98 protein-coding genes and 4 pseudogenes are annotated in these 114,940 nt (G+C 73.6%); 57 read left to right on the forward strand and 45 right to left on the reverse strand.

Annotated features, from left to right (window positions below):
* From HN013_RS04870 to HN013_RS04880, 3 genes and pseudogenes are all read left to right on the forward strand, one after another.
* Positions 1-370 (forward strand): annotated as a pseudogene (locus HN013_RS04870) (cobalamin biosynthesis protein CobG); the annotation flags it as partial.
* 236 nt (positions 371-606) lie between these two features.
* A complete protein-coding gene (locus HN013_RS04875; protein WP_171163781.1) occupies positions 607-1,233 on the forward strand; it encodes a precorrin-8X methylmutase in 627 nt (208 codons plus the stop codon).
* A complete protein-coding gene (locus HN013_RS04880) occupies positions 1,230-2,768 on the forward strand; it encodes a precorrin-2 C(20)-methyltransferase (RefSeq protein ID WP_171163332.1) in 1,539 nt (512 codons plus the stop codon). The genes HN013_RS04875 and HN013_RS04880 overlap by 4 nt, the downstream gene beginning before the upstream one ends.
* A 557-nt stretch (positions 2,769-3,325) precedes the next feature.
* Here the strand turns inward: HN013_RS04880 and HN013_RS04885 are convergent.
* The 4 genes from HN013_RS04885 to HN013_RS04900 are packed head-to-tail and all read right to left on the reverse strand — an operon-like array spanning position 3,326 to position 4,609.
* Positions 3,326-3,529 carry a hypothetical protein gene (locus tag HN013_RS04885; RefSeq protein ID WP_171163334.1) on the reverse strand — a complete coding sequence of 68 codons (204 nt, stop codon included), beginning with the start codon at positions 3,527-3,529 and terminating at the stop codon, positions 3,326-3,328.
* Positions 3,530-3,534: 5 nt separating this feature from the next.
* Positions 3,535-3,861 (reverse strand): MFS transporter, encoded by a 327-nt coding sequence (locus HN013_RS04890; protein ID WP_171163336.1) that lies wholly within the window; start codon positions 3,859-3,861, stop codon positions 3,535-3,537.
* Complete coding sequence (locus tag HN013_RS04895) at positions 3,858-4,238, reverse strand: hypothetical protein (protein WP_171163338.1); 381 nt, start codon at positions 4,236-4,238, stop codon at positions 3,858-3,860. Before HN013_RS04895 ends, HN013_RS04890 begins: the two co-directional genes overlap by 4 nt.
* Positions 4,238-4,609: an FAD-dependent monooxygenase gene (locus tag HN013_RS04900; RefSeq protein WP_283247514.1), complete on the reverse strand. Its 372-nt coding sequence runs from the start codon at positions 4,607-4,609 to the stop codon at positions 4,238-4,240. Before HN013_RS04900 ends, HN013_RS04895 begins: the two co-directional genes overlap by 1 nt.
* On the opposite strand from HN013_RS04900, the gene HN013_RS04905 reads away from it, so the two are divergent.
* Positions 4,557-5,390: a hypothetical protein gene (locus HN013_RS04905; RefSeq protein WP_171163330.1), complete on the forward strand. Its 834-nt coding sequence runs from the start codon at positions 4,557-4,559 to the stop codon at positions 5,388-5,390. The genes HN013_RS04900 and HN013_RS04905 overlap by 53 nt on opposite strands.
* 569 nt (positions 5,391-5,959) lie before the next feature.
* Here HN013_RS04905 and HN013_RS04910 read toward each other — a convergent pair.
* Both HN013_RS04910 and HN013_RS04915 read right to left on the reverse strand, forming a co-directional pair.
* Complete coding sequence (locus HN013_RS04910) at positions 5,960-7,273, reverse strand: NDP-hexose 2,3-dehydratase family protein (RefSeq protein ID WP_171163342.1); 1,314 nt, start codon at positions 7,271-7,273, stop codon at positions 5,960-5,962.
* A gap of 376 nt (positions 7,274-7,649) precedes the next feature.
* Complete coding sequence (locus HN013_RS04915) at positions 7,650-8,408, reverse strand: cobalt-precorrin-6A reductase (protein WP_171163344.1); 759 nt, start codon at positions 8,406-8,408, stop codon at positions 7,650-7,652.
* A 62-nt stretch (positions 8,409-8,470) separates the two neighbouring features.
* On the opposite strand from HN013_RS04915, the gene HN013_RS04920 reads away from it, so the two are divergent.
* On the forward strand, positions 8,471-9,637 hold the full coding sequence (locus tag HN013_RS04920) for a cobalt-precorrin-5B (C(1))-methyltransferase (protein ID WP_171163346.1): 1,167 nt from the start codon (positions 8,471-8,473) through the stop codon (positions 9,635-9,637).
* Positions 9,638-9,677: 40 nt separating this feature from the next.
* Here the strand turns inward: HN013_RS04920 and HN013_RS04925 are convergent, their stop codons facing one another.
* On the reverse strand, positions 9,678-10,514 hold the full coding sequence (locus tag HN013_RS04925) for a MerR family transcriptional regulator (RefSeq protein WP_171163348.1): 837 nt from the start codon (positions 10,512-10,514) through the stop codon (positions 9,678-9,680).
* 121 nt (positions 10,515-10,635) lie between these two features.
* Between HN013_RS04925 and HN013_RS04930 the strand changes: the two genes are divergently transcribed.
* Positions 10,636-10,899: a dsRBD fold-containing protein gene (locus HN013_RS04930; protein ID WP_171163350.1), complete on the forward strand. Its 264-nt coding sequence runs from the start codon at positions 10,636-10,638 to the stop codon at positions 10,897-10,899.
* 20 nt (positions 10,900-10,919) lie between these two features.
* Here the strand turns inward: HN013_RS04930 and cobM are convergent, their stop codons facing one another.
* The 4 genes from cobM to HN013_RS04950 form a co-directional block, all read right to left on the reverse strand.
* Positions 10,920-11,693 carry a precorrin-4 C(11)-methyltransferase gene (gene cobM, locus HN013_RS04935; RefSeq protein WP_171163352.1) on the reverse strand — a complete coding sequence of 258 codons (774 nt, stop codon included), beginning with the start codon at positions 11,691-11,693 and terminating at the stop codon, positions 10,920-10,922.
* Entirely contained in the window at positions 11,690-13,153 is a 1,464-nt protein-coding gene (cbiE, locus tag HN013_RS04940; protein ID WP_312018498.1) for a precorrin-6y C5,15-methyltransferase (decarboxylating) subunit CbiE, read from the reverse strand. The genes cobM and cbiE overlap by 4 nt, the downstream gene beginning before the upstream one ends.
* Positions 13,154-13,444: 291 nt before the next feature.
* Positions 13,445-14,695, reverse strand: coding sequence for an MFS transporter (locus HN013_RS04945; protein ID WP_171163355.1), 1,251 nt, complete (start codon positions 14,693-14,695; stop codon positions 13,445-13,447).
* Between the two features lie 30 nt (positions 14,696-14,725).
* Positions 14,726-15,133: a MerR family transcriptional regulator gene (locus tag HN013_RS04950; protein WP_171163357.1), complete on the reverse strand. Its 408-nt coding sequence runs from the start codon at positions 15,131-15,133 to the stop codon at positions 14,726-14,728.
* 153 nt (positions 15,134-15,286) lie between these two features.
* Between HN013_RS04950 and HN013_RS04955 the strand changes: the two genes are divergently transcribed.
* Positions 15,287-16,552, forward strand: a complete 1,266-nt coding sequence (locus HN013_RS04955; protein ID WP_171163360.1) for a hypothetical protein — start codon at positions 15,287-15,289, stop codon at positions 16,550-16,552.
* An 83-nt stretch (positions 16,553-16,635) separates the two neighbouring features.
* Entirely contained in the window at positions 16,636-17,691 is a 1,056-nt protein-coding gene (gene tsaD, locus HN013_RS04960; protein ID WP_398978578.1) for a tRNA (adenosine(37)-N6)-threonylcarbamoyltransferase complex transferase subunit TsaD, read from the forward strand.
* A gap of 227 nt (positions 17,692-17,918) precedes the next feature.
* On the opposite strand, the gene HN013_RS04965 is transcribed toward tsaD, so the two are convergent.
* Entirely contained in the window at positions 17,919-19,400 is a 1,482-nt protein-coding gene (locus HN013_RS04965; protein ID WP_171163364.1) for an SDR family NAD(P)-dependent oxidoreductase, read from the reverse strand.
* 326 nt (positions 19,401-19,726) lie between these two features.
* Here HN013_RS04965 and HN013_RS04970 point away from each other — a divergent pair, with 326 nt between their 5' ends.
* On the forward strand, positions 19,727-19,966 hold the full coding sequence (locus HN013_RS04970; protein WP_171163366.1) for a chaplin: 240 nt from the start codon (positions 19,727-19,729) through the stop codon (positions 19,964-19,966).
* 506 nt (positions 19,967-20,472) lie between these two features.
* On the opposite strand, the gene HN013_RS04975 is transcribed toward HN013_RS04970, so the two are convergent.
* Positions 20,473-21,255, reverse strand: coding sequence for a sigma-70 family RNA polymerase sigma factor (locus HN013_RS04975; protein WP_171163368.1), 783 nt, complete (start codon positions 21,253-21,255; stop codon positions 20,473-20,475).
* Between the two features lie 133 nt (positions 21,256-21,388).
* Positions 21,389-22,366, reverse strand: a complete 978-nt coding sequence (locus HN013_RS04980) for an Lrp/AsnC family transcriptional regulator (RefSeq protein WP_171163370.1) — start codon at positions 22,364-22,366, stop codon at positions 21,389-21,391.
* Between the two features lie 139 nt (positions 22,367-22,505).
* On the opposite strand from HN013_RS04980, the gene HN013_RS04985 reads away from it, so the two are divergent.
* On the forward strand, positions 22,506-23,879 hold the full coding sequence (locus HN013_RS04985; protein ID WP_171163372.1) for an MFS transporter: 1,374 nt from the start codon (positions 22,506-22,508) through the stop codon (positions 23,877-23,879).
* A gap of 117 nt (positions 23,880-23,996) precedes the next feature.
* Positions 23,997-24,737, forward strand: a complete 741-nt coding sequence (locus tag HN013_RS04990) for an alpha/beta hydrolase fold domain-containing protein (RefSeq protein WP_171163374.1) — start codon at positions 23,997-23,999, stop codon at positions 24,735-24,737.
* 11 nt (positions 24,738-24,748) lie between these two features.
* On the opposite strand, the gene panD is transcribed toward HN013_RS04990, so the two are convergent.
* On the reverse strand, positions 24,749-25,165 hold the full coding sequence (gene panD, locus HN013_RS04995; RefSeq protein WP_171163375.1) for an aspartate 1-decarboxylase: 417 nt from the start codon (positions 25,163-25,165) through the stop codon (positions 24,749-24,751).
* Between the two features lie 242 nt (positions 25,166-25,407).
* Here panD and HN013_RS05000 point away from each other — a divergent pair, with 242 nt between their 5' ends.
* The 3 genes from HN013_RS05000 to HN013_RS33590 all read left to right on the forward strand — a co-directional run bounded on the left by HN013_RS05000 (position 25,408) and on the right by HN013_RS33590 (position 27,278).
* The gene (locus HN013_RS05000; protein ID WP_171163377.1) at positions 25,408-25,701 is read left to right on the forward strand and encodes a hypothetical protein; all 294 of its coding nucleotides are present in this window, start codon (positions 25,408-25,410) and stop codon (positions 25,699-25,701) included.
* 379 nt (positions 25,702-26,080) lie between these two features.
* A complete protein-coding gene (locus tag HN013_RS05005; RefSeq protein ID WP_171163379.1) occupies positions 26,081-26,749 on the forward strand; it encodes a TMEM175 family protein in 669 nt (222 codons plus the stop codon).
* Between the two features lie 397 nt (positions 26,750-27,146).
* Positions 27,147-27,278, forward strand: coding sequence for a hypothetical protein (locus HN013_RS33590; RefSeq protein ID WP_283247515.1), 132 nt, complete (start codon positions 27,147-27,149; stop codon positions 27,276-27,278).
* Between the two features lie 230 nt (positions 27,279-27,508).
* Here the strand turns inward: HN013_RS33590 and HN013_RS05010 are convergent, their stop codons facing one another.
* Complete coding sequence (locus tag HN013_RS05010) at positions 27,509-28,159, reverse strand: VTT domain-containing protein (RefSeq protein WP_171163381.1); 651 nt, start codon at positions 28,157-28,159, stop codon at positions 27,509-27,511.
* The gene (locus tag HN013_RS05015; protein ID WP_171163383.1) at positions 28,156-28,881 is read right to left on the reverse strand and encodes a class I SAM-dependent methyltransferase; all 726 of its coding nucleotides are present in this window, start codon (positions 28,879-28,881) and stop codon (positions 28,156-28,158) included. The genes HN013_RS05010 and HN013_RS05015 overlap by 4 nt, the downstream gene beginning before the upstream one ends.
* Before the next feature lie 356 nt (positions 28,882-29,237).
* On the opposite strand from HN013_RS05015, the gene HN013_RS05020 reads away from it, so the two are divergent.
* On the forward strand, positions 29,238-29,879 hold the full coding sequence (locus HN013_RS05020; RefSeq protein WP_171163386.1) for a gamma carbonic anhydrase family protein: 642 nt from the start codon (positions 29,238-29,240) through the stop codon (positions 29,877-29,879).
* Positions 29,880-29,939: 60 nt separating this feature from the next.
* On the forward strand, positions 29,940-30,203 hold the full coding sequence (locus HN013_RS05025; RefSeq protein WP_171163388.1) for a hypothetical protein: 264 nt from the start codon (positions 29,940-29,942) through the stop codon (positions 30,201-30,203).
* A gap of 137 nt (positions 30,204-30,340) precedes the next feature.
* Here the strand turns inward: HN013_RS05025 and HN013_RS05030 are convergent, their stop codons facing one another.
* On the reverse strand, positions 30,341-30,751 hold the full coding sequence (locus HN013_RS05030) for a hypothetical protein (protein ID WP_171163390.1): 411 nt from the start codon (positions 30,749-30,751) through the stop codon (positions 30,341-30,343).
* Positions 30,752-30,987: 236 nt separating this feature from the next.
* Complete coding sequence (locus HN013_RS05035; RefSeq protein WP_171163392.1) at positions 30,988-32,496, reverse strand: MFS transporter; 1,509 nt, start codon at positions 32,494-32,496, stop codon at positions 30,988-30,990.
* A gap of 366 nt (positions 32,497-32,862) precedes the next feature.
* Here HN013_RS05035 and HN013_RS05040 point away from each other — a divergent pair, with 366 nt between their 5' ends.
* Together HN013_RS05040 and HN013_RS05045 are read left to right on the forward strand one after the other, a co-directional pair.
* Positions 32,863-33,435 (forward strand): flavin reductase family protein, encoded by a 573-nt coding sequence (locus HN013_RS05040; protein ID WP_171163394.1) that lies wholly within the window; start codon positions 32,863-32,865, stop codon positions 33,433-33,435.
* Positions 33,432-33,965 carry a pyridoxamine 5'-phosphate oxidase family protein gene (locus HN013_RS05045; protein WP_171163396.1) on the forward strand — a complete coding sequence of 178 codons (534 nt, stop codon included), beginning with the start codon at positions 33,432-33,434 and terminating at the stop codon, positions 33,963-33,965. Before HN013_RS05040 ends, HN013_RS05045 begins: the two co-directional genes overlap by 4 nt.
* A gap of 10 nt (positions 33,966-33,975) precedes the next feature.
* On the opposite strand, the gene HN013_RS05050 is transcribed toward HN013_RS05045, so the two are convergent.
* On the reverse strand, positions 33,976-35,925 hold the full coding sequence (locus tag HN013_RS05050; RefSeq protein ID WP_171163398.1) for a hypothetical protein: 1,950 nt from the start codon (positions 35,923-35,925) through the stop codon (positions 33,976-33,978).
* Positions 35,926-36,186: 261 nt separating this feature from the next.
* On the opposite strand from HN013_RS05050, the gene HN013_RS05055 reads away from it, so the two are divergent.
* From HN013_RS05055 to HN013_RS05095, 9 genes are all read left to right on the forward strand, one after another.
* On the forward strand, positions 36,187-37,872 hold the full coding sequence (locus HN013_RS05055; RefSeq protein ID WP_249374743.1) for an aromatic amino acid ammonia-lyase: 1,686 nt from the start codon (positions 36,187-36,189) through the stop codon (positions 37,870-37,872).
* Complete coding sequence (locus tag HN013_RS05060) at positions 37,862-38,161, forward strand: acyl carrier protein (protein WP_171163399.1); 300 nt, start codon at positions 37,862-37,864, stop codon at positions 38,159-38,161. The genes HN013_RS05055 and HN013_RS05060 overlap by 11 nt, the downstream gene beginning before the upstream one ends.
* Entirely contained in the window at positions 38,158-40,446 is a 2,289-nt protein-coding gene (locus HN013_RS05065) for a beta-ketoacyl-[acyl-carrier-protein] synthase family protein (RefSeq protein WP_171163401.1), read from the forward strand. Before HN013_RS05060 ends, HN013_RS05065 begins: the two co-directional genes overlap by 4 nt.
* On the forward strand, positions 40,446-41,549 hold the full coding sequence (locus HN013_RS05070) for an AMP-binding protein (protein WP_171163403.1): 1,104 nt from the start codon (positions 40,446-40,448) through the stop codon (positions 41,547-41,549). The genes HN013_RS05065 and HN013_RS05070 overlap by 1 nt, the downstream gene beginning before the upstream one ends.
* Positions 41,546-42,835, forward strand: coding sequence for a styrene monooxygenase/indole monooxygenase family protein (locus HN013_RS05075; protein WP_171163405.1), 1,290 nt, complete (start codon positions 41,546-41,548; stop codon positions 42,833-42,835). The genes HN013_RS05070 and HN013_RS05075 overlap by 4 nt, the downstream gene beginning before the upstream one ends.
* On the forward strand, positions 42,805-43,575 hold the full coding sequence (locus tag HN013_RS05080) for an SDR family oxidoreductase (RefSeq protein WP_171163407.1): 771 nt from the start codon (positions 42,805-42,807) through the stop codon (positions 43,573-43,575). The genes HN013_RS05075 and HN013_RS05080 overlap by 31 nt, the downstream gene beginning before the upstream one ends.
* An 83-nt stretch (positions 43,576-43,658) precedes the next feature.
* A complete protein-coding gene (locus tag HN013_RS05085) occupies positions 43,659-45,209 on the forward strand; it encodes a 4-hydroxyphenylacetate 3-hydroxylase N-terminal domain-containing protein (protein WP_171163409.1) in 1,551 nt (516 codons plus the stop codon).
* A gap of 302 nt (positions 45,210-45,511) precedes the next feature.
* Complete coding sequence (locus HN013_RS05090; RefSeq protein ID WP_171163411.1) at positions 45,512-45,985, forward strand: helix-turn-helix domain-containing protein; 474 nt, start codon at positions 45,512-45,514, stop codon at positions 45,983-45,985.
* The gene (locus HN013_RS05095; protein WP_171163413.1) at positions 45,982-47,160 is read left to right on the forward strand and encodes a cytochrome P450; all 1,179 of its coding nucleotides are present in this window, start codon (positions 45,982-45,984) and stop codon (positions 47,158-47,160) included. The genes HN013_RS05090 and HN013_RS05095 overlap by 4 nt, the downstream gene beginning before the upstream one ends.
* A 28-nt stretch (positions 47,161-47,188) precedes the next feature.
* On the opposite strand, the gene HN013_RS05100 is transcribed toward HN013_RS05095, so the two are convergent.
* The 3 genes from HN013_RS05100 to HN013_RS05110 form a co-directional block, all read right to left on the reverse strand.
* Positions 47,189-49,267, reverse strand: a complete 2,079-nt coding sequence (locus HN013_RS05100) for a SpoIIE family protein phosphatase (RefSeq protein ID WP_171163415.1) — start codon at positions 49,265-49,267, stop codon at positions 47,189-47,191.
* A 200-nt stretch (positions 49,268-49,467) separates the two neighbouring features.
* Complete coding sequence (locus HN013_RS05105; RefSeq protein WP_171163417.1) at positions 49,468-50,070, reverse strand: ATP-binding protein; 603 nt, start codon at positions 50,068-50,070, stop codon at positions 49,468-49,470.
* A 281-nt stretch (positions 50,071-50,351) separates the two neighbouring features.
* Positions 50,352-51,005: a DUF4360 domain-containing protein gene (locus HN013_RS05110; RefSeq protein WP_171163419.1), complete on the reverse strand. Its 654-nt coding sequence runs from the start codon at positions 51,003-51,005 to the stop codon at positions 50,352-50,354.
* 618 nt (positions 51,006-51,623) lie between these two features.
* Here HN013_RS05110 and HN013_RS05115 point away from each other — a divergent pair.
* Together HN013_RS05115 and HN013_RS05120 are read left to right on the forward strand one after the other, a co-directional pair.
* A complete protein-coding gene (locus HN013_RS05115) occupies positions 51,624-53,165 on the forward strand; it encodes a M48 family metalloprotease (protein ID WP_249374744.1) in 1,542 nt (513 codons plus the stop codon).
* A 91-nt stretch (positions 53,166-53,256) separates the two neighbouring features.
* Positions 53,257-54,216 (forward strand): D-2-hydroxyacid dehydrogenase family protein, encoded by a 960-nt coding sequence (locus tag HN013_RS05120; RefSeq protein ID WP_171163423.1) that lies wholly within the window; start codon positions 53,257-53,259, stop codon positions 54,214-54,216.
* 33 nt (positions 54,217-54,249) lie between these two features.
* On the opposite strand, the gene HN013_RS05125 is transcribed toward HN013_RS05120, so the two are convergent.
* On the reverse strand, positions 54,250-55,533 hold the full coding sequence (locus HN013_RS05125; protein WP_171163424.1) for an ATP-grasp domain-containing protein: 1,284 nt from the start codon (positions 55,531-55,533) through the stop codon (positions 54,250-54,252).
* A 621-nt stretch (positions 55,534-56,154) separates the two neighbouring features.
* On the opposite strand from HN013_RS05125, the gene HN013_RS05130 reads away from it, so the two are divergent.
* The 6 genes from HN013_RS05130 to HN013_RS05155 are packed head-to-tail and all read left to right on the forward strand — an operon-like array spanning position 56,155 to position 61,488.
* Complete coding sequence (locus tag HN013_RS05130; RefSeq protein WP_171163426.1) at positions 56,155-58,047, forward strand: hypothetical protein; 1,893 nt, start codon at positions 56,155-56,157, stop codon at positions 58,045-58,047.
* Positions 58,048-58,059: 12 nt separating this feature from the next.
* Positions 58,060-58,380, forward strand: a complete 321-nt coding sequence (locus HN013_RS05135) for a Rieske 2Fe-2S domain-containing protein (RefSeq protein ID WP_171163428.1) — start codon at positions 58,060-58,062, stop codon at positions 58,378-58,380.
* Positions 58,381-58,423: 43 nt separating this feature from the next.
* The gene (locus HN013_RS32690; protein ID WP_171163430.1) at positions 58,424-58,684 is read left to right on the forward strand and encodes a 4Fe-4S binding protein; all 261 of its coding nucleotides are present in this window, start codon (positions 58,424-58,426) and stop codon (positions 58,682-58,684) included.
* On the forward strand, positions 58,681-59,250 hold the full coding sequence (locus tag HN013_RS05145; RefSeq protein WP_171163432.1) for a cupin domain-containing protein: 570 nt from the start codon (positions 58,681-58,683) through the stop codon (positions 59,248-59,250). The genes HN013_RS32690 and HN013_RS05145 overlap by 4 nt, the downstream gene beginning before the upstream one ends.
* Before the next feature lie 54 nt (positions 59,251-59,304).
* Complete coding sequence (locus tag HN013_RS05150) at positions 59,305-60,117, forward strand: DUF3050 domain-containing protein (protein WP_171163434.1); 813 nt, start codon at positions 59,305-59,307, stop codon at positions 60,115-60,117.
* A 33-nt stretch (positions 60,118-60,150) separates the two neighbouring features.
* Entirely contained in the window at positions 60,151-61,488 is a 1,338-nt protein-coding gene (locus HN013_RS05155) for an aldehyde dehydrogenase family protein (RefSeq protein WP_171163436.1), read from the forward strand.
* 243 nt (positions 61,489-61,731) lie between these two features.
* On the opposite strand, the gene HN013_RS05160 is transcribed toward HN013_RS05155, so the two are convergent.
* The gene (locus HN013_RS05160; protein ID WP_171163438.1) at positions 61,732-62,076 is read right to left on the reverse strand and encodes a peptidase inhibitor family I36 protein; all 345 of its coding nucleotides are present in this window, start codon (positions 62,074-62,076) and stop codon (positions 61,732-61,734) included.
* 385 nt (positions 62,077-62,461) lie between these two features.
* On the opposite strand from HN013_RS05160, the gene lanKC reads away from it, so the two are divergent.
* From lanKC to HN013_RS32695, 4 genes and pseudogenes are all read left to right on the forward strand, one after another.
* Entirely contained in the window at positions 62,462-65,125 is a 2,664-nt protein-coding gene (gene lanKC / locus HN013_RS05165) for a class III lanthionine synthetase LanKC (protein ID WP_171163439.1), read from the forward strand.
* Between the two features lie 61 nt (positions 65,126-65,186).
* Positions 65,187-65,306 (forward strand): SapB/AmfS family lanthipeptide, encoded by a 120-nt coding sequence (locus tag HN013_RS05170; RefSeq protein ID WP_171163785.1) that lies wholly within the window; start codon positions 65,187-65,189, stop codon positions 65,304-65,306.
* Positions 65,307-65,445: 139 nt separating this feature from the next.
* Positions 65,446-67,185 (forward strand): ABC transporter ATP-binding protein, encoded by a 1,740-nt coding sequence (locus HN013_RS05175; protein ID WP_171163441.1) that lies wholly within the window; start codon positions 65,446-65,448, stop codon positions 67,183-67,185.
* A 391-nt stretch (positions 67,186-67,576) separates the two neighbouring features.
* Positions 67,577-68,602 (forward strand): annotated as a pseudogene (locus HN013_RS32695) (ATP-binding cassette domain-containing protein); the annotation flags it as partial.
* A 273-nt stretch (positions 68,603-68,875) separates the two neighbouring features.
* On the opposite strand, the gene HN013_RS05185 reads toward HN013_RS32695, so the two are convergent.
* Positions 68,876-69,487 carry a response regulator transcription factor gene (locus tag HN013_RS05185; protein WP_171163443.1) on the reverse strand — a complete coding sequence of 204 codons (612 nt, stop codon included), beginning with the start codon at positions 69,485-69,487 and terminating at the stop codon, positions 68,876-68,878.
* 391 nt (positions 69,488-69,878) lie between these two features.
* Here HN013_RS05185 and HN013_RS05190 point away from each other — a divergent pair, with 391 nt between their 5' ends.
* The 4 genes and pseudogenes from HN013_RS05190 to HN013_RS32700 all read left to right on the forward strand — a co-directional run bounded on the left by HN013_RS05190 (position 69,879) and on the right by HN013_RS32700 (position 72,145).
* A complete protein-coding gene (locus HN013_RS05190; protein WP_171163445.1) occupies positions 69,879-70,244 on the forward strand; it encodes a hypothetical protein in 366 nt (121 codons plus the stop codon).
* Between the two features lie 372 nt (positions 70,245-70,616).
* Positions 70,617-71,147 carry a HEAT repeat domain-containing protein gene (locus HN013_RS05195; protein WP_171163447.1) on the forward strand — a complete coding sequence of 177 codons (531 nt, stop codon included), beginning with the start codon at positions 70,617-70,619 and terminating at the stop codon, positions 71,145-71,147.
* A 31-nt stretch (positions 71,148-71,178) separates the two neighbouring features.
* Positions 71,179-71,692: pseudogene (locus HN013_RS05200) on the forward strand (DUF6596 domain-containing protein); the annotation flags it as partial.
* Positions 71,681-72,145, forward strand: a complete 465-nt coding sequence (locus HN013_RS32700) for a maleylpyruvate isomerase family mycothiol-dependent enzyme (protein WP_312018516.1) — start codon at positions 71,681-71,683, stop codon at positions 72,143-72,145. The pseudogene HN013_RS05200 and the gene HN013_RS32700, both read left to right, overlap by 12 nt.
* A gap of 4 nt (positions 72,146-72,149) precedes the next feature.
* Here the strand turns inward: HN013_RS32700 and HN013_RS33595 are convergent, their stop codons facing one another.
* Positions 72,150-73,172, reverse strand: coding sequence for an aromatic ring-hydroxylating dioxygenase subunit alpha (locus HN013_RS33595; protein ID WP_171163449.1), 1,023 nt, complete (start codon positions 73,170-73,172; stop codon positions 72,150-72,152).
* A gap of 182 nt (positions 73,173-73,354) precedes the next feature.
* Here HN013_RS33595 and HN013_RS05210 point away from each other — a divergent pair, with 182 nt between their 5' ends.
* The gene (locus HN013_RS05210; RefSeq protein WP_171163451.1) at positions 73,355-74,842 is read left to right on the forward strand and encodes an NAD(P)/FAD-dependent oxidoreductase; all 1,488 of its coding nucleotides are present in this window, start codon (positions 73,355-73,357) and stop codon (positions 74,840-74,842) included.
* Positions 74,843-75,020: 178 nt separating this feature from the next.
* On the opposite strand, the gene HN013_RS05215 is transcribed toward HN013_RS05210, so the two are convergent.
* From HN013_RS05215 to HN013_RS05260, 10 genes are all read right to left on the reverse strand, one after another.
* Positions 75,021-75,779, reverse strand: coding sequence for a bifunctional 2-polyprenyl-6-hydroxyphenol methylase/3-demethylubiquinol 3-O-methyltransferase UbiG (locus HN013_RS05215; RefSeq protein ID WP_171163453.1), 759 nt, complete (start codon positions 75,777-75,779; stop codon positions 75,021-75,023).
* A 9-nt stretch (positions 75,780-75,788) separates the two neighbouring features.
* On the reverse strand, positions 75,789-77,048 hold the full coding sequence (locus HN013_RS05220; protein ID WP_171163455.1) for an ATP-grasp domain-containing protein: 1,260 nt from the start codon (positions 77,046-77,048) through the stop codon (positions 75,789-75,791).
* Between the two features lie 149 nt (positions 77,049-77,197).
* Positions 77,198-78,025, reverse strand: coding sequence for a dimethylargininase (ddaH, locus tag HN013_RS05225; protein ID WP_171163457.1), 828 nt, complete (start codon positions 78,023-78,025; stop codon positions 77,198-77,200).
* Between the two features lie 60 nt (positions 78,026-78,085).
* The gene (locus tag HN013_RS05230; RefSeq protein ID WP_171163459.1) at positions 78,086-82,579 is read right to left on the reverse strand and encodes a non-ribosomal peptide synthetase; all 4,494 of its coding nucleotides are present in this window, start codon (positions 82,577-82,579) and stop codon (positions 78,086-78,088) included.
* The gene (locus tag HN013_RS05235; protein WP_171163461.1) at positions 82,572-84,029 is read right to left on the reverse strand and encodes an aldehyde dehydrogenase family protein; all 1,458 of its coding nucleotides are present in this window, start codon (positions 84,027-84,029) and stop codon (positions 82,572-82,574) included. The genes HN013_RS05230 and HN013_RS05235 overlap by 8 nt, the downstream gene beginning before the upstream one ends.
* An 85-nt stretch (positions 84,030-84,114) precedes the next feature.
* A complete protein-coding gene (locus HN013_RS05240; RefSeq protein ID WP_171163463.1) occupies positions 84,115-88,677 on the reverse strand; it encodes a non-ribosomal peptide synthetase in 4,563 nt (1,520 codons plus the stop codon).
* Between the two features lie 68 nt (positions 88,678-88,745).
* Positions 88,746-92,024 (reverse strand): non-ribosomal peptide synthetase, encoded by a 3,279-nt coding sequence (locus HN013_RS05245; protein ID WP_171163465.1) that lies wholly within the window; start codon positions 92,022-92,024, stop codon positions 88,746-88,748.
* A gap of 319 nt (positions 92,025-92,343) precedes the next feature.
* The gene (locus HN013_RS05250; RefSeq protein ID WP_249374745.1) at positions 92,344-92,586 is read right to left on the reverse strand and encodes a phosphopantetheine-binding protein; all 243 of its coding nucleotides are present in this window, start codon (positions 92,584-92,586) and stop codon (positions 92,344-92,346) included.
* A gap of 382 nt (positions 92,587-92,968) precedes the next feature.
* A complete protein-coding gene (locus HN013_RS05255; RefSeq protein WP_312018499.1) occupies positions 92,969-94,444 on the reverse strand; it encodes an MFS transporter in 1,476 nt (491 codons plus the stop codon).
* A 13-nt stretch (positions 94,445-94,457) separates the two neighbouring features.
* Positions 94,458-95,348 carry a siderophore-interacting protein gene (locus HN013_RS05260; protein ID WP_171163469.1) on the reverse strand — a complete coding sequence of 297 codons (891 nt, stop codon included), beginning with the start codon at positions 95,346-95,348 and terminating at the stop codon, positions 94,458-94,460.
* 226 nt (positions 95,349-95,574) lie between these two features.
* Between HN013_RS05260 and HN013_RS05265 the strand changes: the two genes are divergently transcribed.
* Positions 95,575-96,180, forward strand: a complete 606-nt coding sequence (locus HN013_RS05265; protein ID WP_171163471.1) for a TetR/AcrR family transcriptional regulator — start codon at positions 95,575-95,577, stop codon at positions 96,178-96,180.
* Positions 96,181-96,259: 79 nt separating this feature from the next.
* Here the strand turns inward: HN013_RS05265 and HN013_RS05270 are convergent, their stop codons facing one another.
* On the reverse strand, positions 96,260-97,342 hold the full coding sequence (locus HN013_RS05270; protein WP_312018500.1) for an ABC transporter substrate-binding protein: 1,083 nt from the start codon (positions 97,340-97,342) through the stop codon (positions 96,260-96,262).
* Positions 97,343-97,486: 144 nt separating this feature from the next.
* Here HN013_RS05270 and HN013_RS05275 point away from each other — a divergent pair, with 144 nt between their 5' ends.
* From HN013_RS05275 to HN013_RS34095, 7 genes and pseudogenes are all read left to right on the forward strand, one after another.
* Positions 97,487-98,536, forward strand: a complete 1,050-nt coding sequence (locus HN013_RS05275; RefSeq protein ID WP_171163473.1) for an iron ABC transporter permease — start codon at positions 97,487-97,489, stop codon at positions 98,534-98,536.
* Complete coding sequence (locus HN013_RS05280) at positions 98,533-99,606, forward strand: iron chelate uptake ABC transporter family permease subunit (protein ID WP_171163475.1); 1,074 nt, start codon at positions 98,533-98,535, stop codon at positions 99,604-99,606. Before HN013_RS05275 ends, HN013_RS05280 begins: the two co-directional genes overlap by 4 nt.
* A gap of 67 nt (positions 99,607-99,673) precedes the next feature.
* Positions 99,674-100,504 carry an ABC transporter ATP-binding protein gene (locus HN013_RS05285; protein WP_171163477.1) on the forward strand — a complete coding sequence of 277 codons (831 nt, stop codon included), beginning with the start codon at positions 99,674-99,676 and terminating at the stop codon, positions 100,502-100,504.
* An 88-nt stretch (positions 100,505-100,592) separates the two neighbouring features.
* Positions 100,593-100,769 (forward strand): annotated as a pseudogene (locus HN013_RS32715) (helix-turn-helix domain-containing protein); the annotation flags it as partial.
* 147 nt (positions 100,770-100,916) lie between these two features.
* Positions 100,917-101,798: an XRE family transcriptional regulator gene (locus HN013_RS05290; protein WP_249374789.1), complete on the forward strand. Its 882-nt coding sequence runs from the start codon at positions 100,917-100,919 to the stop codon at positions 101,796-101,798.
* A 189-nt stretch (positions 101,799-101,987) separates the two neighbouring features.
* On the forward strand, positions 101,988-102,227 hold the full coding sequence (locus tag HN013_RS05295; RefSeq protein WP_171163481.1) for a hypothetical protein: 240 nt from the start codon (positions 101,988-101,990) through the stop codon (positions 102,225-102,227).
* A gap of 62 nt (positions 102,228-102,289) precedes the next feature.
* Entirely contained in the window at positions 102,290-102,496 is a 207-nt protein-coding gene (locus HN013_RS34095; RefSeq protein ID WP_398978582.1) for a DUF6255 family natural product biosynthesis protein, read from the forward strand.
* Between the two features lie 27 nt (positions 102,497-102,523).
* On the opposite strand, the gene HN013_RS05300 is transcribed toward HN013_RS34095, so the two are convergent.
* Positions 102,524-103,270 (reverse strand): hypothetical protein, encoded by a 747-nt coding sequence (locus HN013_RS05300; protein WP_212763984.1) that lies wholly within the window; start codon positions 103,268-103,270, stop codon positions 102,524-102,526.
* A gap of 171 nt (positions 103,271-103,441) precedes the next feature.
* Positions 103,442-104,455 (reverse strand): helix-turn-helix transcriptional regulator, encoded by a 1,014-nt coding sequence (locus HN013_RS05305; protein ID WP_171163483.1) that lies wholly within the window; start codon positions 104,453-104,455, stop codon positions 103,442-103,444.
* A 207-nt stretch (positions 104,456-104,662) separates the two neighbouring features.
* On the opposite strand from HN013_RS05305, the gene HN013_RS05310 reads away from it, so the two are divergent.
* Positions 104,663-106,465 carry an FAD-dependent oxidoreductase gene (locus tag HN013_RS05310; protein ID WP_398978585.1) on the forward strand — a complete coding sequence of 601 codons (1,803 nt, stop codon included), beginning with the start codon at positions 104,663-104,665 and terminating at the stop codon, positions 106,463-106,465.
* On the opposite strand, the gene HN013_RS05315 is transcribed toward HN013_RS05310, so the two are convergent.
* Both HN013_RS05315 and HN013_RS05320 read right to left on the reverse strand, forming a co-directional pair.
* The gene (locus tag HN013_RS05315; RefSeq protein WP_212763985.1) at positions 106,404-107,336 is read right to left on the reverse strand and encodes a GNAT family N-acetyltransferase; all 933 of its coding nucleotides are present in this window, start codon (positions 107,334-107,336) and stop codon (positions 106,404-106,406) included. The genes HN013_RS05310 and HN013_RS05315 overlap by 62 nt on opposite strands.
* A 7-nt stretch (positions 107,337-107,343) precedes the next feature.
* Positions 107,344-107,946, reverse strand: coding sequence for a TetR/AcrR family transcriptional regulator (locus HN013_RS05320; protein WP_171163485.1), 603 nt, complete (start codon positions 107,944-107,946; stop codon positions 107,344-107,346).
* A gap of 69 nt (positions 107,947-108,015) precedes the next feature.
* On the opposite strand from HN013_RS05320, the gene HN013_RS05325 reads away from it, so the two are divergent.
* Positions 108,016-108,957 (forward strand): DMT family transporter, encoded by a 942-nt coding sequence (locus HN013_RS05325; protein WP_171163487.1) that lies wholly within the window; start codon positions 108,016-108,018, stop codon positions 108,955-108,957.
* A gap of 62 nt (positions 108,958-109,019) precedes the next feature.
* Here HN013_RS05325 and HN013_RS05330 read toward each other — a convergent pair whose 3' ends face one another.
* Together HN013_RS05330 and HN013_RS05335 are read right to left on the reverse strand one after the other, a co-directional pair.
* Positions 109,020-109,913: a hypothetical protein gene (locus tag HN013_RS05330; RefSeq protein ID WP_171163489.1), complete on the reverse strand. Its 894-nt coding sequence runs from the start codon at positions 109,911-109,913 to the stop codon at positions 109,020-109,022.
* Between the two features lie 10 nt (positions 109,914-109,923).
* The gene (locus HN013_RS05335; RefSeq protein ID WP_171163491.1) at positions 109,924-110,487 is read right to left on the reverse strand and encodes a papain-like cysteine protease family protein; all 564 of its coding nucleotides are present in this window, start codon (positions 110,485-110,487) and stop codon (positions 109,924-109,926) included.
* 368 nt (positions 110,488-110,855) lie between these two features.
* On the opposite strand from HN013_RS05335, the gene HN013_RS05340 reads away from it, so the two are divergent.
* The gene (locus HN013_RS05340; protein ID WP_171163493.1) at positions 110,856-111,848 is read left to right on the forward strand and encodes an NAD(P)/FAD-dependent oxidoreductase; all 993 of its coding nucleotides are present in this window, start codon (positions 110,856-110,858) and stop codon (positions 111,846-111,848) included.
* 71 nt (positions 111,849-111,919) lie between these two features.
* The gene (locus HN013_RS05345) at positions 111,920-113,407 is read left to right on the forward strand and encodes an MFS transporter (RefSeq protein ID WP_171163495.1); all 1,488 of its coding nucleotides are present in this window, start codon (positions 111,920-111,922) and stop codon (positions 113,405-113,407) included.
* A gap of 424 nt (positions 113,408-113,831) precedes the next feature.
* On the opposite strand, the gene HN013_RS05350 is transcribed toward HN013_RS05345, so the two are convergent.
* A complete protein-coding gene (locus tag HN013_RS05350) occupies positions 113,832-114,080 on the reverse strand; it encodes a hypothetical protein (protein ID WP_171163497.1) in 249 nt (82 codons plus the stop codon).
* A gap of 459 nt (positions 114,081-114,539) precedes the next feature.
* Here HN013_RS05350 and HN013_RS33600 point away from each other — a divergent pair, with 459 nt between their 5' ends.
* Positions 114,540-114,674 (forward strand): hypothetical protein, encoded by a 135-nt coding sequence (locus tag HN013_RS33600; protein WP_283247516.1) that lies wholly within the window; start codon positions 114,540-114,542, stop codon positions 114,672-114,674.
* Positions 114,675-114,940 lie beyond the last annotated feature (266 nt).

Raw genomic sequence — 114,940 nt, forward strand, 5'->3', positions numbered from 1 at the left:
CGCCCGGCTCGCCGCGCTGGCGGACGCCGGCCTGGTGACGTCGGCCGCCTCCCCGTGGCACGGCGCCGGCGCCTGCGCCGGACGCCCGGGCTGCGCCAAGTCGCGCGCGGACGTGCGCGCCGACGCGAGCGCCGCGCTCTCCGGCGCGCGCCCTGGTGGCACCGGCGGTCTGCCGGTCTACTGGTCCGGGTGCGAGCGGCGCTGCGGGCACCCCGGAGGGCGGTGGGTCGACGTCCTGGCGACGGGCGACGGCTACCGGGTGGCGGTGCGGGACGGGGGGCGGGAGGCGGACGGAAGCGTGCGCGCCGTCGCCGCGCCCTCCCCGGAACTGCCCGGCGCGGTGGCCGCCGCGCGCGGCGGAACGTCGTGACGGCCCGGCCCGGGGCGACGTCCGGGTGCCCCTTACAGCCGATGTATAGATGTATCGACGTGGCGACATGGACACATGACGACGCGGACCAGATGTGACGGCGGACGGCCCGGGCGGACGCCTTCCGGCACCCCGCACCCACTGACCCGTCCCGCCACTCCCCCGGCCGCCCCCGGCCGGTCCCCGAGCGCGTGAGCGCGACCAGCAAGCCCAGCGAGCGAGGCAGAGGCAGCACAGTGTTCGACTACGACAAGGACGGCGCGTCCATCTACCGCCAGTCCTTCGCCACCATCCGCGCCGAGGCGGATCTCGACGGCCTGCCGCCGGACGTGGCCCGGGTGGCGGTGCGCATGATCCACGCCTGCGGGATGACGGACCTGGTGCGCGATCTCGCGTACTCGCCGAACGTGGTGGCGCGGGCCCGCGAGGCGCTGCTGGCGGGCGCGCCGATCCTGTGCGACGCGAACATGGTCGCCAGCGGCGTCACCCGCAAGCGGCTCCCGTCCGGCAACGAGGTGCTGTGCACCCTCACCGACCCGGCCGTGCCCGAGCTGGCCGCCCGGATGGGCACCACCCGCAGCGCCGCCGCCCTGGAGCTGTGGCGCGACCGGCTCGACGGGGCCGTGGTGGCCGTGGGCAACGCGCCGACGGCGCTGTTCCGGCTGCTGGAGATGGTGGCCGAGGGGGCACCCCGTCCTGCCGCGGTGCTCGGCATACCGGTCGGGTTCATCGGCGCGGCCGAGTCCAAGGGGGCCCTGGCGGAGAGCGCCCTGGGCCTGGAGTATTTGGTGGTGCGCGGGAGGCGCGGCGGCAGCGCCATGGCCGCCGCCGCGATCAACGCGATAGCGAGCGAGGAAGAGTGAGCGAGCAGCATTCCCCGACGACCGGCCGGCTGTACGGGGTCGGGCTCGGCCCCGGCGACCCGTCGCTGATGACCCTGCGGGCGGTCGAGTGCGTCGCCGCCGCCGACGTCGTCGCGTACCACAGCGCCCGCCACGGCCGCAGCATCGCGCGCTCCATCGCCGAACGGCACCTGCGCGCCGACCACATCGAGGAGCCGCTGGTCTATCCGGTCACCACGGAGACCACCGACCACCCGGGCGGTTACCGCGGGGCGATGGAGGAGTTCTACGAGGAGGCGGCGGCCCGGCTCGCCGCGCACCTGGACGCCGGCCGCACGGTCGCCGTGCTCGCCGAGGGCGACCCGCTCTTCTACAGCTCGTACATGCACATGCACAAGCGGCTGGCCCACCGCTATCCGACCGAGGTGGTCCCCGGGGTCACCTCCGTCAGCGCCGCCGCGGCCCGCCTCGGTGAACCGCTGGTGGAGGGCGAGGAGATCCTCACGGTCCTGCCGGGCACGCTCCCCGAGGAGGAGCTCGCGGCCCGGCTGGCGGCGACCGACTCCGCCGTGGTGATGAAGCTCGGCCGCACCTTCCCCACCGTGCGGGGCGCCCTGGAGCGGTCGGGCCGGCTCGCGGAGGCGCGGTACGTCGAGCGCGCCACGATGCCCGGCGAGCGCACGGGGCGGGTGGCGGAGGTGGACCCGGAGTCCGTCCCCTACTTCTCCGTCGCCGTGCTGCCCAGCCGCGTGGCCGCCGTCGGCACCGCCCCCGCCGAGGAGGAGCGTGCCGGGACGGACGGCGGCGAGGTCGTGGTCGTCGGTCTCGGCCCGGCCGGGCCGCAGTGGCTGACACCGGAGGCGCGCGGTGAGCTCGCCGCGGCCGACGACCTCGTCGGCTACAGCACGTACGTGGACCGCGTCCCCGTCCGCCCCGGCCAGCGCCGGCACGCGTCCGACAACAAGGTGGAGTCCGAACGCGCCGAGTTCGCCCTCGACCTGGCCCGGCAGGGCCGCCGGGTGGCCGTCGTGTCCTCGGGCGACCCTGGCGTCTTCGCGATGGCCACGGCCGTCCTGGAGGTCGCCTCCGAGGGCCCGCACCTCGACATCCCGGTCCGCATCGTGCCCGGCATGACCGCCGCCCACGCGGCAGCGGCCCGCGCGGGCGCGCCGCTGGGCCACGACTACGCCGTGGTCTCCCTCTCCGACCGCCTCAAGCCGTGGGAGGTCATCGCCGGGCGACTGCGCGCCGCCGCCGCGGCCGACCTGGTGCTCGCCCTGTACAACCCGGGCTCCCGCAGCCGGGTCTGGCAGGTCGGCAAGGCCCGCGACCTCCTGCTGGAGCACCGCTCCCCCGACACCCCGGTGGTGCTGGGCCGGGACGTGGGCGGCCCGGAGGAGAGCGTCCGCGTCGCCCGGCTCGGCACGCTCGTCCCCGAGGAGGTGGACATGCGCACGATCCTGATCGTCGGCTCCACGCAGACGCGCGCGGTGCGGCGCGGTCCGGGCGGGGGCGAGGAGATCGTCTGGACGCCGCGGCGGTATCCGGAGGGGTGACGTCCCCCTGATGTCCGTCTCGTGACTCGTGGCCGGGCGCGGCGTCGAGCTGATCGTGGTGGTTGTCCGCGCTCAACGCCGCGATCTCATGGCGGTGTTCGCGGGGTCCGGCCCGTGCCGGTTCCAGTGCCGGCCGGGCCGGGCCGCCCGTGGGCTACCGGTTCGCGCCGCTCCGGCCCGGTCTCCCTCTGTGCCGGGCTTGTGTACGCGGGTGGCTGACGTGTCCCGTCGCTGCTGTTGTGGCGGCTCGCTCGGCACCGGTCAGGGGCAGGCCGGAGGCGACGTGGTCATCTCGCGCTCCAGGCGCGGGACATCGTCCAGGCCGCCGCCGGAGCGGGCCGACGACGTGATCCATGGCGTTGTCGCGCTCCAGTGCCCGGTGTTCCGGACCACGGGCGTGCCCCGTTGAGCGCTGGAAGTTGTGCTGGACCTCTCGGGCTGATCTGGCGTACACGCCTTCCAACACGCCGTGGGACCGGGCGTGCGGCGAGGACAGCCGCGGGAACCGACGCGGCTCGCCCTTCCGTGCTCCCGGTCCAAGGGCTTCGGCGTCTTCGTCACTTGCCCGTGAGGCCGGCTGCCCGCACGTTGAGCGTGAGCGCCGCTGCCGCGGTGGCGAGCGCGAGGAGCGCCAGCGACACATCCACGCCCACGGCCGCGTACGGGCCTGCCCCGGCGTCGCCCGACGCGGCCGCCGCGGCGAGGGCGGGGCCCCGCGGCGCGCACGCCGGCGTCCCGCACACCGGGACGAGCCTGCCCACGGCCGTCAGTACGGCACCCGCGGGCCGCCGACGGCCGCGGCCGCCAGCAGGCTTCCGGCCGTGAAGACCGCCAGCGCGCCCAGCAGCACCCGCCGCGGGCCGTACCGGTCGGCGATTCGGCCCGCTCCGAGCTGCAGGGGGCCGCAGCCGAGCTGGTAGGCGGCGGCGAACCAGGCCGTCTGCGCCGGGCCCGGGCCCAGGTCGTGGGAGACCAGCGGCACGGCCGCCGTGGGAGCGGCGACGGCCAGGGCGCCGCAGAGCAGGGCGAGGTGGCAGGGCAGGGCGGCGGTACGGGGCCCGTGCGCCTCCCGCGGTACGGGCCGCGCGTTCACAGGAAGTGCCCGTCGGGGCGGACGAGGCAAGGCCGCCGGTACGCCGCCGAGCGCACGGTCGTCAGTGGGTGGTCCAGCGCGGCCGCACGGGGGTCCGGGGTGCCGCACGGCGGCGTCAGGTGCACGTGACGACCGTCGCGCAGGGCCTCGAACAGGCGGTCCGGAGCACCCGGAAGGATGGTGAGCAGGGGAACGTCCGGTGCACGCTGCCCGCCGTGGATCCGCCGGGCGGGGTGCGCGGTGGCCGGGGACAGCCCGGCCAGTGCGGCGGCGAGACGACGGCGTACCGGCGGCAGCCGGGCGGCCAACAGGGCGGTGGCCCGCAGGACATGGGCCCGGTTCGACGCGGCCGCCTTGAAGTGCAGCAGGGCGCCCATCAGTGCAGGACGCGGGTGGCGGCCCGCCGCCGCTCGTCCGTGTAGGCGTCCAGCAGACCGTCGTGCCGGGGCTCCGCGACGGCCGCGGCGAGGCGCCAGCCGAGCCCCATGGCGTCGGCGATCCCGGTGTTGAGCCCCTGGCCGCCGGTGGGCGGGTGGACGTGGGCCGCGTCGCCGGCCAGGACGACGCGGTGGTGCCGGTACCGGATCGCGTGCTGCTGCTCGCAGCGGTAACGGCTGATCCACTCGACGTCCCGCAGTCCGAGGGAGCTTCCGGTGACGGCGCGGAGCAGTTCCCCGGCCCGTTCCGCGTCGACGGTGGCTTCCGCGCGGCCGCCGGGGCAGGGGCGCCTCCCGACCGGCGCCGTCAACAACTCCGTCCTGGCCTTCGGCGCGCGGCACACCGCCGCGGAACCGGAGGTCTACGCGCTCGCGCTGGCCGAGCACTTCCTCGACGCCGCCCCACCGGTGGACACCGCGGAGCCGAGCATCACGTCCTCGGACCTGACTCCCCTGGAGGCCGCCGCGCCACCGTCCGGCGTCCATTCCGATGTCCCTTCCGGCGTCCCTTCCGGCGTCCGGCACTTCACCGCGGGCCGGCCCCCGCGCGACGTCGCCCGGGTGGCCCTCTCCCGCGACGGCACGACCACCGTGCTCGGCGGCCTCCGGGACGTGGAGCTCTTCGTCACCGGCGGCGCCACCTTCACCGGCTTCGCCCGCGACGCCTTCACCACCACCCGTACCTTCACCGACCGCGTCTTCGGAGCCCGGCTCGACGTGACCTGGTGGTACGCGCGGGCGTCCGGCGCGGACCACGGGACGTGCCGGAACCGGGCCCACCGCGCGGTCGTCGAGGCATTGGCCGGGCACACCAGCCGCTCCAGCCAGCACACCTTCTGCCGGCTCGGGACCGCCGTCCTCGACGCCTGCCCGGACGTCACCGCGGTCCGGGTCGAAGGAGCCCATCTGACGCGCGCGCTCGTCGACCTCACCCCCTTCGGGACGGAGAACGACGGCCGCGTCTACACCGCCGCCGACACCCAGCGCAGCACCGTGTCGGTCGACGTGCACCGGACGGGAACACGCCTGCCGGACCACCCGATGTCCACGCAGCAGAGCGAGGGAGGATCTCCGTGCCGACGAGACACCTGAGGAAGGCCTGGAGCATCGCGGCCGCCGTCCTGCTCACCGCTGTCAGCGCCCCCGCCGCCGCCCCGGCCGCACATGGCGGGGGCGGCGGCGGCCCGCTCGTGCTCATGGCGTGTGCGGGCACCGTCACCGCCGCTTACGCACCGGGACTGACCTACGTCCCCAAACCCACCGCCATCACCTCCCGGGCCGAGGTGGGCTGCCCGGTCTCCGCCGGTCCCGGCTCACCCGGGCCACCTTTGGAGGGAAGTCCTCCGGAACGCTGTCCTGCCTCCTGGGCCCCGCGTCCGGCACCCTGACCTTCCACTGGGACAGGGGGAAGACCTCAACGGCCGCCATCCGCAGCGTCGCCGCCGTCCGCCCCAACGGGAACGTTGTCACCGTCAGCACCGGCCGCATCACGTCCGGGGTCTTCACCGGAGCCCTCTTCGTCACCGAGGTCACCCTGCTCGCTTCCGGCCTCACCGACTGCCTGACACCGAAGGGGCTCGCCTCGGCCTCGGGGCCCACCACCGTCACCATCACCCGGGCCGGGGCTGTGACCTCGCCCCGAGAGAGCCATAGGACGGACATCAAGGGATGAACCCCATGCAGGCGAGCAGGGTGCGGGCCTCCACGTTGAGGAGGCCGCCGTACTGGTTGAGTGCGGCGAGCTGGCCGCAGGTCGCCCAGCGGAAGTCCTCGTCCGTCTGCAGGGGGAAGTCGCCGTCGACGCGGACCGCCAGATAGCGGTTGCGGGCGTGGTGAAAGCGGCCGCCCTCCTCGGAATGGACGACGTCGAACAGGACGCGGCCGGGCGGTCCGGAGGCGGCGGCCAGGACCGTGTCCAGGTGGGGCGGGCGCCGGTCGGCGGGCAGGTGGGCGTAGTTGGCGGGGACGCACTGCACGGTGGGGGCGATCTCCACGGTGTCCCGGGTGCCCGCCTCGGCGCGGGCACGGACCAGGACGTGCGGCGTCCCGCCGACGTCGCGCACGAGGAAGGCGACGACGCCCCGGCCGCAGGGGGCGAGCAGCGGCTGTGACCAGGCGGTCACCTCCCGGTTGCCCGCCTGTACGTCGACGCCGATGATCCGGAAGTACCGGCCGTCCTCGTGACACACCTCGTCGTCGGTCACCCGCCAGCCGGCCGTCTCCCGCAGCGGGACGCGTCGTCGCACGGTGGGGTCCGTCGTTCTGTGGTGGGTGAGCCAGTTGAGCAGTTCGGGGAGGGTGTGCAGGGCGCGTCCGTGGAAGCGGGCGGCGGCGGGTGCGGCGCTGCCGGCCAGGTGCGAGAGCACGGTACGGGTGTCCATGTTGACGAGGTCGTCCATCGCGAGCAGCCGCCCGATCTGGTCGAGGCCGAGCCAGCAGAAGTCGTCGAGGACGGGCACGTCCTCGACGGTCCGGACGATCACGTTGCGGTTGCGTTTGGCGAGGAACCAGGCGCCCTGCTCGCTCTGCAGCGCGTCCGCGAGCGGACGGCCGCGGCCCAGGGTGGTGAAGAGGTCGAGGTACGGGACCGCGCGGCCCCGGTGGACCCGGGTGTAGTTGCTGCGGGTGGCCTGCACGGTGGGCGACAGCTGGAGGGCGTTGACGTTGCCGGGCTCCATCTTGGCCTGGAGCAGGCAGTGCGGAACCCCGCCGACGTCCCGGACGAGGATGCCGAGAAGCCCGTGTTCCGGCTGGCTGATGATGGGCTGCTGCCAGTGCTCCACGGCGCGCCGCGGGACGCGGACGTCCAGGCCGTGCACGGCGAAGAACTGTCCGCTGCGGTGGCGCAGGTCGCCCGTCGCCGGGTCCGCGCTCCAGCCGTCCAGTGCCGCCAGAGGCACGCGGGTCACCCGGTACGCGTGTGCCGCGCGGCGTTTCTCGAACCAGCGGTGGAATTCGGCGAGATCCGTGAACACCGTCGCGACACTCCCTGCACACCGGGCACCGGGGCCCGGCCCCGGAGCGCTTGCGGGACGTACTTGCGGGACGTACTCGGAACGCTTCGGGGACCAGCGTGCCGCACTCCGCCGGGAGCACAGGTGCGCAGTTGAACGCGGGCGGGGGTGGTGGGGTGGGAGGGGGCCGTCCTCGGTTCAACTGCGCTCCGGTCCACCGCACTTGAGGACCGGACCGCTTCCCCTGCCACATCGGTCAAGGCGTGCAACACCAGTTACGGCCCGCAGTCGTCCGAGCCGCACAACCGGTGGATCCGGGCGGCCGGTGGATCCAGGGGTCGGTGGATCCGAGGGCCGGTGGATCCGAGGGCCGGTGGATCCGGGGGCGGCCGCCCGCTCAGCCCACCGTCCGTCGCACCCACTCCACGGCCTCCCCCGGGCCGGCCACCGCCGGGACGCCCGCCGGGAGCGGTGGCCGCCGGACCACGACGACCGGGATCCCCGCCTCGCGCGCGGCGGTCAGCTTCGCCGCCGTGGCCTCGGCACCGCTGTCCTTGGTCACCAGGACGTCGACGCGGTGGCGGCGCAGCAGCTCGCGCTCGCCCTCGACCGTGAAGGGGCCGCGGGCCAGCAGGACCTCGGTCCTGGGCGGCATCGGGGGCGAGGGGGCGTCGACCGAGCGCACCAGGAACCACATAGTCTTCAGGTGCGCGAAGGCGGCCAGCCCCATCCTGCCCGTGGTCAGGAAGACCCGTTCCCCCAGGCCGGGCAGCGCCTCCGCGGCCTCGGCCAGGGAGCCGGCCGGATGCCAGTCGTCGCCCGGGCCGGCGACCCAGCCGGGTCGGCGGACGGCGAGCAGGGGAACATGGACCTGTGCGGCCGCCTTCGCCGCGTTGGAACTGATCGTGTCGGCGAAAGGATGCGTGGCGTCGATGAGCGCGTCGACGTGCTGCTCGCGCAGCCACCGGGCCAGGCCCTCGGGCCCCCCGAAACCGCCGATCCGCACCTGCCCGGCGGGCAGCCGCGGCGCTGCGACGCGCCCAGCGAGCGAGCTGGTGACGCGCAGACCGGGGGCGCCGGCCAGCCCGTCGGCGAGCCGCCGGGCCTCCGTCGTACCGCCCAGGATCAGGATGTGGCGCTCGGCGCTCACGCTCACCAGCCACCTTTCTGTTCGCGCGTCCGCTCCCCGTACCGGAGCGGCCACCCACCCTACGGCCGGTGGCCGGCGTGACTGACACCACGACGGCCGGTACCTCCACCGCCGTGCAGGGGGGCCGCGCCGCGCAGCTCGCCCACACCGGTCTCCGGCACGGCTGGACCACGGGGGCCTGCGCGACGGCCGCGACCACGGCCGCGTACACGGCTCTGCTCACCGGGGAGTTCCCCGATCCGGTGACGATCACCCTGCCCAAGGGGCAGACGCCCGCCTTCGCCCTCGCGGCGGAGGAGCTGGCGGACGGCCGGGCGATGGCCGCGACCGTCAAGGACGCCGGGGACGACCCGGACGTCACGCACGGCGCCCTGATCCGGTCCACCGTGCGCCTGCTGCCGCCCGGCAGCGGGGTGGTCTTCCGGGCCGGGCCCGGCGTGGGCACGGTGACCCGCCCCGGCCTGCCGCTGCCCGTCGGTGAGCCGGCGATCAATCCCGTGCCGCGCAGGCTGATGACGGAGCACGTGGCCGAGGTCGCCGCGCGGCACGGCGGCACCGGTGACGTCGAGATCGAGATCTCGGTCGACCACGGCGAGGAGATCGCCCGCTCCACCTGGAACCCCCGCCTCGGCATCCTCGGCGGCCTGTCCATCCTGGGCACGACCGGCGTCGTCGTGCCGTACTCGTGCTCGGCCTGGATCGACAGCATCCGGCGCGGCGTCGACGTGGCCCGCGCGGCGGGCCGCCGGCACGTGGCCGGCTGTACGGGCTCGACGTCCGAGAAGGTCGCGGTGGCCGTGCACGGGCTGCCCGAGGACGCCCTGCTCGACATGGGCGACTTCGCGGGCGCGGTGCTGAAGTACATCCGCCGCCACCCGGTCGACCGGCTCACCATCGCCGGCGGCTTCGCCAAGCTCTCCAAGCTGGCCGCCGGACACCTGGACCTGCACTCGTCCCGTTCCCAGGTGGACAAGGGCTTCCTCGCCGAACTGGCCCGCCGCGGCGGGGCGGACGAGGAGCTGGCCGCGGCGGTCGCCTCCGCCAACACCGGCCTCGATGCCCTCCAGCGCTGCGCCGCCCGCGGCGTCCCGCTCGGCGACCTGGTCGCGGCGACGGCACGCGACGAGGCCCTGGCCGTCCTGCGCGGGGCCCCCGTCACCGTCGACGTCCTCTGCATCGACCGGGCGGGCACGATCGTGGGCCGGGCCGAACCGCGGGGGCGCGAGCAGGCCTGACCTGGGCGGTCGCACAACCGGCCGGCCCGGTTGAGCCCGACTACCCTTCCGCCAGCGGTTCCTGAATCTCCGTCACCCACTCCGCCGGGTCGTCCGGGGACGCCAGGTAGAGCTCCCGCGCGTACCCCGCCGACCGGTGGCCGTGGGTGTCGATCCAGCGGGCGAGGGCCTGGGCGGTGGGCACCACGTCGTCCATCGGGCCGTGGTGCACGACGGTCGCGGCCGCGGGCAGGGCGGGGAGGTCGACGACGTCGAACGGATCGCCGCCCGTCGTCCCGGCGGCGGTTCCGGAGGCGACCGGGAGGGCCGCGTGGACGAGGATGCCGCCCGAGCCGTCGGGCTCGTCCTCGTAGTACGCGACGGCCGGACCCACCGGGGTCGCCCCGGCCTCGTCCAGCCGGCGGCCCAGCTCGGCGAAGAGCGGGGTGATCACCGGGCCGATCTCCTCCGGGGCGAAACCGTCCGCGACGGCGCTCAGCTCGGCCACCCGTACCGCCGGAACGCTCTTGACCACCACGTCGTGGGCAGCCATGGTTCCCTCGCTCTCCAGGCCGCGGAGTCTCGCCTCGACCTGCACCAGCCGTGCCGCCGCCGCCGCGGCCGCCGCCTCCAGCTCGACGCGGCGCAGCCGCAGCATGCCGCGCAGCTCCTCCGTGCTGACCTCTTCGTCCAGGATCGTCCGGACCTGCTGAAGGGTGAACCCGAGATCCTTGAGGGCGATGATCCGGTGGAGCCGGGCGAGCTGGCCCGCCTCGTAGAAGCGGTAGCCGGTGGTGGCGTCCACGTGGGCGGGGCGCAGCAGTCCCGTCGCGTCGTAGTGCCGCAGCATACGGACGGACACGCGGCCGTGGCGGGCGAAGTCTCCGATGATGAACATGACGCCTCCAGTGAACGGTCTGACACGGTGTGAGGGTCAAGCGCTGCGGTCCGGCGCCGTCCGGGCGCGCGTGCGGGGTAGTGGACCGCGCCGTAGCCTGGAGAGTACGGAGGTGATTCCCGTGCAGCATGTTGCCGGTTGGCATGTGGAAGTCGAGTTCGACGAGGACGAACGCCACGTCCGTTCCGCCGCCCTGCTGCGGCTGCGGGACGGCACCGAGCTCAGGGCGCGGGGCCACGCGGCCCGGCACCCGGACGACCCGGGCGAGGCCCGGGTGGGCGAGGAGCTGGCGGGCGCCCGCGCCCTCGCGGACCTCGCGGACCAGCTGGCCGCCAAGGGCGGCCACGAGGCGAGCGACCTGCGGGCGGAGGCCGCCGCCCACTGACGACGGCTCCTGCCGTCCGGTTACGCGGTGGCCCCGGACGCGCACTCGGGGTGCTCGCGGAGCCGGGCGGCCGAGTAGAGGTAGCTGTCGGGGAACTGCTCGGCCCCCAGCGTCCGGCCCACGAGGATGACGGCGGTGCGGACGACGCCCGCCGCCTTCACCTGCCCGGCGATGCCGTCGAGCGTGCCGCGCAGCACGATCTCGTCCGGCCGACTGGCCATGGCCACGACGGCGGCCGGGCAGTCCGCCCCGTAGTGCGGCAGCAGCTCCGCGACGACGCGGTCGACGTACCGGGCGGCGAGGTGGAGGACGAGGAGCGCGCCGCTGCGCCCGAGGGTGGCCAGGTCCTCGCCCGGCGGCATGGGAGTGGCCTGCTGGGCGACGCGCGTCAGGACGACGGTCTGCCCGACCGTCGGGACGGTCAGCTCGCGGCCGAGGGAGGCCGCGGCGGCGGCGAAGGCCGGGACGCCGGGGACGATCTCGTACGGGATGCCGTGCGCGTCCAGGCGGCGCATCTGTTCGGCTACGGCGCTGAAGACGGACGGGTCGCCGGAGTGCAGCCGGGCGACGTCCTGTCCGGCCTCGTGGGCGCGGACGAACTCGGCGGTGATCTCGTCGAGTTCGAGGCGGGCGGTGTCGACGAGCCGGGCGCCGGGCGGGCAGTCGGCGAGGAGTTCCCGGGGGACGAGGCTCCCCGCGTAGAGGCAGACGTCGCACCGGGCGAGCAGCCGGGCGCCGCGCACCGTGATCAGGTCGGCGGCGCCGGGTCCGGCGCCGATGAAGTACACGGTCATGGCTGGGGGACTCCTTCTGCGCTGACTGCGGGGGCTGCGGTGACGTCGGTGTCCGCGGTGCCGTCGGTGTCCGCAGGGGCCGCGACGGCCGCGGTGGCCGCGACGAGGTCGGTGGCCGCGGTGATGGGGCCGGACGCCGCCCCCGGCCCGGGACCGCGGGCGGTGTCCTCCGTGACGACGTCGGTGTTCCCGGTGATGACAGCACCGGACTCCACCCCCGGCCCGGGGCCCCGCTTGACCACCGACCACTGCGTCACCGGCATCGCCTGCCGCCACCCGGTGAAGCTCCCGACCGGCACGGCGTGCGCCACGGAGAGGCGGACCAGCTCGCCACCGTGCCGCCGGTGGCGCTCGGCGAGCAGCGCCTCGGATTCGAGGGTGACGGTGTTGGCGACGAGCCGTCCGCCCACGGGCAGCGCGGCCCAGCAGGCGTCGAGCAGACCGGGGGCGGTGAGCCCGCCGCCGATGAACACGGCGTCGGGAGCGGGCAGTCCGTCGAGCGCCCCGGGGGCGGCACCGGTGACGACGCGCAGGCCGGGGACGCCGAGCGCGGCCGCGTTGCGGACGATGCGCCCGGCGCGGACGGGGTCGCGTTCGACGGTGACGGCCCGGCAGGTGCGGTGGGCGCGCATCCACTCGATGCCGATGGAACCGGAGCCGCCGCCGATGTCCCACAGCAGTTCGCCGGGGGCGGGGGCGAGCGCGGCGAGGGTCGCGGCCCGGACATGACGCTTCGTCAACTGACCGTCGTGGTCGAAGGCTTCGTCCGGAAGCCCGGGGACGAGCGAGAGCCGGAGGGTGTCCGGGGCCGGGCGGCAGACGACGGCGATCACGTTCAGCGGGTCGCCGGCGGGGTGGTCCCAGCCTTCGGCCGTCCCGTCGCGGTGCGCCTCACGCTCCCCGCCGAGCTGCTCCAGCACGGTCATCGGGCTCGGCCCGAAGCCGCGCTCGCGCAGCAGCGCGGCGACCTCGGCGGGGGTGCCGGCGCCCGCGCTGAGCAGCAGCAGCCGGCGGCCCGGGTGCAGGGCCGCGACGAGCGCGGCGAGCGGCCGGCCGACGAGGCTGATCACCTCGGTGCCGTCCAGCGGCCAGCCCAGCCGGGCGCAGGCGTACGACACGGAGGACGGGTGCGGCAGCACCCGGAGCCGGTCGGGGCCGAGCACTTCGGCGAGGGTCCGGCCGATACCGAAGAACATGGGGTCCCCGCTGGCCAGCACGGACACACGCCGCCCCGCGTGCTCCGCCAGCAGCCCGGGCACGGCGGGCCGCAGCGGCGACGGCCACGCGACGCGCTCCCCCGGGCAGTCGTCCGGCACCAGATCCAGCTGCCGCGCCCCGCCCACGATCACCTCGGCGGCGCGCAGCGCCTCCCGGGCGACGGGTGCGAGCCCGGCCCAGCCGTCGGCGCCGATCCCCACGACGGTGACAGGGGTGCGGGGCTCGGAGGACTCGGGGGGCACGGACGGACACCTCGGGCAATCGGCGGACAGGCGGCACCGGAACTCTACTGACCTGCGAGGACGGCGGTACACCCGGCACCTTCCACCGGACGGTCACCGCTGCGCCCGGGCGGCGCTCCCCGACCGCCCGCCGCCGGGGAACCCGCAGGTCCGCGGCGGTCGGCGCGGACCTCCCCGGACCCGGAACCGAACCCGGACCCAGTCCCGGACCCGGCCCTGGCCCGGCGGACGGCGGACGGCGGACGGCGGACGGCGGAGCGGGCCCCGACAGCCGGAGCCCGGTGTCCGCGGTCAGGACGCGGCCACGTTCTCCACGGGGGCCGGCGGCCGCGGCGCCCCGGGCACCGCGGTCCGGGTGGGGAACCGCCGTACGGACACCGCCATGAGGAGGAAGGCGACCAGCCCGACGCCGGTGGCGGTGACCGCCACTCCCGTCCCTCCGTGGGCGGCGACCGCGGCACCGCCCGCCGCCCCGGCGACGGCGATGCCGGCGTACAGCGCACTGGTGTTGAGGGCGACCGCCTCTGTGCCCGCCTCGCCCGCGAGCCGCAGGGCCCGGGTGTTCATCGGAGGGTTGAATCCCCACGCCGCGAACCCCCACACCGCGAGGACGGCCGCGACCAGCCACACCGGAGTACAGCCGGGCGCGGCACCACCCGTCAGCGCCAGCGCCCCGGTGGCCACCACCAGCCCGGTGAACATCACCAAGAGGGTCCTGTCGGCCCCCCAGCGGTCCGTCAGCCGCCCGCCCGCGAAGGTGCCGGCCGCGCCCGCCACACCGACGACCGCGATGAAGAGGGCCAGCACCGCGCCGCCGCCCCGCCCGGTGAGTCCCTCGGTGAGGGGCGCGACGTAGGTGTAGGTCATCAGCCCGCTGCCGGCGCCGAGCACGGTGCCCGCCACGCACAGCAGGAGCGGCGGCCGGCTCAGGATCTGGAGCTTCCGCCGTACGGCAATCTCCGGGGCACCGGGGAGCGCGGGCAGGAAGTACGCGGCGGCGACGGTCACCGCGGCGGTGAACACGGCCACGGCGACGAACGTGGCCCGCCAGCCGAACCGGGCGCCCAGCAGGGTGCCGACCGGCACCCCCGCGAACAGTGACACGGTCAGTCCCGCGGCGACCGTGCCGATCGCCCGGCCCACCCGCTCCGGCGCCGCCGTCCGGCCCGCCATGGCGAAGACCGCCGGGGTGACGGTCGAGGCGACCAGGGCGGTCGCCACCCGCATCGCCATCAGGACCGGATAGTCCGGCGCCACGGCGGTCGCCGCGTTCGCCAGGGCGAACACCGACAGACCACCGGTCACCAGCGCCTTCCGGGGCAGCCTGGCGGTCATCACCGCGAGGACGGGCGCGGCCAGGGCGTACGTGACCGAGAAGGCCGTCACCAGCTGCCCGGCCGCCGCCTCGCTCACCTCCAGGTCCGAGGAGACATCCGGCAGCACCCCCGCGATCACGAAATCGTCCGTTCCGATGACGAACGTGGTCAGCGGCAGACAGATCAGCCATCCCGGCCCACGCGGAGCACTCGTTTCAGCAACCATGCCTCGCACCGTAGGAGCATGACACCGGTGTCAAGGACAAGTCGTCCCGGCGGCCGATTCGCCGGCGGCGTGGCCGGCCAGTTCGGATTCCAGCCCGGCGCCGTGACGGGACAGGCGGTCCCTGAGCTCCCGCAAGCGGGTGAGGCGGTCGTCCAGACCGGCCAACCGCCGCTTTACCGTGTCGAGTTCGGCGGCACAACGGGGCGACTCGCCCAGCGGGCGGTCCAGGCAGCCCGCCGCGATGTAGTGGAGCACGTCCTCCGTGGTGAGCCCGACGGTCAGCAGGTCCTTGATGTTGCGTGCCCGGACGAGCGCGGACTCGTCGTACACCCGGTGCCCGTTGGCGTCCCGGCCCGGGGACAGCAACCCCTGCTGTTCGTAGTGGCGCAGAGAACGCGGGCTGGCGCCGACGCGTTCCGCGAGCTCTCCGATGCGCATGGTCCGCTCCGTAGGCATGTGCCGTTCCAAGAGGGTTGACATCCGCCCCAAGCGGCGGGGACGCCGCCGTATTCCCGGCCGTCGCACCGGCGTTGTCAGTGCCGCGCCCTAGGCTGCCGACGTGGTCATTTCCGGGGAGCGATGGAGGCGATGATGCGCAGGCCGGTTCAGGGTGAGGTCCACGTCCACTACGGGCAGATCTACGTCGAGAGCGATCCGGACAACTTCGGACGGGACCTCGACGAGGCGTTCGCCGGGCAGTGTTCCGGGCTGTGCGGGGCGGCGGTACCCGGCTCGTTGTGGCTGACGACCGGACTGCACACGGGCAGTGTCGAGTTCACCGTCGAAGTGCACGACCGGGAGCCGCCGTTGGACGCGGTGTGGGAGGACGTCGTGGAGGCGTCCTTCCGCCCGTTGTCCGACAGCAGCGCGCTCGTGCAGTGGGCGGGCGAGGACGCCTGGGAGCTGGGCCTGCGGGAGACCGACTACCGGGTGCGCTACTGCGCAGAGGGCATGGACGAGGGCAGCCGGGTGGACACCCGGATGGACAGCGAGCCCCAACGGGACCGCTATCTCCTCCAGTTCTGGCCCGCACCGCCCGCGCCGGACCGCATACTCAAGCAGACCTCGGAAATCGCCGCCTATTGGCATGAGTTCGCCCGTGAGCTACCACCGCCGCCCACGCCCGCCGAACGCGCCGAAGCCGAACGCCTCGCCCGCCTGGAGCAGGAACGGGCCGAGGAGGAGCTCCGGATCGCCTGCGAACGCTGGGAGTGGGGCGGGCGGCTGCCGAGCCCGGCGCTGCGCGACGTCGAGGGCAATGTGCGCGGCCTGCTCCCCTACGACCCGGACCTCGTCCACGCCATCGATGCCGCCGGCCCCAGAATCCAGCGCGCGGTGGCCCTGCTGGCGGCCCGTCGTGCGTGCGAGACGGCGGGCCTCGCCGAGCTCGACTGGGTCGCTGCGGGGCTCGCCGCCCTGGCCGAGGGGCGTCCGCTGCCGCCGCCGTTCGATGACGAGGACCGCGTGTGGCAGACCCTGGAATCCGACCCCGGCGTCCCCGACAGAATCGTCGTGCGGGCCGTCGAGCCGCAGCTGCCTCCCTTCGAACCGCCCAGCGGTGAGGATGCGCACCCGCCGTTGCCCGGGTCCGAGCCGTTCCTGCAGATCGTGGGCCCCGCGAGGACATGGCTGTCCTCCGGGGCGACAGGACATACGACGGCGGTGACGATCGGCGCACCACAGGCACCCCTGGGCATCTCCCAGCCGCACGTGGCCGTCCCCGCGCTGCTCGGCGCCGCCGGCCCCGACCCGCTCCGGGCGGCTCTCGACGCCGTGTACGCGGCCGTGGCCACCTACGGCGAGGACTACCGGACCGTTCTGCGGGAGGTCTGGTCCGTGTGCCGCAGGCGTCCGTAGCCGCGCATCAGCCACACCCCCTTGTTGCATACAATGTGCAGCTACATATGAGGAGCAGGAGGCGCGGCGTGGGGCGTTCACCGGTGGTGCTGGGTATCGAGTCGTCCTGCGACGAGACCGGCGCCGGGCTGGTCCGGGACGGGAAGCTGCTGGGGCACGCGGTGGCCTCCAGCATGGACGAGCACGCGCGCTACGGCGGCGTCGTCCCGGAGATCGCGGCCCGCGCCCATGTGCACGCGGCCACGCCCGTCGTCCACCGGGCGCTGGCCGACGCGGGGCTGACGATGGGCGACATCGGTGCGGTGGCGGTGACCACGGGACCGGGCCTGTCGGGCGCCCTCCAGGTCGGCGTGGCCGCGGCCAAGGGCCTGGCGTACTCGCTGGGGGTGCCGCTGTACGGCGTGCACCACCTCGCCGGGCACGTGGCGGCCGACACCCTCGAACACGGGCCGCTGCCGAACCCGTGCGTGGTGCTGATCGTCTCCGGCGGGCACACCTCGCTGCTGCTGGTCCGGGACCTGGCCCGGGACCCGATCGTGCACCTCGGCGACACCCTCGACGACGCCGCCGGCGAGTGCTTCGACAAGGTCGCCCGCGTCTTCGGCCTCCCCTACCCGGGCGGCCCCGCCGTGGACCGGGTCGCCCGCGACGGCGACCCGCGCGCCGTCGCCTTCCCCCGGCCCATGACCGGGCCCCGCGACGACCCGTGGACCTTCTCGTTCTCCGGGCTCAAGACGGCCGCCGCCCGCTGGGCCGAGCAGCACCGCGCGGCCGGGCTGCCGCTGCCCGTCGCCGACGGCGCCGCCTCGCTCCAAGAGGCCGTCGCGGACGTCCTCACCCGCAAGGCCGTCGCCGCGTGCACGGAGTACGGCGTGGGCACCCTGGTCGTGGTCGGCGGCGTCGCCGCCAACTCCCGGGTGCGGGCGCTGGCGGAGGAGCGGTGTGGCGCGGCCGGCGTGGAGTTGCGGGTGCCGCCGCTGCGGCTGTGCACCGACAACGGGGCGATGATCGCGGCTGTCGGTGACCTGCTGGTCCGCTCGGGCGCGGAGCCGGCTCCGCTGGATGTGTCCATCGATCCGTCGGCGCCGTTGGAGTATGCGGCGCTGCATCCTGTCGGGCGGACGGTGCGCGTCGCGTGATGCGTGGGGGTGGGGGTGCCCCGGTCCCTCCCTTTCACCGTTTCTGCGGGAGGGCCCGCAACCCCCGTGAAAGCGGCTTCGCCGCTTGTCCTCAAACGCCGGACGGGCTGAATCAGCCCGTCCGGCGTTTGAGGACGCGCGCCGCAGGCGCGCTCACCGGGGGTGCGGGGAACTCCCCGCAGAAACGGTGAAAGGGAGGGACCGGGGCACCCCCACCCCCGCAGTCCCTACCAGTCGGACCGCCGGTAATCCTTCAGGAAGCACCCGTACAGGTCCTCCCCCTCCTCACCCCGCACGATCGGGTCATAAACCCGCGCCGCCCCGTCGACCAGATCGAGCGGCGCGTGGAAGCCCGCCTCGGCCAGCCGCACCTTGTCGGGATGCGGGCGCTCGTCCGTGATCCAGCCCGTGTCGACGCTGGTCATGAGGATGCCGTCGGAGTCCAGCATCTCCTGCGCGCTGGTGCGGGTGAGCATGTTGAGCGCGGCCTTGGCCATGTTGGTGTGCGGGTGGCCGGCGCCCTTGTAGCCGCGGCTGAAGACGCCCTCCATGGCGGAGACGTTGACGACGTACTTCCGGCGCGCCGGGGAGGCGGCCATCGATGCGCGCAGCCGGCTGATGAGGATGAACGGCGCGGTCGAGTTGCAGAGCTGGACCTCCAGCAGCTCGACCGGGTCGACCTCGGAGACAGTCTGGATCCAGCTGTTGGTGGCGTCCAGGTCGGGGACCAGGCCGCCGGCGTCGATGGCCGTGCCCGCCTCGATGCGGGCGAGCGAGGCGGAGCCGCCGACGAGCGCCAGGTCGGTGATGTCCTGGGCGGTCAGGCCGTCGCCCCGGCCGGTGGGCAGGGCGGCGACGGCGTCCACGGCGCCGCTGCCGAAGGCGCCGATGACCTCGGCCGCCGGGAGCTCACCGGCGGGCAGCGGGGCCGATTCGGCGGCGAGGAGTTCGCTGTAGGCGCGCGGGGAGCGGCGGACGGTCTGGGCGGCGTTGTTGATCAGGATGTCGAGCGGGCCCTCGGCCGCGACCGTGTCGGCGAGCGCGACGACCTGCGCCGGGTCGCGCAGGTCGATGCCGACGACCTTGAGCCGGTGGTTCCACTCGTCGCTGTCGGGCATCGCCTTGAAGCGGCGGATCGCGTCGTTGGGGAACCGGGTGGTGATCGTGGTGTGCGCGCCGTCGCGCAGCAGGCGCAGCGCGATGTACATGCCGATCTTCGCCCGTCCGCCGGTGAGCAGCGCCCGGCGGCCGGTGAGGTCGGTGCGGGCGTCGCGCCGGGCGCGGTTCTCGGCCGCGCACTCCCGGCAGAGCTGGTGGTAGAACGCGTCGACCTCGACGTAGCGGGTCTTGCAGGTGTAACAGGAGCGGGGACGCTCCAGGACGCCCGCTATCTCGCCGAGCGCGGTGGAGCTGGGCAGGATGCCCTGCGTCTCGTCGTCGATGCGGTCGGCGGAGCCGGTGGCCGTGGCCTCGGTGACCTGCCGGTCGTGGGCGGTCTTGGCGGCCCGGCGCTCCTGGCGGCGGCGCTGCTTGACCGTGCGGTAGATGCCCGAGGTGGCCCGGCGGACGAGGATCGCGTCCGGGTGGTCGATGGGCAGCTCGTCGAGCTCCTTGAGCACGTCCAGGCAGACCGCCAGGCGCTCCGGGTCGATGCCCGCCCCGTCGGCCGCGCCCAGGGCGTCGCCGCGGCTCTCTTCTGTGACCGTCATAGCCGCTGTTGTTTCCAGTCCATACGTTCGTTCGATTGAAGCTTCCGGGAAACTTTACGGAAGCACAGCCCCAATACCAAACCCGCCCGAATGAACGCAAGGCACCCCCGCGGCGGGACCTGCGCCGGGGCCCACAACGGCAGGCGGACCGCCTGCGGCGGCCCGCCATGCTCCCACGTATCGCACGGCCCCTCAATTCCCGCGCATCACATCTGACTTATTGCCCTCAATGGGTTAATTAAGGCTTCAGTGGCCCATTTTGGTGCATCAGCACCGGAAAGCACGGTCACAATTGACGCTCAACACCCCTTAGAAAGGCATCAGCCATGTCGCGTATCGCCAAGGCGGCCCTCATGACCGCCGCTGCCGGCACTGTTGTCACCGGCGTCGCGGGCGTCGCAGTCGCCGACTCCAACGCCCACGGTGCGGCTGTGGGCTCCCCCGGCGTTGTCTCCGGCAACACCATCCAGGTGCCGATTCACCTGCCGATCAACCTCTGCGGGAACTCGATCGACATCATCGCCCTGCTGAACCCCACGTTCGGCAACACCTGCGTCAACGACTGACCCAGCCCGCTGGACCGCGGTACACCGGACCGCACAGCCGCGCGGGGCGGGTCACAGTCAGCCGCCGGAACCCTCCACCGCGCACCCGTGGCGCCCATCACCCTCGTGATGGGCGCCACGTCCTTTTCCGGACCCGGTCCTCCCTGCCGACGGGGACGGGGACGGCGACGGGCCGGCGGCTCCCCCGTCCTCCCCCGCGTCGTTCCCCCCGCCCCGCTTGCCGTTCTTCCCGCCCGCGGGGCGCGGCCCCTGGGCCCCGGGGAGGTCCGGTACCTCGACGATCGGCGGCAGGTCCGGGGTCAGGTGCGTGTGCTGTGACGTCATGGTGGTGTACCTCGCCTTCCGGGACGCGTCCCGGATCGAAATCTCTGGGTCGGGACCCCGCGGGTCGGGACCGCTTGCGGGGGCCGCGCGGCCGGACGTTCCCGGACCGGCCCCCACGTGCCCGTCCGGCGCCCGGACCGTGCGGCCGCCCGTGCCGTACGTGTGCCCCGGGGCCGTGCGGATCAGGCCGGTGCCAGTAGTTGCCGGCGCAGGTGGGCGCAGGTGCGGCTGAGGATGCGCGAGATCTGCATCTGGGACACTCCCAGCCGCGCCCCGATCTGCTGTTGGGTGAGATTGCCGAAGAAGTGCCAGTACAGGACCGACTTCTCCCGTTCGGGGAGCGCGTCGAGCAGTGGCCTGAGCGACTGGCGGTCGACCACCAGGTCCAGGGCGCGGTCCACCCGGCCGAGGGTGTCGGCCAGCGGCAGTTCTCCCGCGCCGTCGATGGGGTGGTCCAGGGACAGGGTGTGGTGCACCCCGTCCGCGTCGATCCCGCGCCGGACCTCCGCCTCGGTCAGCCCGGCCTCCTCGGCCAGGGCCGCCTCGGTGACGCGGGTGCCGGCGCCCGTCTGTTCCAGCCGCGACCGCGCGGCGCGGACCGCGGCCCGCAGTTCCTGGTCCCGGCGGGGGATGTGCAGCGACCAGACGTGATCACGTACGTGCCGTTTGAGCTCCCCGTTGATGGTGGGGACGGCGAAGGACTCGAAGGCGAATCCCCGGTCCGGATCGAACCGGTCGACGGCGCGGACCAGGGCCAGCGCCGCCACCTGCCGGAGATCGGCCGGGCTCTCCCCGCTGGACCGGTAGCGCAGGCTGATGCGCTCGGCCATGGGGAGCCACGCGGCGATCAGTTCCTGCCGCAGCCTGGTCCGCTCGGGCCCCTCGGGGAGGACCGCGAGCCGCGCGAAGAGCCCGGCCGTACCGGGGCTCTGGCGCGTACGCCGCCGGAGGGCTGTTTCAGTCATGGTCACCGTTGTCCCCTCGCTCGTACGCCAAGGAGTGCCTGCCGGCGGTTTCAGCATGACCCGGCACCTGCGGATGCGCGACTCGGCGCAGCCCTCCGGTCGCGGTGGGTGAGGGCGGGGACCGCCCGCACGGTCACCGCACGAGCGGCAGTGGCGCCCCCGCCCGCTTCACCGTCCGGATGACCGGTGCCGTCTCCATCGCGCGGACGGCGTCCAGGGAGGCGATCCGCTCGGTCAGGTACCGCGCGAGGTCCAGTGCGTCACGGCAGTTGACGGCGGCGAGCAGATTGGTCGGCCCGGTGGTCAGGGCGACCAGGGAGACCTCCGGGTGCCCGGCCAGTTCCTCGGCCACGGCGGTGAGGCGGGACGGCCGGACCGACAGCCACAGGCGGGCCTCCGTGCGGAAGCCGAGGGCGGCGGGCGGGATGTCGACGAGGAGGACGAGCACTCCGGCCCGGCGCAGGGCGGCCAGCCGCCGCCGCACCGTGGTCTCGGACCAGCCCGTCGCGGCGGCGAGTTCCGCGTGGCCCGCCCGGCCGTCCCGGGCGAGGAGTTCGAGGAACGGCCGGTCGGCCGGGCCGAGCGTCACCTCCGCCGACCCGTCGACGGGCGGGGGCGCGAGCAGCGCGGCCTGTTCGGCGGTGAGGCACGCCGGGCCCGCCCAGTCGCTCGGCAGCGCGTACTGGCCCAGCAGCAGATGGGCCGAGACCGAGGTGACGCGCGCCGTGCGCGGCAGCCGGTGCAGGAGCAGGGCCTCGCTCTCGTCGGCGCCCGCGGTCTGGACGCTGCACGAGATCTCCGTGCCGCCGGAGAGCAGATGGACGTACGAGGTGTCGGGGCGCGCGGCGAGGGCCTCGGCGATGGCCGGGCCGGCGTCCGGGGTGCACCGGACGCGGATGGTCCAGGCGCTGTGCCCGAGCCGCGTGCCGTTGAGGCTGCCGACGACGCGCAGCACCCCGGAGGAGCGCAGCCGCCGGTAGCGGCGGGCGACGGTGCTCTCGGAGACGCCGAGGACCTCGCCGATGACGCGGTACGGGGCGCGGCCGTCGATCCGGAGGGCGTGCACGATGCCGCGGTCGGTCTCGTCCAGGGTGACGGTTTCCGTCTTCATAGGGCTGAGTGTGCCGGTTTCCGGCGGCCGGCGCGGTCCGGCTGGTGGTGCCGGGGGCGGAGGGCGGAGCGTACGGGCGTCCGGTCGTTCTCCCGGGCTTCCGTGGTCCCGAGATTCCGAGATTCCGAGAGAGAAGCTCATGCGCAAGTGGTGGCCCCTGGTGGCCGTTTGTCTGGGCACCTTCGTGTTCCTGCTGGACACGACGGTGCTGTCCGTCGCCCTGCCCCGCATCGGGGAGCGGCTGTCCGCGTCGCCCGCCGAACTGGAGTGGGTGGTCAACGTCTACACGCTGGTCCTGGCGGTGCTCATGCTCACGGCGGGGGCGCTGGCCGACCGGTACGGCGCCCGGACCGTGTACGTCGCGGGGCTGGCGGTGTTCGGTCTCGCCTCGCTGGCCTGCGGGCTGGCGCCGGGGGCCGGGTGGCTGATCGCCGGGCGGGCGGCGCAGGGCGTCGGCGGGGCGGCGATCGGCGTCTGCACGTTCGCGCTGCTCGGTGTCTACCGGGGGCCCGATTTCGGGCGCGCGATGGGGGTGTTCGCGGCGGTGACCGCTCTGGGCGCCGCGGCCGGGCCCGCGCTGGGCGGTGTCCTGACCCAGTGCCTGGACTGGCGGGCGGTGTTCCTCCTCAACGTCCCGCTGGTGGCGCTCACCGCCGCGCTCGCCCTGCGGATACCGGGCGACGGCGCGCGGCGCCCGGCCGTCCGCGTGGACCCGGCGGGCACGGTCGCCTTCGCGCTGTGCGCGGGCTGCCTCACCCACGCCCTGACCCTGGCCGGTGAGGACGGCCTCTCGTCGCCCTGGGTGGCGGTCCTGCTGGTGACGGCCGCCGTCGCCCTGGCCGTCTTCGTCCGGGTGGAACGGGCCCGCGGGGCGGCGGCGCTGCTCGACGTGCGGCTCTTCGCCCGTGCCTCGTTCTCGGCGGTGATGGGCTGTGTGGTCGCCTCCACGGCGGCGTTCGCCACACTGGTGTACACCTCGATGTGGCTCCAGTCCGGGCCGGCGCCCGGCCCGGTGCGCGCCGGGCTCGCGCTGATGCCGCTGGCGGTGGCGGCCTGCGTCACCTCGCTGGTCGCCGGGCGGCGGCTGCACGGCCGTTCGCCGCGTGCCGTCCTGGGCACGGGGCTGCTGCTGAGCGGGCTCGGCTGCGCGCTCCAGGCGGGCCTCGACGCCGGTTCGACCGCGGTCTCCGTCGCGGCGGGCCTGGCCGTCACGGGGGTCGGCGTGGGGCTGACCGGCCCGGTGATGGGGGCCGCGGTGCTCGCGGCGCTGCCGCCGGAGCGGGCGGGTACGGCGGCCGGGGCCATGACGACGTTCCGCCAGCTGGGCCAGACGGTGGGGGTGGCGGCGTTCGGCGTGCTGTTCCGCCACGGGGCGCCCGCGCCGTACGCCGGTCTGGACCGGGTGCTGCTCGCGGCGGCGGCCGTGGGAGCCGTCGGGGCGGCGCTGGCGTACGTGTGGGGGCCGCGGGCGGCGGGACGGACGGGGGCCGGGAGCGCTCGCGCGGCCCGCTGACGAGCCGACCATGATCGTCGCATTGGTACCGTCCCTGACGGAACACGCAACTCCCGCCACGCACAGCACACATCAGCACCCCGCGCCACCGCGCCCGATACCCACCGAGAGGCCGCCATGCCCCCTACAGCCCCCGTGGAACTCCACCTCGCGCACACCGCCCAGGGCAAAGCAGTCGACGTCCACCGGCCGGCCGGCTCCTCGGTGCCCCTGCCGACCGTGCTGCTGTGGCACGGCGTAGGTCCGGACGAGCGGGACGTCCTGCGGCCGCTCGCCGGCGCGGTGGCGGCCCTCGGGGCGCTGGTCGTCGTCCCCGACTGGCGGTCGGACGAACCGGACGCCGGCCGGGCCCAGTTGCTGGGTTCGCTGGAGTGGTGCCGGGCGAACGCCGCCGGTCTGGGCGGCGATCCGGAGCAGTTCGTGCTCGCGGGCTGGTCCGCGGGCGGATCCGCCGCGGTCGCGGTCGCGCTTCGGCCCGGCCTCGTAGACGGCCCGCGTCCCCTGGCCGCCGTGAGCATCGCCTCGCGCTACGACCTGCCCGCGCGGACGACCGGGACGGTGCCACTGGCCGAACCGGACGGCGGGCCGGCCGGCCCGCACGTACCGGTCCGGCTCGTGCACGGCACCGGGGACACGCTGATCGAGCCCGAGCGGTCACGGGAGTTCCGGGCGGCGCTGGCGGCCCGCGACCGGCCGGTCCGGCTCGACGAGCCGGCGGCCGACCACGCCGGCGTGATCATGACCGAGTTCGACCCGGCGCTCGGCCGCTGCCGGCCGAGCGAGGACGAACGGGTGCGTGCGGCCGGGATGGTGACCGCCCGTGTGCTGGCAGAGGCGGCCGGGCTGCCGGTGGCCTGATCGGACGGGCGTCAGACCGCGAGCCGGTCGCCGCGCGACAGGCCCGAGCCCTCCGGCACGGCGGCCGGGTCGCCGCCCAGGTCCACGACGGCGTTGCGCTCGTCCACGAACACCACGCGCGGCTCGAAGGACTTCGCCTCGGCGTCGTCCATCGAGCCGTAGGCGATGACGATGACCAGGTCACCGGGGCTGATGAGGCGGGCCGCGGCGCCGTTGACGCCGATCACACCGGAGCCGCGGGGGCCCTCGATGACGTAGGTCGAGAGCCGGGCGCCGTTGTTGATGTCGACGATGTCGACCTTCTCGCCGGGCAGCAGGTCGGCGGCGTCCATCAGGTCGGCGTCGACGGTCAGGGACCCCACGTAGTGCAGGTCGGCCTGGGTGACGGTGGCCCGGTGGATCTTGGATTTCATCATGGTGCGCAGCACGGTGTACTCCGAAAGGTAGGCTCCCTGCCTGCGTTTTTGCAGGTCAAGGGCGATTTTGCAACTCTACAACGAGTCGCACGTCCGAGCAGCGTGCCCCAAGTTTTTCAGGACTCGTTTGAAGCCCCCCCGCAGGACGACTCCGAAGGGGCGGAATCCGGCGGGCCGCGTGACAGCCGCGCTCCCCGTCCGGCAGGCTGTGGCGCGTGGCGAGCAGTGCGTCTCGCTGCGGAACAGGGGGTGCGGTGGCAGGGATCGAGCGGGAGCCGGCCGAGGTGCGGATACCTCGCGCGGCCCTGGACGCCATGGGCGCGGCGCTGAGCGTGCGCACGGTGGCGATGCGTACCTGGCCCGACGGCATCGAGTGGATGTACCCGCTGGGGACGTGGGAGCAGCCGCACCTGGAGGTGGCGCTCATGCCCGGCGGCGACGAGGTGTGGCTGCGGATGTCCACCGACCGTTCCAGCGTCGCCGTGTGGACCATCCAGCAGTGGTGGGACTTCGCCGGAGAGCTGCCCGGAGCGACGCCTCCTGGCTGAACTCGCCTTCCGGTGCCGTGCGATGCGGCCCGTCCCTGGCGGTTCCCGTGCCAGGAACGGGCCGTCGTCGTTCGCCGTGGCTGTCCGGGCCGGGTGATGCCGGCGTTGCGCCGAAGCGCGACAGCTGCCGCCAAGGCGGGGTTGTTGTCACCAGGATCGTCGGAAAGAATGGGCTGGATTGTCCGTCGGACCGGGCAGCCTCAGGCGCCGACGCACCACGTGCGCACGAGCAGGTCACCGCTCCAGAGAGATCTGGAAGGCCGCTTCATCCCCACCAGCCGCCGATTCCTCGCACACCAGGGTCGCCCTCGACCGGCTCCCCCCTTGCGACCAGCGCTCCCAATGACCACATCCACAGACCTGACGTCCGGGAGTTCGAATGAGCGGGCCTGCTCGGCCGGCGCCGGGGTTCTCGCCCGAGAGGCTGGCCTTCTTCACGGACGCGATCTTCGCGATCGCCATGACACTGCTGGCTGTCGAACTGGAGCGCCCGGAGGAGAAGGAGCTGGCATCAGCTCGCACGTTGGCGAGCTTCCTGGCGGACCACCGGAGCTCATACCTGGCCTTCGCGCTGGCGTTCGTCCTCCTCTGGTCGGTGTGGCGCCGCCACCACGAGCTGATGGACCGGATCGGCGGGCTGTCGCAGGCATTCACGGCCTGGCACGCACCGTTCCTGCTGCTGGTCGCGTTCCTTCCGTTCCCGACAGCGGTCGTCGGCGCATCGATCAGCAATCCGCTGGCGCAGACCCTGTTCGCCTCCACGATGGCGGCCATGGTCTGCTGCGAGGCCGTCCTCAAGGACATCTCCAGCAGCACCGGCCTGGTCACCGGCGACCCCGCGGAAACCCATAGGCGCGCCGCGGACTCCTGGGGCGTCGGCCTCTGGTTCCTCCTCACTGTCGGCGTCGCCTGGCTGTTCTCCTACGCCTTCACCCTGTGGTTCGTCGCCCCGCTGGCCGCCACGTACGGTGGAGCGCTGATTTCCCGCCTGCGCACCGCCCCCGCGAACCACCCGGACCCGCGCGACGGGGATGCGCCGCGCAGTTGAGCGTCTGTCCGGGAGCGAGGGCGGGGGGCCGTCCCGTTTCGGCTTTCCGGGCGAGGTCTGTCGTCGCTGGTCAAGGTGGGTTGTACCGTTCCGCCGTCCCGAAGTGGAGGACGAGGATGGCGGTTGGGACGCTGTCGTCCCTACGTTCGGGACGTCAAGGCGCCGCCCCGCCGGTTCTGACCGGACAGGTGAGCGGGCGGGCCGAAGTCTCAGGATCAGGGAGGTCGTCTTGCGTCGTCTCGCGCGCACACTCGGCATACTCGGCGGGAGCGCTCTGCTCACGTTCGGTCTTACTCAGCCGGCCGATGCCGGAGTCGGGAAATTGCACCTCAGAGATCGTGTGATCACCGATCCCGCCCGGTTGTCGTGCCATACCTCATCTCCGCTCAACCTGCCCGTGACCAACTACACCAACTCCCCGGTGGCGGTCTTCGACCAGCCGGAATGCACAGGCAACGTCGTCGGCATGGTGTGGCCGGTCAGCAACGGCTTCTTCCCCAGGGGATGGAGCGTCCGCGTCATGCAGTGAGCGCTGTCGAGCGGACCTTGCTCGGAAGCGCATCCGATCGCGACAGGAACGCGAGGGAGCCCGGACCGATCGTCCGGGCTCGCGGTCCGGGGCAGCCCGCCAAGGCCGACGCGGCACCCCGCGCCGTCTCCGACGGTCTGATCAGGCCACCCGTGCGCCACCGGTCCCCTGGCCGGCTCCCACGGAACTCCCGCCGCTCGTCGGCCAGTCCACCGCCCTGGAGTTCAGGATCAGTAGCCGGCCCAGGCCCCGTCGTGGCGGTCGGTGTCACCGTGCGCCTTTCGTGCCGAGTGCCGAGAACGACGCCACAGAAGTGTGACCCCGATGGTGATCAGAACGGCCACGGCAACGGCGGGGCCGCCGAGAGTGAGGATCCGCTGAAGAGAAGTCGAAGCGGCATACCCCACGCCGGCTTCGGCTGTGGCCCACAGGCACGCCGCGGTCGCGCTGTAGGGAGCGATGCGGCGGTAGGGCAGTTGCGTGGCGCCCGCGAAGTGGGGGGCGAGTGTGCGGACCACGGGCAGGAAACGGGCCAGGAAGACGGCCCGTCCGCCGTGGCGCGTCATCAGCGTCTCGGCCCGGTGCCAGGCGGCACACGGGACACGGCGGCCCACCGGTCCCGTGCGGAGCCGGTCACCGAGGAACCCGCCGGTGCGGTGGGCGAGGAGGTCACCGGCCACGACGGCGCCGGCCGCGCTCGCTATGACCAGCAGCAGGCTGATGTGACCGGCGCGGGCGAGCGCGCCTGCGGTCAGGAGCAGGGTGAGGGTCGGGATGAAGGCGCCGACCAGGAGGATCGACTCGGCGAGAACCGCGGCGGCCACCACCGCGTAGGCAGCGGCCGGTGGGACATGGGCGAGGATGTCGGACAGGGCGTTCACCGCTTGGCCTCGGCGGACCGCGACTTGGGGCGGTCGGCGGTGACGAGGGGCCGTCGCGGGTACCGGACGTGGGCGGGAGGCACGTTGGCCCATACCGTCCAGCGGCCGGTGCCGTAGGCGCGCCGGTAGGTGGACATCACCACTTCCACTGCGGTGTGGCGGCGGGCCTCGGCCCGGGAGGCGGTCAGTGTGCGGATTGCGCGGGTGCCGAGGTAGGCGAAATAGGTGAGGGTGCCGCCTGGGTGCAGCAGTTCCATGTAGCGGGCCATGATGCGATCGACCTGTACCGGAGTGAAGTTCGTCAGCGGAGTCCCGGAGATGATCACGTCGTATCGCTGGTCGGTGTCGAGCCGCTCCACGTACGTCTGGTGCACTTCCACGTGTCGGGGCGTGCCGGGCACATGCGGGTGGGAGGAGACCAGGTCCCTCAGTCGCGCGACGAACCGCGGGTTGGCCTCCACCGCGTCCAGGCGACTGCCCCGGGACAGCTGAGGTATCAGGGCTCGGGTGACCGCCCCCGTGCCGCTACCGACTTCCAGGACAGTCAGCGGACGGCCGGCCACGTTCCGGAGGGGATCGGTCCGCGCACGACACAGGGCCCGGCCGCTGGGTGCTATCGCGCCGGTGGTCCGCAGATCACGAGCCGCCTCGATGAGAAACATCCATCCTTCGGCACGACGCTGCGCCAGAACACGGTCGCGGGAGATGGTCCAGTCGTTCATGGAATCGACACTAGGAACCAGCGTCCGTCGCCAAATCCGCCGCTCTGCGACGCATTCCCCCCACGAAAGTAGGGGGACGAACGGGCCCGATCGTCGAAGGACGATGCCCGGCAGCCTCCCTGGGGCTGCGAACGTGGACTTCAGCAGGGCCTCACAATGGGCAGGGACCGTCGGGCATGCGGGCATCGTGGCGTTCTTCGTGCTGTCCGGCGCTGAACGGCGCCTCAGTCCTCGGCAGTCAGTGCCTGGCCAACGTTCGCCCTGTAGTGCCTCAGATCGCGGACGGCAAAAGTCTCGGCGAACGCGATGTCGGGTATGGGCCAGCATCTCGCGATCGGCCGGGCGAGAGTTCGCTCATGATCAATGAAGCGCGGGGAATCCGCATCCGGCATCGCGGGCATGAACCGCAGGTCCATCCCACCGCCTACGTCGCCCCGACGGCCACGCTCGTCGGTGATGTCCGGGTGGGGCCGAGGGCGCGGGTGATGTACGGTGCGGTGCTCGATGCCGAGGGGTCTCGGATCGAGGTCGGGGAGGCGGCGGTGATCTGCGAGAACGCGGTGTTGCGCGGGTCTGCGGTCGCCGGCGACCAGCCGGTGCTTGTCGGCGACCACGTTTTCGTGGGGCCGCATGCCACGCTGCTGGGCTGCGAGGTCGGCAGGTGCGCCTACGTGGCGACCGCGGCGACGGTCCTCCAGTGCGCACGGTTGGGGGCCGGCTCGGTCGTCGCTGTCGGCGCGCTCGTCCAGGCGCGCACCGTTCTGCCGGACGAGTACTTCATGCCGCCGCAGACGGTGGCGCTCGACGCGCCGGTGCGGCTGCTGGCCTCAGGCGATCCGAGCCTGGCCGAAGCCGTCGGCCGGGCGGGCTTCGCACGGGTGGCGTTCGGCGTCGACACCCCGTGGACCGACCGGATCAGCCGGTACGAGCACATCGCGGAGGTACGCGTCGCCGAGTTCGGCACGCACACGGACGATGAGATTCTGCATCATGGCTAGTACCGCATCAGCGGCCGTGTCGCAGCTGCGTGAGGTCTGCGCGGTGATCTGGCGCCGCTCGTGAACCGGCTGGATCAGGTGGTCACGAAGGACGTATGCCGGGCGGATCAGCAGGCGGTGGAGCAGCGGATCGGTCAGGTGGAGGCGGGCCTGGCGCATCTTCGTGGGGATCACAAGCAGATGGCCGAGCGGACTGGGCTCCAGCGGCGTGAGGACCGGGAGCATGCGGCGGCGGCCCGTCGGCTGGTGCTGAGTTCGTTCGTGGCGCCGCTGCTGGTGATGGTGTTGCAGCCCGGGTTGGCGTCCAAGGGATCGGCTTCCTGAGCAGGTGTCTCCTGACCGTGGTGGTGGGTGAGTCGGCGGGGTGGGCATGGCATCAGCGACGGTGAATCGGCTCCGCTGCCTCAGGAACCTGGCGGCGTCACCACTCATGGTCCGAAGTCGCTCGGTTGCCGCCCCGGTCAGCAGGGGAGGGTGAGGGCCGGGCTGTGGACGTCGTACTGGATGAGGTCGGTGTCCCAGCCGTGGGCGCGGACTTGGTAGGTGTGGTTGCCACCGATGCAGGTGACGCCGGTCGAGAAGGTGAGATTGAAGGGTCCCTTCTGCCAGAACTCCGCCTGCTTCACCAGTTGCCCGTCCCGGAGAATCTTCAGATAGATCTTCGCGCCGCCATCCGCCGGCAGGTTGGAACAGTTCCAGGGCGTGTTGGCCCAGACGTAGTTGCCGGCATGTTCGGGATTGCGGACGCTGACCGCGCACTGCCCGAGGGGCCCGGCGTTCTTCGCGGACGCTGGAGCCGTGCTGATCCCCGGCACTACCGCGGCCAGGGCTACGAGGATGAACAGACGGTTGGCGGCTGGGGGAAGGAACATCTCAGCCTCCGAGGCTCGGTCGGGCCGTGGGGAGAGTCCAGGAGTAGCGAATTCCCACAATCGATAAATCGTAGCGCTATGAATACCTGCTGTAACTCGCTCATACGGGTGATGGGATCCGTCAGCCTGAGCAAGACCACAGCATGGCAACTGGTCGCTGACTGACCGGATCGGAAGGTCCCTCCGAGCCGTCGCCTGGGCCCTCGCCCTCGGCTCCCTGCCCGCGCGCGTGCGGGTCAAGGGCGGTCTCCGCACTTTACGACGGACCCGGAGTCCGGCCGGGCCCGCCGCCCGGCCTGGCGGCGGCGGTAGAGCGGGACGGAGACGAGGAGGCAGACGGCGAAGGCGCCCGCCAGGGAGAGGAAGGCGGAGTGGTACCCGGACAGCGCGGCGTGCTCGCGGGTCAGCGCGCCCGACGGGTCGTGGACCGCCAGGTAGGAGTCGGTGGCCGCCGTGGACACCGTGGTGAGCAGGGCGACGCCGACCGAACCGCCCACGTACTGCATGGCGTTGACAGCGGCCGACGCCACGCCCGCGTCGGCGGCCCCCACCCCGAGCGTGGCCAGGCTGGTGGTGGCCGTGATGATCGTCCCGAGTCCGGCGCCGGCGAGGACGAGTGCGGGGAGGACGGCGGTCGGATAGGCGCTGTCGAGACCGAGGGCGGCCAGCAGGACGAGACCGCACGCGGCCAGCGCCGCGCCCGCGGCGATCACGGGCCGGGGGCCGAACCGGGGCAGGAGCACATTGGTCGCCAGGGGCGAGGTGCCGATGAGGGCGGCGACCATCGGGAGGTAGGCGAGCCCGGTCGCGGCCGGACCGTACCCCAGGGACTGCTGGAGGTAATAGGTGCAGAAGAGGAAGATGCCGAAGACGGCCGAGCTCGTCTGGAGGAGGGCGATCAGCGAGGCGCCGCGGTCGCGGTCCAGGACGATGTGCAGCGGCAGCAGGGGATGCCTCGCCCTGGTCTGCCACCAGACGAAGGCCACGAGTTGGGCTCCGGCGGCGGCAAGGAACGCCCAGGTGGCGGCGGACGTCCACGCGTGGGCCTCGGCGCGGGCGAACCCGTGGACGAGGCAGAACAGGCCGGAGCCGACGAGTACCGTGCCGGGCACATCGAGCCGGGACGCCCGGGCGCGCGGGGCGGGGGCGAGGAGGAGCGCCCCGGCGACGCACGCCAGGGCCGCGACCAGGGTGTTCATATACATGGCCCAGCGCCAGCCCAGGTACTCCGTGAGGGCCCCGCCGAGCGGCATGCCGATCGCGCCGCCTGCGCCGGCCGCCGCGCCCCACACGCCGAAGGCCGTGGCGCGCTCCCTGGGATCGGTGAACGTGAGGCCGACGAGCGAGAGCGCGGCGGGTGCGAGGAGGGCGCTGGACAGGCCCTGTCCCGCGCGGGCCGCGACCAGCACTTCGAAGCCGCCGGCCACGCCCGCGAGGGCGGAGGTCCCGGCGAAGCCGGCGAGACCGGTGAGGAAGGTGGCCCGGCGGCCGAAGAGGTCGGCGATACGGCCGCCGAGCAGCAGGAGGCTGCCGAAGGCGAGCGCGTAGGAGGTGACCACCCACTGCCGTTGCCCGTCGGAGAACCCGAGGTCCGACTGGGCCGAGGGCAGGGCGATGTTCATGATGGTGCCGTCGAGCACCACCATCAGCTGTGCCGTGCTCAGGACGCCCAGGACCCACCAGCGGCGACGCGATGCCGTTCCGCGCCGGGTGCCGGGCGCGGGAGGGGTGTGCTGCGGGGGCATGGTGGCGGTCTCCCGGGAGGACGGGGGCGGCCCGCCGACGGCTCCGGGGGACGGCGGGGCTGACCAGGGCGCGTCAGCGGTGCAGCGGCCGACGGCGGAACAGTGACCGACAGGCGAAATACCGCGATCCGCAGCATAAATGACGCCCCACGGCTCCGAAATCGAGTCGCCGGAAAAGGCATTGTCATCAGATGCATTCAACCGATCCTCTTATCACCTCCGGATCCTTTTTACCTCGTTGGAGGGGGTTCCGGACGACGGCGAAAATCGTCGTGCCCCCGGCGCTATGGTCGCTGTGTACTGGTCGCCAAATTTGCTCGTCCGCCGCGGAGGTCCCGGGCGCGGACCAGGGTGAGGACGGGGACGATGGATCACGCGGCAACCTTCGGAACGGCGGGCCCCGGATTCCGGGCGGCCATGCGGCACGTACCCACCGCCGTCGCCGTCCTGACCGTCAGAACGGGCACGGGCCCGGCCGGTATGACCGCCGGCTCGGTCACCTCCGTCTCCATGGACCCGGAGCTGCTGTCGGTGTCCCTGCGGCGGGACAGCCGCCTCACCGACGCGATCGCCGACTCCGGCGGGTTCGTCGTCAACCTGCTCCAGGAGCACCAGTCGGCGATCGCCCGCTGGTTCGCCTCGTCCGAACGCTTCGGCGTGGCCGACGAGTTCCTGGGCATCGGCTGGCACCCCGCCCCGAAAGGGGGCCACCCGATCCTGACGGACGCCGCCTGCGTGTTCGAGTGCCGTACGGAGGGGCAGGTGCCGAACGGCGACCACCTCCTCACCATCGGCTGGGTGACCGCGTGCCAGGTGAGCCCGTCGGCGCGCCCGCTGCTCAGCTACCTGGGCCGGTACCACCGGATCAGCGGCCGCCCGGCCGACGAGGGCTCACCGGCCGGGCCGGGGACCGCGCACACCGGACGGCCGCGGCCATGACCGGCCGGGCGCCCATGGTCGCGTGGGGTGACTTCCGTGCCGCCGAACCGGGGTTCGCCGCGTCCGTGCGGGCCGCCTTCACGGCCGACCGGCACGCGGTGCTCGCCACCCTGCGGCGGGACGGCGCACCGCGGATCAGCGGCATCGAGCCCGTGTTCCACACGTCCGACATCTGGCTCTTCGTGATGCCGGGGTCGGTCAAGTCCGCCGATCTGCGCCACGATCCGCGCTGCGCCCTGCACAGTGCCACGACCGAACGCCGGTGCGGCCGGCACCATCCGGGCGGCGCGATCGGGCCGATGCCGGACGATGCCAAGATCAGCGGGCAGGCGGTGCCCGTCACCGACCCCGCCGCGGCGGCGGAGTTCCTGGATCTCCTGGAGGCCCGTACGGGACTGCCGGCGGACTGCGGGCCGGAGCTGATGCGCGTCGACATCGAGGAGGTGTCCACCGTCCGCGCCATCGGGGAGGGGGCCGTGGTCAGTTCGTGGCGCGTCGGCGGGCCCCTGCGGGTGCGGCAGCGGTCCTGAGCGCGGCCGTTCACCGGACCCGGATCGTGAGCCCGCCGGACCAGTGGCCGCCGGGCTCGGGACGGACGGCGCGGCCGTCCACGGTCATCGACAGGGTCCGGCCGTCCGGGGCCGTCAGCCGCGCGGTGCGGTCGAGGCGGAGGGCCGACAGGTGGCAGGTGCCCGTGGGAGTCCAGCGGCTGCCGGGGCCCAGGGTGAGGATCACTCCGTTGTTGACCACCGCGGCGGGGGTGTTGGTGACGACGCCGAGCTCCCGGTAGTGGGCGGCGTCGATGACGCTCACCCGGTGCCGGGCGGTGGTCGCCGAGACGACGCCGGTGAGGCGGCAGCGGGTGAGGACCAGGCTCAGGTTCAGGCCACGCAGCTGCTCGGTGCCGCCACGGGTGCCGTTGAGGAAGTCGCCGGTCAGGTCGATGTCGGTGAACTCGGCCGCGACGTCGGTGGTATGTGCGGCGGTGGTGTCGAAGTCCGTGACGCGGCGGGGCGGGCCGGTCGGCTCCCGGTGGACGTTCCCGGCGATTCTCGGGTCGTCCCGCATCGTCCTGGGGCCCGGGTCGTCGTCGTCCATCAGCTGCATCAGGATCCCGTCGCCGGGGAGCAGCCGCGCGCCGCGGGAGCCGTCGACGACGATCCGCGCGGGTTGCCCCTTGCCGAGGAACGTCGCTCCGCCGGTGCGGATCACGGTGCCGCCGTCGACGCTGATGGCGCCCGGGCCGTGCCAGAGCACACCGAAGCGCCGGGAACGGATCGTGGTGGGGCGCGGGTCGAGTGCAGTCAATTCAGGCTCGGTGAGGCCCAGTTGCCAGTCCGTGTTCAGCTTCCGCACCGCCTCGCGGGTGCTGTCGCCGTAGTGCAGGGCACCGCGGCGGACGATGGCGGCGTAGGCGGCGACGTCGACATCGCAGCCGAGGAAGTGCTGGGTGACGCCGTCGCAGAGGTAGGAGCCGTAGCCGGCGCCGGCGGTCGTCACCCGGCTGTTGACCGCCGTCAACCGGCAGTCCCGGCTGTCGGTGTCGGAGGACAGCACGCCCCAGCCCTCGGAGGAGAGGGTGGAGGCGACATAGGCCGCGGTGCTGCCCGCGCCCACCAGGTTGGTGGTGCGCACGTTGCCCGAGAGGCCGAGAGTCCAGGGCGCGGACATCATGCGCCAGAGCTCGACGGTGGGCACATAGCCGGGCGGCAGCACGCCGTTGCTGGTGTGCAGCCGGGAGTTCCTCACCACGGCCGTCGCGCCGCCGGTGACGACCACGGCGGCCCGGACCGCGCCGCGGCACCTGATCCGGGCCCCGTCCACCACCAGGCGCGCTCCAGTGCCGGAGGCCGTCAGGGCGGCTCCGTAGCCGACGAAATCGGAGCGGCCGTTCCCGGTCAGCTCGATGCGGGGCCGGCGCAGGAGGTACGTACCGCCGTCCACCCGGACGCCGTTGAAGACCTCGCCGGTGGAGACGACGGTCAGGCCGTCGGCGGCGGAGGCGCCGACGCGCCCGCGTCGCGCGGCGGACACGGACCCGGCGGCGTCGGGTCCGTCGGCGGTGATGTACAGCGCCTGCCGGAACTCGAAGGTCAGGCCGTAGAAGCGGACGGGGTGCCGCTCGGTCACGGTGATCACCACGTCGCCGCGGTAGGTCCCGGGGGAGATCCGGGCGACGTCGCCCGCCGTCAGGCCCGTTCCGGTCTCGACCCCGTCCACGGTGAGGGTGAGCACCTTGCCCGCCGGGGCGGCGAGGACGCCGCCGGGCTCCACGACGAGGCTGCGGTATCGCGTGGTGCGGGCGAGGACGACGGTCTTCCCGTTGCGCACAGTGAAAGCGGGGACGGGCGCCGTCCGGTCGTCCCCGGACCCGGTGAGGGCGGCGGCGGTGCCGAGGACGACGGCTCCGCCCAGCGCCGCGCCGAATCCCAGGAAGCGGCGCCGGCCGGGCCGGGGGGCCGGGGGTGGCGCAGAGGGGTCCGATGCCATGTCATGTACTCCCTCGCGTCGCCCGGCCGGGATTTCGGATCGGCGTCACGCGACCGAAATGATAATCCCAAGGATTTTCAGAAGCTTTTCCCTTGGGCGCCTCTTCCGGTCCGACGGCAGTTCCGAATTCTACTCCGGGCAGCCGGTCATCATATGTGCGTACTGATGCCTCGTTCGGGTCCACATCGTTCGACCCCCCATTCCGGTACGGGAAATGCACCTACGATCGGCGCGTGGGAAACCGGATCGAGGGGGTCTCTGTTGGCGACTACACATACGGTTCCGCGGTCCGGGGCGACCGGCGCGGCCCTGGTGCTGGGTTCCGATGCACTGCGCGCCGAGCAGGTCGCGGATTTCGCGAGGCGCCCCGACCACTGGGAGATCCGCCTCGACGCCGACGCCGAGGCACGGATGACCGCGGCCCAGCGGGTCAAGGACGACCTCGTCGCCTCCGGACAGCCCGTCTACGGCGTGACCACGGGGTTCGGCGACAGTTGTGGGCGGCACATCGGCCCGGCCAAGGCGGCCGCCCTGCAGCGCAACCTCATCTCGGGCCACCTGGCGGGCAGCGGCGGCACGGCGCCGCCCGAGGTGGCCCGGGCGACCATGCTGATCAGGGCCAACTGTCTGGCCCGCGGGTACTCCGGGGTGCGGGTGGCCCTGGTCGAGCTCCTGACGGACTGTCTGCGCGAGGACATCCTGCCGCTGATCCCGGAACGGGGGTCCGTGGGCGCCAGCGGTGACCTCGTCCCGCTGGCCTACCTCGCCGACATGCTGACCGGCAACGGCGCCGTGGTGCACCGCGGCGAGAAACGGCCCGCCGCCGCGGCGCTGCGCCGGGCCGGGCTCACACCGATGGAGCTGGCGCCGAAGGAGGGCCTGGCGCTGATCAACGGCACGTCCTTCATGAGCGGTTACGCGGTCGCGGCCGTCCGCGCCGCACGTGACCTGGCCGCGATCGCGGACCTCTGCACGGCGCTCGCGGTCGAGGCCCTCCAGGCCAGTTCCGGCCCCTTCGAACCCTTCCTCCACACACAGAAGCCGCACCCCGGGCAGCGGACCAGCGCGGCGAGGATCCACCGCCTCCTGGAGGGCTCCAAGCTCGCCATCGAGCACCGGGACAGGGTCGGCGCCAATCCCCGGCTCGCCGGTGAGGGCTACCAGATGCTGCGGACCGGGTTGCAGGACCGCTACTCGGTCCGGTGCGCGCCGCATGTGACGGGCGTCCTGAACGACACGCTGGACTGGGTCGCCGACTGGCTCGACATCGAGATCAACTCCACCAACGACAACCCCCTGTTCGACCCCGAGGCCGGTGAGGTGCACCACGGCGGCAACTTCTACGGAGGCCACGTCGGCCAGGCGATGGACGCCCTCAAGCTCGCCGTCGCGAGCGTCGGGGATCTGCTGGACCGGCAGATGGCGATGGTGGTCGACGAGAAGAGCAACCAGGGGCTGACCGCGAACCTCGTCCGTCCCACGGACGACACGGACTACGACTCCGGGATGCACCACGGCTTCAAGGCCGCGCAGATCGCCTCCTCCTCCCTGGCCGCCGAGGCGTTGAAGAACACCGCTCCGGCCACGGCCTTCTCGCGCTCGACGGAGTCGCACAACCAGGACAAGGTGAGCATGGCCTCCATCGCGGCCCGCGACGCCCTGCAGACCGTCGAACTGGTGCAGAACATCGCGGCCATCGACCTGGCGGCGCTGTGCCAGGCGGTGGACCTGAGGGGCGCCGACCGCATGGCCCCGGCGACACGGGCGGCCCACGAACGGGTGCGAAGCGTCGTCCGCTTCGTCGACCGGGACCGGCGCCTGGACACGGACCTGGCCGAGCTCGTGGCCCTGATCAGGTCGGGCGGGATCACCGCGGTGCTCCCGGGCCCCGGCCCGGAGACGGCGGCGGAGCTGCCCGGACAGCCGCGGAGGAGCTGTGTCCACTGACCCACGGGACGTCGAACCCGTCATCCGCGACACGGTCGGCGCGGTCCTCAGCACGTCGGCGGCCGACTGGCCCCGCGACCGTCCCCTGGACGAGCTGCCGGACGCGATCTACGACAGCCTGGCGCAGCTGGAGGTGCTCACCCGGGTGGAGCGGGCGTTCCGGCTCGCGCCGCGGCCCGTCGAGCCGGACCGGCTGCGGACCATCGGCACCATCGTGGCCCTGGTCACCGGCTCCCCCTCCGCCCGCACGCCCGCGGACGCCCGCCCGGCCGAGGGCGGTGGCGTATGAGCGCCGTCCCGCCGCGGGTCGCCGTCACCGGTGTGTACCTGGCCTCGGGGCTGGGCGCCGGGACCGAGGAGGTCTGGCGGGCCGTGTGCGCCGGTGACTCGGCCCTCGGCCGCTGCGCGGACCTGGCGGACGTGTTCGCGGCACGGCTTCCCGACGCCCCGGGCGCCGCGCCGCTGATCGAGCGGGCGGGCCTCGGCGCACTGCGGGACGCGGCCGTCGACGCGGACGCGTTCGATCCGTACGAGATCGGCGTCGCCCTGGGCACCAACGCCGGTTCGGAGGAGCTCTGGACCCACTACCGCTCGGCGGCGGGTCAGGACCGGCACCCGGCGCACACCTGCGCCGACCGGCTCGGCGCCGCGCTCGGCGGCCGGGGGCCCAAGGCGGTCTTCGCCACCGGGTGCATCGCCGGCGCGAACGCCCTCGGCTACGCGTACGACGCCGTGGCCACCGGCCGCGCCACGGTCATGCTGGCCGGCGGTTACGAGGCGCTGAACATCACCACGGTCGCGACGTTCGCCAGCTGGAAGTCGATCGATTCCGCGCCGTGCGCGCCCTACGCCCGCAGCGGTGGCCTGAACCTGGGCGAGGCGGTGGCGTTCCTGGTCCTGGAGTCGGAGCGGTCCGCGCTCGCGCGCGGCGTGCCGGTCCTCTCCTACGTGCTCGGGTACGGCCTGACCAGCGACGCGTACCACATCACCGCTCCCCCGCCGGACGGTTCCGGGCTGCGCGACGCCATGCTCGGCGCGCTGGGCCGCGCGGGCCTCGCTCCGGACGCGGTCGGCTACGTCAACGGTCACGGCACCGGCACGCCCGCCAACGACACCGCCGAACTCAACGCGATGCGAGCCGTGTTCACCGGTCCGCATCCCCCGCCGATGAGCAGTTCGAAGCCGCAGGTGGGGCACACGCTGGGGGCCTGCGGGGCGGTGGAGGCGGTCCTGACGACGCTGGCCCTGCGGGACCAGGTCCTCCCGCCGACCGCCAACGCCGACGACTCGGCGCCCTGGGACGTCGTACCGCGGGTCGCGCGGCGGCCCCGGGCGGAGGTCGAGGTCGCGCTGTCCAACTCGATCGCCTTCGGCGGCGCCTGCTGTTCCCTGGTCCTCGGACGCCGCGGCGGCCCGGCACGGGAACGGCCGCGCGGGAGCCTCTCGTTCACCGGTGCCGGAGTGGTCTCGCCCCTGGCCCTCGGGCGGCGCGCGTTCCTCGCGGCGCTGCACGGGAGCCCGCCGGACGGCACCGGACGCCCCGGCGCGGTCAGCGAGTTCATCGACCCGAAGTACCGCCCGCGGCTCGACGGCCTCGGCGCCCTCACGGTGGCCGCGGCGCGGATGGCCTGGGACGACGCGGGCCTGCGGGACGGCACGCGGGTCGGCGTCGTCCTGGCGACCTCCGCCGGCCCGATCGGCACCGTGGAGCGCCTGAACGAGACCGTCGAGCGCGAGGGCCCCGAGTTCGTCAGCGCCGTGCACGCCCCGAACATCGTCTCCAGCGTGCCGGCGGGCTACGTCACGCTGGAGCTGGGCCTGGGCGGCCCGCTGGCCGCCGTCTCCACCGGCGACGCCTCGGGGCTGATCGCGCTGGGCCACGCGGCCGACCTGATCCGGCAGGGCCAGGCCGACGCCGTCCTCGTCGTCGCGGCCGACGAGGTCACCGGCACGCTCGCGCGGGCGTACGGCCACTACGGTCTGAACGGCCCCGGCCTGCCCCGCCCGTACGCGCGCACCGCGGCCCCGGGCGCCGTCGCGGCCGGGGCGGCGGCCGTGGTCCTGGAGGCGTCCGACCACGCCAGGGCCCGGGGCGCCACCGCGCTCGGCACCCTGCTCGGGCACGCGGTGACCTCGGGGCCGGGCCCGTCGGAGGACGTTCCGCTGTGCGCCGACGCCTGGTCCCGGGCGCTGCGCCGGGCGCTGGACGCGACGCCGGGCGGGGAGGCCGTCGACGTCTACGGTGCCGCCCGGGGCGTCCCGGCCCTGGACGACGCCGAGCTCGCCGCGGTCGCCTCCTGCCTCAAGTCGGCCCGCACCCGGCTGACCGCCCTCGCCGGGACGACCGGGCACTGCCAGTCGGCCGGTGCGCTGCTGTCCCTCGTCGCCGCCCTCGACGGCTGCGGGAGCGGCCGGCTGCCGCGGCCGGCGGAACCGTCCGATCCGCTGCCCGGCGCGCTCTCCTACTGGTCGGCGGCGGCCGCGGACGGACCGCGCCGGGCCCTGGTGAGCGCCGCCAGCTGGGGCGGTACGTACGCGGCGGCGGTCGTCGGCCCGCCCGGTGAGGACACGTGATGGAGAGCTATCAGGAGCTGTCGCCCCGGGAGTTCCTCGCCCGGAGCCTGGGGGCCTCGCCCGCCGGGCCGCCGGGGCCGTCCGTCACCCGGTGGGAGCGGCTCGGGCGGCGGTCCGCCGCCGAGCTGGTGGCGGATGTCCTGCCGGACGTGGTCGAGTTGTGCACGTCCGGCAGCACGGGCCCCGCCGCGCCCTGGCGCCACAGCCGACGGCAGTTGTGGTCGGAGGCCGGGATGCTGGCCGACCTGGTCCGTGCCGACCGTCCCCGGGCGGTCCTGTCGTTCGCGCCCCCCGCCCACCTCTACGGCCTCATCGCGACGGCGCTGCTGCCCGCCGTGCTCGGTCTTCCCGTGTGCTACTGGCCGCGGTACGGGCTGCCGGTCCCCGCCATCGACGCCGACCGCTGGCTGGTGGTGGCCATTCCGTGGGCCTTCCCCGTCCTGCTCCGCGACCCGTCGGTGCTCGGCCGGAGCGAGCACGTCACGGTGATGCACAGCACCGCCACCCTGCCGGCCACGGCCGGGGAGTTCGTCTCGGCGACCGGGCCCGGCCGGGTGCGGCTGGTCGAACTGTTCGGGTCCACGGAGACCGGGGCCATCGCCCACCGGGAGCACACCACCGCCCCGTCGCCCTGGACCCTGATGGACGACGTCCGCTTCGACGGCGATCCCGCCGACGGCCGGCTCGGTGTGTCCGGCCCCCGGCTCGCCCTGACCCCGGAGGGCCGTCCCATGGCGCGGTGGACCACCGACGACCACGTCCAGCGGCTGGACGACCGCAGCTTCCACTTCCACGGCCGCCGGCACCGGCTGATCAAGGTCAACGGCCGCCGGATCGACCTCGATCTGGTGGAGGAGCGGCTGCGCGCGGCCCTCCCCTGCGCCGACCTCACCTGTGTGCCCGTCCCCGACCGGCTCCGCGGCGAGCACGTCGAACTCATCGTCGCCGGGCCCCACGAGCCGCACCTCGTCCGCCGGCGGACGACCGAGGCGCTGCGCGGACTCGGCGTCACCGTCGGGCACATCCGGATCGTCGACCGCATCGACCGCGGTGACACCGGCGAACCCCGCCCGTTCGCCGACCGGGGGGTGACCGGCCCATGAGGATCGGCATCGTCGGCGACGGCATCTCCGGGCTCCACCTGGCGCTGCGGCTGCACCAGTTGGGCATCGACGCCACGCTCTTCGGGTCCAGGCCGCCGGAGGCCGTGCGCCGGGGCCGGGCGCTCAACTTCGTCGCGCGCTCGGGGAGCACCCGGCGGCGCGAGGCCCTGCTGGGCGTCGACTTCTGGACCGCGCCCGACACCCTGGCCGGGGCGCGGACGGTCACGGTCCACGGCCCGGGGCCGCTGATGTTCCGTGCCGACCCCGACCCCGCCTACAGCGTGGTCGACTTCCGGCTCTACCTGCCCGCGCTGGCCGAGGAGTACCGGGCCCGCGGGGGACGGCACGTCGTCACGGACCTCACCGCGGCGACGGTCCAGGACGCCGCCCACGACCATGACCTGGTGGTCGTCGCCGGCGGCAGGGCGGCAGGGGAGCTCTTCCCCCGCGACCCCGGACGCTCCCCGTTCGACACCCCGCAGCGGGTGCTGTGCGGGGGGCTGTACCACGGCATCGGCGAGGACGTGCCGCACAGCATCGAGTTCCACGTCGTACCGGGCGTCGGCGAGGTCCTGCGGATGCCGTTCCACTGCGCGGACGGCCGCGTCGACGTGCTCGGTCTGGAGGCCGTCCCGGGCGGCCCCCTCGAAGCGGTCTGCCGCTCCCCCCACGACCCCGACCCGGCACGCTTCCACGCCGCCGTCCTCGACGCGCTCCACCGGCACGTCCCCGAACTCCGGGAGCGCGTCGACGAGCGGACGTTCGGGCTGAATCACCCGGCCGACCTGGTGCAGGGCGGGATCGTCCCGGTGGTGCGCCGCGCCTGGCGGCCCCTGACCGACGACACCTTCGCGCTCGCCGTGGGGGACGCCTGGATCGTCAACGACCCCATCACCGCGCAGGGCGCCAACCTGGGCTCCCACTGCGCCTGGGAGATCGCCGAGGCGATCGCCGCCGGGCCGCCCTACGACGCGGACTTCTGCCGCGCCGCGGAGGAGCGGCTGCGCCCGTACGCGGACGGCGTGGTGCGGTGGACCGCCGACTTCCTGCGCCCGCCCACCCCCCAGCTCCTCGATCTCTTCCGGGCGGCGGACGCCGATCCGGCGGTGGCCGCCGCCTTCGCCGCCAACTTCGACGACCCGCCGGCCATGTGGCGCAGCATCGCCACCCCGGAGCGGACCGCCGCCTTCCTCGCCGAGGTGCGGTCGCGGCCCGCCCCCACTCCCGTAGCGACGAGTATCCCGAGGACACATCCGTGGGCCGACTTGACCGCAAGACCGTCCTGATCAGCGGAACGAGCAGCGGGATCGGCAGGGCGGCGGCCCTGGAGTTCGCGAAGGAGGGCGCCCGGGTCGTCGGGTGCGGACGCGATCCCGGCACCGCCGACGAGACCGTCCGGCTGGTCGAGGAGGCGGGCGGTGCCATGGTGTCGCTCGCTCCCGTGGACCTGTCGACCCGGGAGGGTGCCCGGGCGTGGATCGACTTCGCGCTGGCCGCGTACGGCCGGTTCGACGTCCTCTGCAACAACGCCTCGTCGCTGCGGAACGCGCCGTTCGGCCGTCTGGAGCCGGACGACTGGCACCACACCGTCCGCAACGAGCTCGACCTCGTGTACCTGTGCACGCGGGCCGCCTGGCCGCACCTCGTGGAGCAGGGTGGCGGCGTCGTCCTCAACGTCGCGTCCATCTCCGGTTCGCGCGGGGCGCTGTTCGTCCAGCAGGCCGCGCACGGCGCCGCGAAGGGCGGGGTGCTCGCGCTGACCCGTCATCTGTGCGGCGCGGGCGGCGTGCACGGCATCCGCGTCAACTCCATCAGCCCCGGGCTGATCCGCACCCGCGCCACGGCACCCCACATCGACGACCCCGACAGCGCGGTTCCCGATCTGCTGAAGCGCATCCCGGCCGGGCGGGTCGGCCGGCCCGAGGAGGTGGCCAGGCTCGCGGTGTTCCTCGCGTCGGACGACGCGGCCTACATCAGCGGCGCGGACTTCGTCATCGACGGCGGCGTGAGCGCCATGGCGGGCTGAGGGCGGGGCCGCCCCGGCGCGGGCCCTTCAGCACGCACCAGCCGCGGACACCGCGGGAACGGACCGACCGGCAGGAGACCGCCATGCCCGATCAGCACGTCAGCCCCGCGCCGCCGGTGCCGCGGCCGGACACCGGCCGCCGCGCCGCGGAACAGCCGTTGACCGGCGAGGAGTACCTGGACAGCCTGCGTGACGGCCGCGAGGTGTGGATCTACGGCGAGCGCGTCGGGGACGTCACCGCCCACCCGGCCTTCCGCAACGCGGCCCGGTGCCTGGCCCGGCTCTACGACGCGCTGCACGACCCGTCCCGGCGCGGCGTCCTCACCACCGGCAGCGACGCGGGCGGCACCTTCACCCACCCCTTCTTCCGCGCGCCGCGCGGTGCGGCCGATCTCCGGGCCGCGCGGGACGCCATCGCGGGCTGGCAGCGGATGACGTACGGCTGGATGGGCCGGACCCCCGACTACAAGGCGTCCTTCCTGGCCACCCTGGGGGCCGACCCGGACTACTACGCCCCCTTCGCCGGGAACGCCCGCGAGTGGTACGGGCGCGCCCAGAACCGGGTCCTCTTCCTGAGCCACGCCGTCGTCAACCCGCCGGTGAGCCGCCACGCGGCCGCCGACGGGGGTGCCGGGATCCGGGTCTCCGTCGTGGACGAGACGGACGCCGGCATCGTCGTCAGCGGGTCGAAGGGGGTCGCCACCGGGGCGGCGCTCACCCAGTACGCGTTCGTCGGGCACACCGGTCCCGGGCCGGACGATCCGTCCCGGGCCGTCTGCTTCGTCGCGCCGATGAACACCCCGGGTCTGAAGGTCATCTGCCGTGCCAGCTACGAGCGTCAGGCCGGCCGGTCGGGCAGTCCCTTCGACTACCCGCTGTCCAGTCGGTTCGACGAGAACGACGCCCTCCTGGTCTTCGACCGCGCGCTCGTCCCCTGGTCGAACGTGCTGATCCACCGCGATGTCGAGCGGGCCGGCGGATTCGCCCACCGGAGCGGGTTCGTGCCCCGGTTCCTGTTCCACAGCGCGGTCCGTATGTCGGTCAAGCTCGACTTCCTGTGCGGCCTGCTGCTGAAGGCCGTCCACAGCAACGGCAGCGACGTACACCTCGGTGTGCAGTCGGGCGTCGGCGAGGCGCTCGCCTGGCGGCACACCGTCCACGCCCTGGTCACCGCCATGACCGAGCAGCCCGAGCCGTGGGCGGGCGGGTACGTCCACCCGCACCTGGACTCGGGGACCGCCCACCGCGTGCTGGCCCCGACCGCCTACAGGACGGTCAAGCAGCTCATCGAGCGCCTCGTCGCCAGCCCGCTGATCAGTCTGACCTCGCACGCCGACGACTTCCGCGCCCCCGAGCTGCGCCCGTTCCTGGACACCCATCTGCGCGGGGCGTACGGGATCGACGCCGAGCAGCGCGTGAAGCTGATGAAGCTGGTGTGGGACAGCGTCGGCAGCGAGTTCGCGAGCCGGCACGAGCTCTACGAGGACCTGCACGCCGCCAACCCCGAGGTCACCCGCTTCGAGACGTACCGGGCGGCGCTCGGCAGCGGGCTACGTGACGAACTCTGCGGTTTCGTGGACACGTGCCTGTCCGACTACGACACCGAGGGGTGGGCCGTCCCGTACCTGCGGTGAGCCTCGTGAAACCGACGACGTGGACGGCGGCTGCCCTCAAAGCACCCCCGTGGCTTTGAGCAGCCGCCGTCCACGTCACCGCGGACGTTAGCCATCCGGATCCGGACATGGCAACTTGCTGCCCCAAGTCGCAATGTATTGCACCAATGTCGGTCCTATATCCGGCTTCCCTCCCTCTTCGCCCGCAACAAAACGGGCAATCGGCCGCATAGAACCCCCTTGTCTCCGGGGCACGTCCATGGATCCGCCCTTCTCCCGACGGCTAGAGTCCTCGGGTCGGAGCGTGCGCGAGAGGGTGGACGATGCATCAGGGGGGAGCGCCCGAGGGGGGCGGAGAACGTCCGTCCCTGGAGGCGCGGGTCACCGCCGCGAAGGCCGACGTCGCAAGGCGTCTGCGGTACATACGGCACCACCATCCGGACGGCCCGTTCACCCTCGCCGGGCTGGCGGCCCGCGCGGGGGTGTCCAAGAGGACGCTGTCCCAGGCGGAGTCGGCGGACGGCTCCAACCTGACGCTGGAGACCCTGCTCAAGGTCTGCGACAGCCTGGGCATCCCGCGTGCCGCGTACTTCCTGGACGAGCAGGTCTTCCAGCAGGTCAACAAGGACCTGGCGGGCCCCGCGGACGAGGAGGGCGGGGCCGGAACGGACCGGGTGGACCGGCTGTCCCGCATGCTGACCGACATCCTCGACACCGCCGCCCGGGCCCGAAGCGCCTTACAGGATCTGCCTCCTGACCGGACCGAAGGACCCACCGCCCCCGAAAGCCGCCCATGACCGACCTGCCCCGGCCGTTCGACGCCGCCTTCCTCGCCGATCCGTACCCCGGCTACGCGCGGCTGCGCGCCGCCGCGCCCGTCCACCGGATCGCCCTGCCCGACGGCTCCCCCGTCTGGCTCGTGACGCGGGAGGCCCACGTCCGGGCCTGGATCGCCGACCCGCGGCTGTCCGTCAACAAGGCGCGTTCCGGGACCGGTTACCGCGGCTTCGCCCTCCCCCCGGCCCTGGACGCCAATCTGCTCAACATCGACCCCGAGGACCATCTGCGGCTGCGCCGCCTGGTGTCCCGGGGGTTCACCCCGCGCCGCGTCGAGAGCCTGCGCGGACGGGTCGAGGCCGCGGCAGGCCGCCTCGCCGACGGGCTGGCCGCGGCGGGCGGCGGCGACCTGGTGGCCGACTACGCCAACCCGCTGCCGCTCACGGTCATCGGGGACCTGCTGGCCGTCCCCGAGGCCGACCGGAAGCCCTTCTCCGGCTGGGTCGCCACCATGCTCGCGCCCGAGCACCCCGGGCAGATCGCCGAGGCCGTGGACCTCATCCACCGGTTCCTCGTGGACCTGGTCGCCGCCCGCCGGGCCGCGCCCGGGGACGACCTGCTCTCCGACCTCGTCGCCGTCCGCGACGGGAGCGACCGGCTCAGCGAGGACGAACTGGTCTCCCTCGCCTTCCTCCTCCTCATGGCCGGCAGCGAGAACGCCCAGCACCTGATCAGCGTCGGACTGCTCACCCTGTTCCGGCACCCGGACCAACTGGCCGCGGTCCGCGCGGAGCCCGCGCTGCTCCCCGCCGCCGTCGAGGAGCTGCTGCGCCACGCGCACGCCAACCAGATGGCGATCCGCCGGTTCCCCACCGAACCCGTGGAGATCGGCGGCGTACGGATCCCGGCGGGCGACACCGTTCTGCTCTGCCTGGCGTCGGCCCACCGCGACCCGGCCCGCTACCCCGACCCCGACCGGTTCGACATCCACCGCGAGGACCGCGCCCACCTGGCCCTCGGCCAGGGCATGCACTACTGCCTGGGCGCGCCGCTGGCCCGGATGGAGATCGCGATCGCGCTCGGCACCCTGCTCCGCCGCTTTCCCGGCCTGCGTCCCGCGGTGCCGGAGACGGAGCTGCGCTGGCGGACGTCCTTCCGGTCGCGGGCGCTGCGCGCCCTGCCGGTGACCGTCTGAGCCGTCCGACGGCCGCCCGGCGGGCCGGTCAGTGGCCGATCTCCGCGACGAGCAGCGCCACGTCGTCGTCGCTGCCCTGGCGGAACACCGAGAGCAGCAGGTCGCAGGTCTCCTCCAGGCCGGTCCGGGGGCGGTCGAGGACCCGGACGAGCTCGGCGAGGCGGACGTCGATGGCCTCGTCGCGGGTCTCCACCAGGCCGTCGGTGTAGAGGACGAGCCGGTCGCCGGGCGTGACGTCCACGGCGACGCTCTCGAAGGGCACGCCGCCCACGCCCAGCGGGGCGCCGGTGGGCAGGTCCAGCAGGACGGGCGGCTCCCCGTGCCGCAGGAGGACCGGCGGCAGGTGGCCGGCGTTCGCGACGCAGCAGCGGCCGAGGGCGGGGTCGTACACGACGTAGACGCAGGTGGCGATCTGCTGGCCCAGACCGGCGGCGGCCCGGTCGAGGTGGCGGAGCACCTGGGCCGGGTCGAGGCCGAGGCCGGAGAGGGTGCGGGCGGCGGTGCGGAGCTGGCCCATGGCGGCGGCCGCGGTGATGCCGCTGCCCATGACGTCCCCGACGACGAGGGCGCTCTTGCCGCCGTCCTGGGGGACGACGTCGAACCAGTCGCCGCCCACCTGGCCGGCCGCGCCGGCCGGCTGGTAGCGGTAGGCGACCTCCAGTCCGGGCGGGCTGGGCGGCCGCTGGGGCAGCAGGGTGCGCTGGAGGCTCAGGACGGCGGCGCGTTCGCGCTGGTACCAGCGGGCGTTGTCGATGCAGACGGCGGCGCGGGCGGCGAGCTCCCCGGCCAGGACGACGTCGTCCTCGTTGAACGGCACGGGGTTGTCGGTGCGTTTGAGGTCGAGGGCGCCCAGCACCTCGCCCCGGGCGATGAGGGGGACGGCGATGTAGGAGTGGAGTCCGGCGCGGGCGAGGAGGGCCGCGGCGGCCTGGTCCCGGGCGATGCCGGGCAGGTCGCGGGTGCCGACGCGGGCCAGGTGGACGGGGCGGCCGGTGGCCACGCACCGGGCGACGAGCCGGTCGGCGGGGTACCGGGCGATCTCCCCCGGCGGGTCCGCGGCCCGGGCGGCCTCCTTGGCGCCCGCGGTGCCGGCCGAGGCGATCGCGAGGGCGCGGATGACGGCGGGCCTGCCGTCGGGGAGGGCGGGTGCGCGGTTGCCCTCCAGGGCGGTGTCGAGGACGTCGACGGCGGCCACGTCGGCGAGGGCGGGGACGACGACGCCGGCGAGCTCGCGGGCGGTCTGGTCGAGGTCGAGGGTGGTCCCGATGAGGACGGAGGCGTCGGCGATCAGGGCGAGCCGGCGGCGGGCCTCGGCGGCCGCGAGGTCGGCGCGGTAGCGGTCGGTGACGTCCACGACGGACGCGGCGACGCCGAGGATGTGCCCGCCCGCGTCCTCCAGCCGGTAGTACGAGACCAGCCGGGCCCGGTCGTCGTCGCCCCCGCCGATGCCGCCCGCGACGAACCGGTCGAGCTGCGGTGTGCCGGTGGCCAGCACCCGGCGCATGGTGGCTTCGCTCTCCTCGATGTCCACGAACGGCAGCACCTCGCGGACCGTGCGTCCGAGGTGCTGCTCGGCGGAGAGGCCGTGGATGCGTTCCAGGGCGGGGTTGACCATCACGTACCGCAGGTCGGTGTCGAGGACGGCGAGCCCGATCGGGGACTGGGCCACCAGGCGCAGCGAGAGCGCCAGGTCCCGTTCCAGGTCGCGGAGGACTTCCCGGTCGGTGGCGATGCCGAGGGCGTACATGCTGCCGTGCCGCCCCTCCAGCCGGACGTTGCGCAGCTCGACCAGGCGGGGGGTGCCGTCCTTGTGCCGGACGGGGAAGACCCCGGCCCAGCTCTCGCCCTCCCCCATCACCCGGGCGAACAGGTCGAGGACGACGTCGAAGTCCTCCTCGGCGACCAGCAGCCGGGCGGCGTACTGGCCCAGCGCCTCCGCCGGGGACCAGCCGAAGAGGTCCTGGGCCTGGGGGCTCCACAGGATGATGCGGCCCTCGCGGTCCAGCACCACGGCGGCCACGCTCAGCACGTCGAGGAGGCTGCCCGCCTCGCCCAGGGCGGACCGGGCACGGCCGGAGCCCGGCCGGAATCCTTCGGTGGTGCCCATGCAGGTCCTCCTTGCGCCCGCGCGGGGTGGTGCGGCGGCCTCGGTCCTGCCGGTGTCCGGATTCCTTCCCTCTCATGCTCCCGCTCGTCACGCCGCGGCTTCCATCGTCCCTCCGATCCCGGGCGGCGCGCAGCCGGTGCGGTCCGTGGCGGGGGTGCGGCGCGGCCGGGATCCCGCGCGCGCACAGGATCCCGCGGGGCTCAGATCCGGGGCAGGCCGGCGGCGGGGGCCGTGGCGGCCGTGGCGGGGGCGCCGGGGAGGGGCAGGGCGAACCAGACGGTCTTGCCCGCCGCGGAGGCGTGATGACCCCAGCGGTCGGCAATTTGTTCGACGAGCCACATGCCGCGGCCGTTCTCGCTGTCCTGCCCGGAGAGCGAGCAGGGCGGCAGGGCGCCGCCGCGGTCGGTGACCTGGGCGACCACATGGCCGGGGGTGCGGGAGAGGGACAGCTCGACGTCCCCCGAGCCCTCGGGAACGTGCACGATCGCGTTGGTGACCAGTTCGGAGAGGAGCAGGGCGGCGTCGTCCGTCAGCTCGTCGAGTCCCCACTCGGCCAGCAGCCGCCGGGAGAACCTGCGGGCCGCCGCCACGGAGCGGGGCGAGGCGGGCAGGGAGATCGCGCAGATCGCGTGGGCCGGGCGGTGCGGGGGAAGGGCCCGGGCCTGCGGGCCGCCGGCGGGGGCGGGGACGCCCCACGGGAGGAACCGCCGCGTGCCGGCCGTCGAGGGGACGACCGGGGCCGGGGCGCCGAAGGCGTCCGCCGGGTGCGAGGGGCTCAGGGTGTCGCGGCTGAAAGCAGACATGAGGCTCTGTGCGATCGAGGGGGGACGCGAAGGCGAGACCAGGGGGGACCGCAGGGCTTCGCGGTGGTCTTCCCCACACATTCGCGCGATTTCTGCCAGAGGTCTATACCCTCTCGGTCACGCTCGCCTTGCGGAGCGCTATCTTCGCAGGTGACGGCCGCTTAACGGGGCATAAAGTCATGGTGAACGCCGACTGTGCGACGGGTTTCCCCGGGGTGCGGAAACCCCGGCGGACGGGGGGACCGACCGCCGGGGCCTCGCGCGCCGTGCCGCTACTTCTGCTACTTCTTCGCCGGGCATTCCTTCCAGGCGAGGTGGTAGATGGTGTTGATGTTGCCGTCCGTCGAGTCCATGGTCATGAAACTGGTGGTCTTGGAGGTGTCGGACGTGCCGGCGTTGACGCGGAGTTCCGTGTTGATGTTGAAGTTGCGCCGCTCGCCGCAGGGCGCCCAGACCAGCGCGCCCACCGGAACCGTGTCGGTGTTCTGCCAGTTGTCCCCGTACGGGCCTCTGAGGACATGGGAGCTCGGCACCGTCTGCGACGAGCCCTGGAAGTAGTACGAGGCCTTCTCCACCCCGCTCGCCCCGGGCTCCAGCTTCGCGTAGCCGCGGTAGTCGGCGCTGGCGATGGCGTAGGTGTAGCCCTGCGGCACGTGCACGATCAGGTTGAGCTGGCAGTTCTTGCGGAAGTCGGTCGGTTTGGAGCCCACGCCGACCTGGGCGAGGTACTCGCTGTAGGTGACGGTGAAGGCGGTGTTGTCGGGGGAGACGGCCACGGCGGCGGTGCCGGCCGGACAGCCCGAACCGTTGACCGTCGCGATCTCGATGACGATCTTGCCCGGCGGCGGGTTGGTGATGACCGAGGGCTGCTGGGTGGCGAACGCCGAGGCCAACAGCGCCGTGAGCGCACCGGCGGTGACCAGTCCTACAGGCATGGTGCTCCAATCGGTTGCCTTCGGGCGGCGTCGGCGGCCCGAGGGGACGGCAGGAACGATTCCGCAGTGCCCGCGACCACGACGGCGCCCCACGGAACGGAGCGTTCCGGGACTGCCGGTGCGGCCGGCGCCGGACCACCCCGAGCGGAAGGGGCGGACCGGGAGCGGGCCGACGGCGGGGCACGGGCGACGGAAGGTGTGCCGGACCGGAAGGGGAGCAGGTCAGGAGCGTAGCAAGGCATGCCCATGACAATCTTCACGGCCCGCTGGGACGGGGAGCGTTCGAATGATAGGGAGCCGTACGGGGGTTGGCTAGGTCTCCCGTCGTACGCCCCCGCGGCGCCCCGCACTTCACCGGCCGGACCGGTCACGGAGAACCGCCCCGACGTCTCCGACCGGCCGTGACCATTCCGGAATTCAATGTTCCGTCCGGACCTGACAGACCCGCAGCGGATCCGTGGCGCAGTGACCGCACAAATCATTTGCCGCCCCAAACACCCGTGCGACATAATGACGACCTTTCATCGCCATGCTTTCTCGAACCCGGATGAGGGCCGCTGCCCGATGGGCGTTTCTCTTCGCGCACTCCGCGCACTCGTTCTGCTTTTCGGTTTCTATTTGTTCTGCCTCGCCGTGCTCTGCCTGCTCGTGGGCAGCGGGGTGTTCGTGTACTGGTCGCTCGGGGCGCACCCCGTGACGCTGAAGATCATCATCCTGCCGCTGCTCCTCACCATTCCGCTGATCCGGGGTGTCCTGCACGTCCGCACCCCGCAGGACGACGGCGAGGGCGGGCTGCCGGTCACCGAGGCCGAGCAGCCCCGGCTGTGGGCCGCCGTCCGGGAGGTGGCCGCGGCGGCGGGGACCAGGCCGCCCGACGAGATCCTGCTCGTCGGCGACGTGAACGCTGCGGTCTCCGAGAACTCCCGCTTCCTCGGGCTGATTCCCGGACACCGCCGGCTCTATATCGGGGCCCCGTTGATGACGGGCCTGACGGAGGATCAGCTGCGCGCGGTCCTCGGCCACGAATTCGGTCACTACTGCAATGCCGACACCCGGATCTCGGCCATCACCCTGCGCGGCCGGCACTCCGTCGCCCGGACGGTGAAGGCGTTCCGGCTGCAATCCGAGAATCAGCGGGCCAAAGAGCGGGCCAAGCAGGAGAAAGCGGCGGAGAAGCGGGTCCGGAAGGGCCGCAGGCCCAAGAAGATCGACACCACCGGTGCCGGTCTGGGCTACCGGATGATGGCCCGGCTCTTCGTCGTGTACGCCAAGTTCTACCTGCGGACCACCCGTAGCGCGGGCCGGCGCCAGGAGCTGGCCGCCGACCGGGTCGCGGTGCACGTCGCGGGCCGCGACGCCGCCGCCTCCGCGCTGCGCCGCACCGCCGCCCTGGCCGAGCTGCACGAGTTCTACGTGGACAGCTACGCCACGCTGGGCCTGCGGGCCGGACTGCTGCCGCCGCACGGGCAGTTCTACGGCGGCCTGTGGTACCTGCTCTCGGACCCGGGCCGGCGCGCCGAGGTGGAGCGGCTCTCCCGCGAGCTGCCCGAGGGCGAGCCGTCGCCCTACGACGCGCACCCGCCGATGGCCGAACGCGTCCGGCTGATCGAGGCGTTGCCCGACGACGGGCGCGGGGCGGGGGCGCCCGTCCAGTCGTCCCTGGTGCTGCTCGACGATCCCGAGGGGGTGCTGGCCCGGCTGGAGGAGGCGACGCTGGCCCCGGAGGTGCTGGAGCTGCGCCGTGCCCCGTGGCCGGAGCTCGTGCACCTCGGGATCCGGGCGAACTACGCCGCGGACGCCGAGCACCTGCGCCGCGCCGCCGCCGAGTTCACCGGCGGGGACGGCTCCCTGCGCGCCCTGCTGGACGCGGTCGACGGCGGCCTCCTGTGGCACATCGCCGGCCGCCTCCCCGGCGCGTCCCAGGACGGCGGGGAGGTCCTGCCGCACGAGATCCTGGCGGAGCTGCGGCACGGCCTGTCCCGCCTCGCGGTACTGGAGCTCGTCGACGCCCGTTGGGCCGGCTGGGAGCTGTCCTGGTCGGGGGCGGCCCGCCTCCACCTGCCCGAGGGCTACGCGGAGTCGCTGCCCGGCGCGGTGGCCGCGGTGGCCGCCGAGATCCCGGACACGCGGCCGTTGCGCGGGCTGCTGCCGGCGGCGTGAGCGCGTATCCCGGGCCGACCGGACGGCCCGGGCGGTGGCAGAGTGTCCCCCGGCCCCGTTCCGGCAGTTCACCGCACCGAAGGACGACGTGATGACGCTCCGCTGCACCGTGCTCGACGACTACCAAAACGTCGCCCTCGGCCTGGCCGACTGGTCCGTCCTCGGCGACGCCGTCGAGGTACGGACGCTGCGCGAGCACATCGCCGGGCACGACCGGCTCGTCGAGGAGCTCGGCGACAGCGAGATCGTCGTCGTGATGCGGGAACGCACGCCGTTCCCGGCGGAGTTGTTCGCCCGCCTTCCGAAGCTGCGGCTGCTCATCACCTCGGGCATGCGGAACGCCTCCATCGATCTCGCCGCGGCCGCCCGGCACGGCGTCACGGTCTGCGGGACGGCGAGCCATTCCGAGCCGCCCGTCGAGCTCACCTGGGCGCTGATCCTCGGCCTGGCCCGCGGGCTGGTCGCGGAGAACACCGCGCTGCGCCGCTCCGGCCCCTGGCAGAGCGGTGTCGGGGCGGATCTGCACGGCCGCCGGCTCGGGCTGCTCGGGCTGGGGAAGACCGGGACGAAGATGGCGCGGGTGGGCCGGGCCTTCGGTATGGAGGTGGCGGCCTGGAGCCCGCACCTCACCGACGAGCGCGCCGCGGCGGCCGACGCCGTACGGGTGCCGACCAAGGAAGAGCTCCTGGCCACCAGCGACTTCGTCTCGGTCCACCTGGTCCTGGCGGAGAGCACGCGTGGCCTGCTCGGCGAGGCGGAACTGCGGCTGATGCGGCCCACGGCGTACCTGGTCAACACCTCACGGGCCGCGATCGTGGACCAGGACGCGCTCGCCCGCGCGCTGCGCGGCGGCTGGATCGCCGGAGCCGGGGTCGACGTCTTCGACGAGGAGCCGCTGTCCCCGGACCACCCGTTCCGTACGCTCCCCCGGCTGCTGGCCACCCCGCACCTGGGCTATGTGACCCGCCGCAACTACGAGGGCTACTTCGCCGGGGCGGTCGAGGACATCGCCGCCTTCTTCGCGGGGGCGCCGGTCCGGCGGCTGGCCTGACCCGCGTGCCGCCGCCGGCCCGGCGCGGCGGCGTCAGGCGTTCTCCGCCAGGGCCAGTGGCACGCCCTCGTCGTCCGCCTCGGTGTCGAAGACGACGCCGCCGGCCAGCCGGGTGGCCAGCCCGTCGAGTTCGTCCGCGGAGTCGGCGCCGGTGACGAAGACGCCCGAGCGGGTGAAGGAGTCCTTCTCCGGCGGGATGACGTCACCGGGCCGCACCTGGAGGTCCGCGGCGAGGACGGCGGGGTGCCGGACGAGCTCGTCCCAGCCGCGCACGGCACGGAGCCGGCCGGGCGGGGCGAAGAGGAAGTCGACGCGGGCGGCGCGGGCGGGGGCGGGCAGCGGCCGGGGCGTCCGGCCCAGCAGGTCGTCGACGAGGGTGCCGTAGAGCTCCAGGCCGGGCCGGGTGTGCTCGACGAGGGCGTGGATGAAGTCGCCTCCCCCGCGGCAGTGGAACTCGCCGAGCACGATCCCGGAGGGGGTCACCCAGAGCTCGATGTGGAAGATGCCGCGGGTGATGCCGACCGCCTTCAGCCCCCGGGCCACCGTGTCACGGGCGAGCAGGTCCGTCGCCTCGTCGAGGCCGGAGGGCTGCTGCTGGCTCGTGGAGATGAAGCCCTCGGTGACGGCCTTCCGGGTCAGGGAGAGCACCTGCGGCTCGCCGTCGAGCACGATGCCCTCGGCCGAGTACTCGTCACCGGCGACGAAGGTCTCCACAAGGAAGTAGGGAGAGGCCGGCAGGGGGCTCATGGCCGCCGAGGGTTCGTGGAACTTCCGCAGGGCGTCGGGAAGTTGGGCCGGACCGTCGATCAGGGAGACACCGATGCTGGCGAGGCCGTCGCGCGGTTTGACGACCCATGGGCCGGGCCCGGTCTCGCTCAGGAAGCGTTCGGCGTCGGCCGCGTTGTCGCAGACGGCGGTCCGCGGCTGGGGGAAGCCCGCCTCGCGGAGCCGCTGCCGGCAGAGGTCCTTGGTGCGGACGCGGCGTACCGCGTCGGGGTCGTTGCCCGCGAGGCCGAGTTCCCGGGCGATGACGGCGGTCGGCAGCACCGACAGTTCACGGACGGTGAGCACCGCGTCGACGGGCGGCCGGGTGGCGGCCCAGGCGCGGCAGGCCTCGGGGTGGTGGACGTCGAGCGCCACCACGTCGTCGACGTACGAGAGGTCCCGGGCGGTCGCGGACCGCAGGTTCTCCGGGGTGTCGGCGCCCACCAGCGTGACGCCGCGCCGCCGGGCCTGTTCGCTCAGCCGCCGGATCTGGTCCTGACCCCAGGCCGGCATTCCGGTGTTTCCCATGACGAGGAGCGTCACATCTGCCATACGACCGGCTCACTTCCTCTGGCGACTGATCGGATTTGCAGGGTTTCCAGGTGACGAACAGTAGCGGGTCGGAGGGGTGGCGGGAGGGTGGCCGGGGCCGAGTGTCGCGCCGTCCCGACGGCCTTCGGAACAGGGCGGCGGCGGGTGTTCGGATACCGGTCGGAAGCTTTCGGCCACAGCCGCGAAACCGGATTCCGGAATATGGCCGCCGACCGCTCCCGCCCTGCATGCCACTTGCATATTCAGCACGCATCCGGAAACGCATCCGGAAACCGGAAAACGGCTTTTAGGTGCCGTACGGAGGGTTTTGGAAGGGCTCTCGCGAGCACCCCCGGGAAAGGATTCGGGGGCCTCATCGCGCGGCGCCGGCCCCAGCACGTCACAACCGCCCCATGGCGCGGATCGCCTTCGCGCCAGTGGCGGCCGATTGACAGGCGGAACGCCGCTCCCTAGCGTCGTGGCCGTCATGCTTTTCGAAGGCATGCGCCCTTTGCTGCCTTCGCTCCGGCCGATTCCCGCACGCACCGGAAGACGTCCGCGTGCGGTCCGACGGCCGACTGCCGTGCCTCTCCTTCCGCAAGGCCATCCGCTCAAGTGGATTCCCGTTCTGGAGGCGCCCGTATGACCCCACCGGTTCCCCTGTTCACCCACCCGGATTTCACCGGCGCGGACGAGTCCGTGATGGCGGAGGTCGAAAGTCACCTGGCCGGGCGGCTGGAGATGCTGACCGATGACAGCGATCTCGTCGTGGTGGCCGGCCTGGTGGCCGCGCGCATCGTGGACGCGGCCGTTCTGGAGAAAATCCTGGACGACCGCGCGGAGGCCGGACGGCCCCTCGATCTCGCCGCCCATGGAATCCCGGCGGCGGAATTCTCGCGCTTCCAGAAATTCTGGTACCACTTCAAGGTCCCGTACGCCCGGGCGTCCCTGGTCTGGTGGCACCTCTTCTGTCTGGCCCTCGGCCGCGGTGCCGCCGCGGACGAGGCCCTGGAGCGGATGGGCCGGTGGCTGGCCCCGCTGCAGGACGATCCCGCGGACGCCCTCGCGCGGGCCGGTTCCCTCCTCGGTCTGTCCGAGGAGGCCGTGGTCGTCACGGCGGCCGAGACGACCGGTCTGCGGGCGCTGGCGGCGGCCGTCCGGCTGGACGCGCCGCTGGTCGCGGTGGACGACGTCCGCGCGGCGGTGGAGACCGGCCGGACGCTCGGCCGCCGGGTGCTCACCGACGGGCCGGAGGCGGACGGCGGCAGCGCCGCCCTCTGGCTCGGCCCGCCCGCCGTCCTGGACGGGCTGCCGGACCGGGCGCGCCGGGCCTGGGCCGGGCTGACGGACGAGCAGCGGGACGAGCTGCTGGCCGGCTTCGAGCGCCGGGTCTCGTCCGTCGAAAGGATCCGGCTGCTGACCGGTGAGGCGGTCCTCGACAACCGGGGCGTCGTCGCGGAGGTCGCGGCCTGCCGCACGGAGCCGGTGGCCGAGTGGAGCGGGACGCGGCTCGCGCTGGCGACGCTGCTGTGGTGCTGGCACGAGGCGGGCTTCGTCCTCCAGGAACTCAACCAGTCCCTGCTGTCCTTCCCGTCGATCGCGCTCTTCCTGCTGCGCAAGTCCCGGGAGTACGCCCGCCTGCTCGGCGAGGGCGAGCCGGCGGAGGCGACCGCACCCGACGTCCTCGCGGCGGCCCGCCGGCTGGCCGGGCTGCGCGGCCGGGTGGAGGAGCGCTACGAGCGGTGCCTGCACTTCGACGGCAGCAACTGGGAGCGCCGCGAGTTCCTGCTGCCGCTGTCCGTCTACCGGCGCAGCAGCCGGATCCCGGAGGGGCTGCCGGAGCGGCTGTACGCCGAGACGGGTGCGGAGTTCCCGGGCCGTACCGGGTCCCTCGCGGAATGGGACCGCTTTCTGGAAAGCGCGCTGGAGGCCGGGAGTTCGCCCACCCGGGCCATGCAGGCGGTGGCACACTGGGCGGCCGACGCCGAGGACCTTCCGGTGGACCTGGCCATCTTCACGGTGCCGGTCGGCCGGAAACTCCAGGAGCCGTGGACCATGGAGTTCACGGACCTGTTCTGTTACACGGGATTCCGCAGCGATTTCCGTCCCGAGGAGTTCGGTATCACCAACGGCCGGGTGCTGATGTACAACGTCATCGCCCAGCGCATGCGGTACAACGCGGTGAAGAAGGCGCAGAACTACGCGCCGGTCATGCGGTTCTCCCCGCAGGGCTTCAACCTTCCGGACATCGCCGTCGCCGAGGACGCGTACCACGGCGGGCACGCCGCGGCGGGCATCCGGCTCGCCTGCCGGCTCCCCATCACCGTGCGGTGCGGCGACCGCGACTGGAACGGTCTGGCGGACGTCCGGCTGAACCGTTCGGCGTACAGCAGGGAGAACCGGTTCCGGCCGCGCGACATGCTCATCGGCTACCGCTACACGCAATGGGCGAAGGGAATCGCCGACGCGGCCTACCGCAGGGGCCTCGGCTTCGACGAGAAGTGGACGGACAAGGTCAAGGACCTCGACATCTGATCGGAGCGCGCGATGGACGAGGCAATGACCCGTGGCCCGGCGGGCGCGGCGGGCGCGACCGACGGGACGGTCGGGGCTACCGGGGTCACCGGGACCGTCGAGGAACTTCCCGGCGGGAAGGCGTGCGTGGTCCGGCTGGGCGATCGGATGGTCAGGGTCCCGGCGCGCTGCCCGCACCGCGGCGCGCCGCTCGTGGACGCGCTGGTGACCGGCACGTTCCTGGAGTGTCCCTGGCACGGTGCCACCTTCGACCTGCGCACCGGGAAGCGGCTGCGTGGTCCGCAGTGCGCCGACCTCGCCGTCGGCGGGGAAGGCCCCGGCACGGCCGGGTGAACACCACACGTACGGCAAGGCCATACCGAAGGAGGGGAAACACGTGACGTACGTGATCACCGAGCCGTGTATCGACGTCAAGGACGGCGCCTGTGTGGACGTCTGTCCCGTCGACTGCATCGTGGCCGAGGACGCGGACCGGCAGTTCTACATCGACCCCGCGCGCTGCGTCGACTGCGACCTGTGCGCCACGGTCTGCCCGGTGGACGCGATCTTCAGGGAGGAGGAACTGCCCGACGAATGGGTCCACTTCACGGCCGTGAACGCGGACTACTTCACCGAGCGCGAGGGGGAGGCGTCATGACGGCGCACTCCGCGGCGGACGAGCTGTCGATCATCCGCTGGGCCAACGCGCGGATCGGCGACCTGGCCACCTCCCTGCACATCCCGCACGCCGAGCGTCCCGTGCACATGCACGGCGCGGACGCCACAGGCCTCGGCCTGGTCAGCAACGGCGCGATCGGCGCCGACGTCATCCGGCTGCCCGCGGGGGCCGGCTTCCCACCGCACACCCACCCGGGCCACCACGTCCTCGTGGTCCTCGGCGGCCTCGGGACCATCACCTACAACGGACGCGTCCACCCCACCGAGGCCGGCCAGATCTACCTGGTCGAGGGGGCGGTGTCGCACGCGGTCGGCGCGATCTCGGACCATGTGCTCCTGGCCATCGGTGCTCCGCACATGCCGGTGGAGTCCGAGCGCCGCATGGAGGTCGTGGTCTACGAGGAGGTGCTGAGCGAGGTCGGCAATCTGCACTGCCTGATCTGCGATCTCAAGTCCCAGCTGCCCGCCTATCTCCACGACGTGGGGTGCTCGCACTGCCCCTGCCACGACTGCGCGGCCCCGGACCCGGACCCGGCACGGCGCTGACGCCGTCCCGTTCCCGCCCGCGGTTCCCCTTCCCAGGATTTCAGGAGCTCCCCCATGGCAACGTCGCGTTACCACACGCAGGTCGTCCACCCGGGTCTGACCGCGCTCAAGGCGGAGATCGAACCCGCCCGGAAGGGCGTCGTCGGCCACCCGATGTACCACAGCATCACCACCCCGGAGGCCGCCCGGGTCTTCATGGAGCACCACGTCTTCGCCGTCTGGGACTTCATGTCCCTGCTGACCAGCCTGCAACGGCAGCTCACCTGTGTGGAGGTGCCCTGGGTGCCGCGCGGCCCGGTGGCCAGCCGGCGGCTGATCAACGACATCACGCTGGTCGAGGAGAGCGACGAGTACGGCGACGGGTTCATCAGCCACTTCGAGCTCTACCGGGCCGCCATGGGCGACGTGGGCGCGGACACCGGGCCCGTCGACGCGTTCGTCGAGGCCCTGCGGGCGGGCGTGCCCGTCGTCGACGCGCTGGCGACCTCGCGGGTCCCGGCGCCGTCGGCGGAGTTCGTCAACGGGACCTGGACCGTGCTGGAGACCGCGCCGGTGCACTGCCAGGCGGCCGTCTTCGCCTTCGGGCGCGAGGACCTGATCCCGGAGATGTTCGAGCAGGTCGTCCGCATCGAGGACGCGGACGGCAGTCTGGCCCGGTTCAAGGACTACCTGGAGCGGCACATCGAGGTCGACGCGGACGAGCACACGCCGATGGCGATGCACATGCTCGTCGATCTGTGCCGGGACGACTCCGACAAGTGGAAGCAGTGCGCGTACGCGGTCCGGTCGGCGCTGCACGCGCGGGCCGATCTGTGGACGGCGATCACGGACGCGATCGTGGCGGAGGGACGGCGGACGTCCGGCTGAGCCTCGAACTCCCCACGAGGAAGGAACCGCACCGTGCTCACCGACCCCCGGACCGGCCGTCCGCGCCCGCACCCGCCCCTCCCCGGCGGTGACGGCGTCGGCCCCGCCGTCGCCGCCGCCCGCCGGGCGCTCCCCCGCTGGTCCAGGCTGACCACGGGCGAGCGCGCGCGGCGCCTGCTGCGGTTCGCCGACGTGCTGGAGGACGCCGCCGAGGAGTTCGTGCGCGGCGAACGGGCGGGCACCGGCAAGCCGTTGGGCGAGGCGGCGGCCGAGGTCGCCCAGTGCGTCGACCTCGTCCGCTTCTACGCGGGCGCGGCCCGCGCGGACCTCGCCCCGGCGGGCGGGCACCGCCTGCCGGGCCGGGAGAGCTGGGTCCGCTGGGAGCCACTGGGCGTGGTCGCCGCGGTCGTGCCGTGGAACTACCCGCTGCTGATGGCCGTCTGGCGGTTCGCCCCGGCGCTCGCCGCCGGGAACACCGTGGTCGTCAAACCGGCGGAGACGACCCCGGACAGCGCCCTGCTGGCCGCCCGGCACGCGGACGAGGTCCTGGGCCCGGGCGTGCTCGGCACGGTCCCGGGCGGCCGGGACACCGGACGGCGGCTCGTCGGCCACGAGGGCGTGGACGCCGTCGCGTTCACCGGCAGCCGGGCCGGCGGGCTCGACGTCGCCGCCCGCGCGGGGGTGCGCCGGGTGAGCCTGGAGCTCGGCGGCAACTGCCCGGCGCTCGTCCTGCCGGACGCCCCCGCGTACACCTGGGAGCGGCTGGCCGCCGCCTGCACCTACAACGCCGGCCAGAGCTGCGCGGCCCCGGCCCGGGTACTCACCCCGCGCTCCTGCTACGAGCGGACGGTCGCGGGCCTGGCCGACGCGATGACGGCCCGCCGGGCCGGAGCCGACTTCGGCCCGCTCAACAACCCCGAGCAGTTGAAGCGCTTCGACGCCCTCCTCGACGGCTCCCGCGCCGGCGTCCGGCACGAGGCGGCGACGGCCGTGACCGAGGACGAACGGGACGGCTACTGGCGCCCCGCCACGGTCCTCGCCGAGCTGCCCGACAACGACCCCGCCGTCCGGGAGGAGGTCTTCGGCCCAGTGCTCACCGTCCAGGCCGTGCCCGACACCGACGCCCTCGTCCAGGCCGCCAACGGCGTCCCCCACGCACTCGCCGCGAGCGTGTGGGGCGAGTCCGTACCCGCCGTCCTGCGGCTGGCGGGCGCGCTCGACGCGGGCGAGGTATGGGTCAACTGCCACCTGGAGCAGACAGCCGAACTCCCCCACGGCGGCCGCCGCCAGTCCGGCCAGGGCACCGACCTGAGCGTACTGGCCCTGGCCGAGTACCAGCGGCCGAAGACCGTCACCGTGGCCCTGGAATGACGCCGTCCGGGCAGGCGTTCTGCGCGGTCCTGTTCCCGGCGGACGAGGACGGCGGGGGTGGAAGATCTACGTCTCCGCGACCGCGCGTGATGGACGACGGCTGACAGTTCCGGCTGGTCGGAGGCCGGGCCGAAATCGGTGGACCGGGTCGTCTTTTCGGGGCGACACGCCGTGTTTCGCGCTCTGATCCACCACTTCCGATCCACCGGCCCGCAAGCCCGAGGCCGACCCCGGGCCGGCGGCTCACCCGCTGGTGCTCTTCGCGGAGAGGGAGCTGGTCCGGCCCCATCCCGGGTACAGCGTCAATGACCTTCCCAGGCAGTTGGGCTTGGACCACAGGACGACAATCTGTCGGGACCGGTTCTGTGCCGACTTGGCGGTGAAGGGAAGCTTCTTGACGCAGCGTCCGGGGAATCCGATCCCGCCGGCCACCCGGCCCTTGTAGAGGCTCTTCGAGTAGAAGCAGAACTCCTTGTCGGGACAGCGGAACCGCGGGCGGGCCTCGGCGGGTCCGGCCGTGCTCGTCAGGCCGAGGATCATGACGGCAAGGATCAAGCCCGTACGTGACAGGAACTTCGCTGTGAACATGAGTCCTTCCGGATCGTCGCGGAGCCGGGTCGGGTATGCGCTCAGCAGGACTGGGACGGTCTTCATCAGTCCGGAGCCCCGGCTCCGTACCGCTTTCAGTACGCCGGGAAAGCTATGTTGCGTTCACATTGGCGTCAAGTCAAACGCGCCTGATTCATGCAAAGACGCATGTCAGACCGGAGCGTTGTTGCAATGGACTGGAGTAAACGCACATCGGTCCCCGGGTTCGGGCCGGGCGCGGCGGTCATCAGCCCGTCCGGCGCGCACTGAGGCGGAACCGCAGATCCGCGGGTATGCGTTCCGCACGGTCCGTTGATGACACCTGTGACTGGCCCGGCCTCCCCCGGCGTGGAAATCTCGACGCATCACAGCCGAGGGGGATCACATGGACAAGCGGTACGAGGTCTACTGCCTGGCCGACCGGCATTTCTACGAGACCCCGGACCGCCTGCCCGCCCTCGCCGGAACTCCCGCCGGGGACGGCCCCTTCGAGACCGCGCGCCGCCCTGTCCCGGACGGCTGGGGCACGGCCCGCAACGGTGACTGGCTGCACCTGTTCCCGGCGGACGAGGAGGGCGGTCCGCTTCCGGGGCCGCTCCAGGGTTGGAAGATACATGTCTCCGCGACCGCCGACACGGCGGACAAGACGGCGGCGGACGTGTGGGACTACTGCGTCCCCCGGGGCATCCCCTTCAAGTTCGTCCCCGGGCCGCACCTGCTGCACCTGCGCAACACGAAGTACGCGGGCCGCGACCACAGTGGCAAGTTCGTCACTGTCTATCCGGCGGATGAGCGGCAACTTCGGCTCATACTCGAAGAGTTGGACGATGTCATCGGGGGCAGGCCCGGGCCGTACATCCTCACGGACCTGCGCTGGCGCGAGGGTCCGCTCTACGTCCGCTACGGCGCGTTCGCCCGCCGGTTCTGCGTCGACGAGCGCGGCACGCTGGTTCCGGCGATCGAGGACGGCACGGGGCGGCTCGTGCCCGATCCGCGCGACCCGGCCTTCCGGGTGCCGTCCTGGGTGACTCTGCCGGAGTTCCTGGCGCCGCACCTCGCGGCCCGTAACGCGACCACCGTCACCGACCTGCCGTACCGCATCGAGAAGGCGTTGCACTTCTCCAACGGGGGCGGCGTCTACCGCGGGACGGACACGCGCGACGGGCGGCGGGTCGTCCTCAAGGAGGGTCGTCCGCACGCCGGGCTGGCCGCCGACGGGGCCGACGCCGTGGCCCGCCTGGAACGTGAACGGGACGCTCTCGAACGGCTCTCGGGGCTCGACGCGGCGCCCGCCTTCCGCGACTGGTTCACCCTGGGCGACCACAGCTTCCTGGTGATGGACTTCGTCGAGGGCAGGCCTCTCAACTCCTTCTTCGCGGAACGCCACCCGCTGCTCGCGGCCGAGCCGGACCCCGCCGCCACCGCCGCGTACACCGCGTGGGCGCTGCGGATCCACCGGGCGGTCGAGGAGGCCGTCGCCGATGTGCACGCGCGGGGGCTGGTCTTCAACGACCTGCACATGTTCAACATCATGGTCGCGCCCGACGAACGGTCGGTCACGCTCATCGACTTCGAGGCCGCCGCCCCGGCGAGCGAGCACGGCCGGCAGGTCGTCGCGCACCCCGGCTTCTTCGCGCCGCCGGACCGGCGGGGCGCGGAGGTGGACCGGTACGCGCTGGCGTGTCTGCGGCTGGCCCTGTTCCTGCCGGTCACCACGCTCTTCGTCATCGACCGGGGGAAGGCCGCCCACCTCGCCGAGGTGATCGCCGAACAGTTCCCCGTGCCGCGGGAGTTCCTGGACGAGGCGGTGGCCGAGATCACCCGCGGCACGTCGGCCGCCGCGCCGGTCCGTCCGGAGGCCGGCTTCGCCCCGGGGCCCGTCGGCGAGGAGCCGCGCCCGCCCGCGCCCGCCGACTGGCCGGCGAGCCGTGACGCGATGGTCCGCGCCCTCCTCGCCTCGGCCACGCCCGGGCGGGACGACCGGCTCTTCCCGGGCGACGTGGCCCAGTTCACCGACGGCGGCGGCCTCGGACTCGCGCACGGCGCGGCCGGTGTGCTGCACGCGCTCGACGCCTGCGGCGCGCCCCGGTGCGAGGACGGCGAGCAGTGGCTCCTCGACCGTACCGGCCCGCTGCCGCCGGGCACCCCGCTCGGCCTCTACGACGGCGTCGCCGGAGTCGCCCTCACCCTGCACCGGCTGGGCCACACCGGCCGCGCCCTCGACCTCACCGCCACCGTGCTCGACGAGAACTGGCGGCGGCTCACCTCCGACCTGCGGAGCGGCCTGGCGGGGCTCGGTCTCGTCCTCGACCACCTGGGCGCGGCGACAGGCGAACAGGCTTTTGCCGATGCGGCTCTGACGGCGGCTCAGGTCGTCGCGGACCGGCTGTCCGCCGACGGCGAGGACGGACCGCGCCGCCGTGCCGGCCTGATGCGCGGGGCGGCCGGCCCGGCCCTGCTGTTCCTGCGGCTGTACGAGCGGACGGGCGCGCCCGAACTGCTCGACCTGGCCGGGAAGGCGCTCCGGTCCGACCTGGCGCGGTGCGTGACCACGGCCAACGCGACCCTGGAGGTCGACGAGGGCTGGCGCACCATGCCCTACGCGGGGGACGGCAGCGTCGGGATCGGCATGGTCCTCGACGACTACCTCGCGACGGTCGGCGGCGGCCCTGAGGACCGTCCGGACCTCGCGGCCGCCCGCGACGGGATCCTCGCCGCGGCCCGGGCCCGGTTCTACGCCCAGCCCGGACTGCTCCAGGGCCGCGCCGGCATGATCCTCCACCTCGCCCGCACGACCGCGCCCGGCGTCACCCCCGGGCACCTGGCCGCCCAGGTCACCGGGCTCGGCTGGTACGCCATGGGATACGGCGGAGGACTCGCCTTCCCCGGCAGCCAGATGATGCGGCTCTCCATGGACCTCGCCACTGGGACGGCCGGCTGTCTGCTGGCCCTGGCCGCCGCGCTCGACGGCCGCCCGGCCGCGCACCTGCCGTTCCTGCCGCCCCTCGGGGGCGCCCGGCCCGGCCCCCCGCCCGTACCGGGCCCCTGAACCCGGCGCCGCCGCTCGGCGGAGCCGTGCACCACAATCCGTCCCCATGAAAGGACATGTCATGGCCCTTCTCGACCTGCAGAACCTGGAGTCCGACGAGCTGCACGGCGGTGGCGGCGGTCAGAGCACCGTCAGCCTGCTCTCCTGCGTGAGCACGGCCAGCGTGCTGATCTGTCTGTGACGCCCCGCCAGGTCTGACGCCCCGGCCGGTCCTCCCCGAGAGGGCCGGCCGGGGCCCGGCCGTATCGTCCCGCCGAGGCCCGGCCGTATCTCTCGCACCTCCGTCATCTCCCGCACCTCCGTCGAAGGCTGGATCACCCATGGCCCGGACGCGCACCGCCCCCGACGGCACCGGTCCGCGCGCCGGTACCGGCCCGGGCGACCGCCTGCTGCTCGCCACGGCCCGGGACGGCGCGGGCCGCGTGGCCGGCCTCGCCGTGCTCACCCTCGCCTCCACCGCCGCCGCCCTGCTGCTGCCCGCCGCCCTCGGCCGCGCCCTGGACCTGCTGCTGGCCCGGGACGCCGGAGCCGGCCGGTGGGTGGCGCTGTGCGCCGCCCTGCTCGCCGTACCCGCCGCCCTGGACGCCCTCGGCGACCTGCTCTCCGGCACCATGACCGCGCGCGCCACGGCGCGGCTGCGCCACCGGCTGCTGCGCCACGTCGTCGCGGCCGGGCCGCGCGCCACGGCCGCGTCGACCGGGACGGGCACGCCGGGGGACCTCGTCACCCGGCTCGTCGGCAACGCCGCCGACGCCGGCACCGCCCCGGCCGGTCTGGCCACCGCCCTCGCCTCGGTCGTCGGCCCGCTCGGGGGCATCGTCGCCCTCGGCCTCGTCGACCCCTGGCTCGCGGTCGCCTTCCTCGCCGGCGCGCCACTGCTCATCCTGCTGCTGCGCGCCTTCGCCCGGGCCTCCACCGACTGTTCGGCGCGGTACCAGCGGCTCCAGGGCGACATGGCCGGGCGGCTCGCCGAGGCCGTCGGCGGCGCCCGGACCATCGCCGCGGCGGGCACCGAGGGGCGCGAACGGGCCAGGATCCTGCGGCCGTTGGGTGGGCTGTCCCGGCAGGGGCACCGAGTCTGGCGGGTCCAGGGGCGGGCCGCGGCCCGGGCCGTCACCCTCGTGCCGCTGCTCCAGATCGCCGTCCTCGCCGTCGCCGGACTGCTGCTCGCCCGGGAGCGGATCAGCGTGGGCGACCTGCTGGCCGCCTCCCGTTACGCGGTCCTCGCCACCGGCGTCGGCATGCTCGTCGGACAGCTCGGCGCGCTGGTCCGCGCCCGGGCCGCCGCCCGACGGCTGGCCGAGGTCCTCGCCGTTCCCGCGTCCGGGTACGGGACCCGGCCGCTGCCGCCCGGCGGCGGCACCCTGGAGCTGCGCGGCGTCACCGCCGTGCGCGGCGGGCGGACCGTCCTGCGCGACGTGGACCTCACCGTCCCCGGCGGCACCTCGCTGGCCGTCGTGGGCCGTTCGGGCAGCGGCAAGTCGGTGCTCGCCGCGCTCGCCGGGCGGCTCGCCGACCCGGACGCCGGGACGGTCGCGCTTGACGGCGTCCCGCTGCCGGAGCTCAGCCACGATGCGCTGCGGCACTCCGTCGGTTACGCCTTCGAGCGGCCGGCCCTGCTGGGCGGCACGGTCGGCGGCACCATCGCCTTCGGCGCGGCGGACCCCGGCCACGACGCGGTGACCGCCGCGGCCCGGGCGGCCTGCGCGGACGGCTTCGTCCGGCGGCTGCCGCAGGGCTACGCCACGCCGTGCACGGCGGCGCCGCTCTCCGGCGGTGAGGCCCAACGCCTGGGGTTGGCCCGGGCGTTCGCCCACGCGGAGCGCCTCCTCGTGCTCGACGACGCCACCTCCAGCCTCGACTCCCCCACCGAGCGCGAGGTCGGCCGGGCGCTGCTGCACGACGTCGCCGCCCGCACCCGGCTGATCGTCGCCCACCGCGCGTCGACGGCCGCCCGCGCGGACCGGGTCGTCTGGCTCGACGGCGGCCGGGTGCGGGCGGCCGGCCCGCACGCGGAGCTGTGGCGACGGCCCGAGTACCGGGCGGTGTTCGGTGCCTGAGCCCGCCTGCTCACCGTCCCCCTCCCGGGAGGGGCTGCGGTTCCTCGCCGCCCGGCGGGCCGCGCTGGTCCGGCTCGCCTGCTGGTCGGTCCTGGAGGCGGGGCACACCTTCGCCCTGGGCTACGCCCTGGCCCACGCCCTGGACCGCGGCTTCCTCGCGGGACGCCCTGCCACCGGGCTCGGCTGGCTGGGCCTGGCGGCGCTCGCCGTCCTGGCCGGGGCCTACGGCACCGGGCGCACCTACCGCGCCGTGGCCGACCTGGTGGAACCGCTGCGCGACGGCCTCGTCCGGCGGGTCGTCGCCCGGGCGCTGCGGGACGGCGACGGCGCCGCGGTCTCCCGTCTGACCCACCAGGTGGAGATCGCCCGCGACACCTTCGCGGGGCTCGTGATGGTCTCCCGCTCCTTCGTCTTCACCGCCGCCGGTGCCCTGGCGGGGCTCTGCGCCCTGGCCCCCGTCCTGTTGCTGGCCGTGGTGCCGCCGCTGCTGCTGGGGCTCGCGCTGTTCCTGGTGACCCTGCGGGCCCTGGCCCGCCGTCAGGAAGCGTTCCTCGTCGCCGACGAGGACATCGCCCGCTCCCTGGACGAGGTGGCGCGCGGCCTGCGCGACATCACGGCGGGCGGCGCGGAGCAGCGCGTCGCGGCGGACACGGGCGCTCTGGTGGACGCCGAGTTCCGTGCCGCCCGTGCCCTGGCCCGCTGGTCGGTGGTGCGGGTGGTGGCCCTCGCCCTCGCGGGCCGGCTGCCGGTGGTGCTGCTGCTGGTCCTGGCCCCGTGGCTGCTGGACCGGGGGGTGACGCCCGGGGCGCTGGTCGGGGCGCTGGCGTATGTGACGCAGTCGCTGCTCCCCGCGGTGCAGGACCTGGTGCACGGCCTCGGGGCGAGCGGGGCCCGGCTCGCGGTGGTGATCCGCCGGCTGACGGCGGGGGGTCCCGCCGAGCGGGCCCCATCGGTGAACTCGGCATCTACGGACGCCGGTTCCCCGGCCGCCGCCCTCGCCTTCCGCGGGGTCACCTTCGCCTACGGACCGCACGCGGCGCCCGTCGTGCGCCGGCTCGGCCTCGTCGTCCCCGCGGGGGCGCGGCTGGCCGTGGTCGGCCCGAGCGGCATCGGCAAGTCGACGCTCGCCGGCCTCGCGGCGGGGCTCCTGGAACCTCTCTCCGGCGAGGTCACCGTCGGCGGTGCCCCCGCGCGGAGTGCGGCGGCCCGGGCGGCCCGGGTGCTGATCCCGCAGGAGGCGTACGTTTTCCCCGGGACGCTGGGCGAGAACCTGGGCTACCTGCGGCCGGGGCCGGTTCCGGAGGAGGAGATGCGGGAGGCGGCCGCGGCCGTCGGCATGGACGGACTGGCGGAGCGGCTGGGCGGGTTCGGGGCGCCCGTCACCCCCGGGGAACTCTCGGCGGGAGAGCGGCAGTTGATCGCGCTCACCCGGGCGTACCTCTCCCCCGCCCCCGTGGCCCTGCTGGACGAGGCGACCTGTCACCTCGACCCGGCCGCCGAGGCCCGGGCCGAGGACGCGTTCGCCCGGCGGCCCGGCGGCACCCTCGTCGTCATCGCGCACCGCGCTGCCTCGGCGCTCCGCGCGGACCGGGTGCTGGTCATGGACGGGCCGCACACGGTGTGCGGGGACCACGCGGGCCTGCTCCGCGCGTCCCCGCTCTACCGCGATCTGATGGCGGAGGCCGGGCCGTCAGACCCAGCCGGCGCCCTGGGAGATTCTTATGGCGTCCACGCGGTTGCGCGCGCCGGTCTTGCGGGTGATCGCGGACATGTAGTTGCGGACGGTCCCGTTCGAGAGGTGCAGCCTACGGGCGATCTCTCCGACGGTGGCGCCTTCGGCGGCGAGGGTGAGCACGGTGAGTTCACGGCGGGTGAGGGGGATCTCGGACGCCTCCAGAAAGCCGAAACCGAGTGATTCGTCGATGTAGCGCTCGCCCTGCGCGACATGCCGTATGCCGTCGGCCAGCCGGTCCGGCGAAGCGTTTTTGCTCAAGTACCCCAGGGCTCGCTCCTCGTACGCCCGGCGCAGGGGCCCCGGCCGTTCCGCACTCGCCAGGGCGAGCAGGCACGGCCTCCCGTCCCCCGTGCCGCTTCCGGAGGCCAGTTCCCGCACGCCGCCCGGGCCGCCCGCGTGGGGGCTGTCCATGTCGACGACGCACACCCGCGGCCGTACCGTCCGCGCGGTGAGCACCGCGCGGCGCCACGGCGCGGCGTGAACCTCGAGGTCCGGCTCTCTTCCGATCAGTTCCGCGAGGGCGGTGCGCAGCAGAGAGGTGTCGTGCACCAGTAGAACTCGGATCACGGATTCCGTCCCACCCTTCCCGTATTCCCCCGTCGTGCGCCTTGCTCGGGGCACGTCAACAATTCATACCGGCGTGTGCCACGGTCACGGGCGGGGATCACCGACCCGCAGGGGGCGCAAGGGCGCACAACTTCGGCAGCGCGCGCCCCAAGTTCACTCGAACGCGCCTGCCGGAACTCTTGAAAGAGCAGTATCTCCCCTGCCCGTCAAGACTGCGTATTTCCCTTCCTCCTCCATTCCCGCATCTCCCCCGCCCTCCCCCACCGCTGCCCGAACCACGGCCCCCTAGACGATCAGGTCCGCTTTCCGGCCGCCACCGCGCACCTCTCCGGCCCGCCCGCCGCGGTCCGTACTCTTGCCCGAGCCGGTACGGCGCGAGAGAGGGCACGCCATGGGCGTCTATGTTTCGGTCAGAGGATGGCTGGAGTGCGACGGGAAACAACTCGCCGCTGTCCAAGAGGTCATCGCGTCCCACGAAGACGATCACTATTCCCACGGCTGGGGCGCGCCCCGCCGGCACCTCAATTGGACCCACTACGTCTTCTACGGCGCCGACATCCGCGAGTCGGCCGTGGACTGGCTCCTCGGCCAGATCCGGGAGATCGCCCGGATCCCGGCCTCCGACGACGACGGAGACCGCGTCACGGGGCTGTTCCTCGCGCGCCACGAAGTCGACGGCACGACGGAATGGCGGATCCGCGAGGGCGGACTCGTCATCTCCCCGGGAGCCGCCGGGCATCGGTACCTCGACCGGTAGCCCGGCTCAGGGCGAGGAACCATCCCGACTTTCGGAGGGCCGCCGCGCACCCGGGGCAGCCCGTCGTCGGCCCGCGATGTCGTGCGTTCCGACGCGTGGTTTACTCCCTGGAGGTATCTGACGACCTTCCTCCTGGAGTTCCAATCCTGCTACTGGTAGCCGGAGTTCTCCGACGACGAAGAGCTCCGTGACGCCCTTGCCGCGACGAACGACCCGACCCGACCAGCCCCGAGCGGTTCGAGAAGGGGTTCCTGGGATCGCTGCGCAGTGACGACACGGTCGCCTGCGGCGACGCGCTGGACTACTACGACCGGGCCGGGATGACGAGCCGGTACGTGGGGGGGCAACCCGCTGGAGCCGTACGCCGAGGAGGTGTTCGCGGTCGCCCGCGAGGTGCTGCGGCAGCCGCCGTTCCCGGCCACCCCGGGCGGCGGCCGGACGGAGGCCGGCGCGAGTCACGCGAGCGCGCTGAACATCCTCGGGGAGCTGGGCACGGCCGAGGACGCGGAGGCGATCGCGTCCGCGCTGGGGACGGACGCCGCTTCGTCCGTCGTCCGCGAGCGCGCGGTGGACGCGGCGGGCCCGTGCCTCGAACGGTGGGAGACGCCGGACGGGCGGGTCGTCGCGGCGCTCGAGGAGCTGATCTTCGACGACTCGGCCGGCACGGACCTGCGCGTCGACGCGGTCCACGCGCTCTTCGGACTGGACGCGCCGCCGGTCACCGCCGTACTCGTGCGCACCGCCCGCTCCGCCCCGTTCCCGGTCCAGGTGGAGGCGGCCGTCGGCCTCACCTACGAGCACCTGGTCGACCGGCACGGGGAGCTGCTGCGCGAGGTGGTCGCGTCGTGGCCACGGGAGGCGGGCGAGCGGGCCGGGATCGTGCGCGATGAGCTGGGCGGGTGACCGGCGCTCCCCGCCCGCGGACACCGGCCCCGCCGTCCCCGACGAGCGGCTGGAGCTGCTCTTCACCTGCGCCCACCCCGCCCTGTCGGCCGAGGCGCGCGGGGCGCTGATGCTGCGCTGCCTGGCCGGGCCGACGACGGTCGAGGTCGCCCAGGCCCACCTCGTCCCGACGGCGACGACGGCCCAGCGGATCGTACGGGCGAAGAAGGAGATCCGTACAGCCCGGATCCCGTTCAGGGTGCCCGGGGCCGACGAGTTGCCCGAGCGGCTGCCGGGAGTCCTCCAGGTCTTCTACTCGCTCTTCATGGGCGGGTACGCGGCGAGTTCCGGCCCGGACCCGCAACACCCTGACCTCGCCGAGGAGGCCGTCCGGCTGACCCGGATCCTGCGCCGGTCGCTGCCCGCCGAGCGGGAGGTCACGGGGCTGCCGCCCTTATGCTGCTGGTCCACGCGCGGCGCGGGGCCGCACCGGGCCGCGCGGGGAACCCGTGCTGCTCGCGGACCAGGACCGCGGCCGCTGGGACCGCGCCCTGATCGAGGAGGGCCCGGTCCGGGCGCGCGGCGACTTCGACCGGATGGTCGCCGACCTGGCCCGGGAACGAGCAGCCGCCTTCATCCCCGCCGAACTCACCGCACATCTCCGGGAGGCCGCGGAGACCACCCGCCACGCGCCCCTCTCCGGCCCCCTGGACCCGATCACCGACCTGCTGGTGCACGAGCAGGACATCGCGCGTCCCCTCGGGCGCGTGTGGAGGATGCCCGTGGCACCGGCGCTCGCGGCGATCGGCCACGTGCTGGAGAGCCGCTTCTACGGAGCCCGCAAGCGCTTCGCCGACGTGCGGCTGGTCGCCACCGACGTCAACTGGTCGGCCGGCGAGGGGCCCGACGACCTCCGGGGACCGCTCGAAGACCTGCTGCTCCTGGCGACCGGAGGGACCGCCGCACTCTCCCACGTCACGGACCCGGGGCGCGAACGTCTCGCGGCGGCCACGTCGTAGCCGCTCAGGGCGACGGATAGAACTGGCGGGCCCAGTGGCGGAAGTAGCCGACGGCCTCGTCGCTCGCGGCGAGGCGCGGCCGCGGCTCGTAGCGTTTGGTGTTCCAGATCACCAGGTCCTGGCGGACCTTGCCGACCGCGGTCCGCAGCATCGCGCGGGCCAAGGCCCGGTGCAGACCGCGCCGCGGCAGCGACGCTCCGGTGGCGTCCGGCGGGCGGAGGTCCGCACAGGCTGTGGCGACCAGCATGCGGGTGCGCCGGGGCCCGGTCGGTGTGTGCATGGCCCACAGGTAGCTGGTGAGTCCGAGCGAGGGCAGCGGGAGCTCGACCCGGAGGTATCCCAGCCCCGCCAGGAGGAACGCGTGGTCGGCCCGGATCTTCCGCTTGAGAACGGGGGGCCGGTCCGGCCCGAGGCGCAGGCGCATGTGCAGGAGGGGGCCTTGGGCCGTCGGCGGGTCGAGTTCTCGCACGGCCACGTGGTGCAGGACGGGGAGATGCCGGTAGTCGAGGGTGTTCTCGATGATTTCCTGGGCGTAGGTGTGCACCTCCGTGCTCCAGGCGGCCGTCGGAACGACTCCGGCCCGGGCGGTGACGGGGACGTCCCAGGTGGGTCCGGCGCCGTCCGGTGCATGCCAGGCGAAGACAAAGCCGTTGTGCTCGCTGATGGTGTGGTGCCGCAGGCGGGCGCGCGGCGGCGGGCCGTCGGGCGTGCCGACGCAGGTGCCGTCGGGGGCGAAGGCGAAACGATGGAAGGGGCACACCAGGTTCTGACCCTGCACAGTGCCACCCGCCCCGAGATGGGCGCCGAGGTGCGGACAGTAGGGACGTACCGCGCGGGGGTGACCGTCGCGGGTGCGGTAGAGGACGACGTCCTCGTCCATGAAGCGGCGGGTCAGGACACCGCCGGGGGCCAGTTCGCGTGAGCGCGCCAGGCAGAACCAGCCGCTGGGGTAGGGCAGATGCCGCCCCGGCTCGTCGACGGCGGGGTGCGGACCACGGGACAGGGGCAGTTCGTCCCTCATCGTCATGACCGGCAGCCAACCACGGGAAGAAGTACTCCATACCGACTGTCCGGCAAGCTCACTCGTATGAGGTATCCGCTGGTCATATCTCCATGTCCGACGACGGCTGAAGGCTACGGTCGACGGCTCCGGGTGAACGGTAGGGGGCGGCCATGGCCGGGGGAAGTGCCGACAGTGGTGGTCAGGGCATGGAGGCCGTTGTCATCGGTGCCGGGCTCTCCGGCCTGGCCGCCGTGATCGCGCTGCGTGCGGCCGGGATCGACGACATCGTGGTGCTGGAGAAATCCGGTCGTCTCGGCGGGACTTGGCGCGACAACACCTATCCCGGATGCGGGTGCGACGTGCCGTCGGTGCTGTACGAGTACTCCTTCGCTCCTCACCCCTGGAGCCGGTGCTTCGCCGGACGGTCGGAAATCCTCGACTACCTCGAATCCACCGCGGCGACGCATGGCGCGGACGAGGTGATCCGCTACGACACCGAGGTGCTGAGCGGCGGCTGGGAGCCGGACACCCACCGCTGGAAACTGCGGACCACGTCGGGCACGTACACGACCCGGGTCGTGATCGTTGCCACCGGCCCCTGGCACCGGCCCCGTTACCCCGACATCCCCGGCCTCGACACCTTCCCCGGCACCGCCTTCCACTCCGCCCGCTGGAACCACGACGCCGATCTGACCGGACGCCGCGTCGCGGTGGTGGGCACCGGAGCGTCCACCGTCCAGTTCCTGCCCGAGATCCAGCCGAGGGCGGCGCACGTCGACGTCTTCCAGAGCACACCGCACTGGGTGCTCCCGAAACCCGACTACCCCCTCTCCCCCGGCCTCCACCGCTTCCTCGGGCACCACCCCGCGGCCCGCCGCGCGCTGCGCGGCCTGCACCACTGGACCCAGGAAGCCGTCGGCGTACCCCTGCGCCACCCCCGTCTGCTGCGGCCCCTGGAGGCCCTGGCCCGCCTCCACCTGCGCCGCTCCGTACCGGACGGCGCCCTGCGGCGGGCGCTCACTCCCCGCTACCGCCTCGGCGGCCGCCGCCTGATCACCTCCGACACCTACTACCCCGCCCTCACCCGGCCCAACGTGCGGCTGCGTCCCACCCGTGTGACCGCCGTGGAGGGCTCCCACGTCATCGGCGCCGACGGCACCCGCACGCCCGCCGACGTCATCGTCCTCGCCACCGGCTACCACATCGGCGAGCTCCCCCTGGCCCGCCGGCTGCACGGCACCGACGGCAGCCCGCTGGCCCGGACCTGGGCCGGCGACCGCCGCGCCTACCTGGGTACCAGTGTCAGCGGATACCCCAACCTCTTTCTCCTCATCGGCCCGAACCTGCTCTCCGGCACCACCGCCGTCCCCACCGTCCTCGAAGCCCAACTCCGGTACATCACCGCCGCCCTCGCTCACCTGCGCTCCAGTGGGTGCGCCGCACTGGACGTCAAGCCCGAGACCGAGGCGGCCCATCATCGGGCGCTGCACGCGGCGTTGAGCACCACCGTCTACAACAGCACCGGCGGATCCGGCTACTACTTCGGCCTTCCGGGTGTCAACACGTTCTGTTGGCCGTGGTCGACCACGCGGCTTGTCAAGCGTCTGGACGCCTTTGCCCCGGACGTCTACACCTGGACGTCGCCTTCCGGGGGCCGGCCCGGGCGGGACGGGCCGCCGGCATCCCAGCACTAGGGTATGTGGGTGGGTCCTTCCCCGGTCCCTCCCCAGAGGGGGCACCTCCATTTCACCGTTTCTTGCAGGAGCTGCGCCCCCGCACCCCCTTGAGCGCGCCTGCGGCGCGCGTCCTCAAGCGCCGGACGGGCTGTCTCAGCCCGTTGGGGGTGCCCCCTCTGGGGGAGGGGACCGGGGCTCAGGACGCCCGTCCCCCGAACCGCGCCAGGACGTACAGCGCCTCCCCGGAGAGGTCGCTGTCCTCGGCGTCGGTGTTGTCGTACATGCCGAGCACCTCGAAGCCCCCGTCCGTCAGGTAGCGCTCCAGCTCCATCGGGAAGAGCAGCCGGAAACGGACGTGGTCCGGCATCGGCGGCTGTCCGGCGACGCGCCACAGGCGGCGGCGGACGAGGAGCTGGTGGCGGCGGTCGAGGGTGTAGGTGGCCTCGGCGGTGGCGGTGAAGGCGGGGGTGGCGATGGTGAAGTGGCGCTGGAACGCCTCGCCCTCGGGGGTGGCGATGGCGTTGGGGACGTGGAGGAAGAGCAGGGTGCCGCGGCGGGCGTGGGTGGCGAAGGTGGTCACGGACCGGGCGATGTCGTCGTTGGTGTGCAGGTTGGACAGGGCCCAGCCGAGGCAGGTGATGGCGTCGAAGGTGCGGCCGAGGCGCAGGCTGCGCATGTCGCCGGTGCGGAAGTCCGGTCCGGGGCGGCGGCTGCGGGCGAACGCGATCATGCCGTCCTGGTAGTCGACGCCGACGCAGTCGATCCCGGCGCCGGTGAAGTGCTCGACGTGCCGGCCGGTTCCGCAGCCGAGGTCGAGCAGGGTCCGGACGCCGCGGGGCGCGTGCTCGGCGAGGAGCCGTTCGGCCATCCGGGGGATGTCCTTCTCCGTGCTCGGGTAGATCTCCTCGTACAGCTCCGGGTGGTCGTAGAGCAGGTTGCTCAGCAGAGGGTCCATCGCTGCCTCTCACACGGCGGTGCCGTCCGGTTCGGTCTCGAAGGTGACGCCTGCCGTCAGTTCGGCCACCAGGGCGTCGACGGCGTCGGCGTCTTCCGCGCCGGCGACGAAGACGGCGGGCCGGGTGTACGAGTCACGGGCGGGCCCGATGACGTCACCGGGGGCGACCCGGAGGTGGGCGGCGAGCACGCTCGGGTGCCGGCTCAGCGCGTCCCAGCCGTGGACGGCGCGCAGCCGGCCGGGCGGCGCGAGCGGGAACTCGGCGCGGGCGGCGCCGACCGCCTCGGGGACGGGGGCGGGGGTGCGGCCCAGCAGGTCGTCGATGAGGGTGCCGTACAACTCCAGTCCCGGCCGGGTGTGTTCGACCAGCGCGTGGATGTAGTCGCCGCCGCCGCGGTCGTGGAGCTCGCCGAGGACGATGCCGTCGGCGGTCACCCAGAACTCGACGTGGAAGACGCCCCGGGTGACGCCGACGGCCGTGAGCGCGCGGGCGACCGCGTCGGCCGCCTCCTCGGCCGTCGCCTTGTCCAGCCCGGAGGGCACCCGCTGGCTGGTCTCGACGAAGCCCTCGCCGGTGCCCTTGCGGGTCAGGGCGAGGACGCGGGGGACGCCGCCGACGAGGACGCCCTCGGCGGAGAACTCGGCGCCCTCCACGAACGTCTCGACGAGGAAGCCGGCGGAGGCGGGCAGCGCGCCCATGGCCGCCGGGGGCGCGCCGAACGCGGCCAGGGCGGCGGGCAGCCCGTCCGGCCCGTCCACCCGGGAGACGCCGATGCCCGCCAGGCCGTCGCGCGGCTTGACGATCCACGGTCCCGGCCCGGTCGCGCGCAGGAACCGTTCGGCGTCGGCGGCGTCCGCGCAGAGCGCGGTGCGCGGCTGCGGGAAGCCGGCCTCGCGCAGCCGGTCGCGGCACAGGTCCTTGTTGCGGACCCGGTGGACCGCCTCGGGGTCGTTGCCGGCGATGCCCAGCTCCCGGGCGATCACCGCGGCCGGGAGGACGGACAGTTCACGGATCGTCACCACCGCCGCGACCGCCGGGCCGGTGGCCGCCCACGCCCGGCAGGCGTCGGCGTCGTGAACGTCCAGCGGCAGCACGGTGTCGACGCGGGCGAGTTCGTCGCGCGTCGCCTTCCGCAGGTTCTCCGGGGTGTCGGCGCCGATCAGCGCCAGTCCGCGCCGGCGCGCCTGGTGGCACAGCCGCCGGATCTGGTCGCGGCCCCAGGGCGTCAGCGCGGTGCTGCCCAGGACGAGGAGCATCGCCTCCGTCACGCCAACCGACTCCCTCTCGCGTATGCCATCGGACGTGCCGTCGGACAGGGCCCTTTGAGTATGTGCGTCCGCCGGGTGCCTGCCAACCACAGGCACCCGGCGGGCGCGCCGGAGGGGCGGGAAGCGGCCAGCCGGCCGGGGCGGGGGCGTCAGACGGCCGCGGAACGAAGCTCCAGGGTGCAGCACTTGACGCTGCCGCCGCCCTTGAGCAGCTCGGTCAGGTCGATGCCGATCGGCTCGAAGCCCCGGTCGGCGAGCTTCGCGGCCAGCCCGGTGGCGGCCTCCGGCAGCACCACGTGCCGTCCGTCGCTGACCGCGTTGAGGCCGAAGACCGCCGCGTCCTCGGCGTCGGCGAGGACGGCGTCGGGGAACAGCCGCTCCAGCACGGCCCGGCTGCCGGGAGTGAAGGCCTCCGGGTGGTACATGATCTCGTCGGGGCCGAGCACGGCGAGGGCCGTGTCCAGGTGGTAGTAGCGCGCGTCCGTCAGCTCCAGGCCGATCACCGGGCGGCCGAAGAACTCCTGTGCCTCGCCGTGCGACTCGGGCGCGCTCCGGAAACCCTTGCCCGCGAGCACCCGGTCGCCGGTGACGAGGAAGTCGCCCTCGCCCTCGTTGACGTGCACCGGGTCCAGCGTCTCGGTGTACCCGTGCGAGCGGAACCACTCCAGGTAGGCGGGCCCTTCGGCGGCCCGTTCTGCGTTGCGGAAGCGGGCGCCCAGCACCTTGCCGTCGACGACGGTGGCGCCGTTGGCCGCGTAGACCATGTCGGGCAGGTCGGGCAGCGGCTCGATCAGGTCGACGCGGTGGCCGAGGCGGAGGTAGAGGTTCCGCAGGTCCTCCCACTGGGCGACGGCCAGTTCGGTGTCCACGGGCTTGGCGGGATCCATCCACGGGTTGATGGCGTAGGTGACGCGGAAATGGGTGGGCCGGCACATCAGATAGTGACGGGGGGAGGCGGTGCGGGGGGTGGTGGACATGGTCACTCCAAAACAGAAGCCGTAAGGAACTACAGAAGAAATAGCGAAGGGGCGGCGTCGCTAGCCGATCCCCCACCTGGCCTCCAGGGCGGCGATCGCCGCCTCGTCCAGGGTCACGAGCGGGAAGTCGGACGGCGTGTGCCCGCCCGCGTCCGCCCGGTCGAGCCGGCCGGCCAGGAACTCCAGCGCCTCCCGCCACGCCCCGGCGGACGCCACCGCGTCCGGGGCGGCGTCGCCGGTCCGGTGGGCCGTCAGCGTCAGCCCGTGGTCCGGCCCGGCCGCCCGCACGGTCAGGTGCAGCGGCCCGCGCGCCGGTACGGGCGGCGGTGACGGCCATTCATCGGCCGGCGCCGGGGCCCAGTCGTCCGTGCCGGGTGCGAGGCGGTGGGGCGGGAGGCCGACGGAGAGGTACGCGTCGGGGGCGCCGGTCGTGCCGGGGGCCGAGCGCACCGCCTCCTTGACCCGCTTGAGCAGGAGGTCGTGGTCCTCCGGTCGGTGCGGGCCCGCGGGCAGCCGGACGGTGACGTCGCGGCCGAAGCAGCCGACGGTGCCGGTGTACGCGCCCCGGTCGGAGCGGGTGACGCCGACGGCGGTCCCGGGCGACGCCAGGGCGAGCCCGGTGAGCAGCACGTCGTCGAGAGTGGTGTGGAACCGCCCGGCGATCCGCGCGAGGGTGCGGGCGACGGCCGGGGAGGCCAGTTCGGCCGTCTCCCCCGCGCCTTCGGGCTCCCCCCCGCCTTTGGGCTCCCCCGCGCCTTCCGGCTCCCCCGCACCGGCGGCCGGGGAACGGACGACGTCCGCCGCCCCCCTCGCCCACCGGGCGAACGCCGCTGGCTCCGGGCCGAGTTCGCCGCCCTCGGCCGCCACGGCCAGGTCGTCGGCAAGCAGGGCCAGCGAGTCCTCGTCGGCCGCCAGCGGATGGACGGTGAGCAGCAGCCGGCCGGGGGCGCGGTCGCCGCGGTCCCACCAGAGCGCGTCGAGCAGGATGCCGCGCTCCGGGGCGAGCCGGTGCCGGGCGGCGTCGGCCGCGGCCGCCATGTCCAGCGCCTCGCCGGTGACGCGGGTCGGCGGGCCACCCGCGTGCCCCGGGGCGGCGGGGCGGAGGCCGCCGGGGGTGAGGGTGGAGCGCAGGACGGCGTGCCGGTCGAGGACGCTGCGCAGGGCCGTGGCCAGCCGTTCCTCGGTGAGTCCGGCCGGGACCCGCAACAGGACCGTGCGGGCGGGTGCTCCGTCGGAGACCAGGCGCCGCATGTGGGGGGTGAGCGGGACGAGCCCCCCGTCACCGTCACCCTCCTCGGCGTCGCCGGCGGCCGCCGCGAGTGCCGTGACGGTCTGGTGCCGGAAGACGTCCCAGGGCGAGACCGGCAGGCCGGCGGCGGTGGCGCGCCCGGCGAGCTGGATGGCGATGATGCTGTCGCCGCCCAGGGCGAAGAAGCTGTCGCGCACGCCGACTTCGGGGAGGCCGAGGACCTGGGCGAACAGGGCGGCGAGCCGTTCCTCCGCCGGGGTGGACGGCCGGTCGTCGCCGACCTGCCCCGCGAAGTCGGGGGCGGGCAGGGCGCGGCGGTCGGCCTTGCCGCTGGGGGTCAGGGGCAGGGCGCCGAGGAGCACGACGGCGGCCGGGACCATGTAGTCGGGCAGCAGTCCGCGCAGGTGCTCGCGGAGCGCCGCGGCGTCGGCGGCGGCTCCCGGGCGGAGCACGGCGTAGGCCGCCAACTGCTTGCCCGCCGTGGGGTGTTCGTGCACGCCGACGGCGGCCCGTGCCACGTCGGCGTGGGTCGTGAGCGCGGCCTCGATCTCGGCGGGCTCGATGCGGAAGCCGCGAATCTTCACCTGGTCGTCGGCCCGGCCCAGGTACTCCAGGCGGCCGTCGGAGCGGGCCCTGACCAGGTCGCCGGTGCGGTACATGCGGGTGCCGGGCGGGCCGAAGGGGTCGGCGACGAACCGTCCGGAGGTGAGCGCGGGGCGGCGCAGGTAGCCGCGGGCGAGCCCGGCGCCCGCGAGGTACAGCTCGCCGGTGCCGCCGGGCGGGACGGGTTGCAGGCCGGCGTCCAGGACGTAGGCGGAGGTGTTCCACAGCGGTCTGCCGATGACCGGGTCGGCGTCGGTGACGTCGGCGTACAGGCTGTCGGCGCTGACCTCGGACGAGCCGTACAGGTTGATCAGCCGGGCGTGCGGGAACGCCTCGGCGAACGCCCCGGCCACCTCCGGCGTCAGGGCCTCGCCGCTGCTGATCCAGGTGTCGCAGCCGGCGAACAGGGCGCGTTCGGCGGGCGGCAGGGCGGTGACGGCGGCGAGCAGGCTGGGGACGACGGTGAGGCGGGTGGCCCGGTGCTCGTGGACGAGGGCGGCCAGCTGCGGCAGGCTCCTGGCCGCGATCCGGTCGGCGAGCACGACCGTGCCGCCGTGCAGCAGCGGGCCGAGGAGTTCGCCGGTCCCGTCGAGGAAGCTCAGGGACGTCTTGGCGCAGACCGGGGTGCCGGGCCGCCAGGGGTGGCGGTCGTGGAACCAGGCGAGCCGGTTGACGAGGCCGCGGTGCACACCGACGACGCCCTTGGGGGCGCCGGTGGAGCCGGAGGTGTAGATCACGTAGGCGGGGCTGAGCGGCGTGGCCCGGGGGCCGTCGGGCGGGCTGCCGGGGTCCTGGGCGGCGAGTTCGGCGCGCACGGCGGGGTCGTCGAGGACGAGCGGGGCGCCGGGGCCGGCTGCGGGCAGGCCGACGTCGGAGGTGGTGACCAGCAGCGCCGGGCGGGCGTCGCGCCGGACGGCGGCGGTCCGTTCGGCGGGGTAGTCGGGGTCCAGCGGCAGGTAGGCGGCGCCCGTCTTGAGGACGGCGAGGACGGCGACGACCATGTCCGCGGTGCGGTGCAGGGCGATCGCGACCAGGGTCTCGGGGGCCGCGCCCCGGGCGGCGAGCAGGCGGGACAGCCGGTTGGCTCGGGCGTCGAGCTCGGTGTAGGTGAGCCGTTCGCCGTCGGCGACGAGGGCGGTGGCGCCGGGCGCCCGGGCCACCTGGCGTCCGAACAGATCCCCCAGGGTGGCGTCGGGGAACGGGTGGGAGGTGGCGTTCCACTCCTCCAGCACCCGCCGGTGTTCGTCGGCGTCGAGCAGCGGCGCCCGCCGGACCGGCCGGTCCGGCTCGGTGAGCAGTCCTTCCAGCAGCGTCTCGAAGTGCCGCAGCAGGCCGGCGACGGTCTCCTGCCGGAACAGGTCGGTGCGGTAGGTGGCTTCGAGGGCGAGGCGGTCGCCGGTGGCGACGGCGGCGAGGGTCAGCTCGAACTGGCTGGTGCCGTTGGTCACCGGGCGGGGACGGACGGCGAGGCCGGGCAGCGCGAAGGTGTCGAACGCCTCGGTCCGCAGCAGGAACATGACGTCGAAGGGGGTGACCCGGCTGGAGGTCCGCCGGGGGCGCAGTTCCTGGAGGACGTGTTCGAAGGGCAGGTCCTGGTGTGCGTAGGCCTCGGTGCAGCGGTCCCGGACGTGGGCGACCAGTTCGGTGAAGGTGGGGTCGCCGTCCAGGCGGGTGCGCAGCAGCAGGGTGTTGTCGAAGTTGCCGACGACGGACTCGTACTCGGCGCGGTCGCGGTTCATCGCCGGGGTGCCGACGGCGATGTCGCGGCTGCCGGTGTGCCGGTGCAGGAGCACGGTGACGGCGGCGAACAGCACCATGAACGGGGTGGCTCCCCGCTCGCGGGCGAAGGTCCGCAGGCGGGCGGCCAGCCGGTCCGGGAGCGGGCGTCCGGCGGTGGCGCCGTCGTCGTGGGCGTCGGCGGTGCGCGGGAAGTCGGTGGGCAGGGCGACGGGGTCGGGCCAGGGGTCGAGGAGGCCTCGCCAGTGGTCGAGGCGGGGCCGGATCCGCTCGGGCGTCAGGTTCTCCCGCTCCCGGCGGGCGAACGCCGCGTACTGGGCGGCGGGGGCGGGCGCGGGCCCGCCGTCGCCGGTGCGTCGCCGGTAGCAGACGGTGAGGTCGCGCAGCAGGACCTCCCAGCTGCCCTCGTCGACGGCGATGTGGTGGGCGACGAGGACTAACAGGTGCTCCTCGTCGGCGGTACGGAACAGGGCTGCCCGCAGGGGGAGTTCGGCGGCGAGGTCGAACGGGCGGCGGCCGAGGTCGCGGGCCCGCCGTTCGGCCTCCGCCTGCCGGAGTTCCGGTGCGAGGCCGGTCAGGTCGGTGACGGGCGCGGGGACGGGCCGGCCGGTGAGGACGGCCTGGGCGAGGGTGCCGTCGGGTTCCTCGCGGTGCGTGGTGCGGAGGACGTGGTGGCGGTCGGCGACGTCGGTGAGCGCCCCGGCGAGGGCGTCGGTGTCCAGGGGGCCGGTGATGTCGAAGGCGAGTGTGAGGTTGTAGGCGGCGGTGTCCGGGCCGAGGTTCTGGAGGGCCCACATGCGGCGCTGGGCGGCGGACGGTCCGGGGGCGGACTCGGGGGCCGGGTCCGGGCCGGGCGTGGCGGGGGTGGCGGTCCGGGTGAGTCCGCGCTCGGCCAGGCGGCGGCGCAGCAGGGCGCGCTTGCGCTCCGCGAGCAGTTCGGCGTCGGTGGCCGGCTGGTCAGACACGGTACGTGGGGCCTTCCTCGCGGGTGCCGCCCTCGGCGGGCGGGGTCGATGCGGTCTCCCAGTGGCGGCCGAAGAGCAGCCGCTCGTCCGGCAGTACGGCGGGGACGGGCCGGGAGACGACGGTGTGGTTGAGGAAGTGCCGCCAGGTGATGTTCCCGGACCCGCCGGTGCCGCCCCAGCTGCCGCCGGAGAGGGTGGTGGTGAACGGCACTCCGCTGCTGAAGCTGCCGGTGTTGGTCATGGTCGACTGGTTGACGACGACCCGGCAGGTGGGGATGCGGTCGGCGAGGAGCGCCACGCGGTCGTCGCGCGTGGTGTGGATGCCGCAGCTGTGGCCCCGGCCGCAGCGGTCGAGGATGCCCTCGACCAGGGTCACGGCCCGGTCGAAGTCGTCGTAGACGGCGAGGGTGAGCAGCGGGGCGATCTTCTCGCGGAGGACGGGGTCGTCCCGGTCGGGGTCGGGGCAGTCGAGCACGAGGACGGTGGCCTTGCCGGCGTCCGTGATCCCGGCGGCCTCGGCGATGACGGCGGCCGGCCGGCCGATCAGTTCGCGGTCGAGCGTCTCGCCGTCCGGCCAGAGCGCGGCGCGGATCCGGGCGGTTCCGGGGCCGTCGCAGAAGTGGGCGCCGCGCCGGGCGAGTTCGGCGCGGAAGCGGCCGGCGACCGAGCGGTGGACGAGGACGTTGCTCTCCGACGAGCAGGAGGTGCCGTTGTTGTAGGCGGCGCCGGTGGCGATCTCCTCGGCGGCGGCGGCGAGATCGGCGGTCTCGTCCACGAGGACCGTCGGGTTGCCGACTCCCGCGCCCAGGGCGGGCGTTCCGCTCTCGTGGGCGCGGCGTACGGTGCCGGGGCCGCCGATGGCGACGACCTGGTCGGCCGCGCGCATCAGGGCGGTGCCGGCCGCGCGGCCGGTGACCTCCAGGCACTGGAGGAGGTCGGGTGGCGCGCCGGCGGCCGAGAGGGCTTCGCGCATGATCCGGACGACCTCGCGGGCGGTGGTGTGGGCGCGGGGGTTGGGGGTGAAGACGGCGGCGTTGCGGGTCTTCAGCATGGGCAGGGCGTTGCAGACGATCCCGGGGCCGGGCGCGGTGGCGGGGCTGGCCACCGCGATGACGCCCATCGGCTTGGCGATCCTGGTCAGTCCGAGTTCGGGCAGTTCCTCGACGACGCCGACGGTGCGGACGCCGTGCAGGTCGCGGAGGACGCCGAGGACGCGGCGGCGCTGCATGGCGTACAGGTGCTCGGTGTCGCCGAGGCGGGTGTCGCGCCGGCTGAGCCGGGCGATGTGGCGGGCGTTGTCCTCGCGGAAGCACTGCCAGGCGACGGCGGCGACGATGTCGTCGACACGGTCCTGGGGCCAGGAGGCGAACTCCCGCTGTGCGGCGCGGGCGCGGCGCACGGCGGCGTCGACGGCCGTGGTGGTGGAGTGGGGGCCGGCCTGGGGGGCCATGGTGGTCTCCTGTGGGGAAGGGTGGGGGGCGGGGCCGCGCGGCGGCCCGTTCGCGTCCGGTGGTGGCGAGGCCGGGCGGGGCCTGTTACTCGGGTCCTTCCACGTGCGGACTCAGCGCCTCCAGCGCCCGGAACCACAGGTCGGCCAGTTCCTCGACGGCCCGTTCGGGCAGCAGCGCCTCCGGCCAGGACCAGCGCACGTGCAGTTCGGGGCCGTCCGCCCGCTGGAGCGCGTACGCGTTGACGTCCAGGGCGTAGCTCACCGGCATCGCGGGGTCGGCGGCGTCGCTGAACCCGGCCGCCTCCTCGGCGAGCGCGAACTCGCCGTCCGCCGTCTCGCCGGTGGCGAACCGGCCCAGGTAGTTGAACTCGATCTCCGGCTGGGGCAGGGCGGCCAGGGCCGGTCCCGCCTCCGGGTCGAGGTGGCGCAGCAGTCCGTGGCCGATGCCGTGGTCGGGGACGGTCCGCAGCCGGTCGCGGACGGCCCGGACGACGTCGGCGAGCGGTGCGCCGCCGGCCAGGGCCGCGGCGGTGTCGACGGGGCCGGGGTCGAGGCGGACGGGGTGGACGGTGGTGAACCAGCCCACCGTGCGGGAGAGGTCCGCGCCGGGGACGAGCTGGTCCTCGCGGCCGTGTCCTTCGAGGGCGACCAGGACCGCGCGCCGCGCGGGGTCGGCCCCGGCGCGTTCGCGCCAGACGGTGAGGGCGAGGGAGAGGGCGGCGAGCAGGACGTCGTTGACGGAGGCGTCATGGGCGGCGGGTGCCTCGGTGAGCAGCCGGCCGGCGCGGTCCGGGGGCAGGGTGCGGTGGACGTGCCGGAGGGTGCCCTTGGTGTCGCGTGCGGGGTCCCGTGCCAGGCCCGGGAGCAGGGGTTCGGCGCCGGTGGACATGGCGGTCCAGAGCGGGAGTTCGGGCCGCCGGGCGCCGGAGGACGCGTGCTCGGCCAGGCCGCGGGCCCAGTGCCGGAACGAGGTGCGGACCGGTTCGGGCTCCGGCGCGCCGTCCGCCGCCGCGCGGCAGGCGGCGGCGAGGTCGGGCAGCAGGACGCGCCAGGAGACGCCGTCCACGACGAGGTGGTGGCCGAGGACGAGCAGCCGGGCGTCCGCCGGGTCGTCCGTGTCGAGGCGGACCAGCTGGAACACGACGCCGGCGGCGGGGTCGAAGCGGCCGAGGGCGGCCTCGTACTCGGCGGCGAGCAGGTCCCGCGCGGCGTCGGCGGGCAGCCCGGTGGCGTCCACCCGCCGGACCACGTCCGCCGCGCGGACGGCGCCGGCGGGCCGGGTCTCCAGCAGTCCGCGGGCCTCGTCGAAGCGGGCGCGCAGCATGTCGTGCCGGTCGAGGAGGGCCTGGACGGCGGTGAGCAGGTGGTCGTGGGCGAGGCCGGCCGGGAGGCGGAGGAGGTTGCCCTGGGAGTAGCGGCCGATGGGGCCGCCGGTGCCGTTGAGCCAGTGGACGATGGGGGTGAGCGGGATCGTTCCGGTGCCCTCGTCGTCGCCGGCCGGGCCGTCCTCGGCGGCGGTCGCGGTGGCGGCCAGGGCGGCGACGGTCGGTGCGGTGAAGACGTCCTTGGGCGAGATCGCCAGTCCCGCGGCGCGGGCGCGGCCGGTGAGCTGGATGGAGACGATGCTGTCGCCGCCGAGTTCGAAGAAGTTGTCCTCGGCGCCCACCTCGTCCACGCCGAGGAGGTCGGCCATCAGGGCGCAGAGCAGCTTCTCGCGGGGGGTGCCCGGGGGCCGTGAGCCCGTCGTGGCGGCGGCCGGTACGGGGAGGGCGGCCCGGTCGAGCTTCCCGTGGGGGGTGAGCGGGAGTTCGGGGAGGACGGCGACCGCGGCGGGGACCATATGGCCGGGCAGGGTGCCGGCGAGGAAGTCCCGCAGCTCCGCCGGGCGGGGGTCGGCGCCGACGGCGGGGACGGCGTAGCCGAGGAGCCGTCTGACGCCGGGGCGGTCCTCACGGACGACCACGACGGCCCGGTCGACGGCGGGGTGGGCGGCGAGGGCGCTCTCGACCTCGCCCGGCTCCACCCGGAAGCCGCGGATCTTCACCTGGTCGTCGGTGCGGCCGGCGAAGTCGAGCTGTCCGTCGGCCGTCCACCGCACCACGTCGCCGGTGCGGTACATACGGGTGCCGGGCGGGCCGAAGGGGTCGGCGACGAAGCGTCCCGCGGTGACGCCGGGGCGGCGCAGGTAGCCGCGGGCGAGACCGTTGCCCGCCAGGTACAGCTCGCCGTCGACGCCGGGCGGCACGGGCCGGAGGAAGGCGTCGAGCACGTAGGCGCGGGTGTTGCCGATGGGCCGTCCGATGACCGGTCTCGGGCTGTCGCGGGTCTCGGCGACGACGGTGTCGACCGTGCACTCGGTGGGCCCGTAGAAGTTGTACGTGCGGGTGTCCGGCAGTCCGCGCAGCTGCTGCCACATGGCGTCGGGAACGGCCTCGCCGCCCACGCCGAGCCCGGCGAGCCGCGCGGGGCCTCCGCCGCCCGCGGCCAACTGGCCGTAGAAGGACGGCGACACCTCGATGAAGTCGATCCCGCGCTCCTCCAGCCAGGCCAGGTGCAGGGCGGGGTCGCGCCGGGTGTCCTCGTCCAGGATCTCGACGGTGTGCCCGTCGAAGAGGGCGATGAGCGGCTGCCAGGAGGCGTCGAAGGAGAACGACCAGCCGTGCCCGACGCGGAGCCGCCGGCCGGCCGCCTCGGCGGCGGGCCCGTACACCTGCCGCCGGTGGCTGGCCAGCAGGCCGACCACGTTGCGGTGGAGGGTGACGACGCCCTTGGGGTCGCCGGTGGAGCCGGAGGTGTAGATGACGTACGCGGGGTGGTCCGGGCGCAGCGGCCGGACGCGGTCGGCGTCGGTGGGGGCGTTGCCGGGGAGTTCGGTCAGGGCGGCGCGGAAGGCGGGGGCGTCGAGGGCGACGGTCCGCAGTCCTCCGGGGATCCCGGGGACGGGTGTGCCGGCGGTGAGCAGCAGCCGGGGCCGGGCGTCGGTGAGCATGTAGGTGACGCGCGCGGCCGGGTACTCGGGGTCGACGGGGACGTAGGCGGCGCCGGCCTTCTGGACGGCGAGCAGGGCGGTGACGATGTCCAGGCCGCGGGGCAGGGCGAGGGCGACGACGTCCTCGGGGCCGATGCCCTCGCCGATGAGCCAGCGGGCGAGGCGGTTGGCGCGGGCGTCGAGCGCGGCGAAGGTCAGGGTCTCGCCGGCGAACCCGAGGGCGGGGGCGTCGGGCCGGGTGGCGACCTGTTCGGCGAGCAGGTCGGGGAGGGTGCGGTCCGGGACGTCGACGGCGGGGCCGCGGCCGCCGGTGAGCAGGGCGGCGCGTTCGTCGGCGCCGAGGATGTCGAGGCGTCCCACCGGCCGGTCGGGTTCCGCGAGGAAGGCGGTGAGGAGCCGTTCGAAGCGGTCGGCCAGCGTGCGGGCGGCGGGCAGGTCGAGCAGGTCGGGCTGGTACTCGAAGGAGACGGTCAGCCGGTCGTGCAGGAGCAGCGGGACGAGGGTCACCGGGTAGTGGGTGGCGTCCCGGTTGGCGAGGCCGTGGACTTCGAGGCCGCCGGCGGTGCGGGCGTTCTCCAGGCTCTCGGTGACGTCGGGGGCGTTCTCGAACACGATGAGGGTGTCGAAGAGTTCGCCCGTTCCGGCGGCGCGCTGGATGTCGGCGAGGCCGAGGTCGTGGTGGGGCAGGAGGGCGGCCTGTTCGGCCTGGAGGCGGGTGAGGAGGGCGGAGAGCGGTTCGGCGGCCCGCAGGGCGACGCGGACCGGCACGGTGTTGATGAACAGGCCGATCATCGATTCGACGCCGGGCAGGTCGGCGGGGCGTCCGGACACGGAGGAACCGAAGACGACGTCCTGACTGCCCGTCAACTTGCCGAGGAGTACGGCCCAGAGGCCCTGTACCACGGTGTTGAGGGTCAGCCCGCGGCCCCGGGCGAGCTCACCGAGGCGGGCCGTGGTGGCCTCGTCCAGGGCCAGCGGGACGACCTCGGGGGTCCGCGCCGCGCGGGTGCGGCCCGGTCCGTACAGCAGGGTGGGGCCGGGCAGCCCGGCGAGGGCGGTGCGCCAGGCCGCCTCGGCGGGCGCCTTGTCCAGGGCGGCGAGCCGGGCGAGGTGGTCGCGGTAGCGGCGGGGGGCCGGCAGGGCCTCCGGGTCGCCGCCCCGGGCGTGGAGTTCGACGAGTTCGCGGACGAGCAGCGGCACCGACCAGCCGTCGAGCAGGATGTGGTGGCTGTGCACGACGAGCCGGTGCAGCCGGTCGGCCAGCCGCACCAGCCGGAAGCGGACGAGCGGCGGTTCGGTGAGGTCGAAGCGGCGGGCGCGGTCCTCGCGGAGGATCCGCTCCAGGGCGTCCTCCCGGCCCGCCGCGGAAAGTCCTGACAGGTCCGTCTCCTCCCAGACCGGCTCGACCTCCTTGGGCACGACCTGGACGGGCCGCGGGACGCCCTCGTTCCAGAAGGCGGCGCGCAGGTTGGGGTGGCGGTGCAGCAGGGCCGCGGCGGAGCGGCGCAGCACGCCGGGGTCCAGCGGGCCGCGCAGCTCCAGGATCAGCTGCATGGTGTAGACGTCGTGCGCGCTCTCGTCGAAGAGCGCCTGGAAGAGCAGCCCCTCCTGCAAGGGCGCGAGCGGCAGTACGTCCTCGATGCCCGGCCGCTTCGTCATGGGTCGTTCCCCTCGTTCCGTTCCCTGGCGTCCACCGGACGGGCACCGCGCGGGTGCCCGGGCCGGGATCAGAGCTGCGACGCGATCTCTTCGGGTGACAGGCCCTCGATCTCCAGACAGACCTCGGCCGCCTCCTCCAGCCGGGCCGGGTCGGCCTCGGCGGCCCGCAGTTCGGCGGCGAGGCCGGCGACGGTGGGGGCGGCGAAGACCGAGCGGACGGTGAGGTCCGCGGTGTCCAGCGACTCCCGGACCCGGCCGACGATCCGGGTGGCGAGCAGCGAGTCGCCGCCGAGCCGGAAGAAGTCGTCGTCGGGGCCGACGTCCCGGGCTCCGAGGACGTCCCGCCAGATGCCGGCCAGCACCTGCTCCAGCGCGCCCGCCGGTGCGGCGGAGGGCTGGGTCCCGGCGGGCTCGTCCGGCTCCTCCCGTCCGGCCAGGGCCCGCCGGTCGACCTTGCCGTTGGCGGTCAGCGGGAAGCGGTCGGTGAACCGTACGGTGCCGGGGACCATGTGGTCGGGGAGCCGGTCGCGCAGGAAGTCCAGGACCTCCTCGGCCGGGGGCGCGGTCCGGCCGTCGGGGACGGTGGCGTGCGCGGCGATGCCGCGGTACCCGTGGCCGTCCGGGCGGGGGACGGCGACGGCCACGGCGGAGGCGACGGCCGGGTGGGCCTTCAACGCGGCCTCGATCTCGCCGAGTTCGACGCGCCGGCCGCGGATCTTGACCTGGGAGTCGGCGCGGCCGACGAACTCGATGGTGCCGTCCGGCCGGAAGCGGCCCCGGTCGCCGGTGCGGTAGAGCCGTTCGCCGGTGACCGGGTGGGTGACGAACGCGGCGGCGGTGCGGTCGGGGTCCTCCCAGTACCCGGCGGCGACGCCGGGACCCGCGCAGTACATCTCCCCCGTCACCCCGTCCGGGCAGTCGCGCATCCCGTCGGTGAGCAGGCGGTAGCGGGTGTTGGCGAGGGGACGGCCGTAGGGGACGCTGTTCCAGTCCGGGTCGACCTCCGTGACCGGGTACCAGATGTTCCACAGGGTGGTCTCGGTCGGGCCGCCGACGCTGACCACGCGGACGCCCGGCACCGAGCGCAGCAGCTCCCCGGGCACGTGGAGCGGTATCCAGTCGCCGCCCAGCAGGACGAGCCGCAGCGAGGCCGGGGGGCGCCCGGCGGACCGCGCCTCCTCCAGCAGCATCTCCATGGCGGCGGGGACGGAGTTCCACAGCGTCACGCCGTGGGCGGCCACCAGGCCGGCCCAGTGGGCGGGGTCCCGGTCGCGGGCCGCCTCGGGGACGACGACGCCGCCGCCCGCGCCGAGCACGCCGAACAGGTCGAAGGTGGACATGTCGTGGTGCAGGGCGGTGACCGCCAGGCACCGGTCGTCCGGGCCGACGCCGAACTCCTCGGCGGTGGCCAGCAGGGCGTTGACCATGCCGCGGTGCCGGATCATGGCGCCCTTGGGCTCGCCGGTGGAGCCGGAGGTGAAGAGCAGGTAGGCCAGGTCGTCGGGGCCCTGGGCCGGGGGCAGCGGGTCGGTGGGCAGGCTCTCGTCGAGCCCGGTGTCGACGTGCAGCACCCGCAGGCCGGCGGGCAGCTCACGGACGGCGTCCTCGGTGGACCGGGTCAGTACGTGCCGCGCGCCGGTGCGGCGCAGGATCCCGTGGAGCCGGGCGGCGGGCTGCCGCGGGTCGAGGGGGACGTACGGGGCGCCGGCGAAGAGGGCGCCGTACGCGGCCGCGATCTGCTCCCAGCCGCGGTCCATGACGACGGCCACCGGGCGGCCGGGCTCGGCGCCGTCCCGGCGGAGCCAGTGGGCCACCCGGCGTGCCCGGTCGGCCAGTTCGCCGTAGGTGAGGGTGGCGTCCGGGGCGATGACGGCGGTGCGTCCGGGGTCCTCGGCCGCCCTGCGCTCGAAGAGGCTCTGGACCAGCAGGTCCGGCACCGGGCGGTCCGGCCCGGCGACGCCGTCCCGGACGGTGCCGCCGGTGTCGGCGGGCGACGGGTCGGACCAGGCGTCCTCGTCGGCCTCCAGGCGCTCCAGGAGCCGCCAGAAGGAGGCGAACATGGTGTCCATGAGGCCCGGCGGGAACAGCTCGTCCACCGCGTCCCAGTTGACGAACAGTTCGCCGTCGTGCTCGTCGATCTGGACGTCGAGGTAGACCTGCGGCGTCTGGGAGATCGTGTACAGCTCCTCCAGCAGACCGCCGAGCAGCGGCCGGTCGCCGCCGCGCAGCCCGATGGTGCTGGTGAGCACCACGGGCATCAGGGCCTGCTGGAAGCCGCCCTGGTGACGGACCAGTTCACGGAGCAGCTCCACTCCGGTGACGTGCTGGTGGGCGAGGTCGCGCCAGCCCTGTTCCTGGATCCGGGCGGCGCGGCCCGCGAAGTCGCCGGGGGTCCGGTTGTCGACTTCGAGGAGGGAGAACGACGCGAACTCGCCGAGGACCCGGTCGGCCTGGGGAAGCAGCGGGAGACGGTTCATGCGCGGCACGTTGAGGGTGAAGCGGGCGCTCTCGCTCCAGAGGGCCAGCACTTCGGCGAAGGCGGCGATGGCCAGGCCGCTGGGGGTCAGACCGGCGTGCGCGGCGCGGGTCTTCAGCCGCTTCCAGCGGGCGGCGTCCATCCGGCCGCGGCGGCCGGTGAACGTGTGGCGGTCGAGCGAGGAGGGGTCCCGGACGAGCGGCAGCCGGGGCGAGGGCGGCAGTTCCGCCAGCCTGCCCGTCCAGTAGTCGCGGGACGCCCGGTACTCGTCGGAGTCCCGGGTCTCCGCCTCGGCGAGGACGTAGTCGCGGAACGTCGTCTCCAGCGGAGGCAGTTCGGCGTCCGGGTCGGCGTAGTACGCGGAGAGGTCCGCGAGTAACAGCTTCCAGCTGAGGAAGTCGAGGATCAGGGCGTCGAAGTCGACGTGCACGCGGGTGCGTTCGTCGGTGAGCCGGCTGAGCACGACGCCGAAGAGGAACGGGCCGTCGGCCGGGAGCACCCGGTGGGACATCCGGTCCCGTACGGCGGCGAGCCGGGTCCGTACGTCCTCCTCGCCCAATCCGCGCAGGTCCTCCGTCTCGATCGGCAGCGGCGGCGCCTCGGGGCGTACGCGCTGCTCACCGCGTTCGGCGTCGATGGCCAGCCGCAGGACGCCGTGCCGGTCCACGACCCGCTGCCAGGCGGTGGTGAAGCGGGGGATGTCGAGGTCGCCCTCGAACTCGTAGTAGGCGTGAGTGGAGACGTTCCCGAGCTCGAACAGGTCCGTGCGGCCCAGCAGATACGCCTGCTGGGTGTCGGTCAGCGGGAACGGCTCGTGGCGCGCGTCGTCATCGGGGGCGCCGGGGACGGGCCGGGGGAGTTCGTGGACCACCTGGGGGTCGCCTTTCCTTACGGTACGCGGTACGCGGTGCGTCGTCCGGCCCCCCGCGGGCCGGGGGTGCCGTCGTGACGCGCCCGGGTGCGGGGGCGCCGGAATGCGCGGCACGGCGATGAAGCGGCCGTGCCGGAAAAGGGAGTTGGGGCGTGCCTCGCCGGGCGGTGTTCCGGTCCTCCGACGGTTTTCGGCCGGGACCGGAATTCCCGAGGGACGACCGGCTCTTTTGACCGTTCACCACGGTCGTTCATTCCGGCCGACCGAGTACTTTTGGCCAACCGCTTGTTTTCGGCCGGTCTTTTATGCCCGTCGGATATCAGCCGGCCGGGGCGGAGAACAGTTCGGACCATTTCCGGATGGTGGGCTCCTTCGCGAGTTCGACGTACGGCACGCCGACCCCGCGCGACCGCCAGCGGGCGGAGAGGGCCATCAGGCGGACGGAGTCGAGCCCTTCGGCGAGCAGGTTGTCGTCGACCCCGACCTCCGCGACCGGCAGGTCGAGGATGTCGGCCACGTCCGCCCTGATCTCTTCCAGGGGTATCGGCACACGGTCCGTCAAGGTCGTCATCTCCTCGGGCAGGGGGGCGCCATGACGGAGCCTCGGAAGGTCAGGAAGAGGTCAGGGAGAAGCCGTGGAAAGGGCGGCCGCGCGGCGGCCGGGCCGGATCGGTTGGCTCAGGCGAAGAACCGTCGACAGAAATGGACGGAATCCCCCGTGAACATTCGCCGCATCCTTTCACCGCGCCCGCATTCCGGACTCTCGTTACGGAGAACCTAGCAAGGGTTGCCTAACCTGACCACATGATGACCTGGTGGTCCACGTCACATTACTTTACGAATATAACGTCAAGTCGGCCCGCCCGCCGGGCCACTCTCCGTAACAGAACGGGGCACGGGCCCACGGCCCGTGCCCCGGAAGACCCTCAGGACCCTCAAGAACCTCAGGAAACGGATGTCGGCGCCGACTCCACCTCCGGTCCGGCCGCCGCCGCTCCGGAAGACGGCCGCGTCCGGCCGGGCAGGACGGCCGTCAGCAGCGCCGCCACCGCCAGCAGCCCCGCGCCGGCCAGCAGCGCCAGCCCGTACCCGCCGTTCAGCGCCTCAAGCGGCGCGTCGCCCCGGTCGGTCAGCGTGGTGGTCCGGCCGGTCGCCACGCTCACCGTGATCGCGAGGCCCAGGGAACCGCCGACCTGCTGCGCGCTGTTGAGGATGCCCGAGGCCATCCCCGCGTCGGCCGGCGGGATCCCGGTGGTCGCGGCCGAGGCCAGCGGGACCACGCACGCGCCGATGCCCAGGCTGGTGACCAGCGAGGGGCCCAGCACCGTGCCGAGGAACGTGCCGTCGGCGCCGATGCGGCTGAACCAGAGCAGCCCCAGCGCCCCGACCACCGCGCCGACCGCCGCCGGCACCCGGGGGCCGGTCTTCGGGTAGACCCGTCCGACGAGCATCGCGCTGGTGACGAAGCCGACGCAGAAGGGGATGAAGGCCAGACCCGTGACGGCCGGGCTGTAGTCCAGGACGCGCTGGAGGTAGAGCGAGACGAAGTAGAAGCTCGCGAACTGACCGGCCGCCAGCAGCAGCATCGTCAGGTTGGCGCCGCTGAACACCCGGTGGCGGAACAGCCCCGGCCGCACCAGGGGGTTGCGGGCGGCCCGCGACTCGTACCACACGAACGCCGCGAGCAGGACCACCGCGGCGCCGAGCATGCCGAGCGTCAGCGGGGACGACAGCGGGTGTTCGCCCGTGCGCCCCACCCCGTACACCAGCGCGGCCAGGCCCGTGGTGGCGAGCAGGGCGCCGCCCACGTCGAGCCGGCTGCGCCGCTCGGGACGGCCGTCGGGGACCATCCGGCCGGCGACCGCGGCCAGGATCACGACCGGGACGTTGATGAGGAGCACCCAGCGCCAGTCGAGGTACTCGGTCAGCACCCCGCCGATGAGCACGCCGGCCGCGCCGCCCGCCGAGCCGGCCGCGCTCCACCAGGCCAACGCCTTGCCGCGGGCCGGGCCTTCGGGAAAACAGGTGGTGACGATGGTCAGCGCGGCGGGCGCCAGGACGGCGGCGCCCAGCCCCTGTACCGCGCGGGCGCCGACCAGTTGGCCCGGCGTCTGGGCGAGCCCGCCGGCGAGGCTGGCCAGGCCGAACAGCCCGAGCCCCCACCACAGCACCAGCCGGCGCCCGTAGAGGTCGGCGATCCGGCCGCCGAGCAGCAGACAGCCGCCGAAGACCAGGGTGTAGGCGTTCACCACCCATAAGAGGCCGGACTCCGTGAAGCCCAGGTCCTCGCGCATGGCCGCCAGGGCCACGTTCACCACGGAGGCGTCCAGCGTCACCATGAACTGGACGGCCACCACCACGGCCAGCACCCAGCCGTAGTGGATGCCCTCCCCGGCCTCCGCCGGATCCTTCTCCCGCACGTCGCGCTCCTGTTCAGACCTTCGACCGGGCGGCCCCGGAGACGGCGCTCCGGGCGCCGCTCCCGTCCGCGTCCTCGCTGTCGTCCCCGTTCACGTCGTCGCCCTCGGTGGCGACCCACTGCTCCACGGTCATGCCGTGCCGCCAGTAGCCGGAGGCGTCGAGGGCGCTCCGGTCCAGTCCGCGCTCGTCGCGGAGGTGGCGGCGGACGGCGCGCACGGCGCTCGCCTCACCGGCGACCCAGGCGTGGACGACGCCCTCGGGCCAGGCCAGTTCGCGGACCGCCCGTTCGAGCGGCGTCGGATCGCTCCAGCCCGCGGGGTCGCGGCGCACCCAGCGGAGCTCCACGCCCTCGGGTGCCTCCAGGTACTGCTCGTCGGCCTCGTCGGCCACTTCGGCGATCACCAGGGCCCGGGTGCCGGAGGGTATGCGCTCCAGCATGGTGGCGATGGCGGGCAGCGCCGTCTCGTCCCCGGCGATGAGGTGGACGTCGGCCTCGGGGGCGGGGGTCCAGCCGCCCGTGGGTCCGGCGATGCCGAGCATGTCGCCGGGGCGGGCGCGGCGGGCCCAGTCGACGGCGCGGCCTGTGCCGTGGATGACGAAGTCGATGTCCAGCTCCAGCGTGGCCGGGTCGAAGGCGCGCACCGTGTACGACCGGGCGTGCGGGATGGTCGCCCCCTCGGGGTACCGCAGCCCGGTGGGGCCTATCTCCGGCAGCGCGGGGGCCCGCTCCCCCGGGGCGGGGAAGAACAGCTTGACGCGCTCGTCGGCGGTGCGGCCGGCCGCGAACCCCCGCAGGGTCTCGCCGCCCACCCGCAGCCGCAGCATGCGCGGGGTCAGCGCGGTGGCCCGCAGCAGAGGGGCCAGATAGGTCTCGATCCGGGCTCGCGGGAGCCGTTTGCGCATACTTCCCTCGGCACGCCTCATCGGCGGCCACCTCATTTCCCGTGGTCTCGCTGCTGGAGCGAGAATTATCCTACATGTATAAAAAATAGAGCGGCAAGTACCCTTCCGCACCCGCGACGACCGTCCCGGAGGCGAACGGGTTCAGAGAGAGGGCAGAACACTGGCCGGCAACAACACCCCCAGGACCAAGCGCGGACGCCCGCCCCGGCTGTCCCGCGAGCACATCGTGGCGGCGGCCTACGAGATCATCCTCAAGGAGGGCGCCGACCATCTGACGATGCGCCGGCTGGCGGCGGCGCTCGACAGCACCGCCATGGCCGTCTACTACCACGTGCGGGACAAGGACGAACTGCTCGCCCTCGTCCTGGAGCACGTCGCCCGCAACCTGCCGCGGCCACCGCTCCCCGACGACCCGAGGGAGCGGCTGCTGGTGGTCTGCGGACTGATGCACCGGGCGTTCACCGAGCATCCGTGGGTGGTGCCCATCGTGGCGCGCGGCGAACTGGTCGGCATGTCCGCGGTGTGGATGACCGAGGAGATCCTGGGCGCCCTGACCGCCTACGGACTCGGCCGCGAGGAGGCGTTCTGGGCCCACCAGACCCTCTGGTACTACACGGCGGGCCACGTCCTCTCGACACCGCCGCGCGCGCATCCCGCGGCCTCCGGGGGCAGGGGGCGGACGACCCGCCACTACCCCGAGACCGCCACCCGCGAGACCGAGAGCGCGTACCCGCACCTCGGCTCGTACGCGCACGACTCGCGCGAGCTGGAGGCGCGGTACGACTACGAGTTGGGGGTCCGGCACATCCTCGACGGCGTCCTCGGGACGTGACGCCGGGCCGGCCGGCCCTCCGGAGCCGACCGGCCCCCTGGGGTCGGCCGGCCTCCCGGGGTCGGCCGGCCTCCCGGGGTCACCCGACCTTCTTCCCCTTCTCCAGCGCATCGGCGAGCTTCTCCATGAGCGGGGCGTAGCCCGCATGGGTGAACTGGGCCTCGTTGTTCCAGGGCACGACCTGACCGGCCTTCACCGCCGGCAGGTCGTTCCAGGTGGGCTTGGACCGGGCCACCTCGTCGAGCGGCATGTTGTTGGAGCGCTGGTCGTAGAAGAGGATGTCCGGGCGGTAGGCGTCCGCGTTCTCCCAGCTGTGCTTCTCCCAGTAGCCGGGCGGGCCGGGCTGCTTGGGGACGATCAGCTGGACGCCGAGCTCCTTGTAGTAGCGCAGGTCGGGCAGCTTGTCGGGCACGGCGGCGGACAGCGCGTCGGGCTGTGCGGCGACGGCGAGCACCCGCAGCCCGCCGTTGGCCTTCGCCGCCTTGCGCAGCCGCTCGGCCGCCTGCTCGAAGCGGGCCTTGGCGTCGGTCACGGCCTTCGCCTTCATGTCCGCGCCGAGCGACTGTGCGAGATCGGCATACCGCTGGACCGCCGTCACCAGGGACACGTCGGACGTCCGGATGCCGACGCTCGGCGCGAAGCCGAGGATCTTCTCCTCGCTCTGCTCCGGCAGCTGCCACAGGTGTTTGCCCACGTTCACGTTGGCCACGAGGAGTTCGGGGCGCAGCGCAGCGTACTTCTCGATGCTGAACTGTCCGGTGGTGCCCAGGGAGGGGATCCGCCCGGCGTCCAGACTCCCGGCCTGCGGCGCGGATTTGCCGTTCTTGAGCTGCGAAGGCCCGTAGATGGCCGCGCAGTCGATGCCGAAGTCGTGCAGGGCGGCGGCGGACGCGACGTACGCGACGATGCGCTTGGGCGTCGCCTTCGCCTTCGCCGTCTCGCCGCGGTCGTCGCGGAAGCTCCAGGCGCCGGTGGACTTCCCGTCCCCGGAGCCGTCGGAGCCGCCGGAGTCGCCGTCGTCGCTGCAGGCCGTCAGCAGGGCGCCGAGACCGAGGGCCCCTCCGGCGGCGAACAGGCCGCGGCGCGACAGCGGCGCACGGCGTCGTCCGGGCCCTTCCGGCCGGGTGATCAGCTCGGTTCGTGCACGATCGGGGGCGGTCAAGGCGCCTCGCTCTCATCACGGCTCCCGCGTCCCCGGCCGCGCCGAGGGGCCCGGGCGGCGGGGGGAAAGGGGGAACGGGGGAATATCGACGGGATTGGTTTACGCATATAGCTGTAATAAGTGAGGTTAGGCTAACCTATCTGAATGCTGTTGAACAGGCCGGTGCCCATCGCGGCGGCACCCCCTCCCACGGAGGCCCGGCGGCGTGAAGTCCCGCGCGGCGCGCTCCTGTTGGCCTCCTGCGCGATCCTGCTGCTCCTCGTCGTGCTCAGTCTGGTGATCGGTGCCCGGGCCGTGCCGCTCGGCCATGTGCTGCACGGGCTCTTCGGCTTCACCGGCACCACGGACGACATCGTGGTCCGCGAGGTCCGCGTCCCCCGCACCCTCCTGGGGCTGCTGGCCGGCGCTTCGCTCGGGCTCGCGGGGGCGGTCATGCAGGCACTGACCCGCAACCCGCTCGCGGACCCCGGCCTGCTCGGGATCAACGCCGGGGCCTCGGCCGCGGTGGTCACGGCGATCAGCTTTCTCGGCGTCACCTCGCTGACCGGCTATGTGTGGTTCGCGTTCCTGGGAGCCGGGTTCTGCGCGGTCCTCGTCTATCTCATCGGGGGCAGCCGCTCGGCCACCCCGGTACGGCTCGCGCTCGGCGGCACCGCCGTCTCCGCCGCCCTGCACGGATACATCAACTCCGTTCAGCTGATGGACTCCGCCGCGCTGGACCGGCTGCGCTTCTGGACCGTCGGCTCGCTCGCCTCCGCCACCCCGGGCATCGTGCTCCGGGTCGCGCCGTTCCTGCTCGTCGGCATGGTGCTCGCGCTGGCCCTGGCCCGTCCGCTGAACTCCGTCGCCCTCGGCGACGACGCGGCCCGCGCCCTGGGCACCGACCTCACCCGCACCCGGGCGGTGTCCTTCCTCGCCATCACCCTGCTGTGCGGCGGCGCCACCGCCGCCTGCGGCCCCATCGCCTTCGTCGGGCTGATGATCCCGCACATCGTGCGCTCCTTCACCGGACCCGATCTGCGATGGCTCCTCCCCCAGTCGGCGGTGCTCGCCGCGGTGCTGCTGCTCGGCGCCGACATCGCGGGACGGGTCGTGGTCCGCCCCGCCGAACTCCAGGTCGGCATCGTCACCGCGCTGGTGGGCGGCGTGGTCTTCCTCCAGCTCGTACGACGCCGGAAGGTGGCCCAGCTGTGAAGTCCCGGACGTCCCGCGTCCCGGTCCGCGTCCCCGTCCGCGGCCGCGTGGTCCGGCCCGGCGGCGGCCTCTCGGTCCGCGTCGACCCGCGCTCCCTGGCGGTCTGCGCCGCCCTGACCGCCGTCGCGCTGCTCGCCGCCCTGGCCCTGCTCGGCAGCGGCGACTACCCGCTCTCCCCCGCCGACGTCGCCCGCACCCTGGCCGGCGGCGGCAGCCCGGCCGACGAGGCCATCGTCAACGAACTCCGGCTCCCCCGCGGCCTCGCCGCCCTGCTCGTCGGCGCCGCCCTCGGCCTGGCGGGCGCCGTCTTCCAGAGCGTCGCCCGCAACCCGCTCGGCAGCCCCGACGTCGTCGGGTTCGGCCAGGGCTCCGCCACCGGGGCGCTCTGCGTCATCGTCCTCTTCCACGGCGACACCACCGCCGTGGCCGTCGGCGCCGTGGCGGGCGGCCTGGCCACCGGGCTGCTCGTGTACGCGCTCGCCTGGCGCAAGGGCGTACACGGCTACCGCCTCGTCCTGGTCGGCATCGGAACGGCCGCCGTGCTCACCGCCGTCAACGGCTACCTGCTCACCGAGGCCGAGTTCAGCGACGCGCAGCGGGCCGTCATGTGGCTCACCGGCTCGCTCGACGGGCGCGGCTGGGACGACGTCGGGCCGCTCGCCGCCGTCTGCGCCGTCCTGCTGCCGGTCGTCCTCCTGTACGGCCGCCGGCTGACGATGATGGAGCTCGGCGACGACGCGTCATACGCGCTCGGGGTGCCCGTGGAGCGGACGCGCCTGGTCCTGCTGGGCACCGCCACCCTGCTGACCGCGGCCGCCACCGCCGCTGCCGGTCCCATCGGCTTCGTGGCCCTCTCCGCCCCGCAGCTCGCCCGTCGGCTGACCCGCTCCCCCGGGCCCCAGCTCGCGCCCGCCGCCTGCATGGGCGCCGCCCTGCTGATCAGCGCCGACTGGGCCTCCCAGCGCGCCTTCGGCGCCGACCGGCTGCCGGTGGGCGCGGTGACCGGCGTCCTCGGCGGCGCCTACCTCGTCTGGCTGCTCATCAGCGAACGCCGGGCGGGCCGCATATGAGCCCCCGCCCGGCACCCGCGTCCCCCTCCGGACCTCCGGAATCCCCCACTTCGGCGAGGCGGCACCCATGACCACCCAGCAGACCGAACGCACCCCCACCGCTCCCGGCGACCGGACGGCGTCCCGGCTCGTCGCCCGGGGCGTCACCCTCGCCTACGACCGGCGGACCGTCGCGGAGGACCTGTCCGTCGCCGTCCCCGACCAGTCCTTCACGGTGATCGTCGGCCCCAACGCCTGTGGGAAGTCCACCCTGTTGCGCGCCCTGTCCCGGATGCTCAAGCCGTCCGCCGGCTCCGTCCTGCTGGACGGGCAGGCGATCGGCCGGCTGCCCGCCAAGCAGGTCGCCCGGACGCTCGGCCTGCTCCCGCAGTCCTCCACAGCCCCCGACGGCATCACCGTCGCCGACCTCGTCGCCCGCGGCCGCTACCCCCACCAGGGGCTGCTGCGGCAGTGGTCGCCCGAGGACGAACGGGTCGTCCAGGAGTCGATGGCCGCCACCGGCGTGGGCGCCCTCGCCGACCGGCACGTCGACGAACTCTCCGGCGGCCAGCGGCAGCGCGTCTGGATCGCCATGGCCCTCGCCCAGCAGACCCCCCTGCTCCTCCTCGACGAGCCCACCACCTACCTCGACATCGCCCACCAGATCGACGTCCTCGACCTCTGCGCCGAGCTCCACGAGCAGCAGGGCCGCACCCTCGTCGCCGTCCTCCACGACCTCAACCACGCCGCCCGCTACGCCACCCACCTCATCGCCATGAGGGACGGTCGCGTGGTGGCGGAAGGGGTGCCGGGGGACGTGGTGACGGCGGATCTGGTGCGGGAGGTGTTCGGCCTGGCGTGCCGGGTGATCCCCGACCCGGAGACGGGGACGCCGCTGGTGATCCCGGCGCGGCGGTGAGATCTCCGGGGACCGTCGCGTCTCGATGCCGGCTCCGCCGTCGGCGTACCGTGGTCGCGGACGTTCTGTTCTGCGGACAGGCGGGGACATGGCGACAACACTTGGTGACCGGCTGGGGCAACTGCGGGTACGGCGCGGCCTGACCCAGGAAGGTCTCGCGGAGGCGGCGCGGCTCAGTGTGGACACGGTACGGAAGCTGGAGCAGAACCAACGGTTTACGGCCCGCATGGCCACGCTCCACAAACTCGCCCGAGCGCTGGACGTGGAGACATCCGTCCTTCTCGGAGCACCCACAGTGCTGGAGCCCTCCCATGGGACCGAGCCTCCGAGCCTCTTGACGCTTCGGCAATCGGTAACCCCTTCGTGGGAATTCCCAGGGCTCGGCGAACCCGAGGACTGGGAGCCGCCGACGATGGCCCAGCTCCGGGACAGCCTCCGAGGCACTGAGCGGATCCGGCGCCTGGGCGAGCTGACGAAGATCACCGCGGTGCTGCCGACACTCCTGGCGGATGCGCGTGCTGCCGTACGCGCCTACACGGGGAAGGACCGTGCGGCTTCCTTCGCCGTGCTCGCCGAGGCGTACCAGGTAGCCGCCACGACCCTGACGGCGTTCGGCAAGGAGGACGCGGCTTATACGGCCCTGGAGCGGTCCATGGCCGCCGCGAAGCAGTCCGACGACCCCCGGTTGGAGATCATCGGGGTGTCCTCCCTGTCCTGGATCTTCTCCAAGCAGGGCCGTGTCGCGGACGCCGAGCATGTGGCAGTACGGATGGCGGAGCGCATCGACCCCGGGTTCAGGTCAGAGCCCATCGACCTCTCGATGTGGGGAATCCTGCTGCTCCGTGGCGCCACCGCCGCCGTCCGGGGAGAGCGTCCCGACACCGCTGAGGACTTGCTCTCGCTGGCCGCCGCGGCCGCCGCACGCGTGGGCGTGGACCGGCTCGACTATGCGACGCCGTTCGGGCCGACCAACGCCGGAGTGGCCATGGTGAACGCATACGTGGACATGGGGAAACCGGACAAGGCCCTCAGTCACGCCAAGCGCATACCCCAGGTGTCCGGCCTCCCACCCACATGGCGTGCCCGGCACTTCCTGGACCGTGCCCTCGCCCACGCCGAGATGCGCAGGGACGGCGCGGCCACGCGGGCTCTGCTCGTCGCAGAGCAGACAGCTCCCGAGTGGATGAGGTACCACGCCACATCCCGGCACCTCGTCGCCGAACTGCGGGAACGCGAGCTTCGGCGCAACTCCCCCATCAGGGACCTGGCGATCCGCCTGGAAGTCGAGGGCTAGGTAGGACACCGCGTCCCAGCTGTTGCGGGGACTCGCACGCCCTGTCCCTGGGCCGAGGCGGTGCCACATCGCATGGTGGTGGCGAGACAGCCACCGACCACCAGGGGCGCTTATGCCGCACAGCAACGAGCAGGACACGAGACCGCGCCAGGAACCACCGACGTCGTCGCGCCGCGAGGTCGGTGAATCATGAGCCCTCGCAGCGTCATCAAGCGTGTGGACTGGACCGTTCAGCCCGATGGCGAGCCGGACGCGAAGCCGTTGACGTACGCCCAGGAGTGCGATCTGTGCGGTGAGGGATCGGCTCGCAGCACAACCCAGGAGTCCGGAACCCTGTGGATCCTGGAGCACGTCAGAACCAACCCGTCGCACAGCTCCTACACGGAGATCGTCAAGCGGGGGTGGCGGGCGTGGATGAGGCAGCCGTGACGCCGCACCGGCTCCGGACGGCGTCGCCCGTCGTCCCGGCCGCCCTGAGAATCTCGCTCACCGTGCGGCGATCCGTATCGCTGACGAGAGGGCCGTGTCCTCATCCCGCCGAGGAGTGGACAACCAGTGAAGGCGTGATGACGTGCGGCGGTTGCGGAGTCCGCCGGGTCGAGGACTATCGGGCACTCGGCCCGGCCGTCGAGTTCCCCGATTTCGGTCCGGCACCTCACGGACCGGTGGTCACTGTCACGGGCTCCATGCTTCTTTGAACACCGGGACTCCGCTGCGAAGAACGGCTACCCCACCCCCAGCGACCGCACGATCCCCGTCACCGCCCCGTACGCCGCCTCGTACGACGTCCCCACCGGGTGCAGCGTCAGGACGGCGACGATCCACCGGTCGTCCGCCCCCACCACCCCCGTCGTGTGGAGGGCGGGCCGGCCGAGGTCCACCCCGGCGGTTCCGCCGCACCCCGGCCGGGCGGGCGGGTAGCCGGACCAGCCCTGCTTCACGGCCCAGGGCGGGGCGCAGGCGGCGGGTATGCCGAAGAACTGGTCGAATCCGTCGGTGCCGTGCCGGGTCGCCCGCCGCAGCGGCCCCAGCACGGCCGTGCGGACGGGCTCCGGCGCCGCGTCCAGCAGATGGCGGTAGACGCGCACGGTGTCGGCCGCGGTGATGGCCGAATATCCCCAGTGGCCCGGGAAATCCGCGGGCGGTCCCGCGGTGTTCGTCAGTCCGAGACGGGAGACCATGCGTGTGATCACGCCGGATCCCCCGTTCCGCTCCCAGAAGTGGCCGGCCGCGTCGTCGTCGCTGCTCGCGAGCATCGCGGCCAGCCGGGTGCGGTCGTCCGGCGGCAGGGCGTCCGGACCGCGGTCCCCCAGGTGGTCGAGCGCGATCAGCAGTTTCACCACTGACGCCGACCGGAACCGCTGGTCCGGGTCGAGCCGTTCGGTGAAGGTGCCCGAACCGCGGTCGTACACGGCGACTCCCGCGGTCACCCCCGTCGGCACCTCGGGGCCGGTGGAGCGTGCCCCCTTCATCGGGTGCACGCCCCTCCGGACCTCCCCGGCTCACGTCCCGGCTCACGTCCTGTCACGTCGGTCCCCCGTCTCTCCCCCGCATCCCCCTGGGAACCAGCTTCCAGCAGAGCGGACCCTCCGGCCACCGCATAAGACCAGGATCTAATGCGCCAGGTCAGCGGCGTGCCACGATCACGCCACCCGGCGCCCGTTGAGGAGTTGGACGCCGAGCGGGGTCAGGGTGTGGAGGGCGGCGCCGCCCACGCGGCGGGTGATCAGCAGGCCCGCCTCGCGGAGGACGGAGACGTGGTGGCTGGCGGTCGCGGCGGCGATGTCGGCGGTGCGGGCCAGCTCCGTGGTGGTGCCGCCCTCGGCGACGGCCTCCAGCAGGGTCGCCCGCGTCCGTCCGAGCAGGGCGACGAGTCCCTGGCTCCCCCGGTCACGGCCGCCGGGCCCGCGTCCGGGGGCGAGTTGGAGCGGGCTGTGCTCGATCGGGTAGACGACGACCGGTGGCAGGTCGTGGCTGCGGAGCACGGTCGGCTTCCGCCAGCAGAAGAACGAGGGCAGCAGCAGGAGTCCGCGTCCGTCGAGGTGGAGGTCCCCCTCCACATGCGGCCCGTGCATGATCAGTACCGGTGACTGCCACTCCAGGGTCGGGTGCAGGGTCCGCATCAGATGGTCGAAAGCGCCGGAGGGCAGGCCGGCGGCCGTCATCACCCGGCTGCGGGCGGCCAGGTCGGCGCCGACCTCGGCACGCACCCGCGACCAGTGGGGGGCGAGCGCCACCCGGTAGTACGACTGGACGGCCTCCCCCAGCCCCCTGAGCGCCTCGGGGTCGCCTTCGGCGATGCCGCGCATCCACGGCGCCGTCCGCCCCTGCGAGACGGCGAACCGCGTGAGGTCGTCCCGCAGCCGGCCGCGCGGGGTGGACATCAGGGCGCTGAGGCCCAGGTCGAGGCCGCCCGCGCCGGCCGCCGGGGTCAGGAAGTCGGGCGAGTACCCGCTCGGCGGGGCGAGGGCCAGCAGGCGGCGCGCGGCGGGGTCCAGTCTGCTCCGCAGGTCGCGCCGCCACTGGTCGAACACCAGCGGGCCGTCATTGGTCTGGAGCATGTGCAGGCTGAGCAGCACCTCCCACATCGGGTCGGGCGTCTGCGCCAGCCGTGTCCTGACGAAGTCGTCGCTGCCGAAATGGATCCGCAGTCCCACAGACCATGCCTCCTGCCCGGTTCCCCCGGGCGCGGCCGCCCGTCACCGGTCCCCTCCATGGTCGACGGGTTCGGAGCGGCCTTTCAATCACCCCGACGGCGGGTTCCGGCCATCCTCGTGTTGCCCGTGCACGGTTCCTGTCGGGGGAGGTGGGACGCCCCTAAGCTCCTGCGCCACACGACACGTTACCGCCGGTAGGGGGTTGTGATCACAGTGGAGCACAAGGGCAGCAAGGGCAGCACGCGCAGGGTGTTCATCGGTGGCGCCACGGCCGCGGCCGCCGCCACGGCGCTCGGCGGGACGGCCCGTGCCGCGTCCCCCGGAGGAAGCGGCAGGGGCGGCAGGGGCGCGGGCGGCCGGACGGTCGCGGTGCTCGGCGGCGGGGTCGCCGGGCTGACCGCCGCCCACGAACTGGCCGAGCGGGGCTTCCGCGTGACGGTGTACGAGCGCAAGGACGCCCTCGGCGGCAAGGCACGCAGCATGGACGTGCCCGGCAGCGCGCGCGGCGGCCGGAGACCCCTGCCCGGGGAGCACGGCTTCCGCTTCATCCCCGGGATCTACCACAACCTCCCGGACACCCTGCGCCGCATCCCGTTCCCCGGCAACCGCAACGGCTGCCACGACAACCTGGTGGCCCCGGGCGAGATGATGATCGCCCGTACCGGCCGGGAGGACATCCGCTTCCCGTTCGGCGGCACCGTCACCCCGCCGCCGGTCCTCACCCCGGACGAGCTCCGGAGGGCGCTCACCGCCCTGCTGGAGACCCTGGCCGGGCTCCCCGCCCATGAGATCGCCTATTTCGCGGGGCGATTACTGGTCTGGTTCACGAGCTGCGAGCGCCGCCGGCACACCGAGTGGGAACGGACCCCGTGGTGGGAGTTCACGCGCGCGGCCCGCATGTCGGCCAACTACCGGCAGCTGCTGTGCATCGGCCTCACCCGCAACATCGTGGCCACCAAGGCCGAGGTCGCCAGCACCAAGACCGTGGCGACCTGCGCCGAGGCGTTCCTCTTCAACCTCCTGGGCCGGGGCGCGGACGGCCCTCCCGACCGGCTGCTCAACGCCCCGACCAACGAGGCGTGGATCGACCCGTGGGTCACCCACCTGCGGTCCTTGGGCGTCGAGTTCCGCACCGGATGGGAGGTGCGCGACCTGCGGCCGGACGGCGGACGGATCGCCGAGGCCGTACTCCAGGACCCCGGCGGCGCCCGACGGGCCGTCACCGCCGACCACTTCGTCTCCGCCATGCCGGTCGAGCACGCCCGTACCACCTGGAACGCGCGGGTACGGGCCGCCGACCCGCGGCTCGCGCGCTGCGACGCGCTCCGCACGGACTGGATGACGGGCATCCAGTTCTACCTCACCGAACCGACTCCGGTGATCCACGGACACGTCAACCACATCGACTCCGCCTGGTCGATCACGTCCATCGCGCAGGCGCAGTTCTGGCCCGGGCGGGACCTCCGGCGGGACTACGGGGACGGCACGGTCGCCGACTGCCTCTCCTGCGACGTCTCCGAGTGGGACAAGCCCGGCATCCTCTACGGAAAGACCGCCAAGCAGTGCACGCGGGAGGAGGTCGCCCGCGAGGTGTGGGCGCAGCTGAAGGCCGGCCTCAACGACACCGGGCGCACCGTGCTCAAGGACTCCACCCTGCACTCCTGGTTCCTGGACCCCGCCGTCCGCCTCGGCGGCCCCGAGGCCACCAACGACGAGCAGCTCCTCATCCACCCCGTCGGTACCTGGGCCAACCGCCCCCAGGCCCGCACCGCGATCCCCAACCTCTACCTCGCCGGCGACTACGTGGCCACGGACATCGACCTGGCCACGATGGAGGGCGCCAACGCCTCCGCCCGCGCGGCGGTCAACGCGCTCCTCGACGAGGCGGGTTCGGCTGCCGAACGGTGCACCATCACACCGCTCTACCGGGCGCCGGAGCTGGAGGTGTTCAAGCGCCAGGACGAGGTGCGGCTGGGGCTGGGGCTACGGAACGCGTTCGACCTGGGGTAGCGGCGCCCCGGTGCAGGCTGTACGACCACAAGTGGTCGACTTCGGTGAACCCCGCCGATTGATACAGGGCGTTGGCGGCCGTCCGGTCACGCTCACCACCGGGCGGCTCGTCATCGTCCACATAGAGGACCACCTGATCGGCACCCAAGTCGCCCAGGGCTGCGAGGGCGGAACCCAGCACAGCGCGCCCCAGACCACGCCCCCGTGCCTCGGCGCAGACCTCGATCCACCACAGGACGCCGATCCCCTGAACCGGCGGCCCGACGACCGCTTCGGCAACCGTCCGCCCCTCACGCCGGACCCGCAACCTCCGCGCCGCCCGGCGTTCCGTATCGTCCACGATGTCAAGGCCCACGGCTCGCGGCAGCTCCGGACGCGGCAACTCCGCGCGCATGTACCGCCACAGACGCTCCCCCGCGAACCCGGCACGCTCCAGCGCCGCCCGCGTCACGGGCCGATGGCGAACCGGCAGCGCCTCCAGGCCCTGCGTGAGCGCGGTGGCGAACTGGAAGGCTTCAACAGGGCGCGGCGGCAAGGCGGTCAGCGCATGAGCGATCAGCCCCTCGGCCACCGCCGCGTCCTCACGGCAGTGCAGCCACTGAATCAGCCCGGCGTCGTCCTCGGCGCGCCGCGCACACGAGACCGCCCCCACGAGGGCCCCGCCGGCATCGACAGCCACCTGAACAGACGGCGGTCCGTACTCGCCCCACCAGGGGTCTTCCTGGGCAGCACTGCCCTGCATCGCCCGCACCAGCATGGCGGCGGTGGCTCGCGGCTGCCCGGGAAGCCGGTCGGCGTCGATCAGGGCCAGGAGCGGTGTCCGGTCGGTGGGCTCGTAGGGGCGCAGTGACAGGCTCGTCAGGGAAGGCACGGGGTCATCATGCTGCGGCGCCCCCTGCGAGGGCGAGGAGAGTTCGCACCTGTTCGCGGGCATGGCCGATGGGGTCCGGGAAGATGTGCAGGCCGTGGGCGACGAGCGCCCCTTCGTGAAGCAGCATGAGCGTCCGGCCCAGTTGGGCGGCCCCGCCCGGGGCGATGTCTCCGGCTAGATCGGTGAACAGGGCGAGCATCCACTCCTTTTGCCCGGTGATGATCGGGTGGGCCGGGTGGGACGGATCGCTGATCTCGGCGTGAGCGTTGACCATGCTGCACCCCTTGGAACTGTTCTTCACCGACCACGCGCGTGAGGCGTCGAAGACGGCCAGGACGCGCGCTTCCGGCGCCGGCTGTGCGGCGTCGAGGTGCTCGGCGAGGAAGGCCCGCCAGCGTTCATCACGGTCGGCGAGGTACTCCACGACGATCTGTTCCTTGGAACCGAACCGGTCGTAGAGGGTCTTCTTCGTCACCCCGGCCTCGGCGGCGATCAGGTCCACCCCGACGGCATGGATGCCGCGCTCGTAGAACAGCCTCGCGGCGGCCTCCAGAGCGCGCCGTGCGGCGGGCGTCATCGTGATCCGTCGCGGCCCCTCAGTAGTGCCCATACCTCAGAAGTATACCGACCTGTATAGTCGGTCGATGGGTATACCGATCTGTTTAGTGGAGGGTGAGGCGTGAACTTCCTGCTCTCGATCGCCTTCGTGATCTGCTGGAGTTCCGGGTTCATCGGAGCCGGGCTCGGCGCCGGCAGTGCGTCCGCGGTCACGATCCTCATGTGGCGCTTCCTGCCGCCGGCCGTCATCCTGATCGCCATTGCCGCCGTCACCAGAACGTCGTGGCGGGACCTCGCGGTACGGGATGTGGCCCGGCAGGCTCTGATCGGCATGCTGTCGCAGAGCGGCTACCTGCTCACCGTCTACTACGCGATCCAACTCGGGGTCTCCAGCGGCACCACAGCCCTGATCGACGGCGTCCAGCCTCTCGTCGCCGGCGCACTTGCCGGACCGTTGCTGGGTCAGTACGTCTCACACAAGCAGTGGCTCGGCCTGTGCCTGGGGGTGAGCGGCGTCGCCATCGTCACCATGGCCGATGCCGCGGTCGGCACCGGTACGGCCTGGTGGGCCTATCTCATCCCCTTCTCCGGCATGTTCTCGCTGGTAGCGGCCACGTTCCTCGAAAGCCGCTCCCGCGCACGGGTCGCGCCCGCGGTGTCGCTGACGGTGCACTGCACCACCAGTGCCGTCATCTTCACGGCACTTGCCGTGAGCGCCGGAGCCGCGAAGCCACCCGCCGAGCTCTCATTCTGGGCAGCCATCACCTGGCTCATAGCCTTGTCGACCTTCGGCGGATACGGGCTGTACTGGCTCATCCTGAGGCGCTCCGGAGTCACCGAGGTCAACACGCTCATGTTCCTCATGGCCCCGGTGACGGCGGTCTGGGGAGCCCTCATGCTGGGCGAACCGTTCGGTCCGCAGACCGCTCTCGGCCTGGCCGTCGGCCTCGCGGCAGTCGTCATCGTCCATCGCGGTGACATCTCATCCACCAGAGTGTGTGCGCGGGATACGGACGCGGGCGCGGCCGCGAGGCCGGCCAAGTGCGGCGCCCGATACCCATGACTCCGCCCCGGCCGGCTGCCGGGGCGGAGGGAGGGGACGTACGGGGTGGGGCGGGGTCGGACTCAGCCGGTGTTTGCGCGCCGGTGACGGCGGCGGAGGGCGGCGGCACCTGCCGCGAGGGCGAGTGCCGCGCCGGAACCGCCGGCGAGGAGCGGGGTGGAGGACAAGGAGTCGTCCGCCTTGTGCGAGGGGCTGGAGCCGCTGGAGTATCCCTTGGTGTCGTACTCCGAACCGGGCAGCTTGTCGGCGTAGCGGGCCTTGACCAGTTTCTGGTAGTCGCTGAGCGACATCGACGCCTGGCCGCCAAGCCCTTGCCGGGCCTGGTCGTTGAGCGGTTCGACGGTGTTGAGCTTGAGCTGGTACCAGCCGCGGATCTGGGGCTCGGTGAAGACCAGGGTGCCCACGGTGGCCTTGCCTGCGTAGGTGGCGTCGCTGTCGCCGTCGCGCACGGCGGCCAGGTGCCAGCCGCCGCCCTGGGTGGGGGCGAGCATGACGGTGGCGTTGCGGCCGTTGACGGTGGTGCTCAGCGAGGAGACCAGCTGCGTGAGCTTGACCGCCTCGGTGGGCAGTGGCTGGGAGGTGCCCGCGACGAACCCGGGGGCGATCTCGTTCAGTGCCAGCGGGTCCTTGATCGTGAAGGCCGGGAGACCCTGGCACGGCTCGGCCGTCTCGGGGATCGTCTGTACGGGCCCGCCGGTGCCGCCGCTGGGCAGCGGGGCCTTCAGGAAGCGGCAGACGGCGTTGTGGACGGCCGTGGACTTCACCGCGTCGAGGGCGGCCTGGTAGTCCGGGATGTCGGCCGGCAGCGGGTCCTTGGCCGGGGCGGCGTGGGCCGGGCAGAGGGTGGAGAGCAGTGCGGACGCGCTCAGTGCGAGGACGGTGGACAGGCGGGAGAAGCGAGAGGCCGCCCGCTTGCTGGACGTTCTGTTGCCGCTGGTGCCGCTGGTGTCGCGCATGTCGCCTGCCTTAGCGGGAGATGCCGATGCGGGAGTGGGTCCACTTGGACGAGCTGTTGCTCACGTAGTCGTTGTAGTTCCACCAGGTGTACGTGGCGGTGTCCGGCCACGGATCGGCCACGGCGATCGTGTTGTTCGACGTGTCGAAGCCGTAGACCACGTTCATGTGGCCGCCGCCGGACGTCCATCCGATGCGGGCGCCGATCGGCCGGGCGGCCTTGACGTCGGTGTACACCTGGTTGAACGTGGCCGCGCTGTTCAGGCCCGAGCCGGGGTGGGCCATACCGAGGCTGCTCCAGGCCCTGGCCATGTCGTCGAGCGTGGCGGGCTGGTTGTTGCAGCCGTAGTAGGGCTGGGCCCGGTTGCAGAAGTCCGTCTGTGTGGAGCCGTAGCCCTGGAACTTGGCGATGGTCAGTCCGGAGGCGACCCAGCACCACTGGGTCTTCTCCTGCTTCAGCATGCTGATGGTGTCCTGGGCCGCTTCCGCGTGAGCCGTGCCTCCCGCGGCCGCGAGCAGCCCCGAGGCGGCCAGCGCGATGACCGATGCCGTGGTTCCGTACCTGAATCTGCCCATGTTCCTGCCTTCCCCTGATGGGTGCGACGAGACGAGCGGGGCGATCTGGCACGGATATGACAGCGCACCGTGTCAAAGCCATATAGAGGCCCTGCAGGGATTTAACCCCTACTGATTATTTGTCGGTTTATCATGCGACTCGGGTGGGCGACGGCTGGCCTCGGGTTGCCAACGGTGCCCGGTGATCTCGTCGGTCAGCGGGTCGGCGGCGTGCGGGGCGATCCGCTGCGCGAGGCGGGCGGTGGTTGGCGGGTGGCGCTGTCCAGGGCTTCGCCCCGTCGTCCCCTCGCCCCCTTGTCCCGGAAACGGCAACAACAGTCGCCGAAAAAGGCACGGCGACCGCAGCCTGGGGGCGGAGGTGATCGCCCATGAGCGACATGAAGGTGCACGAGCAGGCGGCCGATGACCGCGGATACGACGTGGTGGTGGTCGGCGGGGGCGCGGCCGGGCTCAACGCCGCGCTGGTGCTGGGACGTTCGCGCCGGCGGGTGGCGGTGGTGGACGCCGGGCGGCCGCGCAACGCGCCTGCCGCCGAGATGAGAGGGTTCCTGTCCCGCGACGGAATGTCCCCGGCGGATCTGCTGGCGGTGGGCCGGGAGGAGGCCGCCGGTTACGGTGTGGACCTGATCAAGGGGCAGGTGGACCTGGTCGAGCGGCAGGCGGACCACATCGGCCCGGGGTTCTCCGTGCGCCTGGCGGGCGGAGCGGTGCTCGGGGCCCGCCGGGTGCTCGTGGCCACCGGGATGCGCGACGAACTGCCCGCGCTGCCCGGTGTGCGGGAGCGGTGGGGCAAGGACCTGCTGCACTGCCCGTACTGCCACGCCTACGAGGTCCGCGACCGGCCGCTCGGGGTGCTCGGCACCCACCCGGGCTCGGTGGCGCAGGCGCTGCTGCTGCGGCAGTGGTCGGACGACGTCGTGTACTTCCCGCACACCCTCGCGCTGTCCGAGGGCGAGCGCGAGCGGCTGGCCGCGCGTGGTGTGCGGGTCGCAGAGGGTGTGCTCAAGCGGCTGGTGGTGGACGGCGGCCGGCTGCGCGGCGTCGAACTGGTCGAGGGCAGTGTGGTCCCGCGCGAGGCGGTGTTCGTCTTCCCCCGCCCGGTGCCCCACGACGGTCTCCTGACCGGTCTGGGCTGCGCGCAGGAAGACGACGGCCGGGTGGCCACCGACCGCTCGGGCCGCACCGGCGTGCCCGGGGTCTGGGCGGTCGGCAATGTCGCCGATCCGCGCGCGCAGGTGGTCACGGCGGCCGGCATGGGTGCGGCGGCCGCCTTCGCCATCAACCACGACCTGGTCGACGAGGAGGTCGCACGGGCCGTCGAGGACCACCGCGCGGGCCGGCTCATCCCGTCGGCGAGTTAGTTCACCCGCCGCCCCTCTTCCCCACACCGTCCCCGCGACGGTCCCGCACCGGACACAAGGAGACCTTCAGCATGCCCGCAACCACCGAGGACAGCACCACCGAGCACGAACCTCCCCTTCCTGCCGGGCGCGTGGAAAGGGGAAGAAGAGCGGGACCGGCGGCGGATCACGGCGCGCCGTCGCCCCGCGCCGGACTCGGGTTCGCGGTACTCGCCGTCGTCCAGGCGACGTTGATCTTCACCATCACCCTCATCGCGGTGCCGCTGCCGGACATCGGACGGGAGTTCGGGCTCGGGCCGTCGGATCTGGTCCTCGTCAACGCCGCCTACGGGCTGCCGTACAGCGGGCTGCTGCTGTTCGGCGGACGGCTCGCGGACCGGTACGGCGGGCGGCGGATGTTCACCACGGGGCTGGTGGTCTTCGCACTCGCCTCCGCCACGGCCGCGTTCGCCCCCGCCTTCGAGGCGCTGGTGGCGGTGCGCTTCACCCAGGGCGTCGGGGCGGCGCTGACCGCGCCGGCGGCCCTGGCGGTACTGCGCGCCCTCTTCCCCGCCCCCGCCGCGTTCGGCAGGGCGATGGCCACCTGGGGCGGGGTGTCCGTCCTCGGCGCGGCCGTGGGAACCCTCACCTCGGGGGCGGTCACCACCTGGGTGTCGTGGCGGTGGATGTTCGCCGTCCCCGTCCTCGTCGCGGTCATCGCCCTGGCCACGGCTCCGCGGCTGCTGCCGGCCGGCCCCGGCACGCCGTCCTCCGCCCGCCCGGGCCTCGACCCCGCGGGCGCCGTCCTCGCCACGCTCGGCATCTCGATCGGCAGCTATGGGCTGATCCTCAGCGGCGACCACCCTTGGGCCTCGGCCGAGGTCCTCGTCCCGCTCGCCGTCGGCGCCGCGCTGCTGGTCGCGTTCGCCGCGGTCGAACGGCGCGTCCGCGGCCCGCTACTGCCGCCCGGGTTCACGCTGGAGCCGCGCCGGTTCACCGGCCTGGCCGGAATCCTGCTGGCGGCGGCCGGCACCGGTCTGGTGACCTTCGTGCTCTCGCTCTACCTCCAGCAGCAACGCGACTGGTCACCACTGGCCACAGCGGGCGCGTTCGTCCCGTTCACCGTCGCACTGCTCGCGGTCAACTACGCGGCCGGACCGCTGGTCGGCCGATTCGGCGCCGGCCGGGTCACCATCGCGGGTCTGGTCACCGGAGCCGCCGGGCTCGCCCTCCTCGCCGGCATCGGTCCCGAAACCTCCTACGCCCTCGGCCTGCTGCCCGGCCTCCTCCTGCTCCCGGCCGGAACCTCCCTCGTCTTCTCCGGCTCGGCCGTCCTGATCACCGCGGACGTCCCCCCGCACCAGGCCGGCCTGGCGGGCGGCGTGATGAACACCGCGATGGAACTCGGCCCCACGGTCGGCCTGGCCGCCCTGATGTCCGTCGCCGCGGCCCGCACCGACCTGATCGACGGCTACGCCTGGGCCTTCGGCGCGGCCGGCGCCGTCTACCTCATCGCCGCCCTCGCGGCAGCCGTCCCGATGCGCGGCACACCCCTGTCCGCACCGGGTGGGCGCTCCTGACACTTCTGCGGCACCCACCATCGGTACGTTCCGCCCGGAGCCGTGCCTGTCCTGTGGTTCTCCCGACCCCGAGCCCGGCACGCTCACCCGCGCCCCAATCACGCCTGGTTACCCGCAGATCATTGCGGTGTTCACCGGTGGTGCCGGTCGGTTGCGCGCGAGGGAGATCCGCCAGGCTCCGGACAGCGACACCGATCCCCGACACACGGAGGGGATGCGTTCGAAGCTCAAGAAGCCCGTCGCCCGCGGCATCCTGTCCGAGCCCGAGGCGGGCTTGTCCGCCCTCGCCGCGAAGCCCAGCGTGCAGCGCGAAAGTCCGTGGACGGCACCGGGCAGGGGATCGACGGGCACGCCGTCAACCGCGGCTTCGAGCGGTCCTGCTTGGTGCTGACGGGGCTGTTCCAGGACGCCGCACCGCATCGGGCTATCCGTGATCGAAGAAACCTTCGTCCGCGATCGCGGAGATGGCAGATTCGATGTTCTTGCGCGTCACACTCGGGACCACCAGCAGGCGCCCGGCCGTGAACCGCCCGAGCCGGGCAGTTTCGTTGGTTACTGACTGCGCAAGTCGAACCGGGTCGTACACCTCGACGGCTTGCCCGCCACCGTCCCACGCGACTGTCACCTCCAGCCAGCCCTTGGCCTCCTGAATCGCCCAGTCGTACTCGTCCATGGGCTCAGGCCACTCGATCCGAAAATCCATGACCGAAATTCTGCCCCACATACGCCTGCCGCGACGTGCGCAGCACGACAGGCGATCAGCCGCCCCTGTTGATGTGGTCCCGTGGGCTGGACAGCACTGGTGAGCGGGGTGACCGGAACCAGGGCCCGGTGGTGTTCGTAGGGCCAGTCGTGTGTGGGTGACCCGGCCCCTCCCTATCTGTGATCGGCTCGGTACGATGCGGAGCGGTCATCGGTCGTGGACCTGTGACATCTCGTATCGATTGGTGGTGGGCTTCTGGATGGCAGCAGAAAGCTGGAAGGACGCCATCTGAGGTTTGAACAGAAGGCCGTACTCAGCCAGAGGGGCCGGCATCGACGATGCGGCTGAAGAACTGGCGGCGGTGAAGGCGTCGCTGGCCGACGGTCATCACTCGACCCACGCACAGGTGCCACATACGAGTACCACCGGATGCCCGACCCCCAGGCACGCCAGAACGCCCTGCGAGGAATCGAGAAGGCCGTGGCCAACGGCCAGCCCGTGCCTCTCGGCGTACAGGGGCGCGACGAGCAGGGCAACCGCGAGGGGCACGCCGTGCTCTCATAAGTCGCCCACGAAGGCGACAAGCTACAGATCTACAACCCGTGGGGCTTCACCACGTGGATCAGTGTGGATCAGTGAGGACGACTGCCGTCGCCGGTGTCGTACAGGGCGAAGAGCCAGCGAGCCAACCGCAAGCGTCGCGGAAGCAACGGCGGTCTGACAACGGCTTCACGCAGAGATCTACGAGCGCCGCAACGAGGCCGAACAGGCGATCAATCGGTTCAAGAACCACCGGGCCACCACCACGTGTTATGACAAAGGCGCCTACG

The organism is Streptomyces sp. I05A-00742 (assembly GCF_013055795.1).
Lineage (GTDB): Bacteria > Actinomycetota > Actinomycetes > Streptomycetales > Streptomycetaceae > Streptomyces.

Bases quoted from the DNA above. Each gene is read 5' to 3' on its own strand.
- HN013_RS05045 (WP_171163396.1), top strand. From the start codon at position 33,432: ATGACCGGCCGGGCGCCCATGGTCGCGTGGGGTGACTTCCGTGCCGCC.
- HN013_RS04950 (WP_171163357.1), bottom strand. From the start codon at position 15,133: ATGCGCATCGGAGAGCTCGCGGAACGCGTCGGCGCCAGCCCGCGTTCT.
- HN013_RS05240 (WP_171163463.1), bottom strand. From the start codon at position 88,677: ATGACGAAGCGGCCGGGCATCGAGGACGTACTGCCGCTCGCGCCCTTG.
- HN013_RS05100 (WP_171163415.1), bottom strand. From the start codon at position 49,267: ATGGGCACCACCGAAGGATTCCGGCCGGGCTCCGGCCGTGCCCGGTCC.
- HN013_RS05020 (WP_171163386.1), top strand. From the start codon at position 29,238: ATGATCAATGAAGCGCGGGGAATCCGCATCCGGCATCGCGGGCATGAA.
- HN013_RS04970 (WP_171163366.1), top strand. From the start codon at position 19,727: ATGTCGCGTATCGCCAAGGCGGCCCTCATGACCGCCGCTGCCGGCACT.
- HN013_RS05110 (WP_171163419.1), bottom strand. From the start codon at position 51,005: ATGCCTGTAGGACTGGTCACCGCCGGTGCGCTCACGGCGCTGTTGGCC.
- HN013_RS05175 (WP_171163441.1), top strand. From the start codon at position 65,446: ATGGCCCGGACGCGCACCGCCCCCGACGGCACCGGTCCGCGCGCCGGT.
- HN013_RS04975 (WP_171163368.1), bottom strand. From the start codon at position 21,255: ATGACTGAAACAGCCCTCCGGCGGCGTACGCGCCAGAGCCCCGGTACG.
- HN013_RS05330 (WP_171163489.1), bottom strand. From the start codon at position 109,913: ATGCGCGACACCAGCGGCACCAGCGGCAACAGAACGTCCAGCAAGCGG.
- HN013_RS05215 (WP_171163453.1), bottom strand. From the start codon at position 75,779: ATGGACCCTCTGCTGAGCAACCTGCTCTACGACCACCCGGAGCTGTAC.
- HN013_RS05350 (WP_171163497.1), bottom strand. From the start codon at position 114,080: ATGGACGAGTACGACTGGGCGATTCAGGAGGCCAAGGGCTGGCTGGAG.
- HN013_RS05120 (WP_171163423.1), top strand. From the start codon at position 53,257: ATGACGCTCCGCTGCACCGTGCTCGACGACTACCAAAACGTCGCCCTC.
- HN013_RS04945 (WP_171163355.1), bottom strand. From the start codon at position 14,695: ATGGTTGCTGAAACGAGTGCTCCGCGTGGGCCGGGATGGCTGATCTGT.
- HN013_RS05095 (WP_171163413.1), top strand. From the start codon at position 45,982: ATGACCGACCTGCCCCGGCCGTTCGACGCCGCCTTCCTCGCCGATCCG.
- HN013_RS05150 (WP_171163434.1), top strand. From the start codon at position 59,305: ATGGCAACGTCGCGTTACCACACGCAGGTCGTCCACCCGGGTCTGACC.
- HN013_RS04955 (WP_171163360.1), top strand. From the start codon at position 15,287: ATGCGCAGGCCGGTTCAGGGTGAGGTCCACGTCCACTACGGGCAGATC.
- HN013_RS05125 (WP_171163424.1), bottom strand. From the start codon at position 55,533: ATGGCAGATGTGACGCTCCTCGTCATGGGAAACACCGGAATGCCGGCC.
- HN013_RS05160 (WP_171163438.1), bottom strand. From the start codon at position 62,076: ATGTTCACAGCGAAGTTCCTGTCACGTACGGGCTTGATCCTTGCCGTC.
- HN013_RS05135 (WP_171163428.1), top strand. From the start codon at position 58,060: ATGGACGAGGCAATGACCCGTGGCCCGGCGGGCGCGGCGGGCGCGACC.
- HN013_RS05290 (WP_249374789.1), top strand. From the start codon at position 100,917: ATGGCCCAGCTCCGGGACAGCCTCCGAGGCACTGAGCGGATCCGGCGC.
- HN013_RS05015 (WP_171163383.1), bottom strand. From the start codon at position 28,881: ATGAACGACTGGACCATCTCCCGCGACCGTGTTCTGGCGCAGCGTCGT.
- HN013_RS05105 (WP_171163417.1), bottom strand. From the start codon at position 50,070: ATGTCTGCTTTCAGCCGCGACACCCTGAGCCCCTCGCACCCGGCGGAC.
- HN013_RS05260 (WP_171163469.1), bottom strand. From the start codon at position 95,348: ATGCGCAAACGGCTCCCGCGAGCCCGGATCGAGACCTATCTGGCCCCT.
- HN013_RS05085 (WP_171163409.1), top strand. From the start codon at position 43,659: ATGCCCGATCAGCACGTCAGCCCCGCGCCGCCGGTGCCGCGGCCGGAC.
- HN013_RS05005 (WP_171163379.1), top strand. From the start codon at position 26,081: ATGAGCGGGCCTGCTCGGCCGGCGCCGGGGTTCTCGCCCGAGAGGCTG.
- HN013_RS05170 (WP_171163785.1), top strand. From the start codon at position 65,187: ATGGCCCTTCTCGACCTGCAGAACCTGGAGTCCGACGAGCTGCACGGC.
- HN013_RS05340 (WP_171163493.1), top strand. From the start codon at position 110,856: ATGAGCGACATGAAGGTGCACGAGCAGGCGGCCGATGACCGCGGATAC.
- HN013_RS33595 (WP_171163449.1), bottom strand. From the start codon at position 73,172: ATGACGATGAGGGACGAACTGCCCCTGTCCCGTGGTCCGCACCCCGCC.
- lanKC (WP_171163439.1), top strand. From the start codon at position 62,462: ATGGACAAGCGGTACGAGGTCTACTGCCTGGCCGACCGGCATTTCTAC.
- HN013_RS05210 (WP_171163451.1), top strand. From the start codon at position 73,355: ATGGAGGCCGTTGTCATCGGTGCCGGGCTCTCCGGCCTGGCCGCCGTG.
- HN013_RS04925 (WP_171163348.1), bottom strand. From the start codon at position 10,514: ATGTTCATCATCGGAGACTTCGCCCGCCACGGCCGCGTGTCCGTCCGT.
- HN013_RS05275 (WP_171163473.1), top strand. From the start codon at position 97,487: ATGCTGTTGAACAGGCCGGTGCCCATCGCGGCGGCACCCCCTCCCACG.
- HN013_RS05030 (WP_171163390.1), bottom strand. From the start codon at position 30,751: ATGTTCCTTCCCCCAGCCGCCAACCGTCTGTTCATCCTCGTAGCCCTG.
- HN013_RS05075 (WP_171163405.1), top strand. From the start codon at position 41,546: ATGAGGATCGGCATCGTCGGCGACGGCATCTCCGGGCTCCACCTGGCG.
- HN013_RS05065 (WP_171163401.1), top strand. From the start codon at position 38,158: ATGAGCGCCGTCCCGCCGCGGGTCGCCGTCACCGGTGTGTACCTGGCC.
- HN013_RS05130 (WP_171163426.1), top strand. From the start codon at position 56,155: ATGACCCCACCGGTTCCCCTGTTCACCCACCCGGATTTCACCGGCGCG.
- HN013_RS05235 (WP_171163461.1), bottom strand. From the start codon at position 84,029: ATGGCCCCCCAGGCCGGCCCCCACTCCACCACCACGGCCGTCGACGCC.
- HN013_RS05300 (WP_212763984.1), bottom strand. From the start codon at position 103,270: ATGAAGGGGGCACGCTCCACCGGCCCCGAGGTGCCGACGGGGGTGACC.
- HN013_RS05145 (WP_171163432.1), top strand. From the start codon at position 58,681: ATGACGGCGCACTCCGCGGCGGACGAGCTGTCGATCATCCGCTGGGCC.
- HN013_RS04980 (WP_171163370.1), bottom strand. From the start codon at position 22,366: ATGAAGACGGAAACCGTCACCCTGGACGAGACCGACCGCGGCATCGTG.
- HN013_RS05040 (WP_171163394.1), top strand. From the start codon at position 32,863: ATGGATCACGCGGCAACCTTCGGAACGGCGGGCCCCGGATTCCGGGCG.
- HN013_RS33600 (WP_283247516.1), top strand. From the start codon at position 114,540: ATGCCCGACCCCCAGGCACGCCAGAACGCCCTGCGAGGAATCGAGAAG.
- HN013_RS05285 (WP_171163477.1), top strand. From the start codon at position 99,674: ATGACCACCCAGCAGACCGAACGCACCCCCACCGCTCCCGGCGACCGG.
- HN013_RS05345 (WP_171163495.1), top strand. From the start codon at position 111,920: ATGCCCGCAACCACCGAGGACAGCACCACCGAGCACGAACCTCCCCTT.
- ddaH (WP_171163457.1), bottom strand. From the start codon at position 78,025: ATGTCCACCACCCCCCGCACCGCCTCCCCCCGTCACTATCTGATGTGC.
- HN013_RS04990 (WP_171163374.1), top strand. From the start codon at position 23,997: ATGCCCCCTACAGCCCCCGTGGAACTCCACCTCGCGCACACCGCCCAG.
- HN013_RS05035 (WP_171163392.1), bottom strand. From the start codon at position 32,496: ATGCCCCCGCAGCACACCCCTCCCGCGCCCGGCACCCGGCGCGGAACG.
- HN013_RS05050 (WP_171163398.1), bottom strand. From the start codon at position 35,925: ATGGCATCGGACCCCTCTGCGCCACCCCCGGCCCCCCGGCCCGGCCGG.
- HN013_RS04985 (WP_171163372.1), top strand. From the start codon at position 22,506: ATGCGCAAGTGGTGGCCCCTGGTGGCCGTTTGTCTGGGCACCTTCGTG.
- HN013_RS04965 (WP_171163364.1), bottom strand. From the start codon at position 19,400: ATGACGGTCACAGAAGAGAGCCGCGGCGACGCCCTGGGCGCGGCCGAC.
- HN013_RS04895 (WP_171163338.1), bottom strand. From the start codon at position 4,238: ATGGGCGCCCTGCTGCACTTCAAGGCGGCCGCGTCGAACCGGGCCCAT.
- HN013_RS05090 (WP_171163411.1), top strand. From the start codon at position 45,512: ATGCATCAGGGGGGAGCGCCCGAGGGGGGCGGAGAACGTCCGTCCCTG.
- HN013_RS05190 (WP_171163445.1), top strand. From the start codon at position 69,879: ATGGGCGTCTATGTTTCGGTCAGAGGATGGCTGGAGTGCGACGGGAAA.
- HN013_RS05070 (WP_171163403.1), top strand. From the start codon at position 40,446: ATGGAGAGCTATCAGGAGCTGTCGCCCCGGGAGTTCCTCGCCCGGAGC.
- HN013_RS05295 (WP_171163481.1), top strand. From the start codon at position 101,988: ATGAGCCCTCGCAGCGTCATCAAGCGTGTGGACTGGACCGTTCAGCCC.
- HN013_RS05320 (WP_171163485.1), bottom strand. From the start codon at position 107,946: ATGGGCACTACTGAGGGGCCGCGACGGATCACGATGACGCCCGCCGCA.
- cobM (WP_171163352.1), bottom strand. From the start codon at position 11,693: ATGACCGTGTACTTCATCGGCGCCGGACCCGGCGCCGCCGACCTGATC.
- HN013_RS05335 (WP_171163491.1), bottom strand. From the start codon at position 110,487: ATGGGCAGATTCAGGTACGGAACCACGGCATCGGTCATCGCGCTGGCC.